The following is an 87,273-nucleotide window of genomic DNA, read 5'->3' as shown; positions in this document are numbered from 1 at the left end:
CACAATACTTGCCAAAAGCTGCGCTCAATGAAAATTGGATAAGTCCTCGAGCTATTAGTATTAGTCCGCTACATGTGTCGCCACACTTCCACTCCTAACCTATCTACCTGATCTTCTCTCAGGGCTCTTACTAACTTGCGTTATGGGAAATCTCATCTTGAGGTGGGTTTCACACTTAGATGCTTTCAGCGTTTATCCCTTCCCTACATAGCTACCCAGCGATGCCTCTGGCGAGACAACTGGTACACCAGCGGTAAGTCCACTCTGGTCCTCTCGTACTAGGAGCAGATCCTCTCAAATTTCCTACGCCCGCGACGGATAGGGACCGAACTGTCTCACGACGTTCTGAACCCAGCTCGCGTGCCGCTTTAATGGGCGAACAGCCCAACCCTTGGGACCGACTACAGCCCCAGGATGCGACGAGCCGACATCGAGGTGCCAAACCTCCCCGTCGATGTGAACTCTTGGGGGAGATAAGCCTGTTATCCCCAGGGTAGCTTTTATCCGTTGAGCGATGGCCCTTCCATGCGGAACCACCGGATCACTAAGCCCGACTTTCGTCCCTGCTCGAGTTGTAGCTCTCGCAGTCAAGCTCCCTTATACCTTTACACTCTGCGACTGATTTCCAACCAGTCTGAGGGAACCTTTGGGCGCCTCCGTTACCTTTTAGGAGGCGACCGCCCCAGTCAAACTGCCCGTCAGACACTGTCTCCGATAGGGATCACCTATCCGGGTTAGAGTGGCCATAACACAAGGGTAGTATCCCAACAACGCCTCCATCGAAACTGGCGTCCCGATCTCATAGGCTCCTACCTATCCTGTACATGTGGCACAGACACTCAATATCAAACTGCAGTAAAGCTCCATGGGGTCTTTCCGTCCTGTCGCGGGTAACCTGCATCTTCACAGGTACTAAAATTTCACCGAGTCTCTCGTTGAGACAGTGCCCAAATCATTACGCCTTTCGTGCGGGTCGGAACTTACCCGACAAGGAATTTCGCTACCTTAGGACCGTTATAGTTACGGCCGCCGTTTACTGGGGCTTCAATTCATACCTTCGCGTTTCCGCTAAGCACTCCTCTTAACCTTCCAGCACCGGGCAGGCGTCACCCCCTATACATCATCTTACGATTTAGCAGAGAGCTGTGTTTTTGATAAACAGTTGCTTGGGCCTATTCACTGCGGCTGACTTATGTCAGCACCCCTTCTCCCGAAGTTACGGGGTCATTTTGCCGAGTTCCTTAACGAGAGTTCTCTCGCTCACCTGAGGCTACTCGCCTCGACTACCTGTGTCGGTTTGCGGTACGGGTAGAGTATGATACAACGCTAGAAGCTTTTCTTGGCAGTGTGACATCACTCACTCGCTACTAAACTTCGCTCCCCATCACAGCTCAACGTTACAGGTATAAGCATTTGACTCATACCACGCCTCACTGCTTAGACGTACATCCATTCGTACGCACGAGTTAGCCTACTGCGTCCCTCCATCACTTCATACTCTAGTACAGGAATATCAACCTGTTGTCCATCGGATACACCTTTCGGTCTCTCCTTAGGTCCCGACTAACCCAGGGCGGACGAGCCTTCCCCTGGAAACCTTAGTCTTACGGTGGATGGGATTCTCACCCATCTTTCGCTACTCATACCGGCATTCTCACTTCTATGCGTTCCAGCGCTCCTCACGGTACACCTTCTCCACACATAGAACGCTCTCCTACCATACCTATAAAGGTATCCACAGCTTCGGTAAATTGTTTTAGCCCCGGTACATTTTCGGCGCAGGGTCACTCGACTAGTGAGCTATTACGCACTCTTTGAATGAATAGCTGCTTCTAAGCTAACATCCTAGTTGTCTGTGCAACCCCACATCCTTTTCCACTTAACAATTATTTTGGGACCTTAGCTGGTGGTCTGGGCTGTTTCCCTTTCGACTACGGATCTTAGCACTCGCAGTCTGACTGCCGACCATAATTCATTGGCATTCGGAGTTTATCTGAGATTGGTAATCCGGGATGGACCCCTCACCCAAACAGTGCTCTACCTCCAAGAATCTCTATGTCGACGCTAGCCCTAAAGCTATTTCGGAGAGAACCAGCTATCTCCAAGTTCGTTTGGAATTTCTCCGCTACCCACAAGTCATCCAAGCACTTTTCAACGTGCCCTGGTTCGGTCCTCCAGTGCGTTTTACCGCACCTTCAACCTGCTCATGGGTAGGTCACATGGTTTCGGGTCTACATCATGATACTAATTCGCCCTATTCAGACTCGGTTTCCCTACGGCTCCGTCTCTTCAACTTAACCTCGCATCATAACGTAACTCGCCGGTTCATTCTACAAAAGGCACGCTCTCACCCATTAACGGGCTCGAACTTGTTGTAGGCACACGGTTTCAGGTTCTATTTCACTCCCCTTCCGGGGTACTTTTCACCTTTCCCTCACGGTACTGGTTCACTATCGGTCACTAGGGAGTATTTAGGGTTGGAGGATGGGTCCTCCCCAGATCCCGACGGGATTTCGCGTGTCCCGCCGTACTCAGGATTCTGCTAGGTACAGATTCTATTTAAAATACGAGGCTCTTACTCTCTTTGGCTGACCTTCCCATGTCATTCTTCTATAAAATCTGAGTCCACATTGCAGTCCTACAACCCCGAAGAGTAAACTCTTCGGTTTGCCCTCCTGCCGTTTCGCTCGCCGCTACTAAGGCAATCGCTTTTGCTTTCTCTTCCTGCAGCTACTTAGATGTTTCAGTTCACTGCGTCTTCCTCCTCATCTCCTTAACAGAGATGGGTAACAGGTAGTACCTGTTGGGTTCCCCCATTCGGACATCCCCGGATCTGCGCTTACTTACAGCTCCCCGAGGCATTTCGTCGTTTGTCACGTCCTTCATCGGCTCCTAGTGCCAAGGCATCCACCGTGCGCCCTTACTAACTTAACCTTATTTTTGACCTTTCAGTCTTAAACTCATTAATATTCACAGCGTTTCGGTTTATTTTCTTGTTACTATTTGATATAGTTATTCAATTTTCAATGGACAAGTTTAGAATAGTTTCCACTATCCTAATGGAGCCTAGCGGGATCGAACCGCTGACCTCCTGCGTGCAAAGCAGGCGCTCTCCCAGCTGAGCTAAGGCCCCACAAGACCTCTCAAAACTAAACATGACGACCAATGGCTTCCGTTTTTCCTTAGAAAGGAGGTGATCCAGCCGCACCTTCCGATACGGCTACCTTGTTACGACTTCACCCCAATCATCTATCCAACCTTAGGCGGCTGGCTCCTAAAAGGTTACCTCACCGACTTCGGGTGTTACAAACTCTCGTGGTGTGACGGGCGGTGTGTACAAGGCCCGGGAACGTATTCACCGCGGCGTGCTGATCCGCGATTACTAGCGATTCCGACTTCATGTAGGCGAGTTGCAGCCTACAATCCGAACTGAGACTGGCTTTAAGAGATTAGCTTGCCGTCACCGACTTGCGACTCGTTGTACCAGCCATTGTAGCACGTGTGTAGCCCAGGTCATAAGGGGCATGATGATTTGACGTCATCCCCACCTTCCTCCGGTTTATTACCGGCAGTCTCGCTAGAGTGCCCAACTAAATGATGGCAACTAACAATAAGGGTTGCGCTCGTTGCGGGACTTAACCCAACATCTCACGACACGAGCTGACGACAACCATGCACCACCTGTCACCGGTGTGCCGAAGCAAAATCCTATCTCTAGGACGGGCACCGGGATGTCAAGACCTGGTAAGGTTCTTCGCGTTGCTTCGAATTAAACCACATGCTCCACCGCTTGTGCGGGCCCCCGTCAATTCCTTTGAGTTTCAACCTTGCGGTCGTACTCCCCAGGCGGAGTGCTTAATGCGTTAGCTGCGGCACTGAGTCCCGGAAAGGACCCAACACCTAGCACTCATCGTTTACGGCGTGGACTACCAGGGTATCTAATCCTGTTTGCTCCCCACGCTTTCGAGCCTCAGCGTCAGTTACAGACCAGAGAGCCGCTTTCGCCACCGGTGTTCCTCCATATATCTACGCATTTCACCGCTACACATGGAATTCCACTCTCCCCTTCTGCACTCAAGTTAAACAGTTTCCAAAGCGTACTATGGTTAAGCCACAGCCTTTAACTTCAGACTTATCTAACCGCCTGCGCTCGCTTTACGCCCAATAAATCCGGACAACGCTCGGGACCTACGTATTACCGCGGCTGCTGGCACGTAGTTAGCCGTCCCTTTCTGGTAAGATACCGTCACAGTGTGAACTTTCCACTCTCACACTCGTTCTTCTCTTACAACAGAGCTTTACGATCCGAAAACCTTCTTCACTCACGCGGCGTTGCTCGGTCAGACTTCCGTCCATTGCCGAAGATTCCCTACTGCTGCCTCCCGTAGGAGTCTGGGCCGTGTCTCAGTCCCAGTGTGGCCGATCACCCTCTCAGGTCGGCTATGTATCGTCGCCTTGGTGAGCCGTTACCCCACCAACTAGCTAATACAACGCAGGTCCATCTGGTAGTGGTGCATTTGCACCTTTTAATTGACTATCATGCAATAGTCAATATTATGCGGTATTAGCTATCGTTTCCAATAGTTATCCCCCGCTACCAGGTAGGTTACCTACGCGTTACTCACCCGTTCGCAACTCATCCAGAAGAGCAAGCTCCTCCTTCAGCGTTCTACTTGCATGTATTAGGCACGCCGCCAGCGTTCGTCCTGAGCCAGGATCAAACTCTCATTAAAAGTTTGAGTTCTCACTCATTTCTGTCACTGACAGATTTATTGTTTTTTCTTTGTTCAGTACTACAACATATGTTGTAGCGCCCTGCACATTGGTTCGTCTTGTTCAGTTTTCAAAGGTCTTTATCGCTCTCTCAAGCGACAACTATATCAGTATATCACCTATCTATCCCCTTGTCAACACTTTTTTGAAATTTTTTTATCTTTTTTTCATCTTTTCTTCCTAACACCTCTATAACTACCTATAACTCAATAAATTAAAAGGGAAAGCCAACCTCTCCCTCTTACCTCTCCCCTATCCACTATATCACCGTGCTGCTAAAGTCTATTAAGTATTCCAAATACAATTAAATTCATTCAAACATACTCAAACTAGTATAATACACAGTCCAATCAATCACATAAAGAAATTTACTTCAGCTTTCTATCTAGAGGTTAAAAAGAAATTACTTTATCTCTCATTCATAAGCGGTAACAAGTAGCACTCTTCCCCTTCTTTTCGTTTCTCCAGACCTTTAACAGCTAATTGAAGGAGATCAGCTGCAAATGATTGAATAGAGTCTTGCTCCGCTTGTGTTAACTCGATTTGCGAATACTTTCTGCGTAGCCTTTTATAGTTACGCCCCTCTAATTTGAAGAAATCACAATCTTTAAGATAAGCGGTCACTTCCTCAAGATTAGCCAACAATCCCAAATGAAAAGCTGCTGGTGCAAAGGTCCTATTGAGAGGCTGAGCACAAGTGCTCCTAAATTCGATCGTTCCCCGCGCTGTCAAATCTTGGTATTGATAGCTTCTGTGATTACAAAAATCATCTGCATGGGGGATTACTAGACTTTCCTTGCCACTTAAATTGTATCCCTTGATTTGCTCCTGCTTTAGATACTCTCCAGCTACGATAGGAGGAAAATAATAGGTGTCACCCTCTCGCTCAACATTGAAAATGGCTGTATGATTTAAATAATTGAAAAAATCTTCCTCATCTTTGAAATTATGGGGATTAACACCGACATTTTCTACTAACAAGCCATGCATGGACTCTTCCCAGAAGCGGTCTCTCGAGATTCTAGTGTTAAAATCTTCTGTAAGTAATTCTGAATTGGCAAAAAGATAAGCTTTGGCAGCCTCGATTTGATTAAAGGTGTTAATTACCTGGATAAAATTCTCCCGTGAAACATCTAACTGTACCTGGCTCCCACAGATATAGCTACCATAATCAGGATGGCGATGGAAGAAATCTCCTCCAATTTTCTCACTCAAAGCTAGATATTGCATTAACATTTGATAGCGGGGATATTTAACAGGACCATTATCATTCTCCTTCCAGAATGGATGTAAACCATGACCCTGAAGTTCATGATGACTTTTGCGCAAAATCTTTTGAATGGTGTCTAAGTAATGATTAAAGCGTCTTTCAACTTCCTGAATTGTTTTCGCTTTTTCAAATGCGAACTCTAAAATATTGTAAGACACTTCAAAAAGTATCCGATCTTCGCTATCTGAAGCTTTTAATTGGATGGGATTGCCCTCTGAATCCCTTCTTTCTACGATAAAGCCATAGTCTGAATTTAGCCTTACTAACAGCTCCTTTGTTACACGAGTATCTGTCGCACCTCCCTGAAGATTCACAATCGGAAATTCTAACTCAATCCCAATATATAAGTCTGGATTTTCTTTTATGTTTGCCAAATAACGTTCTTTCAAAATAGCAATCGAATCTTGCATTTCTTCTCCTTCCCTCAACAAAGTTTTTCTTTTCCCATTCAAAAACGCCTGCTTACGAAATTGTTTTTCACTAAAAGCAATTTCGTAAACAAGCGTCTACCCTTTCATCATGATGATGAGTGTTCCCGCTAGGAAAAATCCTAGCGGTAGACCAGAGCTAGACTAAGAGTATAAGAACTCCATCATCATAACACTCAACAAAATTGATAAAAATTATACTAATTCAATAATTGCCATTGGCGCAGCATCCCCACGGCGTGGTTCAGTCTTAAGAATACGAGTGTATCCACCATTGCGCTCAGCATAGCGAGGTGCCAATTCAGAGAATAATTTTTGAAGAGCTGTAGTTGTAGTGTACTTGTTAGTCTCTTCATTGTAGTTTTCTGATGCAATTTCGTTACGTACAAAAGCTGCTGCTTGACGACGAGCATGCAAGTCACCACGTTTACCAAGAGTAATCATTTTTTCAACTGTTTTACGGATTTCTTTAGCACGAGCTTCAGTTGTTACGATTGATTCATTGATAATCAAGTCAGTAGTCAAATCACGAAGCATTGCTTTACGTTGTGAGCTAGTGCGTCCTAGTTTACGGTAAGCCATGTATTCCTCCTTTATTTATCATTTCTTAACCCAAGACCAAGGTCAGCAAGTTTAACTTTAACTTCTTCAAGACTCTTGCGGCCCAAGTTACGAACTTTCATCATTTCAGGCTCAGATTTTTCTGTCAAATCAAAGACAGTATTAATTCCTGCACGTTTCAGACAGTTGTATGAACGAACTGATAGATCCAATTCTTCAATAGTACGTTCCAAAATGCGATCATCTGAAGATTTCTCTGCTTCCTTCATCACATCAGTTGAAATAGCAACTTCTGTTAAATCTGTAAAGAGGTTCAGATGCTCTGTCAGGATACGAGCTGATAGTCCCAAAGCGTCTTCGGGAATAATTGTTCCATTCGTTAAAATTTCAAGGGTAAGTTTATCAAAACCATCGTTGCTACCAACACGAGCTGGTTCAACCTGGTAATTTACTTTTGTCACAGGCGTATAGATAGAATCTACCGCAAGTGTGCCTACTGGTGCATCATCTTTTTTATTTTCGTCAGCTGGTACATATCCACGACCGCTATTCACAGCCATTTTCGCTTTGAAGCGAGCACCTTCACTGATTGTAAAGAGATAATGATCAGGGTTTACAATTTCGATATCACTGTCTGTCAAAATGTCTCCAGCAGTTACTTCTGCAGGACCTTCAACATCCAATTCAATCATCTTTTCGTCTTGGACGTAAGATTTTACAGCAATCCCCTTGATGTTCAGAATAATCTGCATAACATCTTCACGGACCCCAGAAATCGTATCAAATTCGTGCAATACTCCTTCAATGTTGATAGAAGTCACTGCTGCACCTGGAAGTGAGGCGAGAAGTACACGACGAAGCGAATTCCCAAGTGTTGTACCGTAACCGCGTTCTAGCGGCTCAACTACAAACTTGCCATAATTTTTATTTTCATCAATTTTTGTTATATTTGGTTTTTCAAACTCAATCATTTAGTTAACTCCCTCTTAAACGAAAAGCAGTGTAATTGTTTATGATTATACACGGCGACGTTTTGGAGGACGAGCACCATTGTGTGGCACAGGAGTCACATCACGAATAGCAGTTACTTCCAGACCAGCTGCAGCAAGTGCACGAATAGCTGACTCACGACCAGAACCTGGACCTTTAACTGTAACTTCAACTGATTTAAGACCGTGTTCTTGTGCAGACTTAGCAGCTGCTTCAGATGCCATTTGGGCAGCAAATGGTGTAGATTTACGAGAACCTTTGAAACCAAGAGCACCAGCAGATGACCAAGCAATCGCATTACCATGCACATCAGTAATCATAACAATAGTGTTATTAAATGTAGCGTGAATATGTGCAATACCAGATTCGATATTTTTCTTCACACGACGTTTACGTGTTGGTTTAGCCAAGACTTTTACCTCCTATATTATTTTTTCTTACCTGCAATCGCAACGGCTTTACCTTTACGAGTACGAGCATTGTTCTTAGTGTTTTGTCCACGGACAGGAAGTCCACGACGGTGACGGATACCACGGTATGAACCGATTTCCATCAAACGTTTGATGTTAAGGTTTACTTCACGACGAAGGTCACCTTCAACCTTGATTGCATCCACTTCGCGACGGATAGCGTCTTCTTGATCTGATGTCAAATCTTTGACACGGATATCTTCTGAGATTCCAGCTGCAGCCAAAATTTTCTTAGAAGTTGGAAGTCCGATACCATACACGTAAGTAAGTGAAACGACTACACGTTTGTCATTTGGAATGTCAACTCCAGCAATACGAGCCATGTTTTCTCCTTTCTATCTTATCCTTGACGTTGTTTGTGTTTTGGATTTGCTGGGCAAATTACCATAACACGGCCATTACGACGAATAACTTTACAGTATTCGCAAATTGGTTTGACCGATGGTCTTACTTTCATTTCTTATCCCTCCAAGTTTTTCGATTATTTAAAGCGGTAAGTGATCCGTCCACGTGTCAAATCATAAGGACTCATCTCGACAGTAACACGATCTCCCGCTAAAATACGAATATAGTTTTTACGAATTTTACCAGAAACTGTTGCTAAAATCTGATGTCCATTTTCAAGTTCAACCGTAAACATTGCGTTCGGCATCGTATCAACTACTTTGCCTTCGACTTCAATCACATCGTCTTTTGCCACGCAAAAGTACCTCCCTAAATTTCGATAGATTCCTCTGAGCACAGAGGTAACAATTATAAGTCAGACTAATTCATTGTATCACTACTTGTCAAATATTGCAAGCAGGAAAAACGCTTTTATTTTAAATTTGACAAGACTTTTTCGATATCTGAGAAGACTGCCTCAATCTCTTGATTGCCCTGAATGTCGTGAACGAGTCCTTGAGCACGGTAATGATCAATAATTGGTTGGCCTTGAGCGATATTAACATCCAAACGACGTTTTACTGTTTCAGGTTTGTCGTCTTCACGTTGATAGTAATCTTCTTCTTTGTAATCCACTGGTGGGTTGAAAACCTTATGGAAGGTTTCCCCTGTTTCGCGGTGGATAATCCGTCCGCTCAAACGTTCTAACAAACTATCTGGATTTACTTCGATATTGATAACTGCGTCAAGTTGGATGTCCAGATCCGCAAGGATTTTATCCAAAGCATGTGCTTGATCAATTGTCCGTGGATAACCGTCCAACAAGAAACCAGTTTCTTTAATATCATCTTGTGCTAAGCGCTCTTTCACAATTCCGTTTGTCACTTCATCTGGCACCAACTCTCCTTTAGAAATGTAGGATTTCGCTAAAACACCCATTTCTGTTTCATTGGCCATAGCAGCACGGAACATATCCCCAGTTGAAATATGTGCCACGTGGAATTGTTCCACAATTTTGGCTGCTTGTGTTCCCTTGCCTGCGCCTGGCAAGCCCATAATCAAAAGATTCATGTTTTGTCTCCTTTTTTGTTTTTAAAGCAATCTATTAAAACACTTAATAAACTTTTTTAAAAACAAAATAGAAGGTTGACTAAGTCAACCTATTTCTATTCTGTTGTAGTATCCATAAATCCGACATACTTACGCTTCAGAAGATAACCTTCCAACTGTTTCATTCCTTCAATACCTGTTGAAATGATGATAAGAAGACTAGTTCCTCCAAGAGCAACTGCATCGGTCAGACCGAAAAGATCTTTGGCTAGGATCGGAATGATTGTGATAATTCCTAGGAATAGTGAGCCAACTGTCGCCAAACGGCGAAGCAATTTAGACATATATTCTTCCGTTCCCTTACCTGGACGGACACCCGGGATGTAGGCTCCACTCTTTTGTAAATTCTCTGCTGTCTTTTCAGGATTAATTTGTACAAATGTATAAAAGAAAGTAAAGAGAATAATCAAGAGGGCATAGGTAAACATACCACTGATGGTTGTAGTCGCTAGAAGCGCCTGCGCCGTCCGAACCCATGATGCGTTATAGCCCATAGCACTTACAAATTGGAAGATAGCTGCTGGAGCAGCTGTAATCGAACTTGCAAAGATAACTGGGATAACACCAGCAGGATTCACTTTTAACGGTAGGTAGGAACTTGAAGGGGCACCTTGAGCAATCTTCGTATATTGAATTGGAATTTTGTACTCAGCTTGTTGCACAAAGGTTGTGAAATAGATAATCACCAAAACCGCAACAATTAAAATTCCAACGAAAATCAAAGACGAATTGAGTCGATCGCTCGGGATATTAACAAAGTAATCTTCATAGATCCCTTTGATCATACCAGGAATACCAGATACAATCCCTGCAAAGATAATCATGGATACACCATTACCATAACCCTTATCTGTGATTTGCTCTCCTAACCAGGTCACAATAACTGAACCTGTCGTGAGGAGGGCACCAATCAAAAGATAGGTTTGCCAATTTGGATTCGCTACTAATTTGGTTCTCGACAAAGTCGCAAACCCAGCTGTAATCCCGATGGATTGGACAAAGGCCAATACCAGAGAAATATAGCGAGTTGCTTGATTAAGCTTTCTCCGTCCGACTTCCCCTTGCTTGCCCCACTCTACAAATTTTGGAAGCAAATCCATTTGCAAGAGCTGAACCACGATCGAAGCCGTGATGTAAGGGCTAACTCCGAGAGCAAAAACAGAGAAGTTACGCATGGCATTCCCTGAAACCAAGCTAAGCATGTTTAAGAAAGGTAAATCGCTTAAACTATTCAATGCTTTCGCATTAATTCCTGGAACGGTTATAGTTGTACCAATACGGAAAACTAAGATAATGAACAGTGTGAACAAAATCTTAGACCGTACTTGTTTTATTTTAAGTGCGTCTTTTAATAGCTTGAAAAACATAGGTCACCTCTCTTAGATGACTTCGACTGAACCACCTTTAGCAGTGATAGCTTCTTCAGCTGATTTAGAGAATTTAGCTGCTTTAACAGTCAACTTCTTAGTCAATTCTCCGTTACCAAGAATCTTAACACCAGATTTTTCAGCTTTTACAATACCTGCTTCGATGAGAACCACTGGAGTTACTTCTGTACCATCTTCAAAGACATTTAATTGGTCAAGGTTAACAATCGCGTATTCTTTACGGTTTACATTCAAGAAACCACGTTTTGGTACACGACGGAACAATGGAGTTTGTCCACCTTCAAAACCAAGACGAACACCGCCACCGCTACGTGCTTTTTGACCTTTTTGACCGCGACCAGAAGTTTTACCGTTACCTGATGAAGTACCGCGACCAACACGGTTGCGAACTTTACGTGAACCTGCAGCAGGTTGTAATTCATGAAGTTTCATTATTTTTTCTCCTCTTTTGTAAAATGCTAGCGCTCGTACCAGAGAAAAGGTGTCTCTGATACAAACTCGCCTATACATATATTTAGTTTTAGGGGCTGAGAAAATTCTCAAATCCCCTAATGTATCTTAATAAAAGTTTTTCAGCTAAGGCTTACTTAACTTCTTCAACAGTTACCAAGTGAGATACAGCAGTGATCATACCGCGTACCGCTGGATTGTCTTCTTTGATAACTGAGCTGTTCAATTTGCCAAGTCCAAGTGCTACAACAGTTTTACGTTGTGACGGGATGCGTCCGATTGGAGACTTAGTCAAAGTAATTTTAATTTGAGCCATGAGTTCCCCTTTCTTAAGCCAAGTCAGAAACTGAAATACCACGAAGGGCAGCAACTTCTTCAGCGCGTTTCAATTGTTTCAAGCCTTCAACAGTTGCGCGAACGATGTTGATTGGAGTGTTTGAACCAAGTGATTTAGATGTAACATCTGCCACACCTGCCAATTCGATGACGGCACGAACAGCACCACCAGCAGCAACTCCAGAACCTTCAACAGCTGGCTTAAGCAATACTTTCGCTCCACCAAATTCTGAAAGAACTTCGTGAGGAATAGTTGTACCAACCATTGGAACTTCGATCAAGTTTTTCTTCGCATCTTCAACTGCTTTACGGATAGCTTCTGGTACTTCTTGAGCTTTACCAGTACCGAAACCAACACGACCGTTGCGGTCACCAACTACTACAAGAGCTGCAAAACGAAGACGACGTCCACCTTTAACAACTTTAGTAACACGGTTGACTGCAACTAAGCGTTCTTCAAGTTCAACTGCATTGTCTTTAAATGCCATTTTCTAGTGTCCTCCCTATTAGAATTTCAATCCGTTTTCACGAGCTGCATCAGCCAAAGCTTTTACACGTCCGTGATAGAGATATCCACCGCGGTCAAACACCACTTCAGAAATACCTTTAGCAACTGCACGTTCTGCAACGAGTTTACCTACAACAACGGCTTGTTCAGTTTTAGTTCCTTTTGAAACTTCTTTGTCAAGAGTTGAAGCGCTTGCGAGCGTTACACCCGCTACGTCATCAATCACTTGAGCGTAGATGCCTGTATTAGAACGGAATACGTTCAAACGTGGGCGATCAGCAGTTCCAGAGAGTTTTCCGCGAACGCGACGGTGGCGTTTTTGGCGGACTTTATTTTTATCTGGTTTCGTAATCACAATTTTCACCTCTTATTATTATTGACGTGCCTTAGCACAAAATCGGAAAATAAATTGGCTGGCTGAAATGATCAGCCAATCAATATTATTTACCAGTTTTACCTTCTTTGCGGCGAACGAATTCACCAACGTAACGGATACCTTTACCTTTATATGGTTCTGGTGCACGAAGGCTACGTACATAAGCAGCTGTTTGTCCAACTGCTTCTTTTGAAATTCCGCTAACAACGATTGTTGTTGGGTTTGGAAGTTCAAAAGTAATTCCTTCTGGAGCTTCAACTTCGTCTGGGTGAGATTTACCTACAGCCAAGACAAGTTTCGAGCCTTGAAGTTGTGCACGGTAACCAACCCCACGCATTTCAAGTTCTTTCTTGAATCCTTCTGATACTCCAACAACCATGTTGTTCAAAAGGGCACGAGTAGTTCCGTGGATTGTTTTCATTTCTTTTGAATCGTTTGGACGGTGAAGAGTTACTTCAGTTCCTTCCACACGGATTTCAATATCTTTTGAGAACTCACGAGTCAGTTCTCCTTTAGGTCCTTTTACAGTTACAACGTTGTCATTGTTAGTGATTTCAACACCAGCAGGCAACACGATAACTTTATTACCAATACGTGACATGTTTATTTTCTCCTGTTAAATTGTCAGGCCGCAAGCGACCAGTTTTCACGGGGGGCATTCGGATTAGAGCAAACCTAGTTTCTTTCGAAAAGCTTTGACAAACTCCTGATATTCTGTCAATACATCAATAGCCGCAGGACTATAACCAATTTCACATAAAAGAGATACAAGGTCATCTTTTGACAATTCAGCCAAAGCGTCTTCTGCAACAATAAGTTTTTCATTCAATTCAGTAGCTTTCATCTTTTTCTCCTAAACTAATTTACTCTCTATTTAGCTGATCAGTAAATCAGCTAAATTGAACACGAGCTATGGTCTGTGTGAAAAAGACAAATCTTCCTAGAGTGTTAACACTCTTTGTCAGATTTCCTATTTTCACATTGCCCATGACGCTCTTTGTATCTTGATTTTACCAAACGTAAGCGATAACTTCTCCACCAACGTTCTTTTGGCGTGCTTCTTTATCAGTCAGCAAACCTTCAGATGTTGAAAGGATAGCAATTCCAAGTCCGTTCAAGACTTTTGGAAGGTCTTCGCGTTTCTTGTAAACACGTAGACCTGGTTTTGAAACACGTTTCAAACCAGTGATAACTTTTTCACCATTTTGTCCGTACTTAAGGAAGACACGGATAATGCCTTGTTTGTCATCTTCGATGATTTCAACGTTTTTTACAAAACCTTCACGCTTCAGGATTTCAGCAATCCCTTTTTTGATATTTGATGCAGGTACTTCAAGTACTTCGTGATTCGCTTGATTAGCGTTACGGATACGAGTCAAAAAGTCTGCAATTGGGTCAGTCATAACCATTTTATATTTCTCCTCTTACTAGTAGTTTGCAAGCTGCACTTGCTAGTTAATGATTGAGCTAGGCTCAGAATAAGTTTCTAGGCTTCAAGTCCTAAGTGAGTCTAGGCATCGGCTTGTAGGCATAACTAAAGTTAGGCAAAAGACGATAACGAAGAATCATGACGGAATTGGAAGCTAGAATTACCAAGATGCTTTGGTAACGCCTGGGATTTGTCCTTTGTATGCTAATTCACGGAAGCAAACACGGCAAAGTTTAAACTTGCGGTAAACTGAATGTGGACGGCCACATTTTTCACAACGAGTATAAGCTTGCGTAGAGAACTTCGCTGGGCGTTTGTTCTTAGCAATCATTGATTTTTTAGCCATTTGTTTTACCTCCTATATTATTTTGCAAAAGGCATTCCAAGGCCTGTAAGCAATGCACGTGACTCTTCGTCAGTGTTAGCAGTTGTTACGATAACGATATCAAGACCGCGAGTCTTATCAACGTCATCAAAGTTGATTTCTGGGAAGATCAATTGCTCTTTCACACCAAGAGTGTAGTTTCCGCGTCCATCAAATGATTTTGTTGGAACACCATGGAAGTCACGCACACGTGGAAGTGATACAGTAACCAATTTATCCAAGAACTCATACATACGTTCGCCACGAAGGGTTACTTTAGCACCGATCGCTACACCTTCACGAAGACGGAAGCCGGCGATTGATTTTTTAGCTTTAGTGATAAGTGGTTTTTGACCTGAGATAAGAGCCAATTCTTCAGCAGCTTTTTCAAGGTTTTTAGCGTTTGATACAGCGTCACCGACACCCATGTTCAAAACGATTTTATCCACTTTTGGCACAGCCATAACAGATGAGTAGTTGAACTTTTCAGTCAAAGCAGGTACTACTTCATTAAGATATTTTTCTTTTAAACGATTTGCCATTATACTTCTCCTTTCCTTCGTGATTAGTCAAGCACTTCGCCTGATTTTTTGTTGTAACGAACTTTTTTGCCGTCTACAAACTTGTAACCAACGCGTCCTGCAACACCATTTTTGTCAAGAACTTGAACGTTTGACGCATGGATTGGTGCTTCTTTTTCTACGATAGCACCTTGAGGGTTTTCGCTATTTGGTTTTTGGTGCTTCTTAACAAGGTTAACACCTTCAACAACAACTTTGTTTACTTTTGGAAGAGCTGCAACAACAAGTGCTTCAACACCCTTGTCCTTACCAGCAATTACGCGAACTTTGTCGCCTTTTTTTACAAACATTCTTAGGTTTCTCCTTTAATTTCTTACGCCCATGAGGGCACCCTGGAAAACTTCCAGGGGACTTGTTTGATTTTAGATTAAAGTACTTCTGGAGCTAATGATACGATCTTCATGAAGCCACCGTCACGCAATTCGCGAGCAACTGGGCCGAAGATACGAGTTCCGCGAGGAGTTTTGTCTTCACGGATGATGACTGCAGCGTTTTCGTCGAATTTGATGTATGAACCATCTTTACGACGAGCACCTGATTTAGTACGAACGATAACCGCTTTTACAACGTCACCTTTTTTAACCGCACCACCAGGAGTAGCTTGTTTTACAGATGCAACGATGACATCACCGATGTTGGCGAACTTACGTCCTGAACCACCAAGAACTTTGATTGTCAGGATTTCGCGAGCACCGCTGTTGTCAGCAACTTTCAAACGAGTTTCTGTTTGAATCATTTAAGTTTTCTCCTTTCTGGTTTGATTAGATGATAACCGCTTCTTCAATAACTTCTACAAGACGGAAGCGTTTTGTAGCTGAAAGCGGACGAGTTTCCATGATACGAACGATATCGCCTTCTTTGGCAACATTGTTTTCATCATGTGCTTTGTACTTCTTAGAGTAGTTAATACGCTTACCATAGACTGGGTGGTTACGTTTTGTTTCAACTACAACTGTGATTGTCTTATCCATCTTGTCAGAAACGACGCGTCCGACGAGGGTTTTACGTTGATTACGTTCCATTTTAGAATTTCTCCTTTCCCAAGTCTATTATTTAACTTCTGATTGAACAGTTTTGATACGTGCGATTTGTTTTTTCACTTCTTTCAAACGCGCTGTCTGCTCCAATTGACCAGTAGCGGCTTGGAAACGAAGGTCAAACAATTCTTTCTTCAATTCATTTTCACGCTTCGCGAGTTCTTCTTGAGAAAGACCACGAAGTTCTTTAACAAAATCTTGAATTTCTTTAAGTTTCATGCTTTCTCCTTATTCTGCTTCACGCTTTACGAATTTACATTTAACTGGCAATTTGTGGCTTGCAAGACGAAGAGCTTCACGAGCGATTTCTTCTGATACACCGGCGATTTCAAACATCACTTTACCACGTTTAACTGGTGCTACCCAACCTTCTGGAGCCCCTTTACCAGATCCCATCCGTACACCGATTGCTTTTGCAGTGTATGATTTGTGTGGGAAGATTTTGATCCAAACTTTACCACCACGTTTCATGTAACGAGTCATAGCGATACGGGCAGCTTCGATTTGACGGTTAGTGATCCAGTGGCTAGTAGTTGCTTGAAGACCATATTCTCCAAAAGTTACTTCTTTACCACCTTTAGCTTCACCACGCATTTTTCCGCGGAATTCGCGACGGTGTTTAACACGTTTAGGTACTAACATTGGTTATTTACCTCCTTTAGTGTTTTTACGAGCTGGAAGAACTTCACCACGGTAGATCCATACTTTAACACCAAGTTTACCGTAAGTAGTATCAGCTTCTTCCCAAGCGTAATCGATATCCGCACGAAGGGTGTGAAGTGGAACAGTTCCTTCAGAGTATCCTTCGCTACGAGCGATATCTGCACCGTTCAAACGACCTGATACTTGAGTTTTGATTCCTTTAGCTCCTGCACGCATTGCACGTTGGATTGCTTGTTTTTGAGCACGACGGAAAGCAACACGTTGCTCCAATTGACGAGCAATTCCTTCACCAACAAGGTGAGCATCCAAATCTGGAGATTTGATCTCGATGATGTTGATGTGTACTTGTTTTCCAGTTAATTTGTTAAGTTTTGCACGAAGTGCATCAACGTTTGCTCCACCTTTACCGATAACCATACCTGGTTTAGCAGTGTGAAGTGAAACGTTAACTTTGTTTACTGCGCGTTCGATTTCAATAGTTGAAACAGCTGCGTCAGCCAATTCTTTTTGAACGAATTTACGGATTGCAAGATCTTCATGAAGGTAATCCGCGTATTCTTTTTCAGCATACCATTTGGCATCCCAATCACGGATGATGCCGACACGCATACCAATTGGATGTACTTTTTGACCCACGATGTTACCTCCTTATTTTTCTGCAACAACCACAGTGATGTGGCTTGTGCGTTTGTTGATTGGTGAAGCTGAACCTTTAGCGCGTGGACGGAAACGTTTCATAGTTGGTCCTTCGTTTGCGAAAGCTTCAGATACTACCAAGTTAGCTTTTTCCAAACCAAAGTTGTTTTCAGCATTAGCGATTGCAGAGATCAATACTTTTTCGATAATGCCAGCAGCTTTGTTTGGAGTGAATTTCAAGATTGCGATTGCGTCAGCGACGTTTTTACCACGGATATTGTCAAGAACTAGACGAGTTTTACGAGGTGAAACACGCACTGTACGAGCCATTGCTTTAGCTGAAGTAATTTCTGCCATTTATGTTCTCCTTATTTTCTACGTGTTTTCTTGTCGTCTGCAGCGTGACCTTTGTAAGTACGAGTTGGTGCAAATTCACCAAGCTTGTGACCTACCATGTCTTCTTGGATGTAAACAGGCACGTGTTTACGTCCGTCATAGACTGCGATTGTGTAACCGATGAAACTTGGGAAGATCGTTGAACGACGTGACCAAGTTTTGATAACTTTTTTCTTTTCGTCGTTAGCTTGAGCTTCAACTTTTTTCATCAAATGCTCATCGACGAAAGGTCCTTTTTTAAGACTGCGTCCCATTTTTATGTTTTCTCCTTTAAAATAAGTACCACAGCGGCCTGCGCTGCTTAGCAGCGCTACCGAGCTGGCGGATAGATTGTTTTAGATTATTTCTCGTTGCGACGACGAACGATAAGTTTGTCAGATTTCGCTTTCTTGTTACGAGTTTTAAGACCAAGAGCAGGTTTGCCCCATGGAGTAGATGGCGCTTTACGACCAACTGGTGCTTTACCTTCACCACCACCGTGTGGGTGATCGTTAGGGTTCATTACAGAACCGCGAACTGTTGGACGGATACCTTTCCAACGGCTACGTCCTGCTTTACCAAGGTTAACCAAGCCATGTTGTTCGTTTCCGACAACACCAACTGTAGCACGGCAAGTACCAAGGATCATACGAACTTCGCCTGATTGAAGACGAACAAGAGTATATTTACCTTCTTGACCCAATACTTGAGCAGAAGCTCCAGCAGCACGGACCAATTCACCACCGCGACCTGGTTTCAACTCAATGTTGTGAACCAAAGTACCAACTGGGATGTTAGCAAGTGGAAGTGCGTTACCGACCTTGATATCTGCTTCAGGACCTGAAACGATACGTTGACCTACTTCAAGACCTTTAGGAGCGATGATGTATGCCTTCACACCGTCAGTATAGTGAACCAAAGCGATGTTTGCTGAACGGTTTGGATCGTACTCGATAGTTTTAACTACTGCTTCAACAGCATCTTTGTTACGTTTGAAGTCAATCAAACGGTAGTGACGTTTGTGACCGCCACCTTGGTGACGAACAGTGATGCGTCCGTTGTTGTTACGACCAGCTTTACTCTTAAGAGAAACGAGCAAAGATTTTTCTGGAGTGCTAGTAGTGATTTCAGCGAAATCCAAAGAAGTCATATTACGGCGACCGTTTGTTGTTGGTTTATAAACACGAATTCCCACGATATTTCCTCCTTAGATTATTCTGCTTCAGCAGCTCCGAACAACTCGATTGCTTTTGAATCTGCTGTCAGAGTGATGATAGCTTTTTTAGTTTTGTTAGTAAAACCAGTGTAACGTCCAACGCGTTTTGCTTTAGGTTTTACGTTGATAGTGTTGACATTAGCAACTTTAACTCCTTCAAAAGCAGCTTCAACAGCTTGCTTGATCAAAAGTTTGTGAGCGCGAGTGTCTACTTCAAATACGTATTTGCCTGCTTCAAGCTGAGCCATTGAGCTTTCAGTGATGACAGGCTTTTTGATAACGTCATACAAATTCATTATGCAAGAACCTCCTCAATTTTAGAGATAGCTGCTTGAGTAACAAGAAGTTTGTCGCTGTTTGCGATATCAAGAACACTTGCTGTTGTTGCTGTTGCAACTTTAACATTTGGAAGGTTACGTGCTGAAAGCGCAGCAAATTCATTTCCTTCTTCAAGAATAACAAGTACTTTTGTGTCAATGCTTAATGCTGCAAGCACTTTTGCAAACTCAGCAGTTTTTGGAGCTGTAAATGAAAGGCTGTCTACAGCTACGAATTTGTTTTCAGCAACTTTTTCAGAGTAAACTGATTTCAATGCCAATCTACGAACTTTTTGTGGAAGTTTGTAGGCATATGAACGAGGAGTTGGACCGAAGACGATACCACCACCACGCCATTGTGGAGAGCGGATAGAACCTTGACGAGCACGTCCAGTTCCTTTTTGACGCCATGGTTTGCGTCCGCCGCCTGATACTGCAGAACGGTTTTTAACAGCGTGAGTTCCTTGACGGAGGCTAGCGCGTTGGCTGATGATCACATCGAAGACAACTGATTCATTTGGTTCGATACCAAATATTGCGTCGTTAAGAACTACTTCACCAGCTTCTTTACCAGTTTGGTCAAATAATTTTACGTTTGCCATTGTGACTGATTTCCCCTTTCTTTATTATTTACCAGCTTTAACTGCTGATTTGATAGTGACAAGAGATTTCTTAGCACCAGGTACGTTTCCTTTAATCAAGATAACGTTTTTCTCTGGAACAACTTGTACGATTTCAAGGTTTTGAATCGTTACACGGTTGCCACCCATACGGCCAGCCAAGTGTTTGTTTTTGAAAACACGGTTTGGCGCAACTGGTCCCATTGAACCAGGACGACGGTGGTAACGTGAACCGTGAGCCATTGGACCACGAGATTGGCCGTGGCGTTTGATTACACCTTGGAAACCTTTACCTTTTGAAGTTCCTGTTACATCAACAACATCACCAGCTTCGAATGTGTCAACTGTGATTTCCGCACCAACTTCCAAGCCTTCAATGTTTTTGAATTCACGAATGAAGCGCTTAGGAGCCGTGTTAGCTTTCGCTACATGTCCTTTAGCAGGTTTGTTGCTCAATACGTCACGAAGGTCGTCAAAACCAACTTGAACTGCGTTGTAACCATCTGTTTCAACTGTTTTAACTTGAAGAACAACGTTTGGAGCTGCTTCAACAACAGTTACAGGGATTAATTCGCCAGCTTCAGTGAAGATTTGAGTCATTCCCACTTTTTTCCCTAAGATTCCTTTTGTCATGAGAAAATGTTTCCTTTTCTATTTTTTGTCTAAAAAGTTTTTAACGAGCGTTTTTTATGCTCAAGATATCAAGCTTTAGATTAAAGTTTGATTTCTACGTTCACACCACTTGGAAGGTCCAACTTCATCAAAGCGTCAACTGTTTTTTGAGTTGGGTTGATGATGTCGATCAAGCGTTTGTGAGTACGCATTTCAAATTGTTCGCGAGAGTCTTTATATTTGTGAGTCGCACGAATGATTGTGTAGAGGCTACGTTCAGTTGGAAGTGGGATTGGACCCGCAACTTCAGCACCTGTACGTGCAGCAGTTTCTACGATTTTTGCAGCCGCTGTGTCAAGTGTACGATGTTCGTAAGCTTTCAAACGGATGCGGATTTTTTTGTTTGCCATCTTTTTCTCCTTTTTTCGTCTATTTAAGATAATAGGCTAGCTCCACAAGAAAACCGACAGGCGATTGCGTGGCAATGCAACCGAGCGTGTCGCAACCTCTTGCATCAAAGCTACACGCTGTTTTTCACAGCACCATAGTATCTTAACACAAAGAACCAAGCATTGCAAGGGATTTGAATAATTTTTTAAATCTTTTTTACTAGCCTAAGTTCTTGGAGTAAGTTCTGATCCTCTTATGTAACTAGAACTCAGTTTGACAACTTACCCATTGTTGGGGGTAGCGATAAAGATAGATACTGTCTGATCTGGATCATATTTTTCAAAATCAATACTATACTGACGTTGCAGTTCTCTTGCTTCTTCTGCCCGCCAAATTTGCTGCCAGGTATGAAGGCAACCTTTTGAATCACTTGTATCCACCTCAAATACTTGGTAAGTTTGCTCTGAAGTGTCAAAGTCCCAGTCTTCTTTATCAGACAGACTACAGAGCGACAAGCTGTAATCACCCTTGTAGTCGCTGGCATAATCATGATAAACTGCATAAATCGGAAGCCCTTGGGCAAATGCCTCCTCTACTTCTTTCTGGTGTTCCTGCCATAGATGGTTAATTTTTTCCATCATGTTTGGATCTTGAAAATTATTGGTAGAGATACTACTGATTATTTTTAAAAACATATTTTGCTCCTTTTACTTTCACTTCTAAGGTGACTGACTAACAATCGACCTCAGCTCTAAACCTTCTAACTACCAAGCTACTACTTCACTCAACAAAATGAATTAGCTCTCTTTGCGTATAGGATATATCACGCCGTTCACTATCAACTCCTCTTTCCTAGAGAGAATGGCACCCATAGTAAACAAAACGTTAAATTTACCAGTCTCAATCAGAGACGAAAAACATGTAGGCTTCGACCAAGACCAGCCTTCCAATTCTTATTGATATAGTTTGGAAAGTTTTTAACGAGCGTTTTTTATGCTCAAGTCTAAGATACAAAGGGATTCAAACTCAAAGCAAAAATAGGAAACCGACGCGCGTTTCGTGGCAATGCAATCGATTATGTCGCAACCTCTTGCATCACAGCTAACGCTGTGATTTACAGCACCACGGTAGAATAGCACAAAGCCCCTGCGATTTCAAATGAGGACTCTTAGAAATTTCTCTTGGAGCGGTTGTAGCCGTAACGCTCAACAAAGTCTTCTCGGAATTCCAACAGATTATCATCCATAATGGCTTGACGAACCTTCTTCATGAGATTTACCAAGAAGTAGAGGTTGTGGTAACTGGTCAAGCGGAGACCAAAGGTTTCATCCGCCTTGAGCAGGTGGCGGATATAAGCCCGCGTATAATTGGTACAAGTGTAGCAATCACAGTCGTGATCCAGCGGCGTAAAATCTTCCTCAAACTGGGCATTTTTGACAACCAGACGTCCCTCGCTGGTCATACAGGTACCATTTCGGGCAATCCGAGTCGGCAGGACGCAGTCAAACATATCGACCCCGCGGATAACACCGTCAATCAAGCTATCTGGCGCCCCAACTCCCATAAGATAGCGGGGCTTATTTTCAGGCAGTAGAGGCGTTGTGAAGTCCAGCACCGCATTCATTTCCTCATGTGACTCACCAACAGCCAGTCCTCCGATAGAGTAACCTGGGAAATCCATGCTGACCAAGTCTTGAGCAGACTGGCGGCGTAAATCTTCAAAGCCAGCTCCCTGAACAATCCCAAAGAGACCTTGGTCGTGTGGACGAGTGTGGGCCTTGAGTCCACGCTCTGCCCAACGGCTAGTCCGCTCGATAGACTTCTTGACATAGTCATAAGGCTGGTAGAACTGCGGGCACTCATCAAAGGACATCATGATGTCGCTGCCCAGATTGTTCTGAATAGAGATGGCCTTCTCTGGCGACAGGAACATTTTGGAACCATTGAGGTGGTTTTTGAAGGTTACTCCTTCTTCTGTGATGTTGCGGCTGTCCGCTAGAGAATAAACCTGAAAACCACCACTATCGGTCAGAATAGGCTGGTCCCAGTTCATGAACTTGTGCAGGCCACCTGCACGGGCAATCAGCTCATCACCTGGCCGCAACCAGAGGTGGTAAGTATTGGCCAAGATGATACCAGAACCCATTTGCTTGAGCTCTTCTGGTGACTGGGTCTTGACCGTAGCCTGAGTGCCGACCGGCATAAACATAGGCGTTGGGAAGGTGCCATGCGGGGTGATGATTTCTCCTAGACGAGCACCTGTGTGCTTTTCTTTTTTGATCAAACGATACTGAATCGGTGAATCTGACATGTTTCCTCCTGCTGGGAAAGACAGTCCCAGCTATTTTCTTCTATAAAATAAGCGACAAGCGCTCATAAGATACCGTATGATTTTACCAAAAAAAGTCTTGTCTGTCACGATATGTGGTATAATAAAAATCATGAAATGGAGGTCTGTATGAATTTAAGCGAAATCCGTGCACAAGCACGAACCATTCGAAATCAAACCAACGGCATTTTCTCGCTCTTTGCCATTCCGACTCTGGTAACCATCTTATCTACCTATCTGTCTCCCAACCGTCATCTAGAGGAGATTGTTCCCCAGTTGGAGATCAATCAGGCCTTTGTTGTAATTTTTGGTCGTCAAATTTTTCCACAAATCGTAGAATTTATCATCGCCTTGCTCTTTTTATCTGCTAGCTTCAGCATGATGGAAGTCGTCCGGAAAAAACGCGATACGGTTGGCTTTACAGATATTGGCCGAATCTTTTCTGCCGAGCTTTTCTCACCGATTTTTATCACACAACTGACTAAAAGTATTCTCCTCTTGTTGTGGAATTCTATCAGCCTTGTCGGTTCATTTTTCCTTGTTTTCAGCAGTTACAAGGTGCTGGCTATTTATGGGAAAATATCCGATTGGTCTCAATTAACAGCTGCTAGTCCTGAGGTGGAGCAAATCGTTAGCTATGCGCCCATGATGTTTCTCGGCACTCTTATCGTCGTGGCTGGTACGGCAGTCTTCCTGATGGCCAACTACGCCTACTCTCAGACCGACTTCATACTTTATGATCAGCTGAGTACTGGCACCTACCAAGGTCCTTGGCAAATCATCGCGCAAAGTAGACGCATGATGAAGGGTTATAAGTGGAAGCGTTTCTTGCTGGATCTTGGCTTTATCGGCTGGTATATCCTGATCGGTATCACACTGGGAATCGCTGGAGTTGTGGCCTATCCTTACATCACAACAGCCCGAGTACTCTTTTATGAAAATTTAAAATCACTAAGTAAGTAAAATGAGAGTGGGACAGAAATCGGTAATTCCTTAGAATTCGATTTCGTCGTCCCACCTCCGCACAGTTGAGTAGGGCTGTAAAAGCTGATGAAATCAGCGTAGTAGAGCCCACTCAACCACTGCGTCTTGCTCGACAATCCAAAGACAATTGAGAGGCTAGGACTTTTGTCCCAGCCTCATTTTTTCGTCTAGATTTAACGCAGTTGGACCTTCAACACCAAGGGTAATTCGCCTGCTACACTCGGCATGAAAAGACGCAAACCTTGGGGCATTTGTTCCCATTCGAGCGGTTCCTCATAGCCTAGTAAGGATACCTCTTCTATGATACCATGAAAGCGAGACGCGGGATTTTCTCTTTCGTCAGCCAAGGCCTGAATCGTCAGCCACTGATTTGCTGCAGGCTCCATCAGAAAGGCGTACACTGCTCCGCCCTTAGCCGTGAAACGGAAATCCTGGTTTGTATACGGGATGTTTTTCCCATCCGAAAATGGCCCACTATCTACTTGTGTCGGACCTTCTCCAAATTGCCTCCACGCGCGTGAATCATAGATCGCTTGACCGTTCACTTGGAGCCAAGCCCCGATTTCTCTCAAGATTTCTTGATCTTTTTCTGGAATCGTCCCGTCTCCTTTTGGCCCAATATTCAGCAGCAAATTCCCATTTTTGGATACGACATCAATCAAGGTCTGGATGATTTCTTTAGCTGACTTATAGTCAAGGTTCTCTGTGTAGCCCCAAGAATTTCGCGCGATAGCCGTATCCGTCTGCCAAGTGAAAGGCTGGATCTCTGCAAAACCGCCGCGTTCCACTTCCACAATCCCCGCACCAAAAGCCAGCGCATCATGCTTGTAGCAGATGCTAGTCGGCTTCCCAGAAGCTGCTCCTAAATTATAGTAATAGGCCGCAAAAAGCTTTATATACTCTTTAAAAGCTGCATGCTGAATCCACCAGTCAAAATACAAAATCTCAGGCTGGTAATCTCGAACCAGCTCACAGGTACGCAGAAGCCAATCATTTAGAAACTCCTGACTCGGATAAGGCTGACCAAACAAATCATGATGGTCTGGCTCTGGCATAGCCGGCCAGTAGAGTTCCTCGCGACTGACTTCGCTGGCAATGTCACTGGCAAACTCCTTCCCATGTGAAAAGAAAAAGTGATGCTCCGCCCGATGGGAGGAAGTACAAAAATGCACTTGCTCCCTTTGAGCTGCCTGGCTCAATTCCCCCAAGATGTCACGCTTTGGGCCCATTTCCACACTATTAAAAGGAGAGAGCTGGCTAGCATAAAGCTGGAAGCCGTCGTGATGCTCTGCCACTGGAAAAATATATTGGGCTCCCGCTTCTTTAAAGAGGCGCAGCCATTTGTCCGCATGAAAATTTTCGGCAGTAAAGAGTGGGATAAAATCCTTGTAGCCGAAATCTTTGTGAGGCCCATAAGTTTTGATATGGTGGTCAAACTCTGCCGTACCTTGGATGTACATATTTCGAGAGTACCACTCGCTCCCAAAGGCAGGAAGGCTGTAAAGTCCCCAGTGGATAAAAATCCCAAACTTAGCCCCTTTGAACCAGTGGGGAACTTGATAGGTCGCAAGAGAGTCCCAGTCTGGATAGAAAGGGCCTTGGTTGGCAACTCTTTGAATTTCTTCTAAAGATATTTTCATCGTTACTACCTCATCATTCGATTAAAACGCTTTCTTTTATTGTACCAATTTTTTGAGAAGAAAGAGGCATTTTACAAAAAAATAATCCAAAACAGCCCTATGAACAAACTTTTTTCGATAAAGCAAAGAAAAAGGAACAGCAATAATTCTGTTCCTTGTTTTTATATTGTCAGCATGATGAGTACCTTGGAAAGTCACTCGCACCATGATTCTCATCATTCAATACATCAATTCGCTACGCGATAGTAGGGATGTTGAGATGCGTAAGTGAAATCTTGCCCCACTAAAATGCGTTCTTTCGGATTTTCACTTCCAGTATCATAAAGACGAGCTCCTTTAGGAATGGCTGTGAAGGAGGCCACTTCATTCCCTGATTTATGAGTTAAAAACGCTCCGAACTTATCTTCATATACTTGACTATTTGTCAAAGTGTAGTCGCTTGACTCTTTTCCTCTGTAAGTATGGGACACCAAACCATTTGCATCAAAGACTAATTGATTACCCAAATCATCCTGCCAAGTACCTGCAATGCTAGAGAAATCACCATTTGCTAGAGCATTGACATCCATACCGGAAATTGTTGGAGCCACTGGGGCAGCTGGAGTTGGTGACGTGTTCGAATCTACTGAAGTCTTGTTGTCCACAGGTTTCTCAACTTGACTGGAAATACTCTGGTCGCTAGATGTCTGAGGAGTTGAAGAGGATGTCACGGAGTTAGAAGCAGAACTTTGCTTAGCTGATGGTTTAGTCGAAGACTTGCTAGAACTGCTAATCTTAGAACTCTGAGAAGTAGAACTGCTAGCCTCCGTGGAAGGTTTAGAGCTGCAGGCTGCGAGCAGGAAAGCAGAGCACAAGGCGGTGGCTGTCAATAGAATAAATTTACTACGTTTCATAATGGAATCTCCTTGTCGGTTTATCATCAATTCGCTACGCGATAGTAGGGATGTTGTGCGGAAGAGATTGCATCACTTCCAAGCATGATTTGTTCTTTAGGCGCTGGAGCACCATTAAGTGGTAATGCTACGCCTACTGGAACAGCGAATAAAGGATCACTACTGCCTGCTCCATTATAACCAAAATCAGCTCTAAACTTATCTCCTTCTACATGACCATTGTAAATAGCGTTATGGTTCAATGTTTCACCATTATTACGTTGCAATGTTACTAATCCATTTGCATCAAAAACTAATTGGTTGCCCAAATCGTCTTGCCAAGTACCTGCAATGCTAGAGAAATCACCGTTTGCTAGAGCATTGACATCTATACCGGAAGTTGTTGGAGTGTTTGAATCTGCTGAAGTCTTGTTTTCCACGGGTTTTTCAGCTTGACTGGAAACACTCTGGTCGCTAGAAAGCTTAGTAGTAGAAGATGCTTTTGCTTCGTTGGAAGCAGAACTTTGCTTAGCTGATGATTTGGTGGAGGACTCGCCTAAGCTACTAGTCTTAGATGTCTGAGAAGTGGAACTGCTGTTCACCTTCGTGGAAGGCTTAGAGCTACAGGCGGCGAGCAGGAAAGCAGAGTACAAGGCAGTGGCTGTCAATAAAATAAGTTTGCTACGTTTCATAATGGAATCTCCTTGTCAGTTTATCATTAATTTGCTAAACGATAGTAAGGATGTTGGCTTGCATAGGGGACATCTTACCCCACTAAAATATATTCTTTAAAACTTTTTGTAACAAAAGAAATATTTTGTAATCTAATTGTAATCCTATGAAATAATTTTGTCAACATTTTGTGTGATATTTTTCTCAAAATTTATTTGAAATTTATAGAAATGCCTTTTTGATGCAAAAGCACAGGAGTTCCTCCTCCTGTGCTTCGTTTCAAATTTTCTCTAAATCCTGAACGATCCGCTCAAAGGCTGCCTCCAAGGAATCTTCGTCTCTAAAGAACGATTCCTCTTCCCAGCCTAAGAAATCTCGATCCTTCCACCAGCGCTTCATATCGGCTGGGGTAAATTCTTCTTGCTTCGCTCTAGTCTGATGGCGGCGGACAGTTTCTTCAAAAGTCAAATCATAGTAATAGGCTAGGGTCTGAGGACCAAACAAAGTCCGCAACCGCTCCAGCATGTGGCCATAAATATCTGTCTCGTAGAAACCTTCTACCAAGACCAGTAAATCATGTTCGTAACCAAAATGAGCTAAGCTTTCCGTCAAATCAATGGATAGGTTGCCCGGCTCTACTTTTTCCTTAAGCATGTCCCGTCTAACTGTATCCTGCGCAATCAAAAGAGTCCCTTGACCATAGTGTGCCTGCAGTTTCTTAGCCAGACTCGATTTGCCAGAGCCGGAATTGCCACGAATGATAACTAACTTGGCCATCTTATTCGCTTAGAATCAAGCGGGTATGCTCGCGTTTGATGCAGCGATCCATAACGATATCTTCATAACCCGCTTCCCGCAAAATCTGCTCAGCTTCTTCATTTTCCAAGCCCAACTGAGCCCAGAAAATCTTGGCATCTGCTTCCAGAAAATCACGCGCTACATCTGGCAAAAACTCACTGCGACGGTAAACATCGACAATATCCACCGGAAAAGGAATATCTTTGAGACTGGCATAAACAGTTTCACCAAAAATCTGACTGCCCGCTGCCCGCGGATTGACTGGGATAATGCGATAGCCTCGCGCTTGCATTTCCTTGGACACACGGTTACTGGTCGTTTCCTCACGGTCTGATAGACCGACAACAGCAATCACCTTGCTGTTTTCCAGATAGCGCTTGACAACGCCGTCACTGGGATTTTGAAAATGGTAAGTCATAATGCTCCTCCTGTTTTATAAATAATTTTTAATTTTTTTAACAATGATATATTAGCTGAACATGAGCTAAAACTTCGGAAAATAGATAAATTCTCCAAAATCTTGCAAGCCTAACTGAATACGAGCTAAAACCTTGGAAATAGATATTCCGTTCTGGGAGCATGACTCCTTCGGCCAGATTCCTGATTTTCAGTCGTTTTTTGACGCTCTTTCTATCTTGTCTTACTTCGCCTCGTACCAAGTTTGGCCAGCGTTTTCATCAGCTACTAGTGGAACGGCCAGCTCAATCGCAGCTTCCATGGTTTCTTTGACTAGCTGGCGGACGGCTGTTAGTTCGTCATTTGGCACTTCCAGCACGATTTCATCGTGCACCTGCAAGAGCATGCGAGACTTGAAATTCTTCTCTGTCAGAGCTCGGTCTAGATTAATCATAGCGACTTTGAGAATATCTGCGGCGGAGCCTTGGATCGGGCTGTTAATGGCTGTGCGCTCCGCAAAATTTCGGATGTTAAAGTTGCGGGAATTGATATCTGGCAAAGAACGACGGCGATGGTAAATGGTCTCTACGTAACCCTTATCACGCGCTTCTCGGACAATGGTTTCCATATAATTCTTGATACCAGGGAAACGCTCAAAATAGGTCTGAATATAATCTTTGGCAGCCTTGCGGGAAATACCCAAATTATTAGCCAGTCCAAAGTCGGAAATACCATAAACTACTCCGAAGTTGACAGCCTTGGCATTACGGCGGTCATTTGGTGTCACATCCTCTGCCTTTTCAATACCAAAGACCCGCATGGCTGTAGCCGTGTGAATGTCTTCTCCATGCTGAAAGGCAGCAATCAGATGCTCGTCCTGAGAAATGTGAGCCAGCACCCGTAGCTCAATCTGTGAATAATCCGAGCTGAGAAGCACACTGTCTGCCCATTCCGGCACAAAGGCCTTGCGAATGAGGCGCCCCTGCTCCAAACGAACGGGGATATTCTGCAGGTTTGGGTCAACCGAGGACAGGCGGCCAGTCTGAGTCAAATCCTGAACATAGCGAGTGTGAATCTTGCCGTCAGACGCTATCGCCTCCTGCAGTCCGATGATATAAGTGGACTGGAGCTTGCTGATTTGACGGTATTCCAGAATCTTAGACACAATCGGTGCAATCGGTGCTAAACGCTCCAGCACGTCAACCGCTGTCGAGTAGCCTGTCTTGGTCTTTTTGGTGTACTCCAGCGGCAACCCCATATCCTCAAAGAGAATGGTTCCCAGCTGTTTCGGTGAGTTAATATTAAACTCCTGACCAGCCAGGTCATAAATCTCCTGAGTCAGACTTTCCAGCGTCTTTTCATTTTCTGCCTGCATGCCCTGCAGGGTTTCCCGCTCAACCTTGATCCCCGCAATCTCCATCTTGGCTAGGACAAAGGCCAGCGGTTGCTCCATTTCAAGCAACAAATCCAGCTGATCGTGGGCGCGAAGCTGTTCTTGCATTGGCTCTTCTGTTTCCAGCAACACTTGGATTTTACGAGCTAGATGCTCAAAGAGCTGCTCTTGCTCCGGCAGAGCACGCTTGGCCCCCTTGCCATAAACCTCATCATCAGTCAACAGAATTGTTTGGCCGTAAAGGCGAGCAATGGTCGCCAGCTCATTATCCTCGACCGTCGAAAGTAGATACTTGGCTAAGCGCGCATCAAAGGATGCTGCTGGCAGTTCAATGCCGTAATGACTGAGCAGTACCTTGGTCCGCTTGAGGTCGTAGGTTTTCAGAGCTGTTTTTGTCAAAAACTTCTGAAAGAGAGGTTGCTGTAGTAAATCGCTAGTGCCGACGTAAATCTGACGGCTATCGCCCCAGGCAAGACCGACAATCTCTTCCTTGTGGTAGTTGTCACCCAAGATTTCAAAATAGAAGAACTGCTCGGGTGCCAGCATATCCACTGTCACCTCAGTCACTTTGGTAAATTCAATTGGTTTGACTTCTACCGGCTCCTGAGCCGCTCCTAGCTGAGCCTTGAGCTGCTTGAAGCCCATCTCGTCATAGAACTTACTCAGAGCCTCTATCTGCGGACCCTTGTAAACCAAATCATCCAGCCCGATTTCAATCGGCGCCTGAGTATTAATGGTAGCTAGGGTCTTTGATAAGAAGGCCTTGTCCTTGTCATTGATCAGATTTTCCTTCATCTTGGAAGCCTTGAGCTGGTCAATATTTTCATAGAGATTTTCCAAAGAGCCGTACTCCAAGAGGAGCTTGAGGCCCGTCTTCTCACCGATCTTTGTCACGCCGGGGATATTGTCCGACTGATCGCCCATCAGTGCCTTGAGGTCAATGAACTGCTCTGGCGTGATGCCCATCTTTTCCATGAGGTAGGCTGGGGTAAATTCCTCAAACTCAGCCACGCCTTTCTTGGAGATCTCCACCACGGTATTCTCATCCGTCAGCTGAATCAAGTCTTTATCACCACTGACAATGGTCACATCGTAAGGCACAGCTGTCTTTTCAGCCATCTTGTCCAAGGTTCCGATGATGTCATCCGCCTCGTACTGAGCCAAGTCATAGAAGTGAATGCCTAGGTGCTGCAGCATTTCTCGGATAAAAGGCAACTGCTCACGAAATTCATCTGGTGTCTTGGCCCGACCAGCCTTATAGTCAGCGTACATCTCGGTCCGGAAGGTCGTCTTTCCAGCATCAAAAGCCACCAGGACATGGGTCGGCTGCACGCGCTCCAAGAGATGATTGAGCATGAGGTGGAAGCCATAAATGGCATTGGTATGCAGGCCCGATGGACTTTTGAAACGGTCAATTTGATTATAAAGCGCAAAAAAAGCGCGAAAAGCAACGGACGAACCGTCAATTAATAATAACTTATTCTTTTTTTCCATAGGTTTATTATAACACGAAAGGCGGACAAAGACAGAAAAGGCGGCGTGGAAAATAGGTAGAAAATGAATGGAGATTTAAATTTTGCTATAATTATCCTATGAAAAACACTTACTATTTTATCCGTCATGCACATTCTAACTATACACCTGATGAAATCAACCGACCATTATCAGACAAAGGGCGAGAATCCTTGGCACAGATTGAATTTTTAGCAGACAAATCCATTACCGCCATTTATTCTAGTCCCTACTGCAGAGCCATTCAAACGGTCGAGCCTTTAGCACAAAGTCTGAAACTCGCTATTCAAACCGACAAACGACTAATAGAGCGAAAGCTAAGCAGTCAAGCGATTGCCGACCAAGATTTTGAAGAAGCCCTCATGAAACTTTGGTCACGGCCAACATTTTCACTTGTTGATGGTGAATCCAATCAGCAAGCTCAACAGCGTGCTTTAGCTCTTCTTCATGAGCTAGAAAGCAAACATCAAAACGAAGAAATTATCATCAGTTCCCACGGCAATCTGATTTGCATCTTGCTGAGCGCATTTGACTCCAGCATTGATTATGACTTCTGGCGTAGCCTAAGCATGCCAGATGTACTGGTTTTAGGCAAAGATGAAAAAATCACTCGCCTCCTCTAAAAGAAACTTGCCTTGCCTCGTATCGCCTAGCAAGAGCCAGCTATATCTTATCACTCTTCTATGGTATAATAATAAAAACTAGGAGGTGAAGCATGTTTCCAATAACCATTCCAACTCTTGTGACTGAGGAAGTGTATCAACGATTTGCTTGGTCTGTTTTCTTACGCGGGAAAAGATTCTTGCTGAATATGTTCATTTTGATAGGAATTCTATCTCTCTATCTTATCTTCCTACCTGACAACCTGAAGCGATTTTCTTTCTTCATCGTGTTATTTACATCTTTGATTATATTCCCAGTAATGTACTTTGGCACGGACTTTCAGATAAGGAAGGCCTATCGAAAAACTCCTTTCTGGAAGGATATGGTGCAAACTCTTATATTTGAGAAAGATAAATTTTCTGTGAAAAGCAAACGAGGAGAGTTTCTTTATAGCTATGATGACATCGTCAAAGTTTTCCATACTAAAGATGATTTTTATATCATGTTGGGTCCAAATGTCGGCTTCCCTATTGAAAAAAAGAACTGCACTCCCGAGGCGCTTGAATTCTTGCTAGAACTTCACATTGAGCATATGTAAAAGAAAAAGCAGGCTAGACTGATAGTAGATCAGTTCGGATCTGCTTTTTATCTTGTAAATAATTGCTTGATGTCCACCAACTTCTCTATTTTCTGATTGATTTCTGGTCGGTAGTCACAGAAGTTAATGCTCTGGATGCCACTGTTGACGGCGACATCCACATCTAGCGTCCGGTCCCCGATATAGTAGGTTTCCTGCTTATCCAGGCCATACTTCTCGATCAGATAATCAACACCTTCTGGGTGAGGCTTGCGCTCAAAGCCGTTGGCTGTTGTGATGATTTCTGTAAAATAGTCATGAATGCCCAAGTCTTCCAAGATTTGATGGGCATTGAGTCCCTTGTGGGTATAGACGAACTGCGCAATGCCCTGCTCTTTAGCCCAGGCCAGTATCTCCGCAGCCCCTTCCATCAGATGAACCTGAGCATTCTTCTCCTTTAGACTTGCTCCACGAAAGGCATTCATCTCGGCAGCGTCTAGGCCTTTCTCAGACGCTACTTTTTCCAAGAGCTTCTGGACAGAGTGCTTTAGGATATAGCTGTGAATACTTGCCCTGTCAAAGTCCAGATCATAGTGAGCATAGGTTTCCTCAATCCCCGCCAAAATAGCATCATAGGAGTCCAGCAAGGTGCCGTCCAAATCCCAAATAAACGCTGTTGTCATGCAATTTCCCTCATTTTTCTGTCGTATAAAACCTTTAAAAATAGCCAGCGGAAGCCATTGTCCAAGAGTGTCCCAGCCCAGACCCCCGGAAGGCCCAAGCCAAAGGTCACACCCAACAAATAGCCTGATATGATGCGAATCAGCCACATACCAATAGTCGTGGCATAAAAGGGCAGTCTGGCATTTCCCAGCCCCTGCCAAACCGCTGTGTAAATCACGGTCCCAGCTGCCATGGGAGTGCCCAGCAGAGAAAAGAGGATGACCGAAAGACTGGCTGTGATAGCTCCGCTATTATCCGTATAGAGCAAGGTCAGCGGCCGACCAAAAGCAAAGACTCCTAGAGCCACAGGTAGCATACAAGCAAAAGACAGCCAGAAGGCCCTCTGACGAATCAGACCGACTTCTTTCATATCTCCCTTACCTACCGCATGGCCTACCAGCATGACTGTTGCTGTTGCGACTCCGAAGATTGGCATATAATTAAACTGAGTCAGGACTTCACCGATGGCATTCCCCGCTACTGCGTCTGTCCCAAAGACGACCAAAATGGCGATGATCACTACATCACCCGCCCGCATCATGAGCCGCTCTCCAGCAGCCGGCAGAGACAGGCGTAAAAGCTCTCCATCTAAGCCCCAGCACCAGCGGATTGTGGACAAATCCAGCTCCCGCCAGAGAATCAGCACACCGACCAAACGAGCCAGCACCGTTCCCAACGCTACACCGACAATACCAAGCCGAAAGACGTAAATCCCCAGACCGGAAAAGAGGGCATTGAGGACATTAGTCAGAAGACTGACATACATGGGGAATCTAGGGTTGCGTGTGACCCGCACTAAAGCTCCAAAGGAAGTCATCAAGCCCAACAAGACAATAGTCCCACCAACCAGAGCCAGATACAGACCGCCTGATTCAGCCACCGCTTTTTCCGTCCCCAGCAGATCCAGCATCTGCCTGCCAAAGAGCAGGGAAAGCAGCCCCAATAGAAAGCTCAGAAGCAGCGTCAGCTTGATAGCCTCAGCTGTATGATAGGCCAAACGCTCCTTGTCTCCTTGAGCCAGAGTCTTGGAGATGAGACTGGAAACAGCAGCCCCCAGCGCGATAAAAATTGCCTGATAAATGATAATAATGTTTCCGGCCACCGAGACACCAGAAATCGCAATCAGCCCAAGACTGGCCACCAGATAGCTGTCGACCATGCCCATGAGCATCTGCAAAAAGTTCTCTGCCATAGCTGGCAAGGCGATATTCATGATTTTTTTATAAGTCGTCATAGAGAAAATTCTCCCTCTTAAGCATAAGCTACTTCTCTTTCTTTCATTGGGCATCCTAAGAAAAAATCAGCCAGATATCCAGCTGATTTTAGGCCTTCTAAGTAAACTTTACAATCCCAAATAATCTTCGACTGCTGCCTGCATTTGGTCTGCAGCGACTGTGGTTTTGTGGCGAACCGGTGCTGTTTCTAAGCCGTCCACAGCTGGTGGCAGGGCTACGCCAGAAAGTTCGTGCAGTTGCTCCAAAGCCTCGAAATCACTGAGTCCTGTTTGACCAGTCACAGCTTCAACTGCTACAACTGGGAATTTATAAGGACTAGCAGTAGATGCGATAACAGTCTTGCGCTGATCACCTGTTTCTACCAAGTATTTTTGATAGACAGCGGACGCAACGGCTGTATGAGGGTCTTCAATGTAGTTAGAGACTTGATAGACCCGCTTGATTTCAGCAGCTGTTTCCTCTTCTGTCGCATAGTCAGCTGCAAAGAGCTCTAAAATCTCAGCGTCGAAGTCCGTCAGTTCATACTGGCCTTGCTCATTCAGAGCCGCCATCAGGGCAGCTGTTTTCTCAGCACTGTTACCAGATAGGTGGAAAATCAAACGCTCCAAGTTAGAGGAAACCAGAATATCCATGGATGGACTAGTGGTCACCTTGAAGCTCCGCTTCTTGTCATAAACCTGCGTCTTGAAGAAGTCTGTCAGAACATTGTTTTCATTCGATGCACAGATCAGCTTGCCAACCGGCAGACCGATTTGCTTAGCATAGTAGGCCGCCAAGATATTACCAAAGTTCCCCGTCGGAACGGTAAAGTTGACCTTGTCTCCTGCTGTAATTTCTCCCGTCTTCACCAGCTGAGCATAAGCATAGACATAGTAAACAATCTGTGGCACCAAACGGCCGATATTCATGGAGTTAGCGGATGAAAATTGCAGTTTGTGCTCCAAGAGACGAGCTCGTAGGTCTGTATCGTTGAACATGTGCTTGACATTGGTCTGAGCATCGTCAAAGTTGCCGTCAATGGCAACAACATGCGTATTGGCACCTGTCTGTGTCGTCATTTGCAGCTCTTGGACCTTGCTGACACCGTCTTTCGGGTAAAAGACGATAATCTCAGTCCCCGGAACGTCCGCAAAGCCTGCCATAGCCGCCTTACCTGTGTCGCCAGAAGTCGCCGTCAAAATGACAATTTTGTTTTCCAAGCCATGCTTTTTGGCTGCGGTTGTCATCAAGTGAGGCAGGATAGACAAAGCCATATCCTTGAAGGCAATGGTCGCTCCGTGGAAAAGCTCTAGATTATACTGACCATCCAGCTTGACCAAGGGAGCAATCGCCGCATCATCAAACTTGCTGTCGTAGGCATGGTTGATACAGTGGTCCAGCTCCGCTTCAGAAAAATCATCCAAAAATGCAGATAAAACTAGCTTGGCTACTTCCTGATAAGAAGCGTCTTTGAGCTTGGCAAAGTCCAAATCGACCTGTGGATAGGTAATGGGCGTAAACAGACCGCCGTCTGTCGCCAAACCTTGCAGAATCGCCTGGCTGGCTGTTACTTTATTCTTTTCATCGCGTGTTGATTGATAAACTAAGGTCATTCTCTCTCATCCTTTATCTGTAGTTCGTTTTATTATATCAAAATTTATCAGAAAATTCTCCATTTTCATCAAAATTAAAAAGTAAAAAGAGTCGAAATCCTATGATTTCAACTCAATCAAATATCAAAACTCAGACAAGGCTTTTATTTGCTGTCCCTTTTCATCAAAATTGTCTGGACTCAGCCATTTCTCCAGACGAGTCTTAACGGCAGGCCAATCACTGTCAATCATAGAGAGCCAGTCGGTATCTCGGTTGCGTCCCTTATAGACGACCGCCTGACGGAACCTACCTTCGTAGGTAAAGCCCAGCCGCTCTGCTGCCCGCCTTGAGGGCTGATTGAGTGCATCGCATTTCCATTCGTAACGGCGATACTCCAGCTCTTCAAAGACATAGCGTGCCAGTAAGTACTGGGCTTCTGTAGCCAGTCTGGTGCGCTTCAGCTGCGGTGAATAGGTCACAGCACCTACTTCAATCACACGATTGCCTCGGTCAATTCTCATTAAAGCAAAGGTTCCCAGCGCCTTGCCGCTCTCCTTGTCCACAATGGCATAGTGGAAACGGTCCTGTCCTGCCAGCATCCGATCTAGCAAACTATCCCACTCCTCCTGACTCTGAGCAGCATTTTGAAAGAGATAGGTCCACATGTCCGCAGGTGAATCCGGACCATATACTTCGTATAAATCTGCTCCATGCTTGTCCTTGGACAACCGCTCGATAATAACATACTGTCCTTCAATTCGCTCCAAGTTAGGCAAGTCCCCCGGCTTAAAATCTGGCAGAGCCTCTCCAATAGGCTGGCCTAGTTCATTGATTCGCATAAAAACCTCACAATCTAGCTTTACTGATTTCCAAAATAAGAATTGGAAGCTGCAATGGACAGTGGCTCCTATCTCCCTTGCTTCAGATCCAAACTTGGAACATTACTTGTGTAAATTATATCACTTTTTCTTTCATTCGACGCAAACTTTAGGAAATACCTCTTCAGAAAAAGGCGGTCATAATATCTAAAAATATTGAGATTACAGTCTGCTCGTACTTTAATGGAAAGCCAGGTCTGACAATTATCATTTTTGTAAACGCTTTATTCTCTCTAAACTATGTTATAATGAAATTATGTTTTATTATTTTGACCAAAGAAAGTGACCCATCATGAGACACCAGCAAAATATCTTGGCCATCATCGAAAGCTGTTACGACATTATGACCGATGTCGAAAAACAGATTGCCGACTATTTTTTGACTCCGACAGAGATAGAAGGGGACCTGTCCTCCCTCGAAGTAGCCCAAACCTTACACATCTCACAGGCGGCCCTGACCCGTTTTGCAAAAAAATGTGGCTTCAAGGGCTATCGGGAGTTCAACTTCCAATATCTCCAACAACTGAAAATCAGCAAAACGGAGCATACAAATCTGAAAAATGATTCGTCCCGCCAAGTGCTACGCAACTATATTCAAATTCGGCAACAAACCGAGGACTTGATTGACGAAAAAAGGTTGGAGCGCGTAGCCCAGCTGATTGAAAAAGCGGATCGTGTCTATTTTTTTGGCACGGGAAGCTCGGGGCTCGTCGCTCGCGATATGAAACTGCGCTTCATGCGCTTAGGGGTTATTTGTGAAGCCCTGACAGATGCGGATGGCTTTGCTTGGACAACGAGCATTTTAGACAAAAACTGCCTAGTTATCGGCTTTTCTCTTTCAGGTCAAACCCCGTCCATTATTGACAGCCTGATTGATGCTAAGGGCATGGGAGCCAAGACCGTATTAATCACTGGCCAGCCTGATTTGATTAAAGAAGACTTTTCAGAAATCATCCCAGTTGCAATGCAAAGTAAACCTCAGTTCATCCAACGAATCTCAGCTCAGTTCCCAATGCTGCTGATGATCGATATACTTTATGCCTTTTTCCTAGAGATTGACCGAGAGAGAAAGGAAAAAATCTTCAATAGTTACTGGGAAAATCACAAACTTAACGGCTATTACCGTAGGCATCAATAAAAGGCTAGGACAAAAATCCTGGCCTTATTTTTAACTCCTTGATGGGTTACTGATTGCTCAACCTCAAAGGGCTGGTACTTCTTAAAAGTCTTGGGCAACTTTTTAAATCTACTTCTAAAGACAGGTGAGCAAAGTTAAATTTTTGAAAATTTAGTTCTATCCACCGAATTTTTCCTGTCATTTCAACTTCTTCTAAAATACTATCTGTCCATCTACAGAAGCAGTTTTTCTAGAAGCAAGAAACCTGAGGTCACTCCCCAGGTTTACTTGGATTACTGATGTTTATTTTTAAAGTGGTAGTAAGCTCCAAACATGCCCGCCGTATTTTGGTGATAGGCAAAGGCTAGTTTGGTCTTCTCAGCTATACTCGGCACCAGAGCATCCTTGAGAGCCGCTTGGATACGCGGTCGAAGAATGGCCTCTTGCCCCATAATACCACCGCCCAGGATGACGATTTCTGGATTGACGACATAGCAGATATTGGCAATGCCCTGCCCCAGATAGCCTACCATACGGTCAATTCCTTTGATACAGAAGGTATTGCCCTCGGTCGCTTCTTTGAAAATCCTTCGACCATTCCAGAGAGAGGGATCTTCTCCGTGCAAGTCAGCAACATATTGAACCAAGGCTGTGGTCGAAGCTACATCCTGAAAGGCTCCGTCCGGCAGGTGCAGATAGCCTACTTCGCAGGCTGAGTTGCTAAAGCCGTGAAAAACTCGCCCATCCGCTACTAGACAGCCACCAATCCCTGTCCCAATCGTTAGACAGACCGCAATTTTTGCTCCCTTACCATGGCCAGACATGACCTCAGCCAGACCGGCACAATTGACATCATTCTCAATCTCGCAAGGAATGGAAAACTCCTCCTCCAAGACTTTCTTAAATTGCGTCCCAGCATAGTTAGGAATCTGAGGACCAGCATAGAAAATTTCACCCTTGTCTGGATCGACCATACCAGCTGAGGAGATACAAATCCCCTCAATCGAGCCAGCCTGCGCATAGTCTGCAACTATCTTTTGAGCCTTACGCATAATCTCTGGACCACCCTTATGGGCTTCCGTAGGTATTTCATGGGCTTCTACTAGCGTTTCTTGGTCGTCTATCAGGCCGTATTTGATATTGGTACCGCCAATATCAATCGTAACATAATTTCCCATAAGCATCCTTCTTTCTTTTAGAGGAAGCGCTCCTTAGTTTCTTGGATCAAGGCCGCTGCTGCTTCTACGACTGGACGGTCTGCTTCTACGACTGGTGTCAAAGGAGCACGGACAGAGCCGATAGCCAGTCCTTCGTTGAGCTTGAGAACTTCTTTGATAACAGCATACATATTGCCGTGAGCACTGGTTAGCTTGCCGATAATGTCGTTAATGGCAAACTGCAGTTCTTTGGCTCTTTCCAGTTCCTTGTCTGCAATCAGTTGATTCAGTTTAAGGAAGAGTTCTGGCATAGCCCCATAGGTACCACCAATTCCAGCTGCTGCACCCATAAGACGACCGCCCAAGAACTGCTCATCTGGACCGTTAAAGACCAAATGGTCACTGCCGCCAAGTGCTGCAAAAGTCTGGATATCCTGAACGGGCATAGAGGAATTTTTTACCCCAATCACGCGCTCATTCTTGAGCATTTCCTTATAAAGACTCGGAGTCAGCGCTGCACCAGCCAATTGCGGAATATTATAAATCACAAAATCAGTATGTGGGGCAGCCGCACTGATATCATTCCAGTACTGAGCGACAGAGTATTCTGGCAGACGGAAATAAATCGGCGGAATAGCCGCAATGGCATCAACTCCTAGAGCTTCCGCATGTTTTGCCAACTCGATACTGTCCTTAGTATTGTTGCAGGCTACGTGAGCAATGATGGTCAGTTTGCCCTTAGCAACTTTCATTACTTCTTCCAAAATTACTTTTCTGTCGGCCACGCTCTGGTAGATACACTCGCCTGACGAGCCGTTGACATAGAGACCTTGCACGCCCTTGTCGATGAAATACTCCACCAAAGCGCGAGTCCGCTCCGGGCTGATTTCACCCTCCTCGTCATAACAAGCATAAAAAGCTGGGATGACACCTTCATATTTTTTTAAATCTGACATAGTTTTCTCCTAATTTTTTAGAAATGAGAGGGACGAAAATCATTGTTTCATCCCCACATCTTTTATTTTACAATTTCCGATAATTTAACTTTACGATCTTCAAACATAGACTGAGTACATGCATCTGCTGTTGCAATAGCCTCCAGAGCTGCTTCTCCTGTTAATAATTTTTTGAATTCTTCTGTTACCGGTGCTCCCTGCATGATTTCATGAAGGTAACGCATTTCCTTGTCAATAACAGATGATAACCACAATGGGGTACGTTTACCAGGTTTTCCGTAAGCAATGGCTCCATCCATTTCGGTACTATGGTAAATACGAGTACGATCATCATCTTCTTCCTGTGACTCATGGATTAGGAAGTAACTTTCTTGGCCATCTAATTTGAGAGTTCCTTTACAGTTGAACAAGTCCAGACGAATCGCTCCTTTTGTCCCTTGAATCAAGACATAGTGTTCACCCCATCGATAAGCAGAGCCCCATTCTAGCAAAGCAAAACGCTTGTTTGAAAATTCCATATTGACAAAAATCATGTCATCTTCGTCACCAAAATTTTCTCCCTCATGAGCTACATTGCCACCAGTCATTGTAACAGTTTCAGGCATCCCACCCATAAGAAATTGAACACAGTCCAATTCATGGATATGGTGATATAAGTGACCACCAGATTTTTCGCGGATTTTCTTCCAAGATACTGATGGTTGTTGCTCCTCCCATCCATTACGAGCCGTATGACAATATAGAACGTCCCCAATCACACCTTGATTGATTAATTCTTTGGCATGATGAACACCATTAAAGAAGTTCATGATATGCCCCGCCATAAAGGTCACATTATTTTCTTTACAAGCATCTACCATTTCGCGACAATCCTCATAGGAAAGAGCAATTGGTTTTTCACAAAAAACATTTTTTCCATGCTGAGCTGCTTTGATAACCGGCTCTTTATGAAGATTATTTGGAGAAGCTACAATAACACAGTCAACTTCATCGCTAGCCACTAATTCATCTATCGAAGCTGCCACTTTCGCTCCTAACTCTTCAGCTACTGCTTCCGCATTTTCTGGATCATAAACAATCGTAATCTCTGCACCATCATTTTTTTGCATATAACGAGCCAATTCAGCTCCAAAATATCCTGTTCCTACGACGCCATATTTAACCATTTTTATTCTCCTGTTGTTTAATACAATATCCTATTTTTAACTTATATATTGACTAATGTTGTTTCGAAATGTCTATTTTACAGACCCTTCTGAAAGACCACTTGCAATCTTATTTTGAATGATTGAGAAGAAGATAATAGAAGGCAATACAACAATCACAGATGCCGCCATCATATCTCCCCAGTCTAGCACCTCTGACCCATTCAATGAACGAAGTGCTACTGCAACGGTCATTTTACTTGTATCGTTAATCAGTATCAATGCATATAAGAATTCATTCCACGCATTAATAAAGGTATAAATCGCTGTTGCAACAATTCCCGGAGCAACGATTGGTAATACCACTTTATAAAAAGTAACAAACTTATTTGCTCCATCGATACGGGCTGCCTCTTCAATCCCAATCGGAACCGTTTGGAAGAAGCCAACCAGCAGCCATACCGCATAAGGTACACTAAATGACAAATAAATGATGATAAGGCCAATGATGCTATTTCCCAAACCTGCTTTTGCAATTGCAATAGAATAAGGTATTGCTAGCAAAATAGGTGGGAAAATATAAGTTGTTACCAAAAGCCGTGACATTATTGATCCTAGCTTAGGGAAGAAACGAACAATACCATAAGCAGCCATGGAAGAAATAATCGTTGCAATAACTGTTGTGGACAAAGAAATTACTAAACTATTTCGGATATTATCAACGAAATGCAAATCATTAATAACATGTGTAAAGTAGTCTAGCGTAAAAGTCTGAGGCCAGAAGCGAGTTGGGAATTGTGTCAACTCCCCTTTTCCTTTAATCGAAGATATAATAATCCATACAAGCGGGAAGATTGCAACAATTGTTGCAATTATCAAAACCAAATGAGCTCCGATATCTAAGTAGAAGTTTGATTTTTTCTTCATTATTTTCTACCCTCCTTTTCCCATTTACTAATTACAGAGAAGTAAATGAAGCAAACTGTCAATAGGAAGATAAAGAGCAATACTGTGACTGCTGAAGCTCGTCCTAATAACTTCGTTCCCCAACCTAAGTTGTAAGCGAAAATCGGCAAGGTCATAGTCGCATTAGATGGACCACCACCAGTAATGAGGTAGATAATATCAAAATTATTAAAGATCCAAACCGTTCTCAGTACAACTAGCAGTCCTACAACGACCTTAATATGCGGAAAAGTAATATGTCTGAATACTTGCCAACTTGTCGCACCATCAATTTTAGCCGCCTCAAACTGCTCCTGGGGAACTGTTTGAAGTGCAGATAAAACATTAACCATAATCATTGGAGCTCCAAACCAGATATTGATAAACACCAAGCAAATAAAGGCCCACGTGCTGTCAGTCAGAAAAGCTGGGGCATGCTCCATTAAACCAAGCTTAACAATGATATTTGGCAGATACCCATAAACACCATTTAGAATCCATTGCCATGAAAAAGCAATAACAATTGTAGGAAAGGCCCACGGTACAATTAACAATGTCCGATAAAGTTTTTTAAATCGTCGCACTCTATGCAAAGCAAGAGCCAGAACAAATCCAATGATAACTTGTCCAGCTAAGGAAAGGACAGTCCATTTAATTGAATTAAAAAATGCACTAAAAAAGTTAGGGTCTGACAATACTGCTTTATAATTATCCAAACCAACAAAACGATAGTTGGGCATAATTAAATTCTTATTGGTAAAGCTATAAAAAATGCTTGAAAAAAATGGATAAACAAAGAGTAATCCTACGATAATCACTGCTGGTAGTACAAATATCCAACGCGTCAAATTACGATCTCTGACCATCTCTTACCCCTTTCTTTAAAATAAGAGGCTATAGCGCTACTGCACCATAGCCCTAATAATCTAGGTATTATTTCACATCAACTGCAACCGTTTCAAATAAATCGTTTAATTGCTTTTCAGCATCTTTTGCTGCAGCCATGGGGTCTTTCCCATTTGTGATAATATCTTGGAACATTTGTTCAATAATGTGTTGGTTTGTCAACATACCAGCCTCAACACTTGGGCCGTTTTCATAACCAATAGCAGTACCTTTTTGAACAGCCTCATTGATTACTTGTTCTGCATGTTGGAATTTTTGGCGTTTTTCATTATTCTTATAAGATGGTAAATCAGAAATACCGCTAATCGTTGGTAACATGCCAACTGGTGTAGAATCTAAGAAACCAACATAGTTATCTTGTTCATATAGATATTCTAAAAATGCTTTTGCAACTTTTGGATGCTTAGAATTTTTCCATACAACCATTGGAACATTTGAAGTTTCAATTCCTTGATCTTTATCGGATGCTTTGACCTTCGGAATAGGATAGGCATCAATTGATTCTAATAATTGTGGACTGTTCGCTTCAACCCCTCCAATGTGGAAACCTGAGTTAAAGTCAAATGCTGTCTTACCTTGGTAGAATAGGGTAGCTTGTTGTAACACATTATAATTGAGTGAATCTTTAGGAGAAACTTCCTTGTACATTTTCACCCAGTATTTGATTCCTTCTTGAGCCAAATCGCTAGTTAAATCAACCTTCTTATCCTTTGTTAATAGGCTTCCTCCTGCACTACGAACATAGAAATTCAGGAAACGAGTAGCCATAAAGTCATTCGTACCAAGCGGCACTGACATACCATAAACTCCATCAGCTGTTAATTTCTTAGATGCCTCATAAAGTTCATCCCAAGTTTTAGGTACTTCAATATTGTGTTGTTTTAATAAATCTGTTCGTACCCACATCACTTGCGCATGGGAATAAAGAGGAACAGAATAGTAATCACTGCCAATTTTTGCTTCATTCAGAGCTGTTTTATTGAAACGATCTTTTCCAATTTTGTCAATTGTATCATTCAATGGAACAATAGCATCTGAGTTAATCATTTCCATTACTTGGTTCGGCAAAGCTGTACTGACATCAGGTACGTTTCCGTTAGCAAGGCCTGTTGTCCATTTGGTGTAAAAGTCATTCCAAGAAAAAGTTTCAATTTTAATCTTAACTTTTGGATGCTTCTTCATAAATTCATCTGCAGATTTCTGGATACTTTCTAAACGAGGTCCCTGTGTAAATGAGTGCCACATAACGATTTCCCCAGATAATTCACCTGAATCGTTTCCTTTACTATTTTCCCCACTTGGAGAACAACCACTGATTATCAGTGCGATAAGTCCTGTTAGAAGAACGAATAAAAATTTCTTTAGATTTTTCATAGTTTACCTCTTCCTATTTAAGAAATAGCTACTTTAAATACTACTTTTTTTAATGGTAGATCATTTACACGAACCTTTGGCTGATGCAAATCCTCAGGGAATGTTATTAAACATTCTCCAGATTTCAAATGAATAAGCTGCTCCACTTTTCCTTCATATAACTCAATATCATTTTCCTTATTATAAGGTTGACTAACTGTTGTGCTTTTAACAGAAGAAACTGCCATATCTTCTGTATTTTCTAACACCAGATGGATATCAAGATATTTCCTATGAGTTTCAAAGAAATCTCCTGGTTGACCATCTGCTACATAACTAAAACAATTGCCAAATAATTTATCACCTTCAATATCTATCTTCCCTTCTGGAAGACTTCCCAAATCAACTGTTTTTAAAAAATTTATTAATCTTTCAAAATATGGATTTACTCCTACATAAGTTGACAGATTATTAATTTCCGTTACAATCATAATTAAAATTTCCTTATAAAATTTTATTTAATACGTGAACCGTTCTCTAATTCAAAGAAGTGTGCTTTTGCAATATTGAATACCAAGTCTATTTTCTGCCCTGCTTCATGGTAATTATGAGCAGCAACACGTGCAGAAAATTCCTGAACTCCTATTTTACAATAAAGGATAGAATCGCTTCCTAAAAGTTCAGAAACTATAATCTCTGCTTCAACAACAGAATCTGGGAAAGCATCAGCAGCTATCAACTCAGCCGAGATATCCTCTGGTCGAATGCCCAGTATCACTTTCTTTCCTTGATAGCCTTTTTCTTCTAAGATTTTACGCTGACCGTCTGGAAGTCCAACAGCAAAGCCTTGTCCATCTGTAAGCTGATTGCCCTCTAAGTTCACTTCAAAGAAATTCATGGCTGGACTGCCGATAAAACCTGCCACAAATTTATTAGCTGGTTCGTTATAAAGTTCCTGAGGCGTACCGATTTGCTCGATTCGACCGATAGTACCTGTTCCTGCTTCGTTCTTAGTAGCTGACATGATAACGATGCGGTCAGCCAAGGTCATGGCCTCTGTCTGGTCGTGGGTCACATAGATAGTCGTCGCTCCGATACGGCGGTGAATTTTTGCGATTTCTGCCCGCATGGACACGCGCAGTTTGGCATCCAAGTTAGACAAGGGTTCATCCATAAGGAAGACTTTGGCATCACGGACAATTGCCCGCCCCATAGCTACCCGCTGGCGCTGACCACCAGATAAGTCGGCCGGTTTACGATCCAGCAGCTCTTTCAGCCCAAGGATTTCTGCCGCTTCCTGAACTCTTTTGTCAATATCAGCCTTGTCATACTTGCGAAGCTTGAGTCCGAATGCCATATTGTCATAAACAGTCATGTGAGGATAAAGAGCGTAATTTTGGAAAACCATGGCGATATCCCGATCTTTAGGAGCAATGTCATTGACAAGATTTTGATCAATATAGAGCTCCCCTTCTGTGATATCCTCAAGTCCTGCAATCATCCGCAAGGTTGTTGATTTCCCGCAACCGGAAGGTCCTACAAAAACGATAAACTCCTTATCCTTAATATCCAAATCAAAATTTTCAACAGAGTAAAAATCACTATTAGGATATTTTTTATATAGTTTATTTAGTGTTAAGGTTGTCATTCATCTACCTCACTTATTTTAATCCTGCAACAAAGCGCTCTGTAATTTCTTTAGGACGAGTAATGGCTCCTCCGACAACGATGCCCCTCACACCAAAATCATGTATCTGCTTGGCTTGACTCGGATAGTGAATCTTTCCTTCGGCGATGACATCAAAGCCTGCTTGGCACAAGCGTCGAATGAGCTCAATGTCTGGTCCGTCAACCTTGGGACTGTAAGAAGTGTAGCCCGATAAGGTAGTGCCGACAAAGTCTACACCAGCTTCTACAGCAGCAGCAGCTTCCTCATAGGTGCTGATATCTGCCATCAATAGCTGATGAGGATACTTGGCCTTGACCTGCTTGATGAAATCCGCAATTGTCAAGCCGTCATGGCGTTCCCGCTTGGTACAGTCCAGAGCAATGACTTCAATATCCAGAGCAGCCAACTCATCTACTTCCCGCATGGTAGCCGTGATAAAAGGCTCTTGTGGCGGATAGTCGCGTTTGATAATTCCGATGATGGGCAGAGAAGTTACTTCCTTGATCTCCCGAATATCGCGAACGCTATTAGCTCGGATACCGACAGCACCGCCCTGCTCAGCAGCCTTGACCAAGAGAGGAATCACTCCTCCAGCTTCCGTATAAAGCGGTTCCTGGGGCAAGGCTTGACAAGAAACAATGATGCCGTCTTTAATCTTGGCTATCAAGTCATCTTTTAAAATCTGTGACATGAATATACAATCTCCTTTCGTAAGACGTCGGTCTGATCAGATAGTCTAACAACTACCTAGGACCTCAGGTGGAGCAGAGAAGAAGGCCGCAAACAAATATTTTTACTTCCTTATCCTAGACTCCATTTTTTAACTCGAGTATTTCATAATGTTATTATAAATAATTTTTAAAGCGCTTTCAATATTGTTTGAGATTTAGATTTTAGTTTCTGAATTTTCCAGAAAAACAAAAATTCCTGAAAGTACTTTTAGGAATCCATTTTGTAGAAAAGTAAATGAAAGAGCAAGCAAACTTCTAAAAAAGATTCTCATTTCTATACTCCCTCAGGCAAGTAAAAAAGGCTAGGCCTTTGCCTAGCCCTAAAGGGGGGACGAATATTATTTCTCGGATTTAAAGTCCGAAATGAGTGAAAGTCTTTTTATTTTGGTTCCGCAGAGCCAGTTAAAGATAGGATTGCTATCATAGCTTCATGCCTATACTTAGGCAAAAGATAATACACTTCTCTCCAGCCAAGCGGTTGTAAATAACAAACTGTGTGATAGCATAGCAAATATCATTCTCCATCTTAACTGTACAGCTAATACGGTGAACTAAATTTCTTTCGCTAATATAAAGTAAGTGCTACATCAACTACTCTTCTATTTTACGAAAAGTATTATGGAATTTGAAATATTGAAAGATCTCTTCGTACAACCTGAATCCCTCACTAAGTGAGGGATTCATTTTATATTATTTACGACGTCCTGGACGTTCTGCATAACCATAGTATGCATCTGCCATGATTTCTTCCATGTCAGCTACCATTGGTAAGCGTGGGTTTGCAGGTGAACATTGGTCTTCATAAGCAAGCAATGCAATTTCATGCAAGCTGTCTTTCCAAACTTTTTCATCTATTCCGAAGCCTTTGAAGTTCATTGTGATTCCAACTGCTTCACCAAGATCGTAAACTGCTTTGGCATAAGCTTCAACTGCTTCTTCTGGAGTTGAGTGAGGCAAGCCAAGCATTTTCGCGATGTCTTGAAATTTCTCATCAGCTTTCCAGTAGTTGTACTTAGGCCATGTAGTAGTCTTAGACGGGCGAGTACCGTTGTAACGGATGACGTATGGAAGCAAGATTGCGTTTGTACGTCCGTGAACAGTATGGTGAACACCACCGATCTTGTGGGCCATTGAGTGGCTCATACCAAGGAAGGCATTGGCAAAGGCCATACCAGCCATTGTAGACGCATTATGCATTTTTTCACGTGCTTCTGGGTCAGCTGTCTTAACAGATTTTTCCAACCATTCAAAGACAAGCTTGATCGTTTGAAGCGCAATACCGTCTGTGTAGTCGTTAGCGAAGTTTGAAGTATAGGCTTCAGTCGCGTGAGTCAAGACGTCCATACCTGTATCAGCTGCGATAAAGTCTGGAACGGATTCAACCAAAGCAGGGTCAACAATGGCAATAGTTGGTGTCAATGAGTAGTCAGCCAATGGGTATTTGCGGTTGTTTTTCTTATCAGAGATAACAGCAAATGGTGTTACTTCTGAACCTGTACCTGAAGTCGTTGGGATACCGATGTACTTCGCTTTCTTACCAAGTGATGGGAAGCGGAAGGCACGTTTACGGATATCCATGAATTTTTGAACCAAGTCACGGAAGTCGATTTCTGGTTGCTCGTAGAAGAGCCACATTACTTTCGCCGCATCCATTGGAGAACCACCACCAAGAGCGATGATTGTATCTGGTTCAAATGCTTTCATCACTTCAGCACCACGTTCTACCGTTGTGATGTCTGGATCTGGTTCAACATCTGAGAATACTTGGATAGTTACACGGTTGTTACGTGCGTTCAATTGATCGATAACACGTTGAACAAAACCAAGTTTTTCGATAGATTTGTCTGTAACGATCATAACGCGTTCAATATCTTCACAAGTTTGAAGGTATTGGATAGAATTGCGTTCGAAGTAAATTTTTGAAGGAACTTTAAACCATTGCATATTATTTCTACGTTTCCCTACTTTCTTGATGTTTAGAAGGTTGATAGCGCTCACATTATCACCAACTGAGTTGCGTCCGTATGAACCACATCCAAGTGTCAAGGATGGGATGAAGGCATTGTAAACGTCACCAATACCACCGAAAGTAGATGGAGAGTTCCAGATAATACGCATAGCTTTGATTTCAGTACCAAAGCGTTTAGCCAATTCTTCGTCTTTTGTATGGATAGCTGCTGAGTGACCAAGTCCGTTAAATTCAACCATTTGACGAGCTTTTTTAAGACCGTCTTCTCTATCTTCAGCTTTCAAGACAGCGATAACTGGTGACAATTTTTCACGAGTCAATGGCTCATTTGGACCCACTTCCGCACATTCTGCAGCCAAGATGTTTGTACCTTCTGGCACTTTAAAGCCTGCTTGTTCTGCAATCCATGCAGCTGGTTTACCAACGATGCTTGCGTTTAGTTTAGCACCAGCACAGTTTTTGCTGTTTGCTTTAGCACCAAAGCAGAATTCTTCAAGAAGGGCTTTTTCTTTTTTGTTTACAAAGTAAGTGTGGTATGACTTGAATTCCTCTACAAATTCGTCATAAACTTCCTTGTCAATAATCACCGCTTGCTCAGATGCGCAGACCATACCATTGTCAAATGATTTAGACATTACGATATCATGAGCTGCTTGGCGAAGGTCAGCAGATTTTTCGATGTAAGCTGGTACATTTCCGGCACCAACCCCAAGAGCTGGTTTTCCGCAAGAGTAGGCAGCCTTAACCATGGCATTACCACCTGTTGCAAGGATGGTTGCAATACCATCGTGGTTCATCAAAGCTGCTGTTGCCTCCATAGATGGCTGAGTAATCCATTGCACACAGTTTTCAGGTGCGCCAGCTGCGATTGCTGCGTCACGAACGATTTGCGCTGCGTGAGCAGATGATTCCTGAGCAGATGGGTGGAAGGCAAAAACGATTGGATTACGTGTCTTCAAGGCAATCAATGCTTTAAAAATTGCTGTTGATGTTGGGTTCGTTGTTGGAGTGATACCACAAATAACTCCGACAGGCTCAGCAATCTTTGTCAGTCCAGTAACAGGATCATCTTCGATAACACCAACAGTCTTCACACCACGCATGTTGTTGACAACGTGTTCACAGGCAAAGAGATTTTTCGTTGCCTTGTCTTCAAATACACCACGACCAGTTTCTTCAACCGCGTGTTGAGCAAGGATCCCGTGTGCATCAAGAGCTGCAACTGAAGCTTTTGCTACGATGTAATCTACTTGCTCTTGATTTAGTTTTCTCATTTCTTCAAGAGCTAGGAGACCTTTTTGCACAAGCTCATCAACATGTTTTTCTGCCGCTAGCACTTTATCTTCTTGTTCAACAGTTTTCTTCTTATCAGCCATTATAGTCCTCCAATAGTTTCTGCCAAAAGGTTAAATGAAGATTTTAACCTTTGTTAATTATTTCACAATATAATTATACTCTATTCCTACAAATTTGTAAACACTTTCAACAAAAGTTCACAAACTTTTTATGGATTATTTTTTAAACACTGATATTTCAGGCTTTTTTACAAAAGTCTCTATATTATTTTCGAAAATTTCACATACTTTTCTCTAAAAATGTGTTAGCGTTTTCTTTTTTGTTATAAAACTAGCTCGGTTAAATAACCGAGCTAGTTTTATGGCTTAACACTGCCACTTGAAGCGGCAGCCAAGGCTTCTTTCAACATGTTAGAGTAGAGTTTACCTCCCTCTGCCATTGACTCTGAATCTGCCCCATAATGAACATAGTCTGTTCCAATCCAAATCTGCGGATTGTTAATCGCTACCTGATACCAGTCTGCTACATATACAAAATCGTATTTCTTAGCAAGTTCAAGTTCGTATTGTCGTATCTTAACAGGAATACTACTTGGATCATTGGCTGTTCGGCCATCATATGGCGTGACTAAAATCAAACGATGACCTTTTGGCAAGAGCTCGATATACTGATCCAGCAATTCTTCATAATTGTCAACTGGATTGGTTCCCAATGCCAAGACGACGTTTTGAAGCAGTGTTTGGTTAGCAATATCGTTCTTGAAAAATTCCAGACCAGACACTAAATTACGGCTAACCACTGCATCGACTTGAGCGTCAGGTATAGCCTCTTGGATCCATTCAGCGGAGCGCAAAGTGACCGAATCACCAATAACAGTCGTTCCCTCTGCCACGTTATAATTTGTCGCAGTTTTTTGGTCTGCGTGCTTACGGGTTGTCTGCATTTTCGTATCGGCTTGGTTCAAAGAATTGACAATCAGGCTTTCCTCAAAGGCACCCACAGACGGAGCCGTGACGGTGATAATAAGCAAGATAAATGTCAGCGGAATAAAACTGTAGAAAATCGGCTTGGTGATGGAACTGACATTCATCTCCTTGCCAAAAATCCGAGGCTTCCGTCCAGCTAAAGTCGGCTCTAAGATATAGAAAGAAAGAGCCGCGAAACCAAAACTCAAGATTGTAGTCAAAAGCACAGCCCATCCATTGCTCATCAACTGAGTAAAAATAATATAGAAAGGCCAATGGAAGAGGTAAACTCCATAGCTAGTGTCTGCAATAAAGTTGAGAGGACTAGGCTCCTTAATATTTGGCAATTTATCGTGCAAGATACGGGTTGCTGCTATCATGACACAAGCCAGAAGTGTTGAAATCAAGAAACCAAATAAATAAGTCCACAAGCTGTCAAATTTCAAAATAAAGCTGAGCAAAATAAGAAGAACAAAACTGCCAGCTAAAGCGATCAAGACTTGCTTGATTTCGACCTTTTCTTCCAGTCTCTTCATCTGAACGCCCACATTTCCGACTCCAGAAAAAGTCGCTAGCACTGTCCCAGCAAAGAAAGGAAAGACATGGGTCAAACTTGAGAAATAAATATTGGAGTAATTCTTGCTGAAAAAGGCGCCGATAAACATAGCTAAGAAACTGAACAGAAACAGAGCAATTGAAGTCAGAGAAATCAGCCCCCGATACTGAGCAACTGACTTGCTAATCTTGCTAATGCCCCAAGCAGCCAAGCCCCAGAGGATATAGTAATGCACTTCCAGTGCTAAACTCCAAGTGTGAATCAGCAAATGCGGCACAAACTGGCTTTCATAATTGCCGCCCGACATCATTTCATAAAAATTGGTCACAAAGCCAAGCGCAGCTGAAATCTGCGTCCCGATACCTGCTACAAAATCCCGACGAATCAATAAAGTAAAGGGCATGATGACCAAAATCATAAAAACAAGCGGAGGAACGATACGATAAAAGCGCCGTTTCAGAAAGCCCATAATATCAATCGTCCGACTTCTTGTAAACTCATCAATCAATAATGAAGTAATCAAAAATCCTGAAAAAGTGAAAAAGATGTCCACTCCAATAAAACCTCCAGGAAAAACTCCCTGAAAGTAATGATAGAGTAACACCAAGACCAGTCCAGTAATCCGAACCAGTGAAAACCATCTAATGCGCATTTTGATAAATTCCTTGCTTGAACGTTCCTTCATAGACGACATTACTTTCTGTCGTCAGTTTTCCTTTACCATTGGCTTGACCGTTGGCAAATTCACCTTCATATTTCCAACCAGCCTTCGATGTAAAAGTACCCTTACCATCAAAAGTACCATTTTTGAAATGCCCTTTATAGCTATCCCCATTTTTAAAAGTCAGGGTACCTTCGCCATTCATTTTTCCGTGAACTAGACTGCCCTCATATTTTATCTTACCTTGATCCAGCGTTAGCGCACCCTTGCTAGGGATATTAGAGGTAAACACTAAAATTGCTGACAAGGCAATCACAGTCACTGCTAGGATTTCTAGATTCTGACGGGTCAGATAGATTTTATATTTATCGTAAAATTCTTTTATTTTATCCATTTTTCATCCATTTAAGCATTCTAACCACTTGTGGCAACCAGCCAAAATCAGCTCATAAGTCTCATCGAAATCACCTGTGTACCAAGGATCCGGCACACCGATACCAGCAAACTGGTAGATTTTATCCTGAAAATCCACTGGCGCCATTTTCTTCAAATCTCGAATATTGGCTTCATCCATGCCGATGATATAATCAAATTCTGCAAAATCTTGCGCTGAAATCTGCTGAGAAGTCTTTCCTTTGTCATAAGAAATCGCATGTTTCTTAAAAATAGCCTGAGTCCCCTGATGTATAGGGTTTCCATGCTCCCAGCTAGACGTTGCACGACTCTCAATATGTAGGTCATCGGTCAGACTTTTCATAACAAACTCTGCCATCGGACTGCGGCAGATATTTCCTAAACAAACAAATACAATTTTCTTCATAGATCTATTATACCAGAATAAAAAGAAAACTGCGGAGCTTTCTTGATTATTCTGTGACAGCGGAAGCGGACTCTGAAAAACAGCTAATTATACCGACTTACATAAAAGTGCAGATCATTGAGGCGGTAATCCACTCAATCTAGCTTGCACCAGATTCAACTTTACTTTTCTTCAGAAAGATATTCAAAACTTAATTGTGGCCATTTAGCCTGCCAGTTTTTCTTGCGGATTCTTTGCCTATAAAGCTTCTTTCGATCCGCATCCGCTAAAAAATGCGGTGTTGGTCGAACCTGAAATGCTCGAATATCTGCCAAGCCATAGGGTGCAAAAAGCTCTAGCTTATCATTTTCCAGCAATCGAAGACCGATAGCTGTGCAGCACTCAGGATACTTGCTCATGGCATCTTTCGAGCTAGTATAGGGCTGGGTGTTGGGACTATGACTATGCATATAGACTTGATTTTTCAGCTCCCAAGAATAAGCGGGAAAAGCTTTTCTCAACTCCATCTCCAGCTGCAAAGTTTTCTCATAAGACACAGTTGGATCAAAGAATATGACATCCACATCCGTTTCAGCATCAAAGCCCGACTTGCCAGACAAGATATTCCAAATAAAATTTCTGACACTACCCGCAGCCAGCCAAGAGTCCTCTAGCTGCAGATTGCGGATTATTTCCAGAATCGCTCGGATATCCCGATCCTGACCCAGTCTCTCTAAAATCTCCAGATCTGTCTTCATTCCTTCATATACTCATATCCCAGATGCTCATAAGCTTTACGAGTCGCCACGCGCCCAGTCCGAGTCCGCATGACAAAGCCCTTCTGAATCAGGTAAGGCTCATACATATCCTCCACTGTTTCACGTTCCTCGGCAATATTGACTGAGAGGGTTCCCAGCCCTACTGGACCACCACCATAAACTTCAATCATGGTTCGTAGGATTTTCTGATCCACATAGTCCAGCCCTTCCTGGTCCACATCCAGCATGGAGAGAGCCTGGTCGGTTATCTTATCATCAATCAAGCCATTGCCCATAATTTGCGCGTAGTCTCGCACCCGCTTGAGCAGACGATTGGCAATCCGCGGCGTTCCTCGGCTACGCAGAGCCAGCTCACGAGCAGCCTCGTGAGTAATATCCATCTCAAAAATCTCAGCCGTCCGCTCGACGATTTCGGTCAGATCGCTGGCTTCATAATACTCCATGTGACCGGTAATCCCAAAACGAGCCCGCAGAGGATTGGACAGCATGCCCGCCCGAGTGGTCGCCCCAATTAATGTGAAAGGCGGCAATTCCAGATGGACGCTGCGACTGGTTTCGCCAGTCCCAATCATAATGTCAATGTAAAAGTCCTCCATGGCGCTGTATAGCACTTCCTCTACCGCCATAGGCAAACGGTGAATCTCATCGATAAAGAGGACATCACCCGGCTCAAGGTCATTTAAGATCGCAACCAAATCACCAGATTTCTCAATCACCGGACCTGAAGTCTGCTTGAGATTAACGCCTAGTTCATTGGCAATGACAAAGGCCATAGTCGTCTTCCCCAGACCTGGAGGGCCAAAAAGCAGGGTGTGGTCCAGCGCCTCATCCCTCAGCTTAGCCGCTTCAGTAAAAATCTTCAGCTGTTCCTTAACCTTATCCTGACCGATATACTCCTGTAAATACTGGGGACGCAAGGTGCGCTCCACCAATTCCTCATCACCCATTAATTCATTGTCTAAAATTCTACTCATAGAACTATTATAGCAAAAAATAGGGCAGAGGAAGTAATCCGACCCGCTTCTGAGCACAAAAAAAGCCACCGAATTTGGTGGCTCTTATGGGAGATTATTATGAAAAAGTTTTAGGATTTCTATCAAATAAAGTTAGGAGGTCTTCATTTGATGGTATTAGTATAACGTCCTTATCTTAAAATTTGCTTAAAGAAAAAATATTTTTTAAAAATAAAATACTTTTAGATATCTTAGTAAGATGATACAAACTAATATGAATTGTTCAGTCTGATTAAAATAGCCTCTATTTCATTGACTGTCTCAAAAACTCATGATACAATGAAAAAAATCGAAAAGGAGATTTTAGATATGAACAACCTTAAAAAGAAAACTTATCGGAATACACCAGCCTTTATGTTTATGGCTTGGGGCTCATTCGCCTTCTTTGTGACTCTTGTTCTCGTCGGACTCTATACTTTGAAAGAACCTTTGATGGTTAAAGGATACTATCTCATGGGTTCTGTCGGACTGATTTCTTCTTCATTCACTCTTGCAAAAGTTATCCGTGATAACCAAGAAGACGAAGAACGTTACAATCAATTTTTCCAACCACAAGACTTAGATAACAAATAAAATAAATAGTAAGAACGGCAGAGGGGGAATCTGCCGTTTTCTTGTATCTGAGGCTAGTATCGCCATGTGAGATACACTTCAAATGAAGCAAGTTTGCCGTTTATCTCACTCCTGCGAAATAAACGGTGGTGCTGGTGAAGAGGCTTCCTGCCTTGAGAATGACCTGATCTTTCAAGTCACTATGAATCGCATCAGGCAAGGCCTGTGCCTCCAATGCCAGACCATTATGCTGAATCATTGGCTGTCCATTGATGATGACTGACTCATCGACAAAATTTGCCGAATAAGTCACGACACAAGGAGCATCCGTACGGAAAGTCAGGTAGCGACCTGATGCCGGATCATAAAGGCAACCTGCCTCTTCCTGCTCTTTATCAAGAGCAAATGGATGATCCAGCCCTGACACGACCTGAATTTGCTCGTCTTGGTCTGCAAAAATTTCTTTCAGCGCCAGACCTTTTTGTAGACCTTTGACAAAGCCACGATCTGCATCCACTTCTTTTGCTGGCAAACCGTCAGGAGCAATCGGATACACTCCTTTGGTATGCAGCTGGAGGACATGCTGATCAATCGGCTGACTGAAATCACCTGACAGATTGAAATAGCTGTGGTTGGTCGGATTAACCAGACTATCCTGATCTGTCTGGACTTGATAGGAAATCTCAATCTCCCCTTTTTCCGACAAGGAATAGGAAATCCAGATTTTCAAATTTCCTGGAAAACCACCCGTCCCGTCTGGGCGCTCTGTATAAAATGTGACGCCCTCGTTTGTGACTTCCTCCGTCTGGAAAATCACACCATCCCAGCTAGTAGAGCCACTGTGGTTGCAATTCTGGCCATTATTGACTTCCAGCTGGTAGGACTGCCCATTCAGCTCAAAGCTAGCATTTGCAATCCGCCCTGCAACTGGCCCCACGCTGGCCCCATGCTTAGGACTATTGCCAACGTAATCATCAAAACGCTCAAAGCCTAGAATAATATTGGCAAAATCACCATTTTTATCCGGCGTCCGATATTCTAAAATCGTTGCGCCATAGTTCATGACCTTGAAGCGATAGCCTAGCTTATTTTCAAAGGTGTAGGCTAAGACATCCTGTCCTTTAAAAGTACCAAAAATGGATTCTTGATAAGATTTCATACAATCTCCCTCTGTCTCGAGTCTGGGACAAAAGTCCTAGCCTCTCAATTGTCTTTGGATTGTCGAGCAAGACGCAGTGGTTGAGTGGGCTCTACTACGCTGACTTCATCAGCTTTTACAGCCCTACTCAACTGTGCGGAGGTGGGACGATGAAATCGAATTCTAACGAATTACCGATTTCTGTCCCACTCTCTTTCTTGACTTAGTCAAGGGACAAGGATAGAAGGCCATCCTTTTTATCTGAAAGTCTTTTTAATAACTAGCTTTCCCATGACTAATGTTTGACTTTTCCATATTTAGCTTTCTACTGCTGGAAAGGGTGGATGATAACTCCCTGAACGACCCGATTGACCGTACCTGTCGGAGACGGTGTATCTGGTCGATTTCTCACTTTCAAAGAAGTCAAGAGAGAGAAGAGCTGAGCATAGACGATGTAAGGGAAGGCTCGATAGCTATCTTCCAAGATATCACTTTCAAGAACCACTTGCTCAACATTTTCCAAGTCTTCTCTGCGCTCTGTAAAGAAAACCACCTTGCGAGCAATCTGATCTCCTGCCACTTCACGCACCAAATCCAAATCGTAGCGTTTGGTGTATGCATCCCTTGAGCCAAATACCAGCACAAGCGTCTCTTCGTTAATCAGAGATTTTGGTCCATGACGGAAGCCGACTGGGCTTTCATACATAGTCGCAACCTTCCCCGCGGTCAACTCCAAAATTTTCAGCTGTGCTTCATGCGCCAGACCAAAGAATGGCCCTGCTCCAAGGTAAATGACACGGTTAAAGTCTAATTCTGTCAAAGCCTGAACGTCAGCTACATCGGCCAAAACCTTTTGACTCAAGGCAATCAACTCAGCGACTCTTGCTTCTTTTTGAGCCAAATCTGCTGGATCAAAAACCAGAAGAGCTGTCAACATCATAGAGGTAAAGCTAGAAGTCATGGCAAAGCCAGCATCATTTGATGGAGCTGGTTGCAATAAGAGGAGATTCCTCTCATCGCCATGAGCCTGCTGAGCTAGTTTCCCCTCTGCAGCGCAGGTAATGGTCACTTGATAAAGCTCATCAACCAACTGCTTGGCCAAGTCCACTGTCGCAACACTTTCTGGCGAATTGCCACTGCGAGCAAAAGAAACAAGAACCGTTGGAATTTCCTTATGCAGATGCACCTCAGGACCAGCCACGATATCAGTCGTCGCAACCGAATTAAAATTCCATTGGCGCTCATCATAAAGCTTTCTGAAATATGGCAATAGCGTATCACCCACATAAGCCGAAGTTCCCGCACCTGTAAAGATAACTTTTATATAATCATGCTTTTCTTCAATACCTTTTAGAAAAGCAGTGACTTGGTCAGCTTGAGCCTTGTAAGTATTAAAAGCTGTCTGCCAAACATCTGGCTGTTGGTAGATCTCACGCGTGGTGATTTCCGCGCCCAATTCAACCAGTTTCTCTTTTGAATAATCTAGCATGGTAGTCCTTTCAAAATAAACATCGATATATTAGTTATTTGCTTTTAAAAGAGGGAATGGGAAAATTCCCCACTCCCCTTCATTTCTTTTTTCCTTACAAAACAGTCCTACTCATCCTCATCATCTGATAAGCCTGCTAAAATATCATTGACTTTAACGATATTTTCGACTGCATTTTTCGGATAGTCAACATCAGCTCCTGTCAGAGAAGCATTGAGAAACTCAATCACCATCGGCAGATTCATACCGGCGTACAAGTCAATATCCTTACCTTCTAAAATAAGGCGGCTGACTACATTACATGGTGTGCCTCCCAAAAGATCTGCAAAGACAACATAGTCTTCAAAATCCTTGACCGTATCTAAAAACTTAGCTGTGAAATCATCTGGTCCCTCCTCTGGAAACAAGGCAACGGCATGAATATCCGCTTGAGGACCCATAATCATCTCAGTGGTTGTTTTCAGCTCTTCACAAAAGCGACCATGACTAATCAAAATTAATTGTTTGCTCATAATTTACACCATTATGCCATTCCAAAGAAGAAGTGACCAAACGCTGAGAACGCAATCGCTGCAAGAATGATGAGCAAGATAGCTTTTGTAGAGTTCATACCCTTACGTCCAAGCAACCAGAAGATTACACCTGTGATGATAGCTGGTACCAAGCGTGGGAAGATGAGGTTAAGCATATCTTGAATTTCAATTGCTTTGTCCCCGATGTGTGGAGCCCAAGAAACTTCAACACCAATCATGCTGGCAATCAAGGCACCAACCATGAAGACACCAAGTACAGATGCAGCATCAATCAAAGCTGTCAAAGTACTTTGCATGTTGTTGATGAGGTTAACCCCTTCTTTATAGGCAAATTCCAATTGTTTCCAACGGAAAATGTCATAAGCAACTGCAACAGCGATCCATAGGAAGATACCGGCTGGGTTTCCTGCAACAGCCAAAGTTGCAGCAATTGACCCCATAATAGCTGGCACCAATGATCCAAAGATTGAGTCTCCAAGAGGAGCGAATGGCCCCATGAGACCTGTCTTGATACCATTGACCGCATCTTTTGATTTCACACCATCTTTTTCTTCCAAAGCAAGGTCAAAACCAGTGATAATAGTGTGGAAGAATGGTGAAGTATTGAAGAATTGCGTATGCAATTTCATCATTTCTTTCAGTTCAGGTGTACCGTCTCCATACATTTTACGCAATTGTGGCAAAATCATGTAAAGGTAACCAGAAGCCTGCATACGCTCATAGTTCCAACCCAATTGGAAGGTAAACAAGCTACGTTTGTTAATCTGTTTAAAATCTTCTTTTGTTAGTTTGTAATTAGAATTCGTCATCTTCAATTTCCCCGCTTTCTGATTCAGTTACTGGAGCAGCTACGACTGTACGTTGGCTGTTTTTGAAGTGTTGTACTGCAAGGAAGACACCAATGATGGCGATACCAATCATGGATACACTCTTGAAGTTGTTAACAAAAGTAATAGCTTGTTCTTTTGGAAGTTTAGAGAACACTTCAGAACCAACAATGCTAGAGACTGCAGCACCAAGGCTTTGAACATTACTGTAAAGCACTGTCAACATAGCTGTCAAGCCAAATCCAAGTGCCAAATAGTGAAGGTTGCGTTTAACTGGAAGATAACGAAGCAAGATTGCAAATCCAAGACCTGGAAGCATTTGACCTGCGAGTTTTAGACCGTTTGCCAACCATTGTACATTACCGAGACCTGTAACAACAGTTTCTACAAAAGCTCCACCAAAGGCAAGGGCAAAGAAAACTGGGAGGGCACGAGAAAGAGCCCAAGGAATCGCACCAAGGAGATAGTTGCGTTCGATGCCTTTGTAATCAAAGCGTTCAATCGCAGCATCCACACGGTGAGCGAAGTAAGTTGTAGTCATACGACCAAGAATGTCGAAGTATGTCAACAAAGTTGCTACCGGCACAGCGATTGTAGCAATAGCAAGCTCAGGATCAAGACCTTGAGCTACTGAGAAGGCAGTTGCAAGAACCGCACCAGAAGTAGCGTCAATACGAGACGCACCACCGAAGGTACCAACACCGAGTACTACCAATTGAAGAGAAGCACCGATGAAAAGACCTGTACCCATATTTCCCATAATGAGACCTGTGATAAATCCAGCAAATACAGGTGAACCTGCTGAAGAAACGATCGTCAACTCATCACAGATTTGATAAGCTGAGTACAGAGTGAGTAGTAAAATTTGCCACCATTGTATCATGACAATGACCTCCTAAAAATTTTTCCTTATTTTAACAAATTCATAAAATCCGCGACCGGATCATTTGGAACCATCTGAGCTGTCAGCTTCACCCCTTTTTCATGCAACTTTTGGAAAGCTTCCACATCCGCATCAACCACATTGATAGAGCGAGTGATGGGACGAGTTTCGTCTGACTGAGACATATTTCCGACGTTCAGTGTTTCCAGTGGAACGCCAGCTTCTACCAAACGAAGGAATCGGTCTGGTTTACGAGCAACGATAAAGAGTCGTTGTGAGTCATACTTACCAGCCAAGATGTTTTCTGCTGCCTTAGCGATTGGCAAAATGCTGAGCTTCACTCCTGGCGGCGTTGCCAACTTAAGTCCGCTCTTTTCGATAGCATTTTCAGCTACCTCATCGTCAATCACCATAATGCGTGAAATGTTGAGCTTGGTAGTCCAGAGATTGGCTACCTGTCCATGGATCAAACGTCCATCGATACGTGCACCTACTATTGTCATAAATTTTCCCCCTTTATTGTTTTAAATGTAGGTTGGTTAACTAAGTTAATTGATTCTTCATATTCCCCTTCCGTTTCAAAAATGATGATTCGGTTATGTCCTTCTTTCAGAAGGCTATGCGGAATATAAAGCGATAAGGTTGGTCCGACATTCCAGAAACGACCAATGTTGACGCCATTTACAAAGGCAATGCCCTTTCCAAAACCGGACAAGTCTAAATAAGTATCTTTAAGCGCTTTCATTTTGAAGTCAAAAGCGTAGAAAGCTGGTTGCTCTGGCTGCCATCCTTTTGAAAAATCGATGTTTTTTGTATTTTCAAAGGAAAGTGGATACTGCTGCCAATTCAGCAAGAAGTGTAAATCCTTACAAACGCCCGTCCGAATCCCTTTTCGCTGGGTATCTGCCAAGAACTTATGCCCGTAGTTGACCCGCCCCATGTTTTCCATCAGGACGTCAATACGGTGGGTGGTTTTCTTTTCTCCAGCAACAAAGATATCTTGACCAATCTCTGCTTGATACTGGGTTCCCATAAGCTCGCCGTCCACAAAAAGCTGCATCCGGTCTCGCCCGTCAATCACCCGAATTTTTTCCTCATCCGCATCCCAGCTGGCTTCTGTACGGTAAAGCAAGTAGCCATAGCCCTGCCCCAAATCCTCCATTTTGACAGGATAGAAACTCTCTACTGGCTGAGCCAAATCAGCTAATGTTTCAAACAAACTCACCTTCTCACTTAGAGCAATGTCTCTCAATTCAAAAGATTCTTTTGTGAGCGGTTTCATTTGTGGGTACTCAGGATAGTAGGTCTCCATCATTTTTTGCACTGCAAAATATTTCGGAGTTGGATTCCCCTGTTCATCGAGCAGGGCATCGTAATCATACGAAGTCACCTGTGGTAAATCCGTCACACCTCTGGCCGAGCAGCCATTCATGAAGCCAAAATTGGTGCCGCCGTGAAACATATAGAGGTTGATAGAGCCTTGTTTCAGAACCTCATGGACAGCTTGAGCCAGTTCCTCAGGATCCCTTTTGATAATTGGTTCTTTCCAACGATTGAACCAACCATCCCAAAACTCCATACACATGAGCGGCCATTTTTTGCCATGCTCATCAAAGAATTCCTGCATCTGGGCAAAATTATAATCTGCCTTGGAACCGAAATTTCCTGTAACAAATAAATCTTCCTCAATCAGCGTGCCGGCTCTCAGCGTCGCCCGCCAAGGACCATCCGATGTAAAGAGCGGGCAATCAAGGCCTCGGTCCAACATCATCTGCCGAATCGCTCTCAGGTAGTCTTTATCCTCCCCGTAAGAGCCATATTCATTTTCCACTTGCATCATGAGGATATTCCCACCCTTTTCCAAGAGCCTTGGAACCAAGCGAGGAAGCAACTCATCATAGTAGTCTGCAACAGCCTGAAGATAGGAAGCATCAGAAGAACGGATTCTCATATCCTCAATCAAAAGCCAGGCTGGCATGCCGCCAAATTCCCACTCCGCACAGATAAAGGGCGAAGGGCGAACGATGGCATATAATCCTAAATCTTGAGCAATCTGAAGAAACTTCTCAATATCTAAAATTCCCTGAAAGTCAAACTGACCTTTCTTTGGCTCGTGCATGTTCCAAGGAACATAGGTCTCAACTGTATTGAAGCCTAGGGCTTTAAGATTGTAAAGCGAGTGATACCAGTCTTCCGGCTGAATCCGAAAATAGTGAATCGCTCCTGATAAAATCTTAAACTCCTGACCATCCAAGTAGAAAGAAGAGCCTATTTCAAATCTCTTCATCTCCCCATTCCTCCTAGATTTAAAACGCTTTCATTTCTTGTTAATATTAATATAATAAACTTTTACATAAATGTCAACAATTTTTTTTAAAATATGTTAAAATCAATATAGAGAGGGATAAAAAAAGAGAGGTGAGCACAATGGCTATTCCTAAATATCAACAAATCAAAGATGATTTGAAACAACAAATCATTTCTGGTAACTTTGAAAACGGTGATAGATTCTACACAGAAGCTGAGTTAATCAAGATGTTCAACGTTAGTTCCATCACCGTTGTCCGCGCTTTGAACGAACTTGCGAATGATGGCTACATCATCCGTCAGCAAGGGAAGGGAACGTTTGTTTCACGCGCAAGAAAACACAAGCGTGTGGAATTCTCTGATATCGAAACTTTCCCTATCCAAAAGGATAAGGTGACTGTTCTGTCTATCGAACGTGGAAATGAATTAAGAATCTTGGAAAAACTAGAACTAACACCGTCCCAGTTCTACTACAAGATTGACCGTATCAGAAGGACAGGCGATAAAGTCTATATCTATCACCAAACCTACATTCCTGAACAGTACATCAATCCAAACTATCCAGATCTGGACTACTACAGCTCGATCTACAATCGCTTCAAGACGGATTATCACATCCACATGAATGATGAGTATTTCGAAGAAACCAACGAAATCGTCTTTCCAACGCCAAAAGATATTGCTAAGACCTTGGAAATTGATCCAAACTTCCCAACTGTGCATCAAGTCAAGATCACAAAACTGGAAAATACTGGACAAATCCTAGAGTACAGCGAAACCTACAAGCGTGGCGATTTCTTCAAAATCAAATTTATTTCTTCTAGTCGCGATCATTAATCTGAAAAACGATGGTTCTCATGAGCTGTCGTTTTTCATTTCCTGACCAACTAGCCTATCATTATTATAAACCTATCTATACCAATTTGCAAGATATTTGAACGACTTTTGTTTAATAAAAATCAAAAAATGACAGAAAATAAACAGAATTTTTTAATTTCGTATATTTTTTTAGTATTCTAGGACTGAAAACCAACAAAAACAAAACTTTTATAATACATTCGAGAATAATAAAAATGAGAGTGGGACAGAAATCGGTAATTCGTTAGAATTCGATTTCGTCGTCCCACCTCCGCACAGTTGAGTAGGGCTTGTAAAAGCTGATGAAATCAGCGTAGTAGAGCACACTCAACCACTGCGTCATCTATTTTTTTCTAATTTAGATTCAAAAGCCTGGACTTTTTGTCCAGGCTCGTTTTTTTGTTTAATCCAGCCCCACGCGCTTGAAGATTTCATCTACGCGCTTGGTGTAGTAAGTAGGATTGAAGATTTCATCAATCTCTTCCTGAGTCAGACGAGAAGTGACTTCTGGGTCCGCTTCGAGCAGAGGCTTGAAGTCTACTTGATTGTCCCAAGATTGGGCGGTCTTTGGCTGCACCAAGTCATAAGCCTGCTCCCGTGTCATGCCTTTTTCAATCAAGGTCAACATAGCCCGCTGGCTGAAGATAAGACCAAAGGTTGAGTTCATGTTGCGCTTCATATTTTCTGGGAATACGGTCAGGTTCTTGACGATATTACCAAAGCGGTTGAGCATATAGTCGATAAGAATGGTTGTGTCCGGTGCGATAATCCGCTCAGCTGATGAGTGGGAAATATCGCGCTCATGCCAGAGAGAGACATTCTCAAAGGCCGTCACCATGTGGCCTCGAATGACACGCGCCAGACCAGTCATATTTTCAGAGCCGATAGGGTTGCGCTTGTGCGGCATAGCAGATGAACCCTTTTGCCCCTTAGCAAAGAACTCTTCCACCTCGCGCTGCTCAGACTTTTGCAGACCGCGGATTTCAGTCGCCATGCGCTCTATAGATGTCGCAATCAAGGCTAGAGTTGAGAAGTATTCAGCGTGGAGGTCACGAGGAAGGACCTGTGTAGAGATTTCTTGAGCACGGATACCCAGCTTGTCGCAGACGTATTGCTCTACAAATGGTGGGATATTAGCGAAGTTTCCAACCGCACCAGAGATTTTACCAGCTTCCACACCAGCAGCTGCATGCTCGAAACGCTCGATATTGCGCTTCATTTCGCTGTACCAGGTCGCAAGCTTAAGACCAAAGGTTGTAGGCTCTGCGTGCACCCCGTGGGTCCGTCCCATCATGATGGTGAACTTGTGCTCCCGTGCCCGCTCTGCAATGATGTCAGTGAAGCGACGCAGATCCTCACGGATGATGTCATTGGCCTGCTTGTAGAGGTAGCCGTAGGCCGTATCCACCACATCGGTCGAGGTCAGACCATAGTGCACCCACTTGCGCTCTTCACCCAGCGTCTCAGAAACCGCCCGAGTAAAGGCCACCACATCGTGGCGTGTCTCCTGCTCAATCTCCAAGATGCGGTCAATGTCAAAGCCAGCCTTTTCGCGAATCAAGGCCACATCTTCCTTGGGAATCTCACCCAACTCAGCCCAAGCCTCATCAGCCAGAATCTCTACCTCCAGCCAAGCCTTGTACTTATTTTCCTCAGTCCAAATGTTCGCCATTTCGGGGCGGCTATATCTTTCAATCATGTTATTTTATTTTCCTTTCTTTTAATGTTTCACATCAGATAAGCAACCAACAGTCATTTTATTCAAATTCCTCTTTCCCAATCCACACAGATGGATAGTGATCTAGTGTATTCAAATCCATATCCAGCGGTAGATCATAGATGGCTAAATAGTTTTCCGAGTTTTGAGCAACTAATTCATCATATTTAGCTTGTACTTTATCATGATCAGCACTTGCAAACAAGACCTCAACGATTGCTCCAGTCTTATCTTTCTCAACAAAAGCCTTGATGATTATTTGAATCATAAGAATTGATCAAGTCCGTAACCCATATTCAGTTAAGAATATACGAGGCTCTTATTCCTTTCTATTATATATTTACAGGAAGAAGGGCACTTTTAGCCCGAGTTTAAATACTTGAACTTTCGCTCTTCTCCGTTCCAGTTTTTAAATCTTAGTTTACCCATTTTCAGTTAAATGAATACAAAGGAACTTGTTTCTTTGTATTATTTGATTTTTAATTTTAGTAAGCTTGTACACCTTGTTCAATTCCCATGAATATTACTATACTCACTTCTTTCTATATTTTAAATTTTTAGCATTAATATTGCCAAATATTGATAACTCAATCTATTTTATATGCTTCAAATAAATCTTCTAGCTCGTTCATACCTAAGTTAAATGCATCTTTTTTAAAAAGACAATGTATATAGGGTTTATTAGATGTAAACTCATTCGTGCAATCACTAGAAATAATCTTCCAATTCACTTTTTCAAAGTCCATAAAGATTTGTATGCCATCATAACTATTAATAACATCCCTGATTTTAGCTGTTTTTAAACTTTTGAAATCATCTTTAACATGCTGAGTATTGTACTTAGGTTTCAAATATGTTATCAATGCAATTTCAGCCAAATCAACATATTCTTTTGGATCAATATTATCATTCAATAAATTTTTTAGTTTCTCTGTAGCTTCTATTCCATATTGACTTATAACTAAATTTCCTTTTGGTCTCATAGAAAAAAACAGTAAAGCGACTTCTTTATCGGGAGGAACTGTTGATATTATTCTTTGAAGCTTTTCATGCCCTTCTCCAATCCTATCAAAAACATTCCTACTCCCATCTTTCCCAAATGCTTGACCAATATAAAGATTTTCTAAAGTAAGTGTTTCAAAATCTCTATTTTCAATATAATCTAGAAATTTCTTATTTCCTAAAATATCCCAGAGACGAATATTTAACAACTCAAATTCTAAGGAATTGTTTTCCTCTGATTTTTTTACCGTATAAATTCTATTATATACTTGTTCTAAATGTACGTGAATGTAGAATTGTTCTACCAAACTCTCTTCATTTTTTAATAACATCTCTTCTTGACTTTGAATAAACGAGTAAATGATTTCTTCTTGTATTTTAATATCGATATCTTTCTCATAAAAAAATAATTTTAAAAATTCTGTTAGTAGGCTAAGCCCAAATTTCCCCTGCTCCGGGCAAAGTTCCATATTCTTTACAATCAAATACATTGATTTAAATGCATTTTCTTTATCTTGCTCACTTATCTCTAAATCTATATCACTATATACATTAGAGAAGCAATTTATAGTGTAGTTAACATCATTCCAATTTTTAATATTATTAAGCATCTGAATAAATTTTATGCTACATGCCAACCAACTTTCGCAAATTAATTCTTTTACAGCACATTCAACATCCAGCTTATTATCCATTAAAACAGTAAAAGTTTCTTTTAATTCACCAGCAGCATAAATTACCAATTCTCTTTCTGAAGCCTCAACTCTTAAATCACTGTCAACAATACTTTTTAGTTCAAAAATATCTTTCTGGTAAAATTTATTATTTAACAAATATTCTCCAATATTCAATCTTGTATGAGTATTTTGGGTAATATTTTTTATTTCTACTATAGTATTTGACTCACTCGTATTAACAAATGCATACTTATCTATTAAATTAAAGCTATACAAAAATAATGGCAATTTATTCGATGAGTTCAATTGTAACTCATCGAATAATTCATAAAACTCACTTACAGTTATGAGTCTCGTTCCCATCATTATCATTTCTAAACATTTTATATTTTCCATAACAATTCTCCAAAACTCTTTAACCTCATCCAGCTCTTCACTAAAAAATCACATGTACCTCCTTGAAGTTATGCTTTACTTCTGTCCTGCCATACATATGTAGGTAAAATTTAATCCTTTATTTTTAATTTATCAAAATTAAAAAACTCCTTCATCCTCCTCTTCACTATCAGGTTCATTAAGGGGGGTTGGTAAACCTAAATGCCCAATAGTATCAGATATCCCTTTAATAGATTTTAACACTCCATAATCTATTTTAGGTACTTGAATATTTTGGAATACTTCCATCATGGATTTTATCGCATTATTAAAATCAATATTGTTAATATAAAACCTATCCATTGCTGTTTTAATTACTTCTGATGCTGTTTTAGATAAAGATGATAAACTAGCCAGAAACTCCTGATCAAAAATATCATTTGTAAGTTTCCTAGTTGCTTCAAAATCCCATCTCTCAAGCATACTATGTTCAAGCTCTTCTAGTTCTTTAATTACAGCTGACAACAACAAATCTATTTTTTTGTAACGCCTATAGGTTAACGTGTGAAAATGCATAACGTCATTTCTGTACTCTCTTATTCTATCGTAGTTATTTTTGAGTACATCAACTTTTTCACTATTAGTGAATGGTGTAAAATGTTTTTCCCATATAGTTATTGGAAGCGAATTTCTTATCATTTCTTTCAGAATATATTCATTTTTATTTTGAAAATCTTTAAAATGAATAGTTAAGTCATTAACTGGATTTATATTTATTTCAAATATTAATGCATGGAGTTCAGCTATCTGCAGTCTTTCAATATACTCTATTGTATGAATTTTTGATAAATCTAATTTATCATTAGTCTGTTCCTTGATAATTCTTACGATATCCTCGTCCTCAAGCGGAGACAAAGCTAATACAAAAATTTTCCGTAATAATGATTCATATACTTGAAATTTAGGATAAAGCCTATTCAAAAAATACATAGACAAACTATTAGATAGAATTGAATACTTCAAATGATTTTTTCCTAAAAATTCTCTAAACTTTGAAAGAAACTTATCAAATTTTTTTGCCGCCTTCAATTTATAATTACTATATTCATAACTAAGTGAAATTTCGACTATTCCACTTCTAAATTGTTGGATACTTATCGTAAATTCGTCATTTTCGTAAGAACACTTATAGTCAATCGAACACTCCGCTACATTCTTATCACCAACTTCACCGTGGTCACTAGAAATAATACCAATTATCTCTGAACTAAGAAATAATTCATCAAGTTTGACAAGGCTAATATTTTTAGTTAATAACTTCACCTCAAATTGCATATGTATCCCCTAAAATTTTACTTCTCACTCAAACTCCTCTTTTCCAATAAACACAGACGGATAGTGAGCTAGTGTATTCAAATCTGTATCCAGTGGTAAATCGTAAATTGCTAGATAGTTTTCTGGATAGTGAGCAACTAGTTCTTCATACTTTGCTTTCACTTTTGCGTGATCACTACTAGCATACAAAACTTCGACAACTGCTCCAGTCTTATCCTTCTCAACAAAAGCGTTGATAATAATTTGAATCATAAACTAAAAATCAATTCCTTTCCCAAACTCCACAACCTCATCCGGCGCATCACTAAACAAAGTCACATGCCCCATTTTTCGGTTGTGCTTCGCTTCTATTTTACCATACAGGTGGAGGTGGGCGCTTGGATTTTCTGTGATATATTTTTCAGCGGCCTCGACATGCTGGCCGAGTACGTTGAGCATGACGGCTGGTGCATGCAGGTGGATAGCTGGCAATGGTGCTCCGAGAACGCCCAAGATATGGGTATCAAACTGCGAGAAGTCGCAGGCTTCGATAGAGTAGTGCCCAGAGTTGTGTGGCCGTGGGGCAATCTCATTGACGATGATATCATCAGCCGTCGCAAACATTTCCACGCAGAGGGTTCCAGACAAGTTAAGCTGGTCTGCGATTCGCATCGCCATGGCTTGAGCTTTATCAGCCAGACTTTCTGAAATGCGAGCTGGGACGATGGTCTTAGACAGGATATTGTTGCGGTGGATATTTTCCTGAACTGGGAAAACCGTCACATCCTTGCCATTGCCGGACACGATGACGGAGATTTCAAGGTCGAAGTTGACAAATTCTTCCAAGACAGAGTCTGCCGAGTCAGCTAGCGCATAGGCTTCTTCCAAGTCTGCTTCTGAGCGAATGACCTTTTGTCCATGGCCATCGTATCCACCTGTCGCAGTCTTAAGGACATAATTTTTCGACAGGTCGATATCTGCCAAGTCTTGGCTAGAAGTCACGACCTTGTAAGGTGCCACGGTGACTTGGGCCTTGTTTGCGAGAAAATCCTTTTCAAAAATCCGATTTTGCGAAATGCGGAGCAGGTCCGTCCCTTGAGGGAGCTGACCATCCTTGATAACGGCATCCAAACCGTCAGCGTCGACATTTTCAAACTCATAGGTCAGTATATCGCAACGCTCAGCCAACTGATGGAGAGCATCCACATCGTTATAAGGTGCCACGATAAGTTCCGCCACACGAGAGGCCGGGCAATCCGCCGCAGGATCCAGCGCGATGACCTTGTGCCCCATGTAGATAGCAGAAATAGCCATCATCTGACCCAGCTGACCGCCACCGATGATGCCGATTGTTTTAGTTGAGCTCATTCGTAGACTCCTCAGCGATTTTTCCTTGTTCTTCAGCAAAATCCGCTAGCGCTGCTGCTAGGTCTTGGTTTTCAATGGCCAAGATCCGAAGGGCTGTCAGGGCAGCGTTTGTCGCCCCTGCTTCACCAATAGCCATAGTTGCCACAGGCACACCGCCCGGCATCTGCACAATCGAATAAAGCGAGTCCAATCCGCTGAGAGCGCGTGATTTGACCGGTACGCCAATGACTGGCAGAGTGGTTTTAGCCGCTACCATTCCTGGCAAATGGGCGGCACCACCTGCACCTGCAATGATGACCTTGATGCCGCGACTGCGGGCTTCTTCGGCATGCTGAAACATGAGGTCTGGTGTACGGTGGGCAGAGACGACTTTCTTTTCGTAGGCTACACCGAAACGGTCTAGCACTTCGGCGGTTTTTTGCATGGTGGCCCAGTCGGATTTGGAACCCATGATGATGGAAATAATTGGTTTAGTCATGATTTTTCTTTTCTTTCCTTTCAACAATCACCTTAGGTTGTGAGGGACGACAGCAGCCACCAAAGGTGTCTCATGCCTAAATCGGAAGCCCAGGGTCTTCCGATTTCCCTGAACGATTAGCCTATCATCCAATCGTTCTTTCACAACGGCGGTGATTGTTCTATATTAGCTCGCTAACGCTCGCAAATCAAACGACCATTATCGTATTTGGCGACTACGTCGCTTTTTCTTACATCTTTATCTAATCGCCTTGCTTCCAATATCTGTTCGGTAGAAGAGGCCTTCTGTTTTTTGTTGGGATAGTTCTTGGTAGATGGTATCTTGGGCTTCTTTGACAGTGTTGGCTGTGGTGACTAGCATATAGACACGGCCGCCATTTGAGAGCAGTGCTCTGCTACTTTCCGCAAACTTAGCCCCTGCATAATAGGTGATGATGTCACCATCGGTTTTGGCTGGCAACTCAACGCCCTTTTCATAATCTAGCGGATAGCCATTTGACGCGACAACCACCCCCAGAGTCACACCCTTGTCTGTCCAAGTGATGTTCGGCTCCTTGCTATCAAGGATATCCGTGATATTTTGCGCAAAGTCAGAAGTCAGGCGAGGCAGGATAATCTGAGTTTCCGGATCTCCGAAACGAGCGTTGAACTCGATGACCTTAGGCCCGTCCACTGTCAAAATCAAGCCTGCGTAGAGCACGCCCAGATAAGGGCGACCTTCCTTGATCATGCCCTCAAGGACTGGCTTGACAATAGTGTCAACCGCTGTGTCAACCACACTCTGTGGTAAGTGAGGGACTGGCGCATAAGCTCCCATCCCACCAGTATTAGGACCCTTGTCCCCATCGTAGGCCCGCTTATGGTCCTGAGCCGTCGGCATAATGTAAAACTTGTCACCATTGACAAAGGCAAAGAGGGAGAACTCCTCGCCGTCCAGGAACTCTTCGATAACCACACGCGCACCGCTGTCGCCGAATTTATTATCCAAGAGCATCTCGTAAGCGGCCTCGACCGCCTGCTCTACGGTCTCCGCTACGACAACGCCTTTCCCAAGTGCCAATCCGTCCGCCTTAACCACGATAGGAGCACCCTGCCTTTCGATATAGGCCTTAGCCTCCTCAAAGTCGGAAAATGTGCCATAGGCTGCTGTCGGCACACCGTATTTAACCATGATTTCCTTGGCAAAATCCTTGGACCATTCCAGCTCAGCCGCAGCCTTGGTCGGACCAAAAGCCTTGAGCCCAGCTTGGTTAAAATCATCTACAATCCCAGCTGCCAGGGCATCATCCGGACCGATAAAGGACCAAGCAACATCATTCTCCTTTGCGAACTCAATCAATTTAGAATGTTCGGAAATTCCAATATTCACCAAGTCTAGTCCATCTAGGATCATACCATCATTTCCAGGAGCGATAAAGACCTGCTCCACATCCCGAGATTCCAATAACTTCTTGGCAATCGCATGCTCACGACCGCCTGAACCAACAACTAAAAGCTTCATAGCTAAGATACCTCAACATCTATCATCACAGGTGCTTGCACACCAAGCTAACACATCACGTAAAAATCACCGTATTTTTTTCGAATTATTTATCTAAATTATATCATAATCGTTCGCTTTATTCCATGATAAGCAGGAAAAGAAGAGAAATAATCTATTTTTGTTAGGGATATCCATATCTGACAAATAAAGTCTACCTATATTATTTTTGATATTTTGACTATTTCATTACTTTTATTTCAAATATCAAAGATTTCATAAAACTAAAATAAATTAGAAATTCAACTATCATCATTTTTTAAAATTTTCTTTTTTATATTTTTTCCCGAATAATCTAAATGGAATCATCCAAATTACTTATTCAAAGGAGATTTATGAAAAAATATCAGAAGCTGTTTTTATTATCCGGAGCAGTCCTTGGGCTGTTTGCCAGTCATTCAACGGCTCAAGCTGTTGCATCAACTGAAGCTGGAAACAAAGTTCTAGGCCCCACTGATCGTGCCAGCAATGTAACCGTCAATGTTACTGGGGATACGGCGCAGATTCATTATGCCCGCTCCAAGGCTCAAGTTCCCTATACCATTTCCCACGCAGTCTGGTCCGACGAAAATGGGCAGGATGATTTGAAATGGTACACCACACCTCAGACATCCAGCACAGCCATTGACCTCCGGCAGCACGCTGGCTATGGCACCTTCCATGTTCATACTTATATCAAGATAAATGGAAAAATGATTGGCTTAAATGGCACTACCTTCACTGTTAATAAGCCTGCTAGCAAGACAAGCGTCACAACATCTGGACAAATCGGCCGAATCAATTTTACGCGAAATAAAGACCAAGGGAACTCAAAAATTGTCCATGCAGTTTGGTCTGATGAAAATGGTGGCGATGACCTTAATTGGTATGAAGCTGGGCAAGAGAGTACTGAATTTAACTTTTCTAAGCACAAGGGATATGGAAAATATTTCGTAGATACTTATGAAAATAAAAACGGCAAAATGATTTACCAATCGGGCACCACTTTCCATCTAGAAAAGCCTAATCCGATCATTCAGACAAGCTTCCCTGAACCCGGCATTATGGAAATCCTTATCAAAAATATTCCTGAATCCATGTATAAGGTCACTGTCCCAACCTGGTCTGAAAATAAGGGGCAAGATGATTTACAATGGTATCAGGCAAGGAAAAATCCTGACGGCAGTTATAGCGTTAGAGTCGAGCTGAAGAAACACAATTACGATACGGGAACTTACCATATTCATCTTTATGGCGAAAGCTATGTCAATCCAGCCTTTACATGTTTGGCAGGAGCGACTACTACAATAGATGCTGGCAAGATTCCTTCTCAAAAAGACCAAAAACCGCTTTTCTCTGTTGAAAATATCAATCAGGAAGAGGGAACCTACACTGTAAAAGTCACTGAAACTGCCGCATCTAAGCCAATTCAATCCGTCCGCGTCCCTATTTGGAGTACCCAGAATCAAAGCAATATCAAGTGGTATGACGCGAGTAACAATGGAGATGGGACTTTTACTGCACAATTCAATATCCGCAACCACCAAGCCTTATCTGGAAGCTACACCAATCATATCTACGTTAAGTACAAAGATGGTAGCGAGCATAGCTATGCGACAGACAGCGTCACCCTCTCCGCTGAAAATATCAAAGCCAAGGTTTCTGTCAATAAAATCTCTACCTACAATTACGAAGTGAGCGTTTCCGATGCTTTCGGACCAGGAACCATTTCTCTACCAACTTGGTCAGAAGTCAACGGCCAGGATGATATCAAATGGTACACTGCTAACAAAGCGGGCAATGGCTTGTATAAATTTACCATCAATACGCAACAGCACGCTGGAAATGGACTCTTCCATACCCATGTTTACCGTAATCTCAATGGACAGATGACTGGACTTACAGGTACTAGCTATCAGGTTGATAAACCAACCACACCTGAGCCAACCCTCTACACACCTGATTATGCAGGAGCATCCTCTTATCCTCATGGACAGTGTACTTGGGGAGCAAAAGTACTGGCTCCTTGGGCTGGTCCTTACTGGGGCAACGGCGGCCAATGGGCAGCTAGTGCACGCGCAGCTGGTTTCCGAACAGGAAGCACACCACAAGTCGGAGCCATCATCTGCTGGACCGATGGCGGTTATGGGCATGTCGGTGTTGTCACCCATGTCGAATCCAACACCCGCATCCAAATCAAAGAATCCAACTATGCAGGCAAACAGTACATTGGCAACTTCCGTGGCTGGTTCAATCCTTACGCCGCCGGTCAAGGAGCTGTCAGCTATATTTATCCAAAATAATTTTACTAAAAAAACCTTGGTTTTATCAACCAAGGTTTTTCATCTGTTCAAATCGAAGTCGATTTCTTACTTCGCTAGTTTCTTTTCCAAATAGGCAACAATATCTGCGACATTTTCAAAGCGATCAACATCCTCATCTGAAATTTCAATCGCAAACTCATCCTCTAAAGTCAGGATGAATTCCATTAAGTCAACAGAATCAGCGCCTAAATCATCTTTTAAGCCCAAAGTTGGCTGGACAACAAAGTCCTTTCCTTGACGTTCTTGGATAATCTCTGTTACTTTTTGAAAAATTTGTTCTTGATTCATTCTGTATCCACCTCTTTTGAAAATTCCACCACAGATTTTCCGACAACATCTGTCTCCAGCATGGTTCGGATCTGACGAATGGTGCTATATACGGCCTTAGCATCGCTTGAACCGTGTGTCTTGACCACTGGTGCCTTAAGACCAAAGAGAACGGCCCCACCAGCACTGGAATAGTCCAGACTCTTACGCATTTCCTGTAGGCTGTCTTTGAGTAACAAAGCTCCTAGCTTAGCCTTGAGACCACCACCTAGCACAGCCTTTTTGAGCTGGCCTAGGATGCTAATGGCCGTTCCTTCGATAGACTTGAGCACAGCATTGCCCGTAAAGCCATCTGCTACGACAACATCTGCCACTCCATCCATAAGGTCACGCGCTTCCACATTGCCGATAAAGTTCAGCTTGTCATCCGCCGCCAGCAATGCATAGGTTTCCTTACGCAGAGGGTCTCCCTTGCTGGCTTCAGTGCCATTATTGAGCAAGCCGACCCGTGGCTGCTTAATACCACGAACATTTTCCGCATAAAAAGAACCTAGGATGGCATATTGATGCAGATGGTGAGGGGTGTTTTCAGCATTTGCCCCCAGATCCAGCATATCAAAACCGCGACCATCCACAGTCGGTAAAGTGGATAAAAGACCCGGTCGGTCAATATTTTTGATCCGTCCGACGATAAAGAAGCCCGCCGCTAAAAGCGCTCCCGTATTACCAGCAGACAGGACTGCATCTGCTTCTCCATCCTTGACTGCCTTAGCTGCCAAAACCATGCTAGCCTGCTTCTTCTTGCGAATAGCCTTGGTCGGCTCATCATCCGAATCAATCTTTTCATCCGTATGGACGATGCTGACGCGCTCTGTCGCTGTCAACAGAGGTTTAATCTTGGCTTCATCCCCATAGAGAACAATCTCAATATCCGAGAAGTCTCTCAGAGCCTGATTGGCACCTTCGACTAAAGCCTGAGGGGCATTGTCTCCGCCCATGGCATCAATAGCTATTTTTTTCATGCTGTTCTTCCTCATGTTTGTCTTGTAAAATACTGCCCCAGTCGCCCAGAGAGTCGATAAATTTCTTTGATTTGAGATGAATGCCTACATATTCATCATAGAGTTGATCCATAAAATCCCTGATCTCTCGCTTGATTTCCGGCTTGAGCGAAATCGTCTCCAGCTCACTAAACTGAACTGCCTGAAACTGATTGAGCAGAAAAGGAATATTGGGATTGAGATGACTGCGATGATCATCCTTGTGATAATGATCTGGACAGAGCACCCCGCCATATTGAAAGGAAAAATCAAAAGGCAGACCTGTCCGATGACAAAAAACACAGTCATGGAAATTCAGAGAAACGCCAAAGCGAGATAAAATTTGAATTTCAAAGATATTTGTCAAAACCTCATAATCCAGCCCTTGATTCATCAAATCCAGTGTCTTTTGCAGGAAGGCAAAGAGAGCCGGATCTGGCTGATTGTCCTGAATACTAGCATCTGCTAGGGCTGCCACATAGCTGGCATAGGCCATGACAAAGAGATCGTCCTTGATTTGCCCGTAACTTTCCACAGCTTGGTAATCTTCGATATAGCTGAGCCCATCATCATTGATTTTCATCAAGAGCTCTGCCGCAGTCAGAGGCTGGATAACTGGAGCCAGCTTGGATTTTCCCGCATGTTTCACGAAAAACATTCTCTTGCCAGCCTGTTCCGTAAAGATCTTGACCAGCTTATCATCTTCCCGGAAATTCCGATTATAGAGGATCAAACTCTTGCTCGTTAACGGTCTAAGCATGGTCTTCCATGTACTCCTTGAGCCGTTTTAGAGCTTCCTTGATGGTTTCTATACTAGCTGCATAAGACAGGCGGATATAACCCTCTCCGTACTGGCCGAAAGCCGCTCCTGGGATAAAGGCCACAGCCTTCTTCTCAGCAAAATCCCGCAAAAAGGCAAAAGAATCTTGGTTGTAGCCTGCTGGAATCTTGGCAAAAATATAGAAAGCGCCATCTGGCTTGATAATCTGATAACCCAGCTCTGTCATCTGTTCGATAATGTAATCCCGCCGCTGGACATATTCCGCCTTCATGGGTTGGGCATCATCCTTACCAGCCGTCAAAGCCTCAATAGCCGCATATTGGGCCATGGTATTAGCTGCTGTCACTAGATACTGATGGCTCTTGATCAATTGAGCAGTAAAAGCAGCCGGTGCAAAGATAAAGCCCAATCGCCAGCCCGTCATAGCATGAGACTTGGACAAGCCATTGATGACGATGGTCTGCTCGGGCAAATATTCCGCCAGTGAAACGTGCCCCTGCTCCGTATAAGTCAATTCAGAATAAACCTCATCGCAAACGACAAAAACTTCATACTTGCTCAATACTGCTGCCAAAGCCTCAATCTGCTCTCGCGAATAGGTCACGCCAGTTGGATTGGCCGGATAGTTCAAAATAACTGCCTTGAGCTTGTCACCTTGCTCCAAGATAGCTTGCTCCAGCATTTCAGGAGTCAAGACAAAGTTGTTTTCTGTCGTATCAATCTCGATAATCTCTGCCCCGACCAAATTGACAATCGGCTCATAACCTGGATAAGCTGGCGCTGGTAGTAAGACCTTGTCGCCCTCCTCCAGAATAGCCGTCAGAGTCGCAGATAGAGCCTCAGTTGCCCCAATAGTGACTAAGACTTCATCTTCTGGACGATAGTTCAGATTGTACTTTTCCTTGACAAAGTCAGCCGCAGCCTGCCGCAGCTCCAAAAGTCCGCTCATTCCTGTATAGTGGCTCTGATTGGCATCAATAGCTGCCTTGGCCGCCTCCTTGATATGATCCGGTGTCGGAAAGTCCGGCTCGCCCAAGGTCAGCCGCAGAACACCTGGAATCGTAGAAATAGACTGGTCAAACTGACGAATCAGAGACACTTCAATTTTATCTAAATTCTTATTAAACTTCTTAGTCAAATCCATAGCCGCCTCCGATAATCTAATAGAACTATTATACTATAAATGCAGCACCTGCGCAAAAATCCATCTGATTTATAGATAGAAAAACAAAAAATCAGGAAAAATCCTGATTTTTATTCACGAGTTGCTTTATAAGTAAGCTCATTCCCATGCTTAGCTAGGAAATCCTGCAGTTCTGAGTCTGGGATTTGACGCAGATAGAGGTTAGAGCGAATCGTCTCGTCCTCTTCACGACAAGTAGACAGTACAACGTACTTATCACTAGCCTTAATCTTAATTTTTTGATCTTTGGTACGAGCAGCTTCATAGATATTCTTGAGCTGAGTTTCAAAATCCTTATCATCATCAAACTTAATCCGATAAAAGGCAGTCTCTTCTGGAACGATCACCAAGCCCATTACTTCATAGTAAAGTTTACGCTCTGGTGTTTCAATGACAACATACTTATGCTTATCCAAGTATTCCTGTTTATCATAATAGTTCACATCATTAAACATGCGGTGGTCACCAACCTGACTCCCACGAGCATGCCCAAAGAGCCAAGTCAAACGGTCACTAAAGTCTTTTTTGTTTTCAGTATCCATGAAAACAGTCCCCAGATAAGGCTCATTTCCACCTTCAAAGGTCTTATCCAAGTAAGTTGAGTTATCACCGGTCTGTACAACTGGCTCGTCCAATTCTGTACCAGGAGCATAGACATAGGCCACCGTTTCAGGATTAATCGCTTTCAAACCATTAAAACGATTAGTTAGGTATTCCTTTTCTTCCTTACTTGGTGTATAAGTTACCTTACCTAGCTGACTAGTGGATGATTTAGCAGCAGAATTCGAAGAGTTTACCTGTTGGAGGAGAAAAATCCCTGCTAAAATAGCAACAAATAAAGCTCCTAAACCACCAAAAATTTTCCAATTTTTCTGCTGTCGTTTTTGTCTTCTTCTTCTCATAGATAAAAATCCTATAAAATATTTCTAAAAAATATCACTGAACCAGAGGTTCAGTGATATAAATTGCGTTAGTACAATTGTTTAAAACAAATTATTTAACTGCAGATGTTTTTGGAAGAGCTTTACCAGCTGCTTTTTGTCCAGCTTTAGCATCTTTACCAGCTTTACCAGCTTTAGATTCAGTCATAGCTGCTTCTTCTTTAGATGCAGGTGTAGTACCTTTGTCTCCTGCTTTATCTGTAGCCTTATCTCCAGCTTGGTTGTTCTTCACACCATGTTCTTCTTCGTAACGACGATTCTTTTGTTCTGGAGTTTCGTTCAAGATGTAGTAAGAACCTTGTTTCTTGTCAGCAGTGTTGTATGTTGTTTGAGATTCTTTGATTTTAGCGTTACGAACAGCATTACGAGCATCGTTCAATGCGCTTTCGTAAGCAGCTTTCTTTTCACCGTAAAGGTGTGATCCACCTTCAACAGCATCGAGTGCTTTTTTAGCTTCAACTACTGCTGGGTCTTGTGATGCGATAGCATCAACGTTATCTTGGTGACCACCAACATATTCGTTAGCTTTACGACCATTTACGAATTCAGTTTGGTTTTCATAAGCTTCACGTGAATCATACGCACCTGGAGTATTTGCTCCACCGTTGATTGGATTTTCAGCAAACGCTGGTGCTGCTACTGCGAACAATGAAAGAGCTACTACGCTAGAAAGTACAACTTTTTTCATTTGTTTTCTCCTTTTTTATATAAAAAACATTTTTTATTTGGTAACTATCGTTACTATGTATAGTATATGAAATATTCTTTAAATTGTCAAGTCTTTTGCTAAAAAAAATCTTGATCAAGGCACTTTTAAGCCTTTTTTGCTACTTCAAAAAGGGGGGAAAGTGGACGTTTTTCATGGATCCGAACAATGGCTTCTGCCAAGAGATGAGCGATAGAAATCTGCTCAATCTTATCGATTAATCTGTCCTCTGAAAGGTAGATAGTATCTAAAACCACTAGTTTTTTGATAGCGGATTTTTGGATATTTTCCATAGCTGGTCCCGACAAGACTGGGTGAGTACAGCTCGCATAGACTTCCACAGCACCTGACTCTGCCAAAGCGTCTGCCGCATGACAAATGGTCCCCGCTGTATCAATCATATCATCTATCAGAATACAGGTCTTACCTTCCACCTTACCAATGATATTCATGACTTCACTGGTATTCATCTTATCAACGCTGCGACGTTTGTCGATAATCGCAATCGAAGTCTTGAGAAATTCAGCCAACTTACGAGCGCGGCTGACACCACCGTGGTCTGGGCTGACAACCACATAGTCGCTACCAACCATGCCCCGACGCTCAAAATAATCAGCAATCAAAGGCGCTCCCATCAAATGATCCACAGGAATGTCAAAGAAACCTTGGATCTGAGCAGCATGCAAATCAATGGTCAATAGGCGGTCTACCCCAGCAATCTCCATTAGGTTAGCCACTAATTTAGATGTAATTGGCTCACGAGCACGAGCTTTTCGATCTTGTCTAGCATAGCCATAGTAAGGCATCACTACATTGATAGACTCCGCACTAGCCCGCTTCAAGGCATCCACCATGATCAAAATCTCCATCAGATTGTCATTGACAGGTGAGCTAGTCGACTGCAAGATAAAAACGTGCTTACCACGGATCGATTCTTCGATGTTTACTTGAATTTCCCCGTCAGAAAATTGACGAACCGTTGATTTACCAAGCGGTATACCAATCTCTTTTGCAACACGTTTCGCTAATTCTTGATTAGAAGAAAGAGCAAAGAGCTTTAATTCAGAAAAAGACATGATTCCCTCCAGATTCTAAATCGTCTTTTATTGTAACCAATTGCATTTGTCCTACCTACCATTGTAACGCTTTTCTAGCAATTTTTCAATAAAAAATAAAAGGGAGAGTGGGACAGAAATCGGTAATTCGTTAGAATTCGATTTCGTCGTCCCACCTCCGCACAGTTGAGTAGGGCTGTAAAAGCTGATGAAATCAGCCTAGTAGAGCCCACTCAACCACTGCGTTTTGCTCGACAATCCAAAGACAATTAAGAGGCTAGGACTTTTGTCCCAGCCTCCTTCATATTTCATTAGTTTGGATAGATGTATGTTACGTATCCTTGTGCATTTGTTGGGTCAAACCATCCACGGTGATTACCGAGTGATTGGTTACCAGCATAGTTTGCTTCTGATACTTGAATGTTGTTAGCAGATTGAACCGCTGTTACGACTGCAACGTGTCCGTAGCCACCGTCGTTCCAACATGCGATAGCTCCAACTTGTGGTTGTGAACCAGTACGGAAGCCTGCTGCTGCTGCACTAGCTGCCCATTGGCCACCGTTACCCCAGAAGTCACCAGCCCATGGTGCCAAAGTCTTAGCACCCCAAGTACATTGACCTACAGGATAAGTTGATGCTGAAAGGCTATATGTTGGAGTTGCAGCAACTGCTGATGTAGCAACTGCTGCTTCTGCTGCAGGAGTTCCACCTGTATTATTTACAGCTTGAACTTGTGCTGCAAAGCTTGTATTTCCTGAAGCAAGGATTGCTTGTTGTTGCGCTTGTTGCTGGTTCTTATATGCTGCTTCTGCCGCTGCTGCCTCAGCTGCTGCTTTTTCAGCTGCTGCTTTTTGCTCTAAGAGACTATTTTTCTCATTTTCAGCAGTTGCTTTTTCAGCTGCAAGGTTCAGTTGAGCAACCTTTAGTTCAGCTTGCTTAGTTGTCAACGTTTGAGCATCGTCTGCAAGTTTTTGTTGGTTTGCAATGACTGTATTGATAGCTTCATTGTTAGCAACTTGTTTTTCAGAAATCTTTTCTTTATCTTCTTTTTGTTGTTCCAGCATTTTGTTGTTAGCCGAAACGATTTCGCTCATCGCTGCTACACGAGAGATAGCTTCAGTGATTGAAGCAGAGTTGATGATTGTGTTGATGTAGCTTGTTGCTGTACCATTTGTTTGAGCACTACGCGCTTGGTTTGCAAGAGACTCATTACGAGCAACAATATTCTTTGATAACTCTTCAATTTCAGCAGTAAGTTTCGCAGATTCAGCATTCAATTTTTCATTTTCTGCTTGAAGCACTTCTTGTTGCTTTTGAATAGCTGAAACTTGTTTTTGAATTTCATCAACTTGTGCTTGTGCATCTTTTTGTTGATTTGTTAAACTATCAATTTTACTATTTTGAGCTGCAATTTTATCATCTGTACTATCAGCTTTAACATTTACTAGCACAGCACCTTGAGAAAGGATCACTGCACTTAATAAAACTGATGTAAGTAGCTTTTTCTTCATAAAGATATTAACACTCCTTCTTAATAAGACATTATATAGTATATCAAAAAAATTCTGGCTATATATTACGCATTCGTTACATTTCTATTTCTAAATCATCATAAATAGACTTTTTCAAACAAAGGCTGTAACAATAGGAAAAGAAAGGCATTAAATACTAAAGTTGGCACCAAAGCATAGATAATAAAATCAGGGAATGTAAAGCTTGCTAAGTGCAATAAGAATGCAGAAACAAAGTTAATCATTTCAAAAAAGAAGACAATCGTAATGATTGCTAAAACGCGTGTCCAGCGATTTAGCAAAAATACAGAAAGAAAATGATAGATGGCAACTGTCAGTAGAGGCAGTATGAAGGTGAAAAGCCCAATCACATGTAGATAATAAACATCGTAAAAAAGCCCTAAAGTAAAAAAGAGGAAAAAAATATATTCCTTTGAAAAGTTTAAAAATAAGAAAACCGTAAAAAACAATAAAATATGACTTGCCGGATGCCACTTCTCAGCAAAAAGATCTACAAGACTTCTTGATAATTGACCATCAATGAAGAAGATCAGAAATAAAAACAAAGTTGTAAAAAAAGTTCCTCTTAGAATTTTCATACTAATTTCTCACCAACAAAACCGCTTGAATATCAGACAAATCTGCAGCAGGCTTCACCAAAACTTCCTTGTTTAATTGGTCCTTACCAGCTGATATTGATAAAACCTGACCAACCAAAACATTCTCAGCATTATAAGAGCCGAGACCACTTGTCGTCACAGTTGCCCCTTCTTCAATTCCATCCACCGTATTTAGCTGGCTGACGATAAAAGCTGACTTCTCAGTGTCAAAACCAACAATAATGCCATAGGCAAAGCCTGTTTTTGTCTGAATCTTAATTGCAATAGAATTATTATTCTTTTCATTTGTAAGCAGACTAACAACACTTGAAGAGTCGGAAACACTGCTAACCGCTCCGATCAAACCACCGTTAGAAATAGCCAGCATAGAGGTTGTCACATTTCTTGACTGCCCCTTATCAAGAGTTAATTCATTCTTCCAAGTAGATGGAGAGCGAGAAATAACCTCTGCAGCAATCTTGACAGCACTTTGATCATTATTTCGTAACTCTAAGAGAGAACGCAACTGTTCATTCTCCAATTTTAAGGAATCAGAAATATTTGCCTTTTCTTCAAGATTGTAAATTGTTCCTTTTAGGGTTTCATTTTCTTGATAGGTATCTATTAAATGAACAACCTTTTTCTTTTCCTTAGCAAAATAATTAAAAGGAATAGCAACTACCCGATCAACACTGGACAAAAAATCACCAGTCACAGAAACAATCCATGGTGAAAAAGGGGAAAGTATCAAGCTTATCATAACAATTCCCAATAGCAAAATAGAAATCAAAAATTTAGACATCTTTAATTTATTCATTCCAATCTCCGCAACCACTAAATCCCTAAAAGCGCTTATATAAATCCAGAGCAGACTATAATAACTCAACAAACCGAGTTCAAACTAACAATAAGAAACAATTCTACAAAATAAAAACATCATAAAACAAGAAAAGGAGATAGCAAATGCTAAACTCCCTTATTTACGGAGAATGGGGGATTCGAACCCCCGCGCCAGTTACCCGACCTAACGATTTAGCAAACCGTCCTCTTCAGCCTCTTGAGTAATTCTCCAATATACTTAATGGGCACGAGTGGACTCGAACCACCGACCTCACGCTTATCAGGCGTGCGCTCTAACCACCTGAGCTACGCGCCCAAGTTATAAAAACTTGGTATGAACTTCCGTTCAAAGCGGGTGACGAGAATCGAACTCGCGACAACAGCTTGGAAGGCTGTAGTTTTACCACTAAACTACACCCGCATCTTAGATAATGGTATGGCGCGAGACGGAATCGAACCGCCGACACATGGAGCTTCAATCCATTGCTCTACCAACTGAGCTACCGAGCCAAATTGCGGGAGCAGGATTTGAACCTACGACCTTCGGGTTATGAGCCCGACGAGCTACCTAGCTGCTCCATCCCGCGATATTCTAATCTAAGGAGGATGTGGGATTCGAACCCACGCACGCTTTTACACGCCTGACGGTTTTCAAGACCGTTCCCTTCAGCCGGACTTGGGTAATCCTCCAAGATATTCATTATGGACCTTGTAGGACTTGAACCTACGACCACTCGGTTATGAGCCGAGAGCTCTAACCAGCTGAGCTAAAGGTCCAACAAGATCGTTATAGCGGCGAAGGGGATCGAACCCCCGACCTCCCGGGTATGAACCGGACGCTCTAGCCAGCTGAGCTACACCGCCAGATATCGGGAAGACAGGATTCGAACCTGCGACACCTTGGTCCCAAACCAAGTACTCTACCAAGCTGAGCTACTTCCCGATCATAAGTAAAAACGCAGTCATATGACCTCGTTTCCCTTCATGCACCCTAGAGGAGTCGAACCTCTAACCGCCTGATTCGTAGTCAGGTACTCTATCCAGTTGAGCTAAGGGTGCTCTATATCACGATAATCAATTATAACAAAAACACATAAAAAAGTCAAAACTTTCTTATGCACCCTAGAGGAGTCGAACCTCTAACCGCCTGATTCGTAGTCAGGTACTCTATCCAGTTGAGCTAAGGGTGCCCTGTCGCATATCCGCTATGCCGAGGACCGGAATCGAACCGGTACGATCGTTACCAATCGCAGGATTTTAAGTCCTGTGCGTCTGCCAGTTCCGCCACCCCGGCCTCAAAGCGAACGACGGGATTCGAACCCGCGACCCCCACCTTGGCAAGGTGGTGTTCTACCACTGAACTACGTTCGCATCTCTATCCAAAAAAAATGCCGGCTACATGACTTGAACACGCGACCCTCTGATTACAAATCAGATGCTCTACCAACTGAGCTAAGCCGGCTCATATATATTTCTATGCGGGTTAAGGGACTTGAACCCCCACGCCCTAAAGCGCCAGATCCTAAATCTGGTGCGTCTGCCAATTCCGCCAAACCCGCGCTTATGACCCGTACTGGGCTCGAACCAGTGACCCTTTGATTAAAAGTCAAATGCTCTACCAACTGAGCTAACGAGTCTTTCTTCTTGAAACTGTCTAACAATTTCAACGGTCCCGACGGGAATCGAACCCGCGATCTTCGCCGTGACAGGGCGACGTGATAACCGCTACACTACGGGACCTATATGGGAGTTAACGGGATCGAACCGCTGACCCTCTGCTTGTAAGGCAGATGCTCTCCCAGCTGAGCTAAACTCCCAAAAAGGAAGTACTCCGACTTCCTATCCTGCTAAGCGACTACCATATCTCACAGGGGGCAACCCCCAACTACTTCCGGCGTTCTAGGGCTTAACTTCTGTGTTCGGCATGGGTACAGGTGTATCTCCTAGGCTATCGTCACTTAACTTTTTGAATTAACTTACAACATCTTGTTGCCTTGTCAACTCAAAATTGAATAACTACTCAAAGCTCACAATACTTGCCAAAAGCTGCGCTCAATGAAAATTGGATAAGTCCTCGAGCTATTAGTATTAGTCCGCTACATGTGTCGCCACACTTCCACTCCTAACCTATCTACCTGATCTTCTCTCAGGGCTCTTACTAACTTGCGTTATGGGAAATCTCATCTTGAGGTGGGTTTCACACTTAGATGCTTTCAGCGTTTATCCCTTCCCTACATAGCTACCCAGCGATGCCTCTGGCGAGACAACTGGTACACCAGCGGTAAGTCCACTCTGGTCCTCTCGTACTAGGAGCAGATCCTCTCAAATTTCCTACGCCCGCGACGGATAGGGACCGAACTGTCTCACGACGTTCTGAACCCAGCTCGCGTGCCGCTTTAATGGGCGAACAGCCCAACCCTTGGGACCGACTACAGCCCCAGGATGCGACGAGCCGACATCGAGGTGCCAAACCTCCCCGTCGATGTGAACTCTTGGGGGAGATAAGCCTGTTATCCCCAGGGTAGCTTTTATCCGTTGAGCGATGGCCCTTCCATGCGGAACCACCGGATCACTAAGCCCGACTTTCGTCCCTGCTCGAGTTGTAGCTCTCGCAGTCAAGCTCCCTTATACCGTTTACACTCCGCGACTGATTTCCAACCAGTCTGAGGGAACCTTTGGGCGCCTCCGTTACCTTTTAGGAGGCGACCGCCCCAGTCAAACTGCCCGTCAGACACTGTCTCCGATAGGGATCACCTATCCGGGTTAGAGTGGCCATAACACAAGGGTAGTATCCCAACAACGCCTCCATCGAAACTGGCGTCCCGATCTCATAGGCTCCTACCTATCCTGTACATGTGGCACAGACACTCAATATCAAACTGCAGTAAAGCTCCATGGGGTCTTTCCGTCCTGTCGCGGGTAACCTGCATCTTCACAGGTACTAAAATTTCACCGAGTCTCTCGTTGAGACAGTGCCCAAATCATTACGCCTTTCGTGCGGGTCGGAACTTACCCGACAAGGAATTTCGCTACCTTAGGACCGTTATAGTTACGGCCGCCGTTTACTGGGGCTTCAATTCATACCTTCGCGTTTCCGCTAAGCACTCCTCTTAACCTTCCAGCACCGGGCAGGCGTCACCCCCTATACATCATCTTACGATTTAGCAGAGAGCTGTGTTTTTGATAAACAGTTGCTTGGGCCTATTCACTGCGGCTGACTTATGTCAGCACCCCTTCTCCCGAAGTTACGGGGTCATTTTGCCGAGTTCCTTAACGAGAGTTCTCTCGCTCACCTGAGGCTACTCGCCTCGACTACCTGTGTCGGTTTGCGGTACGGGTAGAGTATGATACAACGCTAGAAGCTTTTCTTGGCAGTGTGACATCACTCACTCGCTACTAAACTTCGCTCCCCATCACAGCTCAACGTTACAGGTATAAGCATTTGACTCATACCACGCCTCACTGCTTAGACGTACATCCATTCGTACGCACGAGTTAGCCTACT

The 87,273-nt window shown here is 43.0% G+C and carries 92 protein-coding genes, 19 tRNA genes and 4 rRNA genes; 7 read left to right on the top strand and 108 right to left on the bottom strand.

The genetic code is table 11. From position 1 onward, the window contains the following. Window positions 1–34 precede the first annotated feature (34 nt). The 36 genes from HMPREF9960_RS01380 to tgt all read right to left on the bottom strand — a co-directional run bounded on the left by HMPREF9960_RS01380 (window position 35) and on the right by tgt (window position 23,595). Window positions 35–2,934 (bottom strand): 23S ribosomal RNA (locus HMPREF9960_RS01380). Window positions 2,935–3,060: 126 nt separating this feature from the next. Beyond that, window positions 3,061–3,133 (bottom strand) — tRNA-Ala (locus tag HMPREF9960_RS01375). Window positions 3,134–3,186: 53 nt separating this feature from the next. After that, a 16S ribosomal RNA gene (locus HMPREF9960_RS01370) occupies window positions 3,187–4,733 on the bottom strand. A 448-nt stretch (window positions 4,734–5,181) separates the two neighbouring features. Then, entirely contained in the window at window positions 5,182–6,453 is a 1,272-nt protein-coding gene (locus tag HMPREF9960_RS01365; RefSeq protein WP_005592003.1) for a glutamate-cysteine ligase family protein, read from the bottom strand. 213 nt (window positions 6,454–6,666) lie between these two features. After that, the gene (rplQ, locus tag HMPREF9960_RS01360) at window positions 6,667–7,053 is read right to left on the bottom strand and encodes a 50S ribosomal protein L17 (RefSeq protein ID WP_005591286.1); all 387 of its coding nucleotides are present in this window, start codon (window positions 7,051–7,053) and stop codon (window positions 6,667–6,669) included. A gap of 11 nt (window positions 7,054–7,064) precedes the next feature. Continuing rightward, window positions 7,065–8,003, bottom strand: coding sequence for a DNA-directed RNA polymerase subunit alpha (locus HMPREF9960_RS01355; protein WP_005591287.1), 939 nt, complete (start codon window positions 8,001–8,003; stop codon window positions 7,065–7,067). 45 nt (window positions 8,004–8,048) lie between these two features. Then, on the bottom strand, window positions 8,049–8,432 hold the full coding sequence (rpsK, locus tag HMPREF9960_RS01350) for a 30S ribosomal protein S11 (protein ID WP_001118385.1): 384 nt from the start codon (window positions 8,430–8,432) through the stop codon (window positions 8,049–8,051). A 17-nt stretch (window positions 8,433–8,449) separates the two neighbouring features. After that, window positions 8,450–8,815 (bottom strand): 30S ribosomal protein S13, encoded by a 366-nt coding sequence (gene rpsM, locus HMPREF9960_RS01345; RefSeq protein ID WP_005591288.1) that lies wholly within the window; start codon window positions 8,813–8,815, stop codon window positions 8,450–8,452. Window positions 8,816–8,832: 17 nt separating this feature from the next. Beyond that, the gene (rpmJ, locus tag HMPREF9960_RS09870; protein WP_001808836.1) at window positions 8,833–8,949 is read right to left on the bottom strand and encodes a 50S ribosomal protein L36; all 117 of its coding nucleotides are present in this window, start codon (window positions 8,947–8,949) and stop codon (window positions 8,833–8,835) included. Window positions 8,950–8,973: 24 nt separating this feature from the next. Next, a complete protein-coding gene (gene infA / locus HMPREF9960_RS01340) occupies window positions 8,974–9,192 on the bottom strand; it encodes a translation initiation factor IF-1 (protein WP_001029883.1) in 219 nt (72 codons plus the stop codon). A gap of 116 nt (window positions 9,193–9,308) precedes the next feature. Continuing rightward, window positions 9,309–9,947 carry an adenylate kinase gene (locus HMPREF9960_RS01335; protein ID WP_005591289.1) on the bottom strand — a complete coding sequence of 213 codons (639 nt, stop codon included), beginning with the start codon at window positions 9,945–9,947 and terminating at the stop codon, window positions 9,309–9,311. A 95-nt stretch (window positions 9,948–10,042) separates the two neighbouring features. Beyond that, window positions 10,043–11,353 (bottom strand): preprotein translocase subunit SecY, encoded by a 1,311-nt coding sequence (gene secY, locus HMPREF9960_RS01330; RefSeq protein ID WP_005591290.1) that lies wholly within the window; start codon window positions 11,351–11,353, stop codon window positions 10,043–10,045. A gap of 12 nt (window positions 11,354–11,365) precedes the next feature. Then, complete coding sequence (rplO, locus tag HMPREF9960_RS01325) at window positions 11,366–11,806, bottom strand: 50S ribosomal protein L15 (protein WP_005592004.1); 441 nt, start codon at window positions 11,804–11,806, stop codon at window positions 11,366–11,368. A 151-nt stretch (window positions 11,807–11,957) separates the two neighbouring features. Then, the gene (gene rpmD, locus HMPREF9960_RS01320) at window positions 11,958–12,140 is read right to left on the bottom strand and encodes a 50S ribosomal protein L30 (RefSeq protein WP_002894509.1); all 183 of its coding nucleotides are present in this window, start codon (window positions 12,138–12,140) and stop codon (window positions 11,958–11,960) included. A 13-nt stretch (window positions 12,141–12,153) separates the two neighbouring features. After that, the gene (gene rpsE / locus HMPREF9960_RS01315) at window positions 12,154–12,648 is read right to left on the bottom strand and encodes a 30S ribosomal protein S5 (RefSeq protein WP_005591292.1); all 495 of its coding nucleotides are present in this window, start codon (window positions 12,646–12,648) and stop codon (window positions 12,154–12,156) included. An 18-nt stretch (window positions 12,649–12,666) separates the two neighbouring features. Then, the gene (gene rplR, locus HMPREF9960_RS01310) at window positions 12,667–13,023 is read right to left on the bottom strand and encodes a 50S ribosomal protein L18 (RefSeq protein ID WP_005592009.1); all 357 of its coding nucleotides are present in this window, start codon (window positions 13,021–13,023) and stop codon (window positions 12,667–12,669) included. A gap of 85 nt (window positions 13,024–13,108) precedes the next feature. Next, entirely contained in the window at window positions 13,109–13,645 is a 537-nt protein-coding gene (gene rplF, locus HMPREF9960_RS01305) for a 50S ribosomal protein L6 (protein ID WP_005591293.1), read from the bottom strand. Between the two features lie 63 nt (window positions 13,646–13,708). After that, window positions 13,709–13,888: a hypothetical protein gene (locus HMPREF9960_RS01300; RefSeq protein ID WP_000648250.1), complete on the bottom strand. Its 180-nt coding sequence runs from the start codon at window positions 13,886–13,888 to the stop codon at window positions 13,709–13,711. Between the two features lie 166 nt (window positions 13,889–14,054). Beyond that, a complete protein-coding gene (gene rpsH / locus HMPREF9960_RS01295; protein WP_002899666.1) occupies window positions 14,055–14,453 on the bottom strand; it encodes a 30S ribosomal protein S8 in 399 nt (132 codons plus the stop codon). 180 nt (window positions 14,454–14,633) lie between these two features. Continuing rightward, on the bottom strand, window positions 14,634–14,819 hold the full coding sequence (locus HMPREF9960_RS01290) for a type Z 30S ribosomal protein S14 (protein WP_001085697.1): 186 nt from the start codon (window positions 14,817–14,819) through the stop codon (window positions 14,634–14,636). Between the two features lie 17 nt (window positions 14,820–14,836). Further along, the gene (gene rplE, locus HMPREF9960_RS01285) at window positions 14,837–15,379 is read right to left on the bottom strand and encodes a 50S ribosomal protein L5 (RefSeq protein WP_005591294.1); all 543 of its coding nucleotides are present in this window, start codon (window positions 15,377–15,379) and stop codon (window positions 14,837–14,839) included. A gap of 23 nt (window positions 15,380–15,402) precedes the next feature. After that, complete coding sequence (rplX, locus tag HMPREF9960_RS01280; protein WP_005591295.1) at window positions 15,403–15,708, bottom strand: 50S ribosomal protein L24; 306 nt, start codon at window positions 15,706–15,708, stop codon at window positions 15,403–15,405. 77 nt (window positions 15,709–15,785) lie between these two features. Then, the gene (rplN, locus tag HMPREF9960_RS01275) at window positions 15,786–16,154 is read right to left on the bottom strand and encodes a 50S ribosomal protein L14 (protein ID WP_002894494.1); all 369 of its coding nucleotides are present in this window, start codon (window positions 16,152–16,154) and stop codon (window positions 15,786–15,788) included. Between the two features lie 25 nt (window positions 16,155–16,179). Continuing rightward, window positions 16,180–16,440, bottom strand: a complete 261-nt coding sequence (gene rpsQ / locus HMPREF9960_RS01270; protein ID WP_005591296.1) for a 30S ribosomal protein S17 — start codon at window positions 16,438–16,440, stop codon at window positions 16,180–16,182. Window positions 16,441–16,467: 27 nt separating this feature from the next. Further along, window positions 16,468–16,674 carry a 50S ribosomal protein L29 gene (gene rpmC, locus HMPREF9960_RS01265; RefSeq protein ID WP_005591297.1) on the bottom strand — a complete coding sequence of 69 codons (207 nt, stop codon included), beginning with the start codon at window positions 16,672–16,674 and terminating at the stop codon, window positions 16,468–16,470. Window positions 16,675–16,683: 9 nt separating this feature from the next. Beyond that, a complete protein-coding gene (rplP, locus tag HMPREF9960_RS01260; protein WP_005591298.1) occupies window positions 16,684–17,097 on the bottom strand; it encodes a 50S ribosomal protein L16 in 414 nt (137 codons plus the stop codon). A 3-nt stretch (window positions 17,098–17,100) separates the two neighbouring features. Continuing rightward, entirely contained in the window at window positions 17,101–17,754 is a 654-nt protein-coding gene (rpsC, locus tag HMPREF9960_RS01255; protein WP_005591299.1) for a 30S ribosomal protein S3, read from the bottom strand. Window positions 17,755–17,766: 12 nt separating this feature from the next. Further along, window positions 17,767–18,111 carry a 50S ribosomal protein L22 gene (gene rplV, locus HMPREF9960_RS01250; RefSeq protein WP_005591300.1) on the bottom strand — a complete coding sequence of 115 codons (345 nt, stop codon included), beginning with the start codon at window positions 18,109–18,111 and terminating at the stop codon, window positions 17,767–17,769. Between the two features lie 11 nt (window positions 18,112–18,122). Beyond that, a complete protein-coding gene (gene rpsS / locus HMPREF9960_RS01245) occupies window positions 18,123–18,404 on the bottom strand; it encodes a 30S ribosomal protein S19 (RefSeq protein ID WP_000533766.1) in 282 nt (93 codons plus the stop codon). Between the two features lie 86 nt (window positions 18,405–18,490). Next, window positions 18,491–19,324 carry a 50S ribosomal protein L2 gene (gene rplB, locus HMPREF9960_RS01240; RefSeq protein WP_002894482.1) on the bottom strand — a complete coding sequence of 278 codons (834 nt, stop codon included), beginning with the start codon at window positions 19,322–19,324 and terminating at the stop codon, window positions 18,491–18,493. A gap of 17 nt (window positions 19,325–19,341) precedes the next feature. After that, window positions 19,342–19,641 carry a 50S ribosomal protein L23 gene (locus HMPREF9960_RS01235; protein ID WP_005591301.1) on the bottom strand — a complete coding sequence of 100 codons (300 nt, stop codon included), beginning with the start codon at window positions 19,639–19,641 and terminating at the stop codon, window positions 19,342–19,344. After that, window positions 19,641–20,264, bottom strand: a complete 624-nt coding sequence (gene rplD, locus HMPREF9960_RS01230) for a 50S ribosomal protein L4 (protein WP_005591302.1) — start codon at window positions 20,262–20,264, stop codon at window positions 19,641–19,643. Before rplD ends, HMPREF9960_RS01235 begins: the two co-directional genes overlap by 1 nt. Window positions 20,265–20,288: 24 nt before the next feature. Then, window positions 20,289–20,915 carry a 50S ribosomal protein L3 gene (gene rplC / locus HMPREF9960_RS01225; protein ID WP_005591303.1) on the bottom strand — a complete coding sequence of 209 codons (627 nt, stop codon included), beginning with the start codon at window positions 20,913–20,915 and terminating at the stop codon, window positions 20,289–20,291. Window positions 20,916–20,995: 80 nt separating this feature from the next. Continuing rightward, window positions 20,996–21,304: a 30S ribosomal protein S10 gene (gene rpsJ, locus HMPREF9960_RS01220; RefSeq protein ID WP_005591304.1), complete on the bottom strand. Its 309-nt coding sequence runs from the start codon at window positions 21,302–21,304 to the stop codon at window positions 20,996–20,998. A gap of 261 nt (window positions 21,305–21,565) precedes the next feature. Then, window positions 21,566–21,979, bottom strand: coding sequence for a GyrI-like domain-containing protein (locus HMPREF9960_RS01215; protein ID WP_005591305.1), 414 nt, complete (start codon window positions 21,977–21,979; stop codon window positions 21,566–21,568). A 473-nt stretch (window positions 21,980–22,452) separates the two neighbouring features. Then, complete coding sequence (gene tgt, locus HMPREF9960_RS01210; RefSeq protein WP_005591306.1) at window positions 22,453–23,595, bottom strand: tRNA guanosine(34) transglycosylase Tgt; 1,143 nt, start codon at window positions 23,593–23,595, stop codon at window positions 22,453–22,455. 147 nt (window positions 23,596–23,742) lie between these two features. Here tgt and HMPREF9960_RS01205 point away from each other — a divergent pair, with 147 nt between their 5' ends. Beyond that, the gene (locus HMPREF9960_RS01205) at window positions 23,743–24,576 is read left to right on the top strand and encodes a DUF975 family protein (RefSeq protein WP_005592000.1); all 834 of its coding nucleotides are present in this window, start codon (window positions 23,743–23,745) and stop codon (window positions 24,574–24,576) included. 194 nt (window positions 24,577–24,770) lie between these two features. Here the strand turns inward: HMPREF9960_RS01205 and HMPREF9960_RS01200 are convergent, their stop codons facing one another. The 6 genes from HMPREF9960_RS01200 to polA all read right to left on the bottom strand — a co-directional run bounded on the left by HMPREF9960_RS01200 (window position 24,771) and on the right by polA (window position 31,862). Next, window positions 24,771–26,237, bottom strand: coding sequence for an alpha-L-fucosidase (locus HMPREF9960_RS01200; protein WP_005591308.1), 1,467 nt, complete (start codon window positions 26,235–26,237; stop codon window positions 24,771–24,773). 227 nt (window positions 26,238–26,464) lie between these two features. Further along, window positions 26,465–27,130 carry a DUF6287 domain-containing protein gene (locus HMPREF9960_RS01195; protein WP_005591990.1) on the bottom strand — a complete coding sequence of 222 codons (666 nt, stop codon included), beginning with the start codon at window positions 27,128–27,130 and terminating at the stop codon, window positions 26,465–26,467. Window positions 27,131–27,156: 26 nt separating this feature from the next. Next, window positions 27,157–27,801 carry a DUF6287 domain-containing protein gene (locus HMPREF9960_RS01190; RefSeq protein WP_005591311.1) on the bottom strand — a complete coding sequence of 215 codons (645 nt, stop codon included), beginning with the start codon at window positions 27,799–27,801 and terminating at the stop codon, window positions 27,157–27,159. Window positions 27,802–28,060: 259 nt separating this feature from the next. After that, window positions 28,061–28,558 (bottom strand): kinase, encoded by a 498-nt coding sequence (locus HMPREF9960_RS01185; protein WP_005591312.1) that lies wholly within the window; start codon window positions 28,556–28,558, stop codon window positions 28,061–28,063. Between the two features lies 1 nt (window position 28,559). Beyond that, a complete protein-coding gene (locus HMPREF9960_RS01180) occupies window positions 28,560–28,997 on the bottom strand; it encodes a CoA-binding protein (protein WP_005591313.1) in 438 nt (145 codons plus the stop codon). Between the two features lie 222 nt (window positions 28,998–29,219). Next, complete coding sequence (polA, locus tag HMPREF9960_RS01175) at window positions 29,220–31,862, bottom strand: DNA polymerase I (protein ID WP_005591314.1); 2,643 nt, start codon at window positions 31,860–31,862, stop codon at window positions 29,220–29,222. A gap of 98 nt (window positions 31,863–31,960) precedes the next feature. Here polA and HMPREF9960_RS01170 point away from each other — a divergent pair, with 98 nt between their 5' ends. Both HMPREF9960_RS01170 and HMPREF9960_RS01165 read left to right on the top strand, forming a co-directional pair. Continuing rightward, complete coding sequence (locus HMPREF9960_RS01170) at window positions 31,961–32,503, top strand: histidine phosphatase family protein (RefSeq protein WP_005591315.1); 543 nt, start codon at window positions 31,961–31,963, stop codon at window positions 32,501–32,503. Window positions 32,504–32,595: 92 nt separating this feature from the next. Further along, the gene (locus tag HMPREF9960_RS01165; RefSeq protein ID WP_005591316.1) at window positions 32,596–33,081 is read left to right on the top strand and encodes a YcxB family protein; all 486 of its coding nucleotides are present in this window, start codon (window positions 32,596–32,598) and stop codon (window positions 33,079–33,081) included. 47 nt (window positions 33,082–33,128) lie between these two features. On the opposite strand, the gene HMPREF9960_RS01160 is transcribed toward HMPREF9960_RS01165, so the two are convergent. From HMPREF9960_RS01160 to HMPREF9960_RS01145, 4 genes are all read right to left on the bottom strand, one after another. Beyond that, window positions 33,129–33,743, bottom strand: coding sequence for an HAD-IA family hydrolase (locus HMPREF9960_RS01160; protein ID WP_005591317.1), 615 nt, complete (start codon window positions 33,741–33,743; stop codon window positions 33,129–33,131). Continuing rightward, window positions 33,740–35,017, bottom strand: coding sequence for an MATE family efflux transporter (locus HMPREF9960_RS01155; RefSeq protein WP_005591318.1), 1,278 nt, complete (start codon window positions 35,015–35,017; stop codon window positions 33,740–33,742). The genes HMPREF9960_RS01160 and HMPREF9960_RS01155 overlap by 4 nt, the downstream gene beginning before the upstream one ends. 108 nt (window positions 35,018–35,125) lie before the next feature. After that, window positions 35,126–36,610 (bottom strand): threonine synthase, encoded by a 1,485-nt coding sequence (gene thrC / locus HMPREF9960_RS01150; RefSeq protein WP_005591319.1) that lies wholly within the window; start codon window positions 36,608–36,610, stop codon window positions 35,126–35,128. Window positions 36,611–36,733: 123 nt separating this feature from the next. Then, window positions 36,734–37,429 (bottom strand): GNAT family N-acetyltransferase, encoded by a 696-nt coding sequence (locus HMPREF9960_RS01145; protein WP_005591320.1) that lies wholly within the window; start codon window positions 37,427–37,429, stop codon window positions 36,734–36,736. Between the two features lie 331 nt (window positions 37,430–37,760). On the opposite strand from HMPREF9960_RS01145, the gene HMPREF9960_RS01140 reads away from it, so the two are divergent. Then, window positions 37,761–38,606, top strand: a complete 846-nt coding sequence (locus HMPREF9960_RS01140) for a MurR/RpiR family transcriptional regulator (RefSeq protein ID WP_005591322.1) — start codon at window positions 37,761–37,763, stop codon at window positions 38,604–38,606. 272 nt (window positions 38,607–38,878) lie between these two features. Here HMPREF9960_RS01140 and HMPREF9960_RS01135 read toward each other — a convergent pair whose 3' ends face one another. The 16 genes from HMPREF9960_RS01135 to ruvB all read right to left on the bottom strand — a co-directional run bounded on the left by HMPREF9960_RS01135 (window position 38,879) and on the right by ruvB (window position 55,446). Next, the gene (locus tag HMPREF9960_RS01135; protein WP_005592007.1) at window positions 38,879–39,763 is read right to left on the bottom strand and encodes an ROK family protein; all 885 of its coding nucleotides are present in this window, start codon (window positions 39,761–39,763) and stop codon (window positions 38,879–38,881) included. Window positions 39,764–39,780: 17 nt separating this feature from the next. Next, a complete protein-coding gene (locus tag HMPREF9960_RS01130; RefSeq protein WP_005591324.1) occupies window positions 39,781–40,698 on the bottom strand; it encodes a dihydrodipicolinate synthase family protein in 918 nt (305 codons plus the stop codon). 62 nt (window positions 40,699–40,760) lie between these two features. Further along, window positions 40,761–41,864 carry a Gfo/Idh/MocA family protein gene (locus HMPREF9960_RS01125; protein ID WP_002894435.1) on the bottom strand — a complete coding sequence of 368 codons (1,104 nt, stop codon included), beginning with the start codon at window positions 41,862–41,864 and terminating at the stop codon, window positions 40,761–40,763. 72 nt (window positions 41,865–41,936) lie between these two features. Beyond that, window positions 41,937–42,770, bottom strand: a complete 834-nt coding sequence (locus HMPREF9960_RS01120) for a carbohydrate ABC transporter permease (RefSeq protein ID WP_005591325.1) — start codon at window positions 42,768–42,770, stop codon at window positions 41,937–41,939. Further along, window positions 42,770–43,654 (bottom strand): carbohydrate ABC transporter permease, encoded by an 885-nt coding sequence (locus HMPREF9960_RS01115; protein ID WP_002898777.1) that lies wholly within the window; start codon window positions 43,652–43,654, stop codon window positions 42,770–42,772. Before HMPREF9960_RS01115 ends, HMPREF9960_RS01120 begins: the two co-directional genes overlap by 1 nt. A 67-nt stretch (window positions 43,655–43,721) precedes the next feature. Continuing rightward, window positions 43,722–45,068, bottom strand: coding sequence for an ABC transporter substrate-binding protein (locus HMPREF9960_RS01110; protein WP_005591326.1), 1,347 nt, complete (start codon window positions 45,066–45,068; stop codon window positions 43,722–43,724). Window positions 45,069–45,085: 17 nt separating this feature from the next. Beyond that, window positions 45,086–45,538: a YhcH/YjgK/YiaL family protein gene (locus tag HMPREF9960_RS01105; protein ID WP_005591327.1), complete on the bottom strand. Its 453-nt coding sequence runs from the start codon at window positions 45,536–45,538 to the stop codon at window positions 45,086–45,088. A 23-nt stretch (window positions 45,539–45,561) separates the two neighbouring features. Continuing rightward, window positions 45,562–46,695, bottom strand: a complete 1,134-nt coding sequence (locus HMPREF9960_RS01100) for an ABC transporter ATP-binding protein (protein WP_005591328.1) — start codon at window positions 46,693–46,695, stop codon at window positions 45,562–45,564. Between the two features lie 13 nt (window positions 46,696–46,708). Then, window positions 46,709–47,407 (bottom strand): N-acetylmannosamine-6-phosphate 2-epimerase, encoded by a 699-nt coding sequence (locus HMPREF9960_RS01095; protein ID WP_005591329.1) that lies wholly within the window; start codon window positions 47,405–47,407, stop codon window positions 46,709–46,711. Window positions 47,408–47,867: 460 nt separating this feature from the next. Next, entirely contained in the window at window positions 47,868–47,972 is a 105-nt protein-coding gene (locus HMPREF9960_RS10725) for an acetylxylan esterase (RefSeq protein ID WP_231913452.1), read from the bottom strand. A gap of 165 nt (window positions 47,973–48,137) precedes the next feature. Next, a complete protein-coding gene (adhE, locus tag HMPREF9960_RS01090) occupies window positions 48,138–50,792 on the bottom strand; it encodes a bifunctional acetaldehyde-CoA/alcohol dehydrogenase (protein ID WP_005591330.1) in 2,655 nt (884 codons plus the stop codon). A 278-nt stretch (window positions 50,793–51,070) separates the two neighbouring features. Then, window positions 51,071–52,885 (bottom strand): acyltransferase family protein, encoded by a 1,815-nt coding sequence (locus HMPREF9960_RS01085; protein ID WP_005591331.1) that lies wholly within the window; start codon window positions 52,883–52,885, stop codon window positions 51,071–51,073. Beyond that, window positions 52,875–53,288: an MORN repeat-containing protein gene (locus HMPREF9960_RS01080; RefSeq protein WP_005591332.1), complete on the bottom strand. Its 414-nt coding sequence runs from the start codon at window positions 53,286–53,288 to the stop codon at window positions 52,875–52,877. The genes HMPREF9960_RS01085 and HMPREF9960_RS01080 overlap by 11 nt, the downstream gene beginning before the upstream one ends. A 3-nt stretch (window positions 53,289–53,291) precedes the next feature. Continuing rightward, the gene (locus HMPREF9960_RS01075; protein ID WP_005591333.1) at window positions 53,292–53,714 is read right to left on the bottom strand and encodes a low molecular weight protein-tyrosine-phosphatase; all 423 of its coding nucleotides are present in this window, start codon (window positions 53,712–53,714) and stop codon (window positions 53,292–53,294) included. A gap of 161 nt (window positions 53,715–53,875) precedes the next feature. Continuing rightward, a complete protein-coding gene (locus tag HMPREF9960_RS01070; protein ID WP_005591334.1) occupies window positions 53,876–54,451 on the bottom strand; it encodes a nucleotidyltransferase family protein in 576 nt (191 codons plus the stop codon). Continuing rightward, window positions 54,448–55,446 carry a Holliday junction branch migration DNA helicase RuvB gene (gene ruvB / locus HMPREF9960_RS01065; RefSeq protein ID WP_005591335.1) on the bottom strand — a complete coding sequence of 333 codons (999 nt, stop codon included), beginning with the start codon at window positions 55,444–55,446 and terminating at the stop codon, window positions 54,448–54,450. The genes HMPREF9960_RS01070 and ruvB overlap by 4 nt, the downstream gene beginning before the upstream one ends. A 348-nt stretch (window positions 55,447–55,794) precedes the next feature. Between ruvB and HMPREF9960_RS01060 the strand changes: the two genes are divergently transcribed. After that, window positions 55,795–56,058, top strand: a complete 264-nt coding sequence (locus tag HMPREF9960_RS01060; protein ID WP_037585999.1) for a YiaA/YiaB family inner membrane protein — start codon at window positions 55,795–55,797, stop codon at window positions 56,056–56,058. Window positions 56,059–56,158: 100 nt separating this feature from the next. On the opposite strand, the gene HMPREF9960_RS01055 is transcribed toward HMPREF9960_RS01060, so the two are convergent. The 7 genes from HMPREF9960_RS01055 to HMPREF9960_RS01025 all read right to left on the bottom strand — a co-directional run bounded on the left by HMPREF9960_RS01055 (window position 56,159) and on the right by HMPREF9960_RS01025 (window position 63,194). Further along, window positions 56,159–57,196 carry an aldose epimerase family protein gene (locus HMPREF9960_RS01055; protein ID WP_005591337.1) on the bottom strand — a complete coding sequence of 346 codons (1,038 nt, stop codon included), beginning with the start codon at window positions 57,194–57,196 and terminating at the stop codon, window positions 56,159–56,161. Window positions 57,197–57,500: 304 nt separating this feature from the next. Beyond that, window positions 57,501–58,664: an SIS domain-containing protein gene (locus HMPREF9960_RS01050; RefSeq protein WP_005591338.1), complete on the bottom strand. Its 1,164-nt coding sequence runs from the start codon at window positions 58,662–58,664 to the stop codon at window positions 57,501–57,503. Between the two features lie 107 nt (window positions 58,665–58,771). After that, window positions 58,772–59,176, bottom strand: a complete 405-nt coding sequence (locus tag HMPREF9960_RS01045) for a PTS sugar transporter subunit IIA (protein WP_005591339.1) — start codon at window positions 59,174–59,176, stop codon at window positions 58,772–58,774. Between the two features lie 11 nt (window positions 59,177–59,187). Beyond that, window positions 59,188–60,006 (bottom strand): PTS system mannose/fructose/sorbose family transporter subunit IID, encoded by an 819-nt coding sequence (locus HMPREF9960_RS01040; RefSeq protein WP_005591340.1) that lies wholly within the window; start codon window positions 60,004–60,006, stop codon window positions 59,188–59,190. Beyond that, the gene (locus tag HMPREF9960_RS01035; RefSeq protein ID WP_005591341.1) at window positions 59,993–60,907 is read right to left on the bottom strand and encodes a PTS mannose/fructose/sorbose/N-acetylgalactosamine transporter subunit IIC; all 915 of its coding nucleotides are present in this window, start codon (window positions 60,905–60,907) and stop codon (window positions 59,993–59,995) included. The genes HMPREF9960_RS01040 and HMPREF9960_RS01035 overlap by 14 nt, the downstream gene beginning before the upstream one ends. Window positions 60,908–60,933: 26 nt before the next feature. Beyond that, window positions 60,934–61,410 (bottom strand): PTS sugar transporter subunit IIB, encoded by a 477-nt coding sequence (locus tag HMPREF9960_RS01030; protein WP_005591342.1) that lies wholly within the window; start codon window positions 61,408–61,410, stop codon window positions 60,934–60,936. Beyond that, complete coding sequence (locus HMPREF9960_RS01025; RefSeq protein ID WP_005591343.1) at window positions 61,407–63,194, bottom strand: glycoside hydrolase family 35 protein; 1,788 nt, start codon at window positions 63,192–63,194, stop codon at window positions 61,407–61,409. The genes HMPREF9960_RS01030 and HMPREF9960_RS01025 overlap by 4 nt, the downstream gene beginning before the upstream one ends. A 140-nt stretch (window positions 63,195–63,334) precedes the next feature. Here HMPREF9960_RS01025 and HMPREF9960_RS01020 point away from each other — a divergent pair, with 140 nt between their 5' ends. Beyond that, window positions 63,335–64,051 carry a GntR family transcriptional regulator gene (locus HMPREF9960_RS01020; protein WP_005591344.1) on the top strand — a complete coding sequence of 239 codons (717 nt, stop codon included), beginning with the start codon at window positions 63,335–63,337 and terminating at the stop codon, window positions 64,049–64,051. 424 nt (window positions 64,052–64,475) lie between these two features. Here HMPREF9960_RS01020 and purB read toward each other — a convergent pair whose 3' ends face one another. From purB to purD, 9 genes are all read right to left on the bottom strand, one after another. Then, on the bottom strand, window positions 64,476–65,771 hold the full coding sequence (purB, locus tag HMPREF9960_RS01015) for an adenylosuccinate lyase (protein WP_005591345.1): 1,296 nt from the start codon (window positions 65,769–65,771) through the stop codon (window positions 64,476–64,478). Window positions 65,772–65,829: 58 nt separating this feature from the next. Beyond that, a complete protein-coding gene (locus HMPREF9960_RS01010; protein WP_005591346.1) occupies window positions 65,830–66,057 on the bottom strand; it encodes a hypothetical protein in 228 nt (75 codons plus the stop codon). Between the two features lie 319 nt (window positions 66,058–66,376). After that, window positions 66,377–67,864: a hypothetical protein gene (locus HMPREF9960_RS01005; protein ID WP_005591347.1), complete on the bottom strand. Its 1,488-nt coding sequence runs from the start codon at window positions 67,862–67,864 to the stop codon at window positions 66,377–66,379. Between the two features lie 138 nt (window positions 67,865–68,002). After that, a complete protein-coding gene (locus HMPREF9960_RS01000) occupies window positions 68,003–69,178 on the bottom strand; it encodes a hypothetical protein (protein ID WP_005591348.1) in 1,176 nt (391 codons plus the stop codon). Between the two features lie 24 nt (window positions 69,179–69,202). Continuing rightward, the gene (locus HMPREF9960_RS00995) at window positions 69,203–69,430 is read right to left on the bottom strand and encodes a hypothetical protein (protein ID WP_005591349.1); all 228 of its coding nucleotides are present in this window, start codon (window positions 69,428–69,430) and stop codon (window positions 69,203–69,205) included. 3 nt (window positions 69,431–69,433) lie between these two features. Then, complete coding sequence (gene purK / locus HMPREF9960_RS00990) at window positions 69,434–70,525, bottom strand: 5-(carboxyamino)imidazole ribonucleotide synthase (RefSeq protein ID WP_005591350.1); 1,092 nt, start codon at window positions 70,523–70,525, stop codon at window positions 69,434–69,436. Continuing rightward, window positions 70,512–71,003, bottom strand: coding sequence for a 5-(carboxyamino)imidazole ribonucleotide mutase (purE, locus tag HMPREF9960_RS00985; RefSeq protein ID WP_037585996.1), 492 nt, complete (start codon window positions 71,001–71,003; stop codon window positions 70,512–70,514). The genes purK and purE overlap by 14 nt, the downstream gene beginning before the upstream one ends. A gap of 27 nt (window positions 71,004–71,030) precedes the next feature. Further along, window positions 71,031–71,147 carry a phosphoribosylaminoimidazole carboxylase gene (locus HMPREF9960_RS10965; protein WP_080553372.1) on the bottom strand — a complete coding sequence of 39 codons (117 nt, stop codon included), beginning with the start codon at window positions 71,145–71,147 and terminating at the stop codon, window positions 71,031–71,033. Between the two features lie 93 nt (window positions 71,148–71,240). Beyond that, window positions 71,241–72,503 carry a phosphoribosylamine--glycine ligase gene (gene purD, locus HMPREF9960_RS00980; RefSeq protein ID WP_005591352.1) on the bottom strand — a complete coding sequence of 421 codons (1,263 nt, stop codon included), beginning with the start codon at window positions 72,501–72,503 and terminating at the stop codon, window positions 71,241–71,243. 374 nt (window positions 72,504–72,877) lie between these two features. On the opposite strand from purD, the gene HMPREF9960_RS00975 reads away from it, so the two are divergent. Beyond that, the gene (locus tag HMPREF9960_RS00975; protein ID WP_005591987.1) at window positions 72,878–74,824 is read left to right on the top strand and encodes a GBS Bsp-like repeat-containing protein; all 1,947 of its coding nucleotides are present in this window, start codon (window positions 72,878–72,880) and stop codon (window positions 74,822–74,824) included. Between the two features lie 66 nt (window positions 74,825–74,890). On the opposite strand, the gene HMPREF9960_RS00970 is transcribed toward HMPREF9960_RS00975, so the two are convergent. The 30 genes from HMPREF9960_RS00970 to HMPREF9960_RS00825 form a co-directional block, all read right to left on the bottom strand. Continuing rightward, the gene (locus HMPREF9960_RS00970) at window positions 74,891–75,133 is read right to left on the bottom strand and encodes an acyl carrier protein (RefSeq protein ID WP_005591354.1); all 243 of its coding nucleotides are present in this window, start codon (window positions 75,131–75,133) and stop codon (window positions 74,891–74,893) included. After that, a complete protein-coding gene (plsX, locus tag HMPREF9960_RS00965) occupies window positions 75,130–76,134 on the bottom strand; it encodes a phosphate acyltransferase PlsX (RefSeq protein WP_005591355.1) in 1,005 nt (334 codons plus the stop codon). The genes HMPREF9960_RS00970 and plsX overlap by 4 nt, the downstream gene beginning before the upstream one ends. Next, entirely contained in the window at window positions 76,115–76,912 is a 798-nt protein-coding gene (gene recO, locus HMPREF9960_RS00960) for a DNA repair protein RecO (RefSeq protein WP_005591356.1), read from the bottom strand. Before recO ends, plsX begins: the two co-directional genes overlap by 20 nt. Further along, complete coding sequence (locus tag HMPREF9960_RS00955; protein ID WP_005591357.1) at window positions 76,905–78,077, bottom strand: pyridoxal phosphate-dependent aminotransferase; 1,173 nt, start codon at window positions 78,075–78,077, stop codon at window positions 76,905–76,907. The genes recO and HMPREF9960_RS00955 overlap by 8 nt, the downstream gene beginning before the upstream one ends. A gap of 110 nt (window positions 78,078–78,187) precedes the next feature. Further along, window positions 78,188–79,018, bottom strand: a complete 831-nt coding sequence (srtB, locus tag HMPREF9960_RS00950) for a class B sortase, LPKTxAVK-specific (RefSeq protein WP_005591358.1) — start codon at window positions 79,016–79,018, stop codon at window positions 78,188–78,190. Between the two features lie 91 nt (window positions 79,019–79,109). Further along, window positions 79,110–79,745, bottom strand: a complete 636-nt coding sequence (gene abpA / locus HMPREF9960_RS00945; protein ID WP_005591359.1) for an amylase-binding adhesin AbpA — start codon at window positions 79,743–79,745, stop codon at window positions 79,110–79,112. A gap of 125 nt (window positions 79,746–79,870) precedes the next feature. Continuing rightward, window positions 79,871–80,839 (bottom strand): ribose-phosphate diphosphokinase, encoded by a 969-nt coding sequence (locus HMPREF9960_RS00940; protein ID WP_005591360.1) that lies wholly within the window; start codon window positions 80,837–80,839, stop codon window positions 79,871–79,873. Between the two features lie 290 nt (window positions 80,840–81,129). After that, a complete protein-coding gene (pcsB, locus tag HMPREF9960_RS00935; RefSeq protein WP_005591361.1) occupies window positions 81,130–82,329 on the bottom strand; it encodes a peptidoglycan hydrolase PcsB in 1,200 nt (399 codons plus the stop codon). 98 nt (window positions 82,330–82,427) lie between these two features. Then, entirely contained in the window at window positions 82,428–82,928 is a 501-nt protein-coding gene (gene mreD / locus HMPREF9960_RS00930) for a rod shape-determining protein MreD (RefSeq protein ID WP_005591362.1), read from the bottom strand. A gap of 1 nt (window position 82,929) precedes the next feature. Then, window positions 82,930–83,745, bottom strand: a complete 816-nt coding sequence (mreC, locus tag HMPREF9960_RS00925) for a rod shape-determining protein MreC (RefSeq protein WP_005592010.1) — start codon at window positions 83,743–83,745, stop codon at window positions 82,930–82,932. Window positions 83,746–83,911: 166 nt separating this feature from the next. Next, window positions 83,912–83,999: transfer RNA gene (locus HMPREF9960_RS00920), tRNA-Ser, on the bottom strand. An 11-nt stretch (window positions 84,000–84,010) separates the two neighbouring features. Next, a tRNA-Ile gene (locus tag HMPREF9960_RS00915) sits at window positions 84,011–84,084 on the bottom strand. Window positions 84,085–84,118: 34 nt separating this feature from the next. Continuing rightward, a tRNA-Gly gene (locus tag HMPREF9960_RS00910) sits at window positions 84,119–84,189 on the bottom strand. 16 nt (window positions 84,190–84,205) lie between these two features. Next, window positions 84,206–84,278, bottom strand: a tRNA-Phe gene (locus HMPREF9960_RS00905). 3 nt (window positions 84,279–84,281) lie between these two features. Further along, window positions 84,282–84,355: transfer RNA gene (locus HMPREF9960_RS00900), tRNA-Met, on the bottom strand. A gap of 13 nt (window positions 84,356–84,368) precedes the next feature. Then, window positions 84,369–84,458: transfer RNA gene (locus HMPREF9960_RS00895), tRNA-Ser, on the bottom strand. Window positions 84,459–84,471: 13 nt separating this feature from the next. Continuing rightward, window positions 84,472–84,545 (bottom strand) — tRNA-Ile (locus HMPREF9960_RS00890). A 13-nt stretch (window positions 84,546–84,558) separates the two neighbouring features. Next, window positions 84,559–84,632 (bottom strand) — tRNA-Met (locus HMPREF9960_RS00885). Between the two features lie 5 nt (window positions 84,633–84,637). Then, window positions 84,638–84,711 (bottom strand) — tRNA-Pro (locus tag HMPREF9960_RS00880). A 42-nt stretch (window positions 84,712–84,753) separates the two neighbouring features. After that, window positions 84,754–84,827: transfer RNA gene (locus HMPREF9960_RS00875), tRNA-Arg, on the bottom strand. Window positions 84,828–84,884: 57 nt separating this feature from the next. After that, window positions 84,885–84,958 (bottom strand) — tRNA-Arg (locus HMPREF9960_RS00870). Window positions 84,959–84,976: 18 nt separating this feature from the next. Then, a tRNA-Leu gene (locus HMPREF9960_RS00865) sits at window positions 84,977–85,062 on the bottom strand. A gap of 5 nt (window positions 85,063–85,067) precedes the next feature. After that, window positions 85,068–85,139: transfer RNA gene (locus HMPREF9960_RS00860), tRNA-Gly, on the bottom strand. An 18-nt stretch (window positions 85,140–85,157) separates the two neighbouring features. Continuing rightward, window positions 85,158–85,230, bottom strand: a tRNA-Thr gene (locus tag HMPREF9960_RS00855). Between the two features lie 15 nt (window positions 85,231–85,245). Further along, window positions 85,246–85,327, bottom strand: a tRNA-Leu gene (locus HMPREF9960_RS00850). A gap of 5 nt (window positions 85,328–85,332) precedes the next feature. Continuing rightward, window positions 85,333–85,405, bottom strand: a tRNA-Lys gene (locus HMPREF9960_RS00845). A 30-nt stretch (window positions 85,406–85,435) separates the two neighbouring features. Further along, a tRNA-Asp gene (locus HMPREF9960_RS00840) sits at window positions 85,436–85,508 on the bottom strand. Window positions 85,509–85,512: 4 nt separating this feature from the next. Then, window positions 85,513–85,585 (bottom strand) — tRNA-Val (locus HMPREF9960_RS00835). A 29-nt stretch (window positions 85,586–85,614) separates the two neighbouring features. Continuing rightward, window positions 85,615–85,730: ribosomal RNA gene (rrf, locus tag HMPREF9960_RS00830) — 5S ribosomal RNA — on the bottom strand. 100 nt (window positions 85,731–85,830) lie between these two features. After that, window positions 85,831–87,273, bottom strand: a 23S ribosomal RNA gene (locus tag HMPREF9960_RS00825); the annotation flags it as partial.

Origin of the sequence: Streptococcus cristatus ATCC 51100 (assembly GCF_000222765.1) — a bacterium.
In the GTDB taxonomy this organism is placed as follows: domain Bacteria; phylum Bacillota; class Bacilli; order Lactobacillales; family Streptococcaceae; genus Streptococcus; species Streptococcus cristatus.
Note: the sequence above shows the minus strand (reverse complement) of the source record. Positions and strands in the feature narration are given on the sequence as shown.

Coding starts and splice junctions, on each gene's coding strand:
- HMPREF9960_RS01365 (WP_005592003.1), bottom strand. CDS start 6,453: ATGCAAGATTCGATTGCTATTTTGAAAGAACGTTATTTGGCAAACATA.
- rplQ (WP_005591286.1), bottom strand. CDS start 7,053: ATGGCTTACCGTAAACTAGGACGCACTAGCTCACAACGTAAAGCAATG.
- HMPREF9960_RS01355 (WP_005591287.1), bottom strand. CDS start 8,003: ATGATTGAGTTTGAAAAACCAAATATAACAAAAATTGATGAAAATAAA.
- rpsM (WP_005591288.1), bottom strand. CDS start 8,815: ATGGCTCGTATTGCTGGAGTTGACATTCCAAATGACAAACGTGTAGTC.
- rpmJ (WP_001808836.1), bottom strand. CDS start 8,949: ATGAAAGTAAGACCATCGGTCAAACCAATTTGCGAATACTGTAAAGTT.
- HMPREF9960_RS01335 (WP_005591289.1), bottom strand. CDS start 9,947: ATGAATCTTTTGATTATGGGCTTGCCAGGCGCAGGCAAGGGAACACAA.
- secY (WP_005591290.1), bottom strand. CDS start 11,353: ATGTTTTTCAAGCTATTAAAAGACGCACTTAAAATAAAACAAGTACGG.
- rplO (WP_005592004.1), bottom strand. CDS start 11,806: ATGAAACTTCATGAATTACAACCTGCTGCAGGTTCACGTAAAGTTCGC.
- rpmD (WP_002894509.1), bottom strand. CDS start 12,140: ATGGCTCAAATTAAAATTACTTTGACTAAGTCTCCAATCGGACGCATC.
- rpsE (WP_005591292.1), bottom strand. CDS start 12,648: ATGGCATTTAAAGACAATGCAGTTGAACTTGAAGAACGCTTAGTTGCA.
- rplF (WP_005591293.1), bottom strand. CDS start 13,645: ATGTCACGTATTGGTAATAAAGTTATCGTGTTGCCTGCTGGTGTTGAA.
- HMPREF9960_RS01300 (WP_000648250.1), bottom strand. CDS start 13,888: ATGAAAGCTACTGAATTGAATGAAAAACTTATTGTTGCAGAAGACGCT.
- rpsH (WP_002899666.1), bottom strand. CDS start 14,453: ATGGTTATGACTGACCCAATTGCAGACTTTTTGACTCGTATCCGTAAC.
- HMPREF9960_RS01290 (WP_001085697.1), bottom strand. CDS start 14,819: ATGGCTAAAAAATCAATGATTGCTAAGAACAAACGCCCAGCGAAGTTC.
- rplE (WP_005591294.1), bottom strand. CDS start 15,379: ATGGCAAATCGTTTAAAAGAAAAATATCTTAATGAAGTAGTACCTGCT.
- rplX (WP_005591295.1), bottom strand. CDS start 15,708: ATGTTTGTAAAAAAAGGCGACAAAGTTCGCGTAATTGCTGGTAAGGAC.
- rplN (WP_002894494.1), bottom strand. CDS start 16,154: ATGATTCAAACAGAAACTCGTTTGAAAGTTGCTGACAACAGCGGTGCT.
- rpsQ (WP_005591296.1), bottom strand. CDS start 16,440: ATGGAACGTAATCAACGTAAAACCCTCGTCGGACGCGTCGTTTCTGAC.
- rpmC (WP_005591297.1), bottom strand. CDS start 16,674: ATGAAACTTAAAGAAATTCAAGATTTTGTTAAAGAACTTCGTGGTCTT.
- rplP (WP_005591298.1), bottom strand. CDS start 17,097: ATGTTAGTACCTAAACGTGTTAAACACCGTCGCGAATTCCGCGGAAAA.
- rplV (WP_005591300.1), bottom strand. CDS start 18,111: ATGGCAGAAATTACTTCAGCTAAAGCAATGGCTCGTACAGTGCGTGTT.
- rpsS (WP_000533766.1), bottom strand. CDS start 18,404: ATGGGACGCAGTCTTAAAAAAGGACCTTTCGTCGATGAGCATTTGATG.
- HMPREF9960_RS01235 (WP_005591301.1), bottom strand. CDS start 19,641: ATGAATTTGTATGACGTTATCAAAAAGCCTGTCATCACTGAAAGCTCA.
- rplD (WP_005591302.1), bottom strand. CDS start 20,264: ATGGCAAACGTAAAATTATTTGACCAAACTGGTAAAGAAGCTGGTGAA.
- rplC (WP_005591303.1), bottom strand. CDS start 20,915: ATGACAAAAGGAATCTTAGGGAAAAAAGTGGGAATGACTCAAATCTTC.
- rpsJ (WP_005591304.1), bottom strand. CDS start 21,304: ATGGCAAACAAAAAAATCCGCATCCGTTTGAAAGCTTACGAACATCGT.
- HMPREF9960_RS01215 (WP_005591305.1), bottom strand. CDS start 21,979: ATGTTTTTAAAAATAATCAGTAGTATCTCTACCAATAATTTTCAAGAT.
- tgt (WP_005591306.1), bottom strand. CDS start 23,595: ATGTCAGATTCACCGATTCAGTATCGTTTGATCAAAAAAGAAAAGCAC.
- HMPREF9960_RS01205 (WP_005592000.1), top strand. CDS start 23,743: ATGAATTTAAGCGAAATCCGTGCACAAGCACGAACCATTCGAAATCAA.
- HMPREF9960_RS01200 (WP_005591308.1), bottom strand. CDS start 26,237: ATGAAAATATCTTTAGAAGAAATTCAAAGAGTTGCCAACCAAGGCCCT.
- HMPREF9960_RS01195 (WP_005591990.1), bottom strand. CDS start 27,130: ATGAAACGTAGTAAATTTATTCTATTGACAGCCACCGCCTTGTGCTCT.
- HMPREF9960_RS01190 (WP_005591311.1), bottom strand. CDS start 27,801: ATGAAACGTAGCAAACTTATTTTATTGACAGCCACTGCCTTGTACTCT.
- HMPREF9960_RS01185 (WP_005591312.1), bottom strand. CDS start 28,558: ATGGCCAAGTTAGTTATCATTCGTGGCAATTCCGGCTCTGGCAAATCG.
- HMPREF9960_RS01180 (WP_005591313.1), bottom strand. CDS start 28,997: ATGACTTACCATTTTCAAAATCCCAGTGACGGCGTTGTCAAGCGCTAT.
- polA (WP_005591314.1), bottom strand. CDS start 31,862: ATGGAAAAAAAGAATAAGTTATTATTAATTGACGGTTCGTCCGTTGCT.
- HMPREF9960_RS01170 (WP_005591315.1), top strand. CDS start 31,961: ATGAAAAACACTTACTATTTTATCCGTCATGCACATTCTAACTATACA.
- HMPREF9960_RS01165 (WP_005591316.1), top strand. CDS start 32,596: ATGTTTCCAATAACCATTCCAACTCTTGTGACTGAGGAAGTGTATCAA.
- HMPREF9960_RS01160 (WP_005591317.1), bottom strand. CDS start 33,743: ATGACAACAGCGTTTATTTGGGATTTGGACGGCACCTTGCTGGACTCC.
- HMPREF9960_RS01155 (WP_005591318.1), bottom strand. CDS start 35,017: ATGACGACTTATAAAAAAATCATGAATATCGCCTTGCCAGCTATGGCA.
- thrC (WP_005591319.1), bottom strand. CDS start 36,610: ATGACCTTAGTTTATCAATCAACACGCGATGAAAAGAATAAAGTAACA.
- HMPREF9960_RS01145 (WP_005591320.1), bottom strand. CDS start 37,429: ATGCGAATCAATGAACTAGGCCAGCCTATTGGAGAGGCTCTGCCAGAT.
- HMPREF9960_RS01140 (WP_005591322.1), top strand. CDS start 37,761: ATGAGACACCAGCAAAATATCTTGGCCATCATCGAAAGCTGTTACGAC.
- HMPREF9960_RS01135 (WP_005592007.1), bottom strand. CDS start 39,763: ATGGGAAATTATGTTACGATTGATATTGGCGGTACCAATATCAAATAC.
- HMPREF9960_RS01130 (WP_005591324.1), bottom strand. CDS start 40,698: ATGTCAGATTTAAAAAAATATGAAGGTGTCATCCCAGCTTTTTATGCT.
- HMPREF9960_RS01125 (WP_002894435.1), bottom strand. CDS start 41,864: ATGGTTAAATATGGCGTCGTAGGAACAGGATATTTTGGAGCTGAATTG.
- HMPREF9960_RS01120 (WP_005591325.1), bottom strand. CDS start 42,770: ATGAAGAAAAAATCAAACTTCTACTTAGATATCGGAGCTCATTTGGTT.
- HMPREF9960_RS01115 (WP_002898777.1), bottom strand. CDS start 43,654: ATGGTCAGAGATCGTAATTTGACGCGTTGGATATTTGTACTACCAGCA.
- HMPREF9960_RS01110 (WP_005591326.1), bottom strand. CDS start 45,068: ATGAAAAATCTAAAGAAATTTTTATTCGTTCTTCTAACAGGACTTATC.
- HMPREF9960_RS01105 (WP_005591327.1), bottom strand. CDS start 45,538: ATGATTGTAACGGAAATTAATAATCTGTCAACTTATGTAGGAGTAAAT.
- HMPREF9960_RS01100 (WP_005591328.1), bottom strand. CDS start 46,695: ATGACAACCTTAACACTAAATAAACTATATAAAAAATATCCTAATAGT.
- HMPREF9960_RS01095 (WP_005591329.1), bottom strand. CDS start 47,407: ATGTCACAGATTTTAAAAGATGACTTGATAGCCAAGATTAAAGACGGC.
- HMPREF9960_RS10725 (WP_231913452.1), bottom strand. CDS start 47,972: ATGGAGAATGATATTTGCTATGCTATCACACAGTTTGTTATTTACAAC.
- adhE (WP_005591330.1), bottom strand. CDS start 50,792: ATGGCTGATAAGAAGAAAACTGTTGAACAAGAAGATAAAGTGCTAGCG.
- HMPREF9960_RS01085 (WP_005591331.1), bottom strand. CDS start 52,885: ATGCGCATTAGATGGTTTTCACTGGTTCGGATTACTGGACTGGTCTTG.
- HMPREF9960_RS01080 (WP_005591332.1), bottom strand. CDS start 53,288: ATGGATAAAATAAAAGAATTTTACGATAAATATAAAATCTATCTGACC.
- HMPREF9960_RS01075 (WP_005591333.1), bottom strand. CDS start 53,714: ATGAAGAAAATTGTATTTGTTTGTTTAGGAAATATCTGCCGCAGTCCG.
- HMPREF9960_RS01070 (WP_005591334.1), bottom strand. CDS start 54,451: ATGAAGACAGATCTGGAGATTTTAGAGAGACTGGGTCAGGATCGGGAT.
- ruvB (WP_005591335.1), bottom strand. CDS start 55,446: ATGAGTAGAATTTTAGACAATGAATTAATGGGTGATGAGGAATTGGTG.
- HMPREF9960_RS01060 (WP_037585999.1), top strand. CDS start 55,795: ATGAACAACCTTAAAAAGAAAACTTATCGGAATACACCAGCCTTTATG.
- HMPREF9960_RS01055 (WP_005591337.1), bottom strand. CDS start 57,196: ATGAAATCTTATCAAGAATCCATTTTTGGTACTTTTAAAGGACAGGAT.
- HMPREF9960_RS01050 (WP_005591338.1), bottom strand. CDS start 58,664: ATGCTAGATTATTCAAAAGAGAAACTGGTTGAATTGGGCGCGGAAATC.
- HMPREF9960_RS01045 (WP_005591339.1), bottom strand. CDS start 59,176: ATGAGCAAACAATTAATTTTGATTAGTCATGGTCGCTTTTGTGAAGAG.
- HMPREF9960_RS01040 (WP_005591340.1), bottom strand. CDS start 60,006: ATGACGAATTCTAATTACAAACTAACAAAAGAAGATTTTAAACAGATT.
- HMPREF9960_RS01035 (WP_005591341.1), bottom strand. CDS start 60,907: ATGATACAATGGTGGCAAATTTTACTACTCACTCTGTACTCAGCTTAT.
- HMPREF9960_RS01030 (WP_005591342.1), bottom strand. CDS start 61,410: ATGACAATAGTAGGTGCACGTATCGATGGACGTTTGATCCATGGACAG.
- HMPREF9960_RS01025 (WP_005591343.1), bottom strand. CDS start 63,194: ATGAAGAGATTTGAAATAGGCTCTTCTTTCTACTTGGATGGTCAGGAG.
- HMPREF9960_RS01020 (WP_005591344.1), top strand. CDS start 63,335: ATGGCTATTCCTAAATATCAACAAATCAAAGATGATTTGAAACAACAA.
- purB (WP_005591345.1), bottom strand. CDS start 65,771: ATGATTGAAAGATATAGCCGCCCCGAAATGGCGAACATTTGGACTGAG.
- HMPREF9960_RS01010 (WP_005591346.1), bottom strand. CDS start 66,057: ATGATTCAAATAATCATCAAGGCTTTTGTTGAGAAAGATAAGACTGGA.
- HMPREF9960_RS01005 (WP_005591347.1), bottom strand. CDS start 67,864: ATGGAAAATATAAAATGTTTAGAAATGATAATGATGGGAACGAGACTC.
- HMPREF9960_RS01000 (WP_005591348.1), bottom strand. CDS start 69,178: ATGCAATTTGAGGTGAAGTTATTAACTAAAAATATTAGCCTTGTCAAA.
- HMPREF9960_RS00995 (WP_005591349.1), bottom strand. CDS start 69,430: ATGATTCAAATTATTATCAACGCTTTTGTTGAGAAGGATAAGACTGGA.
- purK (WP_005591350.1), bottom strand. CDS start 70,525: ATGAGCTCAACTAAAACAATCGGCATCATCGGTGGCGGTCAGCTGGGT.
- purE (WP_037585996.1), bottom strand. CDS start 71,003: ATGACTAAACCAATTATTTCCATCATCATGGGTTCCAAATCCGACTGG.
- purD (WP_005591352.1), bottom strand. CDS start 72,503: ATGAAGCTTTTAGTTGTTGGTTCAGGCGGTCGTGAGCATGCGATTGCC.
- HMPREF9960_RS00975 (WP_005591987.1), top strand. CDS start 72,878: ATGAAAAAATATCAGAAGCTGTTTTTATTATCCGGAGCAGTCCTTGGG.
- HMPREF9960_RS00970 (WP_005591354.1), bottom strand. CDS start 75,133: ATGAATCAAGAACAAATTTTTCAAAAAGTAACAGAGATTATCCAAGAA.
- plsX (WP_005591355.1), bottom strand. CDS start 76,134: ATGAAAAAAATAGCTATTGATGCCATGGGCGGAGACAATGCCCCTCAG.
- recO (WP_005591356.1), bottom strand. CDS start 76,912: ATGCTTAGACCGTTAACGAGCAAGAGTTTGATCCTCTATAATCGGAAT.
- HMPREF9960_RS00955 (WP_005591357.1), bottom strand. CDS start 78,077: ATGGATTTGACTAAGAAGTTTAATAAGAATTTAGATAAAATTGAAGTG.
- srtB (WP_005591358.1), bottom strand. CDS start 79,018: ATGAGAAGAAGAAGACAAAAACGACAGCAGAAAAATTGGAAAATTTTT.
- abpA (WP_005591359.1), bottom strand. CDS start 79,745: ATGAAAAAAGTTGTACTTTCTAGCGTAGTAGCTCTTTCATTGTTCGCA.
- HMPREF9960_RS00940 (WP_005591360.1), bottom strand. CDS start 80,839: ATGTCTTTTTCTGAATTAAAGCTCTTTGCTCTTTCTTCTAATCAAGAA.
- pcsB (WP_005591361.1), bottom strand. CDS start 82,329: ATGAAGAAAAAGCTACTTACATCAGTTTTATTAAGTGCAGTGATCCTT.
- mreD (WP_005591362.1), bottom strand. CDS start 82,928: ATGAAAATTCTAAGAGGAACTTTTTTTACAACTTTGTTTTTATTTCTG.
- mreC (WP_005592010.1), bottom strand. CDS start 83,745: ATGAATAAATTAAAGATGTCTAAATTTTTGATTTCTATTTTGCTATTG.